The sequence below is a fragment of the Fodinibius sp. SL11 genome (assembly GCF_052060035.1).
GTDB lineage: Bacteria > Bacteroidota > Rhodothermia > Balneolales > Balneolaceae > Fodinibius.
In genome coordinates this window covers 1-111,642 of record NZ_JBPOEA010000009.1, presented here as the reverse complement: position 1 = coordinate 111,642, position 111,642 = coordinate 1, and the positions used below count along the sequence as shown (strand labels likewise).

Here is a 111,642-nt window from a genome sequence, read left to right as displayed (position 1 = left end):
CTTATTGTTTTGTGGGATTGCCAACTTGTTTAGTTCTCTGCCGTCAGGAGGCCGATATTCATCTATTGCAAATTTAGTAGCTCTGGTTTTAATTATCTTATATATACAAAATAGAGAACAGGGGGTGGCTATGGAGCGATTGGTGTGGGTTACGGCTCCAGCGTTAATGTTATTTATCGTTGTGGCATTTCGCATAGGTCTTTATTCAATGAGTGCTACTGCGGTATTGGGAAACCCTATTGTTGCGATGTTTTTTATGGGAGAACACATCTCCCTGAATGATGCAATAAAAATGATTTTATAGAAAACATATGTTCCCAAAAATTAAAAAAATAGCATCCCGTAACTTGGTCAACATCCCTGGCTGGAGAACTGATCGAAAGATTGTGGTTTTTGAGAGTGATGACTGGGGGAGTATTCGGATGCCTTCGAAAAAGGTCTATCAAAAATGTCTAAAATCGGGATATCGAGTTGATCAAATAGTTTATGAGCGGGTTGACAGTTTGGCAAGTGAGGATGATTTAGAATTACTATTTGGAGTTTTGAATTCAATCAAAGATAAGAATGCGAACCCTGCTGTAATTACTGCTAATGCTTTGGTAGCAAATCCTGACTTTGAAAAAATAAAGTCCTCTCAATACCAAGAGTATTTTTTTGAATTGATTACTAAAACTTTTGAACGTTATCCAAGGCATTCAAATTGTTTAAACTTGTGGAAAGAGGGTAAAGAAAGAGGTTTGTTTTATCCTCAGTCACATGGAAGAGAGCATTTAAATGTTTCTCTTTTTATAAATGCACTTCAACAACACAATGAAGATGTTTTATTCGGTTTTGAACATGGGATGCCGGGATGTATTGCTAAAGGCGAAGGACAGGGAGGAAATAAATATGTAGAAGCTTTACGTTTTGTTAATCAACAAGATAAGGAGGATAAGTTGGAAATTATTCTTGAGGGGTTAGATCTATTTGAAAATATGATGGGCTATCGATCGGAATCATTTATTCCTCCAAATTACCTATGGAGTCCTGACTTTGATGAAAAAATGTCAAAAAATGGGGTACGATATTATCAGGGGCGCAGAAAAATGAAAGAGCCAAAGTTTGATGGTTCTATCCATTTAAGCAGCTATAAATTAGGGGAGCAGAATGAATTTGGGCAACGATATTTGGTTCGGAATGGCATTTTTGAGCCTTCTTTAAATAGAGGTAATATAGATTCAGTAGTTCAATGCTTGAAGGATATCACTGTTGCTTTTAGAATGAAAAAACCAGCAGTTATTTGTTCGCATCGCTTAAATTATGTTGGTTTTATAGATGAAAAAAATCGGGATAACAATTTGAAATTATTAAAAGAATTATTGTCAGAGATTGTGAAAAAATGGCCCGATGTCGAGTTCATGAATTCTGTACAACTTGGTAAAATGATTGGTGTATAAAATGAATGAAATAGCCAGAAATATTCTAATAAGCAAAGACCTAAGTAATAAAAAAAAGCTTAAAAATTTACTCTATTACTATGCAAGGATAAGAGGAGCAAAAAAATCATGGAATAGACGCCATGATAGTGTAATAACGGGAAATGATCATTATAAAAAACCTTGTGATCCTGTAATTGAAAACAAACATAAGCAACTTTGGTCTCTTTTTAGGAATAAACCTGATTTAACAACTTTGAGAATTTCTAATAATATCTCAGGTGGTACCAATCCAAAAATAATTCCAGAAGATATCTATGTTGCAGATGTTGAGCCTAGTTTGATCACTGATAAATCAGTTGATTACATTGGGATAAAGAGCTTTTATAACAGATGGTTTCCGACCGGTATCTTTCCTAAAGATCTGTTACACCGAATCGATGGGCAATATATGAATAAAGATTTGGAGAAGATCAACATAGCTGAACTGGAAAAGAAAGCGAAGCTTATCGATTATCCTGTTATACTAAAACCGAATAAAGATTCATACGGTGGAATGGATATTAATATTATTAACAGCGCGGAAGAATTACTAACACTAGCAACAGAAAGAGAAAATTTTGTTATTCAGGAAAAAATTGAACAGCACGATTTTTTTAACAGATTATATCCTAATAGCCTGAATACCATAAAGGTTTTCCTATACAGATCTGTAAAAGATGATGAGCTTCATATTTTATCGATGGCTCTAAGGATGGGTAAGGATGGATCATTGGATAATGAAGCAGCAGGAGGAATCAATACTCTTATTAGAGATGACGGTTTTCTTAATGGTTATGCTGTTGATAAGCATGGTACAAGGTATAGGGAACATCCAAACACAAAAATAAAGTTTGATTGTGAAATACCAGAAATTGAAGAATTGAAAAAATTATCTATAAAAATTGGAAGTAAGGTTTTTTATAGCAGAATATTTGCTCTTGATGCCTGCTTAGATAAAATAGGTAATTGGAGAATTATCGAATTAAACACATATGGTCAGTCTATAAGATTTTTGCAGTACGGAGGGAAACCATTTTTTGGAAAATTTACTGAAGAAGTTATTGATTACTGCAAATCCAATCATTGGGCTTTAAAATAAAACCGATTATGAAGATTGCTATTCATCATAAAGAGAATGATTTTAGTTCAAAATGGATCGAATATTGTCAGAAAAATAGTATTCCATATGGCATTGTAGATTGTTACAATTCTGATATTATAGATCAAATGAAGGGTTTTGATGCTTTAATGTGGCATTTCAACCAATCAAACCCGAAAGAGGTATTGTTTGCCAAGCAGCTTTTGTATTCGCTGCAAATAGCAGGGAAATTAGTATTTCCTGATTTCCATACAGCCTGGCATTTTGACGATAAAGTAGGACAAAAATATCTTTTGGAGTCAATAAAAGCTCCATTGGTTCCTTCCTATGTTTTTTATGATAAAGAAGTAGCTTTGAAATGGGTAGGGGAAACAGATTTCCCAAAGGTTTTTAAACTACGTCGTGGGGCAGGTTCTGCTCATGTAAAACTCGTAAGAAATAAATCAGAGGCAAAAAAATTAATATATAAAGCATTTGGCCGCGGATTTAGCCAGTACAATAAAATTACAAACTTAAAAGAGCGATGGTATAAATACCGAAAAGGGCATTCTGGTTTTTGGAATGTTATAAAAGGGATAATCCGATTAGGGTATAGTACTGAGTTTGCAAAAATTGTAGGCAATGAAAGGGGATATAGTTATTTTCAGGATTTTATCGAAAATAATGATCATGACATCCGTGTAATTGTTATCAATGAAAAGGCATTTGGAATAAAGCGTTTAGTGAGAGAAGGTGATTTTAGAGCATCAGGCAGTGGAGACATTCTTTATGAAAAAAAATATTTTGATGAGGAGGTTATTCAATTGTCTTTTGAAGTAGCTGAAAGAATCAATAGTCAATGTTTAGCGATTGATTATGTATTTAAAAACGGTGAACCACTGATTGTTGAGATTAGCTATGGTTTTGTCAAAGAAGGGTATTATCCATGTAAAGGATACTGGGATAAAGAATTAACTTGGCATGAAGGGGCTTTCAATGCTCAGGGTTGGATGGTTGAAGCTTTATTAGCTGAACTTGAACTAAAATTGATGTCGGAATAATTGCTAATTGGAACCCTTATTGAAATTTAAAAAATCGTTTAGTTTTGACTCTAGTAGCCAGGTAACAATTTTTAATTATTTGACAGGATTGATCTAGGAAAAGATTAGCGATATAGAGAAATTGCGGACTCTTTACCCAAATAGGTATTTAATTTTGGGCAAATTGATATCCTATCTTTGTACGCAAAAGAGGGGGATGAATTTGAGATTGGGATAATGTAACAAACTTTGATAAACATTTCGCGCCCTTGTAGGGCGTGAGTCAGTTATACCACTGGCGTTCCAACGACACCGATTTTGCCGGAACGGTGTCAATGATTGATACCTCTAACGACGGCCAACAATTTCTTTGTTATTCAGAATAACAATATGTCCAATGAAGTACCAATGAGTTGGCTGACATAGCTGCCCTTTCACGTATAGAAAAAAAAGATTTTATTATTAGCAATAATAACTTTTCTAAAACTGATTTAGAACTGCTGTAGGCTTCCCTAAAAGTTGATAAAATTGAAATATTACAGGAATAGTCTAATAATCCCGACTGGAAAGAGTTCTACACCTGAACTATCTTAGACTTCTATTATTCCATCTTAAAATCTGCCATTTTTGTTGTAGTAATGTATCAATATCCGAACAATATTATTTCAATAGAAGAATATTATTTTCTCTTCATTGGTTTCTTTTTTTGATAGCGATCATTTAATTGATTGCGAGCCATTCTTTTATAAATCCATCTTTTTTATTAAAAAAAAATAATAAAGCTGGAACAAAGGTTGTAGGTTTGGGTATGAACTTGATGTAGTGGTTACCCCTAAAGTATTGTAATCATTACGTTTAAAATATCATAAACGGAACGTCTATTACCAGAAAAGAACCCCACTTTTCTGGGAGTTTAAACCCCAAACCACTCATAGTATAATGAGATCGAAAATTCTATACCTCATAACAGGCATATTCTTGCTTGTAATTTTCACCCAATGTCAAGATTCATTAACGAGTACGAATGATCCCTCAGACAATGAAGAGGAATTGCCAGTACCACAGTTAATTTCTCCCACAAATAATTCAACCAATCAGTCTTTACAAGTAGATCTGAATTGGAAACGGATAAAAGGAGCAAAAGATTATAAGATTCAATTATCCAAATCTGATGATTTTGAATCCACATTATTAGACAGCATGATTGAGGGCAGCTCTTTTACTAAGCCACCCTTAGATGCAGAAACCACTTATTTTTGGCGTGTAAAACCTTTTAAGAAAAACCATGAAGGCCCTTGGTCAGAAACCTGGCAATTTTCAACTTCGTCAAGTGATATAGAACCCGTCACTGTCGAATTGCAATCACCTGATGATGACACAGTCTTAAATACAGAAATTCCTAAATTTGAATGGAGTGCAGTATCTGAATCTGCAGACTATCACTTCCAATTGGCTCAAGATGAAAATTTTAATGATTTGGTAAAGGATTCTGTAGTAGCAGCCTCTGATGTGGCAGTTGTATTATCAGGTGCTGATGGTATTTATCATTGGCGTGTTGCTCCAATTGTAGATTCTGCACCCACTGAATGGTCTGAAGTATTTGATTTTACCAAGGAAGTACCATCAAGTGATTCTACTGATTTAACAGCACCCGTCCAGACTTCCCCTAATGATGGAGCAACCGAGGTTGCATTGCAACCTACTTTTGAATGGGAAAAGGTTGATGGAGCAGAATATTATATTTTACATGCTAACAGTATTGATCCTTCTGAAATGGTCATAGAGACAGAAGTTGAAGGAACTACATTTTCTCCTGAAGCTGATTTAGCTACACAAACAAGCCATGACTGGAGAGTACGAGCAGTTGCTGGTGATACACAGGGAGATTGGTCAGAAATCCACCGATTTACTACTGGATCAGGTGGAAGCGATGGTTCCGGAAGTTCATCGGTTTCTTTGAATTCTCCATCAGATGGTTCCAGCTATCAACCTGTTAACCTAACATTAGATTGGGAAACGGTATCCGGTGCCAGTGATTACCAAATACAACTTGCAGCAAACAGTTCATTCTCTTCTCCAGTAATTGATGAAACTGTTACCGAGTCAACATATGACGCTTCGGGTCTTGATTACAGCCAGACCTATTACTGGAGAGTTCAGGTAAATGGAGATGGCGATTCTGGTAACTGGTCTACTGTATATAGTTTTACTACAGAGTCAGAATCTACTGCACCTGTAGAAGGCAGTCAATCAGGAGATGAAGCGGCCCTAGAAGCATTGTATCAATCGGCAGGGGGCAGTGGTTGGTCAAACCGAGCAGGGTGGTCGTCCTCCGGGATGTCGCTGGGCGATAATATTTATGGAGTTACCGTTGAAAGTATAGACGGGGAACTTCGAGTAACGCAGCTTGACCTGCATAACAATGGGTTATCCGGCAGTATTGACGTACCTGAACTGGGCAATCTCACACAGATGCGATTGTTTTCGGTTGCCTTTAACAGTTTAAATAGCCAATTACCGGCTGAGTTGGGCAACGCTACCAACTTGAAGTATTTATATTTGTCGTATTCTGACGATGTGGTTCCTAAAAATGAACATCCTCATGAATATGTCCAAGCCCCAGGCGGTTATACCTATGATTTTCATCCAGGTAAAGACAAAGGAAGCGAACGAAACATATTTACTGGCGCAGTACCATCCAATTGGGGGAATCTTAGCAATCTCAAATGGTTGGTGCTCAATTGGACCGACTCGGCTAAGGGAGCCTTTGATGGGATAAGCTCTGTACCCGTAGAACTTTTTGACATACAAAGCTTTGAAGGGCTTAACATTCATAATAATAACAATGTGGCCGATTTACCGTTTCCCAAAGGAATTACAGATATGAATAACCTGAAGCATCTTGCTTTGGGAGTAGGAAAGTCAAGTCATAATAATCACGGATGGGTAACCGGATCGCTGCCAGCAGGATTTGGGAATTTATCAAATCTTAAAATGGTACGGTTAAATGAGAATGGGAACCTTACGATTGACTTTGACCAAGTCGATTTTTCGGGGATGACCAGTTTGGTAAAATTCACGGCTCCATTCACGAATACGCGCGGGTCGTTCCCCCAAGAGTTTATGGATGGCACCTTACCTGATTTTAAAACATTTAATATTGGGTTTTCCTTAGATAATACCGGAGTGACCGGATCCTTCCCCACGCAGGTAAAAAGCGGGATGCAGGTCGTCAACGTAAGTTACTGGAACAGTATGGAGGGGGCTATTCCGGCCCAGCTATGGCAAAATAGCACCGGTATTATTCAGGCTGAATTTGGAGGTAATAACTTTACCAGCATGGGTACCACGGACTTGACCGGCCAGAGAAAGCTACGAAACCTTTTGGTCCAAGATAATAATATCGGCCCGGAAAACTGGCCGAACCTAGCATGGGGCACGGATCGGGTAAAAGATTTGAGCCGGGTAAACTTCTCGGGCAATCGGTATGTATTCAAGAACATGCTGTGGAAGCCATCCAATGGCGGAGGCAAGACCATCTTCCAGCTGTATCAAGGTCTGGGATTAACAATATTTAAATATGGATCCCAGCAACCCTTCGGACAGTCACGGACGATCAATTTGTCGACAGGATCCACAATTACTATCGATGATTTTGCGGACGTGGTCGGTCATTCCGACAACCGTTACCAGTGGCAGAAGGATGGGGTTGATATTTCGGGAGCGACCAGCCGAAGCCTGACAATTACGGATGCCCAGAGCTCTGATGCGGGTACGTACCGGTTGGTGGTGACTAATCCAGGAGTATCCGGACTAACTCTTAAAAGTCAACCAATTGAATTAAAATAATATTTAATTAAAACTATTAGGCCGATTATGGGCATCTCCATAATCGGCCTTTTTTATTAGAGTGTAGCTACACTGCTTATTTTAAACTTTTCTATACCTACTATTTATTACAATAAATTTTGATAATGATTACTAATTTTTTTCGCATATTTAGTTGAAACATCATTATTGAGGATAGCGGTATGAAATTGAAAGTTTTCGGATTTTTTTTTCTGCTTTTTTGGGGGGGTAATACTGATTTTAACAATAACAAACTTTTCAATTTACACAATAGTCAATCAGGAGATGAAGCGGCCCTAGAAGCATTGTATCAATCGGCAGGGGGCAGTGGTTGGTCAAACCGAGCAGGGTGGTCGTCCTCCGGGATGTCGCTGGGCGATAATATTTATGGAGTTACCGTTGAAAGTATAGACGGGGAACTTCGAGTAACGCAGCTTGACCTGCATAACAATGGGTTATCCGGCAGTATTGACGTACCTGAACTGGGCAATCTCACACAGATGCGATTGTTTTCGGTTGCCTTTAACAGTTTAAATAGCCAATTACCGGCTGAGTTGGGCAACGCTACCAACTTGAAGTATTTATATTTGTCGTATTCTGACGATGTGGTTCCTAAAAATGAACATCCTCATGAATATGTCCAAGCCCCAGGCGGTTATACCTATGATTTTCATCCAGGTAAAGACAAAGGAAGCGAACGAAACATATTTACTGGCGCAGTACCATCCAATTGGGGGAATCTTAGCAATCTCAAATGGTTGGTGCTCAATTGGACCGACTCGGCTAAGGGAGCCTTTGATGGGATAAGCTCTGTACCCGTAGAACTTTTTGACATACAAAGCTTTGAAGGGCTTAACATTCATAATAATAACAATGTGGCCGATTTACCGTTTCCCAAAGGAATTACAGATATGAATAACCTGAAGCATCTTGCTTTGGGAGTAGGAAAGTCAAGTCATAATAATCACGGATGGGTAACCGGATCGCTGCCAGCAGGATTTGGGAATTTATCAAATCTTAAAATGGTACGGTTAAATGAGAATGGGAACCTTACGATTGACTTTGACCAAGTCGATTTTTCGGGGATGACCAGTTTGGTAAAATTCACGGCTCCATTCACGAATACGCGCGGGTCGTTCCCCCAAGAGTTTATGGATGGCACCTTACCTGATTTTAAAACATTTAATATTGGGTTTTCCTTAGATAATACCGGAGTGACCGGATCCTTCCCCACGCAGGTAAAAAGCGGGATGCAGGTCGTCAACGTAAGTTACTGGAACAGTATGGAGGGGGCTATTCCGGCCCAGCTATGGCAAAATAGCACCGGTATTATTCAGGCTGAATTTGGAGGTAATAACTTTACCAGCATGGGTACCACGGACTTGACCGGCCAGAGAAAGCTACGAAACCTTTTGGTCCAAGATAATAATATCGGCCCGGAAAACTGGCCGAACCTAGCATGGGGCACGGATCGGGTAAAAGATTTGAGCCGGGTAAACTTCTCGGGCAATCGGTATGTATTCAAGAACATGCTGTGGAAGCCATCCAATGGCGGAGGCAAGACCATCTTCCAGCTGTATCAAGGTCTGGGATTAACAATATTTAAATATGGATCCCAGCAACCCTTCGGACAGTCACGGACGATCAATTTGTCGACAGGATCCACAATTACTATCGATGATTTTGCGGACGTGGTCGGTCATTCCGACAACCGTTACCAGTGGCAGAAGGATGGGGTTGATATTTCGGGAGCGACCAGCCGAAGCCTGACAATTACGGATGCCCAGAGCTCTGATGCGGGTACGTACCGGTTGGTGGTGACTAATCCGGAAGTTCCTGACACTATATTACAAAGTATGGAGATTAGGTTGCACAATTCATAACAATTTGGAGGAATCTATCTTGATAAAATTATATTAAAATGGCGGGTATATTTTACTCGAAGTCATTGGTAAATACTATTCATTGGAAGTTGCGTTTACATAACTTTACTAAAGCATATCCCCGACTTAAATAGAGAAAACAAGGTTAAATAGTTTGTCGAATCCTCTCTCTTAGACAATTCAATAACATTTTATTGTTTTGGTATAATTATTGTAGTGATATAGACTGCATTTATAATAGATGGATAAATTTAGGGGCAAGTCAAAAATGGCATATAAAAAACATGTATAAGACGGAAATTCAAGAGAGTACTAAGGTTGAAAGGCAAGCAATATTAAGTAATGAAGATGCTAAATTAAAGGTCATTTATATAGCAGGCAATGGCCATTCTGGTTCTACGTTGTGATATGATCCTTGGTTCGAATGAAGGGTGTTTTAGTGCTGGTGAGCTGACCTTTATCACACGAGACTCCATTCTGGAAGAATATTGTTCTTGCAAAAAATTAATAGCCGAGTGTGAACTTTGGTCTGAGGTGATTAGCATCTGGAAAGCAAACATGAATGTGAGTTATGAGCAATATAAACAACTTCGTTTGCGATTTGAGAGAAATAAAACAACATTACGAACTTTGATTAATCATGTTTGGCCAACTACTGCTTTTAAGCAGTATTGCCAAGCAACTTTAGCACTCTTTGAAGCAATTCAAAAAGTTACGGGGTGTTCTGTAATTATAGATTCCTCAAAGTCTCCTCAGCGTATAGCTGTATTAGCAAAAATTGTTGATTTAGAGGTTGTTCATCTATGTCGTGATTTTACGGGAGTGTTAAATTCATCATCAAGGTCAATTTCAAAAGATATAGAAGCGGGAATAGAAACAGATCTTCCAGCAGGTAGGGTATGGAAAGTAACCTTAAATTGGCTTGTTACTAACATTGCTGCAGAAATTTTCTGTTTAGGGCAAAAATCAATAAAGATCTTTTATGAAAAGTATGTGAATAAACCAGAATCATTAAAAGAAATACATCCATCTTTTAGAAAAATTACTGGAGAGCAGTCTTTTTCTGCCTCCCATATGTTAGCTGGTAATGTTATTAGACTCAAGAAAAATTTAAAAATAAATCCTTCAATAGGCTTCCAATATAAAAGATTAAATGTTGGAAGATTCCGCTTTGGGAGAATGGTTGATAATTTATTTAGATTTTGGAGTTAAAAAAATAGATTTAAAGAGTTTCTTACATATCTTGACAATAAATCGGTCATAATTTATTATGATAGCCATTTTTTAAATAGATCCTCTGAAATTCTAATAGCTGATATTAGAATTTTTTATTTAAAAGATTACCAATGAAAGTGATTTTTTCTTTTGTATGTATTTCGTACATGCTGAGATTTTCTGAGTAACTTTTACTCAGCTCTCCGATGAATATCTTGGCTTATTCGATAAACTTTTTTCGAGATATTTTAATTGCTTACCTATTGCATGAAATAAATCAGTACGGGCCTGTTTTAGCTCATCTGTAAACTTATGAGGGATAGAATCATAAAGTTGGCACAACTATTGTAACGATATATTATAACTAGTGATGTAAACCTTGTATAAGCCATTAATTAGGACTTTTACATCATGTAAACAAAAGAGGGACATAAAAATGAATGAGACGACCAAGTTATTTACGACTTGCTTTTTGGCAATATCATTAATGTTTGTTGCTTGTGATAACCGTTTGACGAGTAGCAATGATGATGAAAAACCTGATCTGGGTGAATCTCTTACTCCTATTGAAGAGATGAGTTTAATCGAGGGGGCCAATAGTGCTACGCTAATAATTAATATTGATAGAGATGAAGATGCCTATTTTGATATTGATTTCTCTGAGATTGAATCAAATAACATCATTGGCAATGGAGCTCGAGATGGTTGGTGTATTGACGTGTGGAAGTCAATTAATAGTAACAGCGGCGTCTATGAAAATATTAAACTGTATTCAACCCATTTGGTAGAGCAGTGGAAACCAGTAAACTATTTGTTAAATATTCAAGGAGAGTTGCGTCGCATTGATGCAGAGATATCCTGGCTGGAAATACAGCTGGCAATATGGTCATTACGCGCTTATCCCAAGTTTGATTTGGAATCAGTAACTCTTGAAGAACTACCCGGTCAATTTAGAAAAGATGGTGAGGCATTATTCAGTTATGACAAGGTTTATGAAATATTAGATTTTGTGAATGCCAATTTTCAAAGTTTTGATTTCGAACAAGCCGGGGTAAAGTTTGCAGTAGTAGCTGAGATGCCAGTCGATGTGCAAACTATTATTACTGTAGTAGAAAACAAATAGGATGAAAAAACTATGTCTCATAATTCCATCCTTACAAGCGGGGGGGATGGAAAGGGTTATGTCGGAATTGATCCAATATTTTGACACTGAGAAAGATGTAAAAATTGATTTGGTTTTATACGGCAAGAATCGCGAAATATTTTTCTCAGTACCTTCAAATATTACTATTCATAAACCTTCCTTTGATTTTGTTGACTTTTCCAGGTTTTACAGTGCTCTAAAGACAATGCTTTTTTTAAGGAGAACGGTAAAGAAAATTAATCCTGATGTAATACTTAGTTTTGGGGAATATTGGAATAACTTGGTTCTTCTTTCATTATGGGGGTTAAACTTTCCGGTATTTATCTCTGATCGATGCCAACCCAATAAACATCTTGGGAGTTTCCATGAATTTTTAAGAAGGCGCTTATATCCCGAGGCTGCTGGAATTATTGCACAAACTACAAAGGCAAAAGATGTTTATGTCAAACAAGAGCTCAACGATAATATAAAGGTCATAGGAAATCCTATCTATGAGATTTCTACCAATGGAGAACTAAAAAAAGAAAATATCATTCTGACGGTAGGTAGACTTATAACGACCAAACATCATGACCGGTTGATAAAGATATTTAAGAAGTTATCACCAAACGGATGGAAGCTAGTGATAGTAGGGGGGGATGCGTTAAAGCAAAGTGGTATGGAACGGCTAAAGAAGATGGTCAGAGAGTTACAAATGGTAGATTCAATAGAACTTACAGGGACGGTATCAGACATTGAATCTTATTATAAGAAGAGCAAGATTTTTGCATTTACGTCGAGCTCTGAAGGATTTCCCAATGTGATTGGTGAAGCAATGTCAGCGGGCTTACCAATTATTTCTTACGATTGTGTTGCAGGACCATCTGATCTTATTGAAGAAGGGAGTAATGGATTTCTTGTTCCAACTTTTAATGACAATGAGTTTTTAGAAAAATTGAAATTTTTGATTGTAAACCAAGAAGAGAGGGAAAGGATGGGACAGAATTCAAAAAGACTAGTACAGCGGTTTTCGAAAAATAATATTGGGGAGCAGTATTTTAACTTTTTGCAGAGTGGGTTATGAAAGTTCTTCAATTAAATACCACCGTTAATACCGGGAGCACAGGAAGAATAGCCGAGGGCATTGGTCAGGTACTTCAGCGTTTTGGGCACGATAGTTATATAGCATATAGTAGGTTAGGGACGGTGGAAAGTGAGTCTAATTTGTTAAAGATTGGAAATAAGTTAGATGTCTACCTACATGGATTAAAATCAAGAGTGTTAGACCGACATGGGTTTGGTTCCAAGAATCCAACCAAAGCGTTAGTCAATCAAATAGAAAAGATCAATCCCGATGTGATTGCCTTGCATAATCTCCACGGATATTACCTCAATATAGAGGTCCTTTTTAATTATTTGAAGCATGTTCAAAAGCCTGTTATTTGGACATTCCATGATTGTTGGCCTTTTACAGGGCACTGTAGCTTTTTTGATTATGTCTCTTGTGATAGGTGGAAAACTGAATGTTATGATTGTCCGTTGTCTGATAAATATCCAACAAGTTGGTTTATGGACAATTCAACAAAAAATTTTCATGACAAACGAGAACTATTCAGTGGTTTGCAAAACCTGACCATTGTTACCCCCAGTCAGTGGCTGAAAAATCTGATTGGGCACTCTTTCTTGTCAGATTATCCTGTAGAGGTTATTCATAATGGAATTGATACGAAACAGTTTGAACCCACTGATAATAATGAGATTGAATTACAATATGGTTTAAAGGGTAAAAAAATAATTTTAGGTATTGCTAGTATTTGGGATAGAAGGAAGGGGATAAATTTCTTTTTTGAGTTAGCAAATAGATTGGATAAAACTTATAGAATCATATTAATTGGATTGTCTGATAAGAAGATTAAGGAGTTGCCTGATAATATTATTGGCATTAACCGTACTGAAAATATTAAAGAGCTGGTGTCTTTTTATACCCGCGCCGATGTGTTTGTGAACCCCACTTTGGTAGACAATTTTCCAACCACAAATCTTGAAGCTCTTGCTTGTGGTACTCCTGTAGTAACTTTTAATACAGGCGGAAGTCCAGAGGCTATTGATGATGAAACGGGTATCGTCGTTCCTAAAGGTGATATTGATGCATTATATCAAGCCGTTTTAAATATTACGAGGAATCAGAAACGTTGGTATACTGAAAAGTGTAGAAAGCGAGCCCTACGGTATTATGATAAAGAAGAACGGTTTAAAGATTACCTAAATCTTTATGAAAGTGCCTTGCAAACTCCATGCTTAGAGAATAATGATTAAAGAGATAGAATCTCAAAAAATTGTAGTTGTAAATCAGGCCGTAAATTATTTGACAATAGGGCTTTGTAATTCCTTTGCTAATAAATTTAGTCAGGTTGATCTTATTACTGGTAGCATACACGAACAGGGCGAATCCCTTGACCAATCTGTAGGTGTGAGCTCCATCAACCATTGGGTGGAACGGCCAGCCTGGAAAAAATTGGTCTCCTACCTATGGGCTTGTGTACAAATTTATGGATTATTGTTGACCCGGTATCGCAGGCATGATGTTTTTTTTGTGTCATTGCCTCCAATGGCTTACCTGCTGTCAATTTTTTTACCTAATCGGTGCAGTATGCTCATTTGGGATGTTTATCCGGATGTGTTTAAGATTACGGGAATGAAAGAATCACAGCCAATCTATAGAGTATGGGCTAAATTAAATCAAATCGCTTTTAAAAATGCGTATCGACTCTATACTATTGGAGAGAAAATGGCTGAATCACTTTCAAAATATGTCGATCGTGATAAAATATATATCGTTCCGATATGGTCTATCTTTCAATCGAACGAAAAGGTGGCAAAGATTGAGAATCCCTTCATAATTGAGCACCAGCTACAAGGGAAGTTTATTGTTCAGTATTCTGGAAATATTGGACTTACGCATAATGTAGAGGTTATGGTCGAATTGGCAGAAATGATGATAGAATATAAGGATATCCTGTTTCAAATAATTGGACGTGGCCCGCGTATGCCATATTTGAAATCGCTCGTAGAAAAGAAAGGGTTATCAAACTGTCAGTTTTTGCCTTTTCAATCTGATGAAATGTTTCCTTATTCGCTTTCAGCAGCAGATATCGGAGTGGTAATATTGGATGAGGTTATATCGAAAGGCAGTGTTCCAAGCAAGTCCTATAATTTGATGAGCTTCGGAATCCCATCCCTTTATATAGCTTCTGATGATTCTGAGCTCCATAATTATGCCCAGAAATATGGACATGCTAGATGTTTGAGTCATATTAACCTAGATGAAGCTGTAGAATTTATTCTGGTAGTAAAGAATGACAAGAAATTAAAGGAGCAATATATACTAAATGCAGTAAAAGCATCAAAAAATTACCGCCGATCTAATGCAGATAAATTAGTAGAACTGTATACAAATGGAGATAATAAAGATGTTTCAAGCTATAAATCAATGGTAGTAAAGGATGTTTCTGAAAGAACTTAAAAACTCAGCTATACTTAACGCCAAAAACCTAATTGGTTGGCGGACCAACAGGAAAATAATAGTTTTCTCGGTGGATGATTATGGCAATGTGCGTATTCATTCGAAACATGCCAGAGAAAAGTTAAATCGGGCAGGACTGCTGGCACACAATCGATTTGACCAATTCGATACGTTGGAAACAAGGCAGGATCTTGAGACTCTTTTTGAGGTATTGACTTCGATCAGAGATAAGCATGGCCGTCATGCCGTTTTTACTCCTTACGCTGTGCCGTGCAATATCAATTTTGAGAATCTTGCAGAGACAGGCTATCAAGAATACCGGTATGAAACGCTTCCAGAAACATACGAAAAACTATCAGTGTTAGCCCCTTCTGCCTATAATGGAACGTGGAAATTATGGAAAGAAGGCATTGGAAAGGGGATAATGTTGCCTCAGTTTCATGGCAGAGAGCATCTGAATTTGAAAGTATTTAATGAAAAGCTTCGTTCTAGAGATCAGGATATCATGACCTGCCTGCAAAACAGATCGTTTGCTAGTATAGGGAGCAATGTTTATGAGACTATTTCGCCCATGGCAGCTTTTGATTTTTGGTCATTTAAAGAGAATGAAAAATTTCATCAAATTATTGAAGATGGTCTTGACAATTTTGAGAATACCTTTGGTTATCGTGCAAAAAATTTCACACCCCCTGTATATAATGCACATCCAATTTTATATGAAACTTTAAGTAAGGGTGGTATAGATTTTGTTGACGTAGCACTTATATCCAATGAACACCAAGGAAGGGGTAAATATAAAAGAAGATTTAACTACACTGGAAAGAAAAATAAGCTGGGACTAACCTATTTGGTTCGGAATGTGGTTTTTGAGCCAACCGAAGATCGAGGGGTAGATTGGGTAAATTATACGATGAAACAAATTGAAGCCGCCTTTCGATGGAATCGTCCGGCCATTATTAGCTCACACAGAGTAAATTTTTGTGGTCATATCGATGAAAAAAACAGACAAAAGGGAATTACTGCTTTAACGTTGCTACTAAAGAATATTGTGGACCGTTGGCCCGATGTTGAATTTATGGCGGCTAGTGAACTGGGGAATCTTATATCGGGTCGTAAAAATAGGAATAGTTAGGCTTTAACATTGAGTATTTTTTACGTGATGGGTGAACAAAGTTAACGCATCACAAAAAAATCATCCAATCTGCTAAGATTATTTTGTTCAAAGTAGCCTATTTGGGCTTAAAATGAATCTACCGATCAAAAGTATTAAAAGTGGCATAACAGTTGTACATATAAATGTGGGGGACCATAAGAAAAAAATTGACCTACATAAAATGAAGGCAAAACGAAGTGTGTATCTGGGTTACTATCTAAAACAGCTAGACCGAAAAAAGTTTAACTTATTTCTCGATCATATTTCACAAAAAAAGGGTAAGACGAAGAGATCGATTATCAGAGATATTATTTTTTCTGTCTTTAAGTATAACATCTCTATTCTGGAATATTTCCAATTTCGTTTTTATGAGCTTTCCAATGAAGAGCGATTGTCATGGGCCGGGACGGGCTTTATGTATGAGTATCAGCTTGTTATGAATCCTCCCCAAAAGCGGAATATCCTTGATGATAAGACCCTTTTCTACAAGTATTATGGCGACTTTTTTGTTCATACAGTAGCAGATTTGGCCGACCTCAAAGAGGATCCCAAAAAAACAGAAAGATTACTAAATAATATATCCGGCAAACTGGTATTTAAGCAGTCGGATGGAAAATGTGGTGCCCAGGTTGTAATCAAAAATAGTACTTATTTTGACCGCTCAGCGATGATTACTTATATGGAGAAGGGAAATTACGGACTGGTTGAGGAGTTCATTATTCAGCATCCGGATATAAATCGTCTTTCGCCATCGGCAGTAAATACTGTGCGTATTATAACGCAAATTAATGATGACGAAGAGGTGGATATATTAGGCTGCCGATTGCGAATCTCAGTAAATTCATCTGTTGATAATATGGCGGCCGGTAATATGGCAGCGGCTATTGATGAAGACACCGGTTTGGTAACAGGGCCGGGTGTGTACAGTGATATTACCAAGGAAGACCAGCACTTTCACCCGGTTACGAATGTAGAAATACCCGGTTTCCAAATTCCATACTGGGATGAAGCGCTTGCAATGGTAAAACAGGCAGCCACTTTGCATCCACAGAATAGGTCAATTGGCTGGGATGTAGTAATTACCGAAAAGGGACCGGGATTGATTGAAGGGAATCATGATTGGTGTAAGTTGCTTTGGCAGCTTCCGGTTAAAAGGGGGTTAAAATCGATGTTAACCGATTATGCCCATACTTATGGTTTATAAAAGCTATATAAAACGGATTATGGACATCGTTGGCACAATAGTGGTATTTGTGCTGATATCACCTATTTTTTTGATGATCTCACTGGTGTTGTTTATTCAGAATAAGGGCAAGGTATTTTATTATCAGCATCGTATCGGATACAAGGAAAGGGATTTTGAGGTAGTTAAGTTTAAGACGATGACTGATGAAAAAGATCAGGAGGGAAATCTATTGCCTGATGTGGAACGTATCACTCGTTTTGGAGAGTGGATAAGAAACTTGTCGCTGGATGAACTTCCCCAGCTTATCAATGTATTAAAAGGAGAAATGAGTTTAGTGGGTCCCCGACCATTGCTGCCCAAATATTTGCCACTTTATTCTGATCGTCAACATCGCCGCCACGATGTTAAGCCGGGAATTACCGGTTGGGCCCAGGTCAATGGACGAAATTCGATAAGCTGGACGCAAAAATTTGAGCACGATCTATATTACGTTGAACACCAATCATTGTCATTGGATCTAAAAATATTGTGGATGACGTTTATAAAAGTATTGCAACGTGAAGGAGTCAATCAATCGGATATTCGCCCAATGCAACCATTTGATGGGACAAACTAACTATTATGATCACTATTAATAAACAAGATGATGAAAAATATTCTAATTACTGGGGTAGGCGGACCAACACCGCGATCGTTTGTACGTGCGGTGAAACTGAAAGGACAAGCGGTAAATAATCAGTATCGATTTATCGGGGTTGATTGTAATCCTTTAGCATACGGACTTTATGATAAATCACTTTTTGATCAAAGTTATGTGGTTCCCCGTGCTGATGATGAAGATTATTGGCCCGCTATCAATGATATTATTTCGAAAGAACATATCGATGCTTCGATTATTTTGCCGGAAGAAGAAGTGCTGGAATGGGCCTTAAACTATCAATCAAAATTGGATCGCCAGATTACTACTCATCTTCCGGATTATCAGCTTGCAAAATCATTGGTAAATAAACATCAAATGCATGAACAACTTGCAGGCTCATCGTTGATCCCAAAATTTATTAAGATAAATCCTGCCTCATATAATTATCAGTCAATCATAGATAAAATAGGAAGCACCTTCTGGATTCGAAGTACGAAGGGTTCCAGCGGGTTGGGATCGTTAAAAATAGATTCAGAAGAGGCCTTAACACAATGGATTTCAATAAATCCCAAAGTGGAGGAATTCATTGCCACAGAGTATTTGCCCGGACGAAATATGGCATGCAAAATGCTCTATTTTGATGATACACTAAAGCGAACAGCCTGTGCTGAACGGGTCAATTATATTATGGCAAAAGTAGCGCCGTCTGGGATTACGGGTAATACATCATTTGGTAGATTAATCAATGAACCTGAACTAATAGAACTTTCCCAAAAAGCATTGGAATTAATCGCTCGTCAGCTGGAATGCGAGTTGAATGGCATTTTTACAGTTGATTATAAAGAAGACCAGAGTGGAATTCCTAAAATTACGGAAATTAACGTGCGACATGTTGCCTTTACCTCAAGCATGGCTGCGGGCGGCGCCAATATTCCAGCTGATACGATTGAGGCAATGATTTCTTCTGGAAAAGCAGGAGCAGATATGAAGAGAATAGATTATACCTACAGCGAACCGCTGATCTTTCTTCGTGATGTGGATGTTGAGCCTATTATTATGCGAGAATCTGATCTGTTAAAAGAAGGGATAATAGAGCAAAAATCATCAGTCATTTCTTAAATTATCAAGCATATTCTAATAGTCTATTTTGCCTGCCAGTTGAATGGCGTGCAATAAAATGTTGTATATTTTCCAATTCGGAATTCGTTGTATGTTCCGTCAGATCAACCTCAAAAATGGGAATACCGATCATTTTAATAAACCTGTAGTTGATATTAGCGATATCATGGGTATAGCTGACTAACTCCTCTAAATGACTTTCATTTAAACTGTTATGTATAGTACTAACTCTGCCCGTTAACGCTATCCTGTTTTTAATACGTTTGACATTCTCTTTAACGCTAACGGTGCAGTAAATGACAGCATTGGGCAACGTATCCCGTGTTATATTACTGGGTTCAATTTGGTTAAGTCCGTGATGATTTTTTAAAGGTCCTTCTGCAAAAAGAACGGGTTTCGTATAACCGAAGGTTTCTAACAAAAATAATTTTCGGAGAGATTGGATGTTCCAATTAATAAAGCTGCATTTATTTATTGGTGAAATTTGCATACTTAATGTTTGTATAGCTCGTAATTGAGCCTCAGCCAAGTATTCATATCTCTTTTGTATTGCATCTGCAATTTGAGGAGTTAGTTCTTTGATAATGGTATGAGCGATGCCGAGCTTTTTATAGTTGGTTATGTTTGTTTTATATAATAAATACAGAAATTTGCTTTTTCTATTTCCAAGTTGATTCCAGGCCAATGAGTTAACAATGTCGCAGATTGTTTCTTGATAGGTTTTCCAGGTCTTTTCTTTTTTTCTTGAATGTACAAGGGCATTTAATAGAGTTGTTTTACCAACACCCGGTGGACCGATTAGTTCAATATAGTTCATCTTATTCCATTTGAAGCGTTCAATACTTTTCAACCGTGAGTATGAGTAGTATTATATACTCTCGTTTAGAAGAAAAGTTCTTCAAATAAATATGATAAACTGAATGGAGGGCAGGATTGAATAATTAACTAACAATAATTCTAATTTTTTGACCAATAGGCCACCACAGATTTTCTACAGTAAAACATAAATTGAAAATGTGATAGCCATATTGCGGTGTTTAAAAGCGGGTTGTTGTGGATTGTCACCGGAATCGATTGCAGATAATTGAGCGCGCGTTTCAAATCCCAACTTACGGTAGTAGCCGTACTCAAAACCCAGTCCGAAAACAGCTCCGGCATCGTATTCAGAATATTGAGATATCACATCATTAGAGAACTCCCCTTCGAAAGCAATTCCGATTGGAGCCCCGGTATTTGTTCCTTGGAAACGGGCATCTAATAAGTATGCCCCATACAGTCCCCCGCTAAGATGAAAGGTGGTTCTCGACCTTTTTCGACCGTAGGTGGTTTGTTCCTCAGGTGCTGTGGTTAGTTGTAGCAACAACGGGAGCTGAACATAGGTGAGCTCTGTACGGCTATCTGTTTGGAATTCCGTACCTCGAAGCCTAAATGTATCGTCATACTTGGCGCCAAGTAAAATAAGCGACGGTTCGGCTTGCAGCCGTAGTATTCGGGTGAGTTTGGTTCGAGCGATGAAACCAACATTATAACCTACGGCAATATCGGGACGAAGTCGTAATTCGATATCGTCTTCGATATACCAGAATTTGTTAACGTGTGAACTAATATTCATCCCACCGGTAATGCCCCAATCTATAGATTGAGCTTTAGTTGAATTGGTAATACCCAATGTGGTAAAAAGTGAGAAAATTATAAGAATTGGTAACGTTCGAATGATCTGCATTTTATTAAAAACAAATTGAAATGTCTGTTGATACAGTTTTGATTACAATAAACCTTTTTCCGTGGCTGTGATTTATTACAGATATTAGATTATGCAATAATAGGTCCAAAAGTATGGTGGTTGCAGAAATTTCTTGTTCTTAGCGTATAGGTTTTGATTGGAGAATTGATAGGGCTTCGGTAATGTCCAACAGAGGTGATGATTATCATCATATGATATGAATCAATAGCTACTGCTCTTTTGTAAAAGGAGGGGAGTAGAAGTATAAACTGAGAGAAATGTGTAAGTAAAAATTACTCACACATCTGCATAAATGTAACAATAAAAGCCGATTATGGGATTTTTGAGTACTTAATAAACAATCCCCATATAAGTAGCTATTGGCATCTTAGGGATCGTATTGATAGTAAATGATCTATTAATTCGAGTTGGCATAACTATTGTAATACTGTAATTCACAAACAAGCTTTTGTGATAACCGGTCAATAGTTTTAGCCATTGAATTATGAAAAGTGCCAATTCACGTATTTATCTATCCTCGCCACATATGGGAGGCGAAGAGTTGGATTATGTCCATGATGCATTTACAAACAACTGGATTGCACCGCTGGGTGCTAATGTAGATGGATTCGAAAATGATTTGCAGGATTACACGGGAAGAAAATACGCTGGCGTTGTCACATCAGGTACGGCCGCTCTTCATCTCGCTCTAATCTTATGTGGCGTAAAATCCGGTGACGAGGTTATTTGTCAGTCGATGACATTTGCAGCTTCGGCGAATCCGATTTTATACCAGGGGGCGGTGCCGGTATTTGTAGATTCGGAGCCTGAAACCTGGAATATGGATCCTGAATTACTTGAAAGAGCAATATGGGATCGTATCCAAAAGAAAGAAAAACCCAAGGCCATTATCGTTGTCCACCTTTATGGAATGCCTGCCCAAATGGATGCGATTTTAAGGATCGCGAAAAAATACAATATCCCTGTAATTGAAGATGCCGCTGAGGCTTTAGGCTCATCAATTAATGACCAAAAATGCGGCACCTTTGGGTTATTGTCGGTGCTATCATTTAATGGTAATAAAATTATTACGACTTCGGGCGGCGGGGCTTTGTTGAGTGATCAGCAAGATCTTATTGATAAGGCTCGTTTTTTAGCTACTCAGGCTCGAGACGAAGCTCCACATTATCAACATTCTGAGCTGGGATTTAATTACCGGATGAGTAACATTGTAGCAGGTATTGGACGCGGACAGATGAAGGTGCTGGATCAACGAGTTAGTGCCAGGCGAAAGAATCATGATTTTTATTTTGAAGCGTTAGAGGGTTCTTGGTTGGATGGAGTGAATATGGATTTAGAATCTGGTATTCAGAATTCTGATTCATCGGGAATCTATTTTCTTGAAGAACCCGAGGGATATTTCAGTAATCGATGGTTGACGACTATAGTCATCAATCCAGTTGAAACGGGGGGCATAACGAATAATGATATTCGTCTGGCAATGGAAGAGGAGAATATTGAAACACGTCCTCTTTGGAAGCCTATGCATCAACAACCTCTCTACAAAAATTTCCCCTATTATGGGCGGGGGGTTTCGGATATCCTATTCGACCATGGTCTTTGTCTTCCTTCGGGCAGTAACTTATCCAACGATGACAAAGAAAAAATAGCTGATACTATAAAAAAGGTTTTAAGGGTAAAGCGAGTACCGACGTAGGTTTTTTATCTACTCATATTCTTGGTAACCAGTAAAACGGGTCGCGTAAGAATTACCCGATTCCAGATAAAAATAACACGTTCTGCTTGGGCTGTTACTCCTGTCAATAAATTATCTGTAAATATATAATCTCGTTATGTGCTCAATAAGTAATTAGGAGGTTAGTTGCTCTACCTTAAGAAAATTCTTGTAAATAGATTCAGCTGTTAGTAACGAATTGGCATAACTATTGTAACAGCTATTACCTAAAGATACATCATAGAGTTAAAAGAGGGGAATGTATGCATATTGAATTATATAAAAACAAGCCAAAGTATATGAACAAGTATACAAGAGGGATATTTCTTTTTATGGGAGATGCTTTTTCACTGTTGCTTTCAGCAGTATTGGTTTATGGGCTACTTATGTCCTTTACTACGATAGAAAAACCATTTCCGGTTGTACCTACTTTAATTACTGTGGGATCGGTGCTGGCAGGATTAATGATTTTTAGGATGTATATGGTCAACTGGCGATATACAAGCTTAAACGATTTAGGGCGAATCATTTTAGGGATTACAGTGGGCGGGGGGCTTTCATTTGGAATGGCTCAACTTTTAGTCGGGGTAGAAAGTTATGACGCCATATTTATGACCTTGCTATTAAGTAACAGTATACTGCTGATAAGTGGTTTTCGTATTAGCAAGCGGATGTATTTAGGATTGATTAAATCTCAAAATAAGAAAAACAAACATGCTATTATTTTCGGGGGTGAAAGTGAGGGAGAACAGATACTCCGTGATATTCTTACTAATGACAACTGGAATTTAACGGTCTATGGTATTTTTGATGATCGCGTTATGCCAGGCCTTTTATTACACGGGGTACGTATAATGGGTGGAAAAAATGAGATGATTGAATACATAAAAAATCATCCCGTTGATCAACTAATTATCGCCTTTCCACAGTATCCCAAAAAAGATCTTAAGGAAGTTATTGATGAAGTTAAGACGATCCGATCAGATATTGATATCAAGGTACTGCCTTCATTCCACTCACTTACTGATAACCCGGTAGGGTTTGAGCATGTTCGAGAAATTAGCATTGAAGATATTTTAGGCCGTGAACCGGTAAGCATCGATTTACAATCTATCAAGTCCAGCATAACGGATAAAACCGTGCTGGTAACAGGGGGTGGAGGTTCTATCGGGAGCGAATTAGTGCGGCAGTGTGCAAACTTAAAACCAGAGAAATTGATAGCGCTGGATATTGACGAAACCGAGCTTTTTCATATCGAAAATGAATTCAAAAACAGAGATATCAACGTTACTCCCTGTGTAGCCAGTATCACAGATAGTAAAAAAATGGATAAGGTTCTTGGTTTTTATCGACCCGATGTGATTTTCCATGCGGCTGCTTATAAGCATGTGCCTATGATGGAAAGTTTCCCCGGTGAGGCCATAAAAGTCAATGTTGGAGGTACTCGGCTGATGGCATCACTGGCTTGCAAGCACGAAGTTGATAAATTTATTATGGTATCTACGGATAAAGCGGTAAACCCAGCTAATGTAATGGGGACAACCAAACGCATTGCAGAAGAAATATGCATGGCCTATAACGGTACTTGCATTACAAAATTTATTTCGGTTCGGTTTGGTAATGTACTGGGATCAAGAGGATCGGTAGTTCCGCTTTTTATTAGCCAAATAAAAAATGGAGGGCCGGTTACTATTACTGATCCGGAGATGATGCGATATTTTATGACTATTCCGGAAGCGGTGCTGCTGGTCATGCAGGCTGGTTCAATGGGAAAGGGAGGAGAAGTTTTTGTACTCGATATGGGCGAACCGGTTAAAATACTGGATATGGCTGAGGAGCTCATTCGGCTGCATGGGCTTGAGCCTTATCGCGATATTACCATAAAAATTACAGGCTTACGCCCGGGAGAAAAGCTTTTCGAGGAGTTACTAAATGCAGAAGAAGGTGTCATTGAAACAGAGCACGAAGAGATTTTTAAGGCGATATGCAGTAGAAAGCTTTCATCCTCGGTGCTTGAAAAGCGGATAAATCAATTATTTAGTCTGCTCGAGACGGATAATAAAGATTCTATACGTACGCAATTAAAATCGATCGTGCCAACTTATTCATTTGTCGTTCCGGAAAAGTTGAAAACTAATGGAGTTGCAAAAGTAAAAGATACTGATGGACCTTTGATCGTAGGCGAACGCAGTTAACATGAACAATAATGTGGTACACAACATAGCAAAAGAAGGTCATAACCATGTCCGATTCATTACAAAAGTTTAATGGTGATACTCATAACGAGTTATCCCGGTTCGAATATATACCTCATTATATTCCATCAAATGAGCAGGAAAGCAATAGTCTTGATCCTAAAAAAATAATTAGCCTGCTCTTACGATATAAATGGCTGGTATTCTTTTTTCTAATTGCCGGCGGTACGGGTGCCTGGTTTTATGCTGATACTATAGATCCAGTGTACGAAAGTCGGGGGTTATTAATGATTAGCTCTAACGGAGCAACGCAGAATGATGAACTTTCTCAAATCATTTCGCAAGCCACAGGATATGGGACCAGTTCAACGCTGGAAAATGAGCTTCAGGTATTGCAGTCACGCACTTTTGCCGAGCAGGTAGCTCAAAAACTTCTTGAAGATACCCCGGAGAAAATATATGAACTGCCAATTTTTTGGGGACATCAAGAGAATGGTGAAAGTTATAGGGTTGGTGAAGCAACAGTAGCCTATAGAATAAAAAAGAATCTTAACTTTTTCTTACCCGAAAAAAAATCAGATGTGATTGCCGTAAGTTTTACGAGTACGTCGCCTCGAGAGGCAGCAATAATCACAAACCTTGCTATGCAGAACTATGTCGAGAATTCGACCCGACAAAACCGTCAGGCGGCAACATCGACGGCAGAATTTCTCGAAAAAGAGAAAGCTGAGGTCAAGAAAAAGCTTGATGAATCGGAAAAAAAGTTGCGTGAATTTATGGACAGAACCGGTATTGTTCGGGTTAATGAACAAACTTCCGGTATGGTCCAGCAGCAATCTGATGTTGAGCTTGAGTTGCAGCGTTCCAGGCTGGATCTTCAAACCATAGAACAAACCATTGCAAATCATGAAAAACAGCTTGAACGTATTAAACCGGGCCTAACAAAACAATTTACGGATGCAATAGGTCCTAAAATTCGTAATTCTCAAGAAGATCTTGCTCGCTATGAAAGAGAGCGAACGTTGATTATTACCAAAAATCCCGGCGTACTTGACCGAAATCCGCCCCCCCAAAGACTTCAGTATCTTGATAATCAGATTGCACGATTGAGAAATGAAATTCAGGATCTGTCGGACCAGCTTTTTACCGAAGATGATGAATATGTTGGAATGGACAGTGAAGATCGCGCTCAGATTATTTCGGATCTGCAAACCCGGTTAGTCGAATTACGCATTGAACAGAATCAACTTTCCTCAAAAATTGATGCCCTTGCCCAATTTAAAGAAGAAATGAATTCGGATATCAATTCACTGCCCGAAGGTATTGTTGAGCTGGCTAAACTACAGCGGGATGTAAGAATAAATGAGGAGCTCTATATTAATATTTCTCGGCAATACGCTGATATGTCGGTATGGAAGCAATCACAGTTTGGTTTTGGTCGGGTAGTTGATCCTGGTATCGTACCAAATGTACCTGTAAGTCCGAATAAAAAAATATTACTGTTATTGGGAATAATGTTAGGTGGGCTTGCTTCAGCAGGATTCATATTTATAAATGAGTTCCGTGACAATACGGTAAATAATGTTGGAGAACTTAAAAAAATGTATTTACCCTCGGTTACCGTTGTACCCAGCTTTGAAAAAATATCACGAAAAAAACGAAAATATTTTAAGGTGGGTGAAGGTAAGATCCCTACTGAATTAGTGCTGCTCCAAGATCGAGGAAGTATTTCAGCGGAAGCCATCAGACGCTTAAAAAATAATATTATCTATCAATATGGTGAGGAACCTCCGAAAACCATTGCGATAACGAGTGCAGAAAAAGGGGATGGGAAGTCAACAATTGTTGCTAATTTGGGCATTGCTTTTGCAGAAGAGGGATATAAAACATTAATCATCGGTACAGATTTTCGACGACCGAAGCTCGGTAAATATCTTGGGCTTTCTACCAAAAAGGGGTTGTCGGATTATTTGGAAGGACAGCTTTCGTTTGATGACTTGATCCGAAATTCAGATCAGGAGAATTTAAAAGTTATTGTCGCAGGTGAAAATACAGAGACTCCCGAAATTTTAGGAAGTAGTATGTTATTCAAACAGCTTTTGAATAAGATGGAAGAGGCTTTTGATGTGATCATTTTAGATACACCGCCTTTTGGAATAATTAGTGATTCCACTGCTATACTTAAAAGGGCAGAGGCAACAGTAGTGGTAGCCAAGTACCGGAAAACCAATCAAGGGTTGCTCTATCGTACCTTAGAAGAGTTGGCAGGTGTACGGGCTAAAGTGGTGGGAGTAGTACTAAACGACTTTGATTACCGAAAAGAAACCGGCACCTATTATGGGGCAGGTTATTATGAATCCTTATATACAAATTACGAAACGTATGTTAAATAATAGGTCAAGTAATTACCTAAAGTTTATTTCAGACGCTAACATTTGTCAAAATTTAACTAATTGCATCAAGAAAAAATCATGAGAATAAAAATCATTTATATTGCTGTCCTTTTGTTATTGGTGTCATTACATCCCATGGTAGCTTATGCGCAATTGCCGGAAGGTACCGGTGATCGGTATATTCGGGTTGCGGAAATTGGAGAATTGGCTGATTCGGTAAACGTTTGGGGGGATGTAGGGAGTTCCGGCCGCTATATTGTGCCCGAGCGGACGACCTTACCCGAACTTATATCATTTAGTTTCGGATATACCCAATTGCGGGGTAACGATGCAAATATTAATTGGGCAAAAACCCAAATTGAGGTAAAAGTATCGCGGTACAATGAGAATAGGAAAAGGGTAGATGTGGCGCTTTTTCGCTACCGATATCATGACCCGGAACCGGTAGAAATGTTTGAGTTTGACTTACAGAATAATGACGTAGTGAGTGTGCAGGTTAGACGACGGCCGGCTTTTACTGATTATGTGGGAGTGGTAGCACCGGTGATAGGCGTGGTTGCTACTTCATTTCTATTGATTGAAAATCTTAGGGGAAATTAATGATGATTATAATTAAAAAGTTAAAATGTGGTGAACCAAGGTGTTAACAACGTTTAGAAAACTATTATACGTTTTACCCAAGGGCGATGTTATAAAGGTCTCTGTATTATTTTTGTTGATGTTAGTGGCAGCTGTACTTGAAGTAGCGGGCATTGGGATGATCCCTGCTTTTGTAGCGATAGTAGCTGATCCTGAACGTGTTTTATCAGCAGAATGGTTACAGCCGCTTATTAACATGCTAAATATCACTAATGCTCAAGATCTGCTGATATGGGGCTCGGTTGCCTTGGTGGGTATTTTTATTATAAAGAGTCTCTATATTATAACATTTAATTATTTTGAAGCACGGTTTATCTTTAATCGACGCTACACCATTAGTTTTCGATTGATGCGCTCATACATGCAGGCCCCATATACCTTTCATCTGCAAAGAAATACCGCCGAGCTACTTCGAAATATTAGCCAGGAAATAAATGTGCTGATTAATAATGTGCTTACAAACATATTGATGATGGGGCGTGAGGGCGTAATGACAGTAGCTATTTTGACATTTCTATTTACCGTTGAACCGCTTATCACCTTGCTGGTTATTTCGCTTTCGGGCTTTGGAGCAGGTACTTTTATCTTATTAAATAAGAAAAAGATGAAGGAGTACGGAGAAGAAGAACAGGAGCGCCGTGCGGAGATGATTAAAGCCGTAAATCAAGGGTTGGGGGGAATTAAAGAGGCTCGTGTTTTAAACCGAGAGGATGAATTTATTGATAAGTTTCGTATTGAGGCATTAAAGAGTACGCGTTTGATGGCCTATCTGCGGTTCATTCAGCAAATTCCTCGGCCGGTAGTAGAGACTACAGCCGTGCTTGGGATGTTGCTCATTGCTGTTCTTCTGGTATGGCAAGATCGTCCGATGGGGGCCATTATTCCGATACTAACGCTATTTGCCATGGCTACAGTGCGGTTGATGCCTTCGGTTCAGCAGTTGGTAACCATGTATACCCGGTTGCGATATAATATTGTTTCCCTCGATCCTGTATATGATGATCTAAAAGAATTGGCTGAATACAACGCAATATTTTTAGAGGATCGGAAAAAAGAAAAGCAGCTAAAACTGATGAATGGTATTGAAATCAAAAAAGTGGGCTATCGCTATCCGAATAGTGATGAACAAGCGCTTAAAAATATATCACTGGTTATACCTAAGGGTAAGGCCGTAGGTTTTGTGGGGGCCTCCGGTGCGGGAAAAACGACGATTGTAGATCTCATTCTTGGATTACTTGAACCGGAGGAGGGAAAAATTTTGGTAGACGGCCAAAATATACAGCACAACCTTTCGGCTTGGCAAAAGAATCTGGGATATATCCCGCAATCTATTTATCTGGCTGATGAAACGTTGCGTTCCAATATCGCTTTTGGGATTCCCAAAGATGAAATTGATGAACAAAAAGTGTTGAATGCCATAAAACTGGCTCAGCTTGAGACATTGATCAAACGTCTGCCGGATGGGTTGGATACCATTATTGGGGAAAATGGCACGCGGCTGTCGGGCGGACAGCGTCAACGCGTGGGAATAGCCCGGGCATTATATCATGATCCTGAAGTGTTGGTGATGGATGAAGCGACTTCGGCCCTGGATAATATCACTGAAAAACAGATTACTGATGCCATCGAGTCTCTAAAGGGAGAACGTACGTTAATTATGATCGCTCATCGGCTAACCACGGTTAAAAATTGTGATATGCTATATTTTATGGAAGATGGCAAGATTGTTGAACAGGGCAATTATGATGATTTGGTTCACTCGAATGTACGGTTTAGAGAGATGGCCCTTGAGGTATAAAACGAAGTAAGTAAATTTTTTGGTTAAGCTTTTTAAGTTAATGGAGTAATATTTACTCGTTCGGGTTTGCAGAAAAGATAACAGTGGGTACTCAAGGTGGGTTTATCAGAGCATAAGCATAGATAAAATGTAGCATTAGTTATCTGGCATATTATTTGAGTAAATAAAAATACCGATCATCAGTTGAGTGAGATGGGTTAAAAAATAGTTGGATAGCAATAAGATCAACAAAAAAAGGGAGTACAATATGAAAGCAGTGCTATTAGCAGGTGGGTTTGGAACAAGGTTAAGCGAAGAGACAAGCGTTCGCCCAAAACCCATGGTTGAGATCGGGGGGAAGCCTATTTTATGGCATATTTTAAAAATCTATTCCCACTATGGGATAAATGATTTTATCATTTGTTGTGGGTATAAGGGATATGTTATTAAAGAATATTTTTCGAATTATTTTCTACATCGGTCAGATGTCTCATTTGATCTTAGAAATAACGAGATGAAAGTGCTGCAAAATGATGTGGAACCGTGGACCATAACCCTGGTTGATACAGGAAATGGTACCATGACGGGGGGGCGACTAAAACGAGTTAAAGAACTAATAGGAAATGAAACGTTTTGCCTTACCTATGGCGATGGTGTAAGTGATGTAAATATCACCAACTTGATAGACTTTCATAAAAGTCATAAACATATAGCAACCGTTACCGCCGTACAGCCTACCGGACGTTTTGGGGCATTCCGCTTGGAATCAGAGGAATACAAAATTACATCATTTAGAGAGAAGCCTAAGCGGGATGACACTTGGATTAATGGGGGCTTTTTTGTGTTGGAACCATCGGTCTTTGAGTTTATTGACGGAGACGAAACTGTTTTTGAGCGTGAACCAATGGAGCAGCTTGCCCAAAGTGGAGAATTGTATGCTTTTCGCCACGACTCGTTTTGGGAGTGCATGGATACGCTGAGAGATAAAAATTATCTCGAGGATTTGTGGAATTCTGATGATTGCCCGTGGAATATTTGGGAACGTTTACCGGAGAAGATGTATGTATAATTATATTATTGTAGGAAGTGGTATTATTGGGCTTACAACCGCATATTCATTAAAAAAATCCGATCCACAGGCCTCTGTTCTTATCCTTGAAAAAGAAAGCCAACCGGCCATCCATCAAACTGGGAGAAACAGTGGGGTAATTCATTCCGGAGTATATTATAAACCCGGGAGTAAAAAAGCCGAGCTCTGTAGGCGTGGTAGTAAGCGAATGATGGATTTCTGTCAAATTAATGACATTCCGTTTGAACAGTGTGGAAAAGTTATTGTTGCCACGGACGAGGATGAGTTAGCCTACCTTGATATTTTAGCAGTCCGGGGAAAAGCTAATGGATTAAATGTGCAAAAGATAACCCGTGAGGAGCTTAAAGAAATTGAGCCGCACGTTGATGGTATCGCAGCTTTGCATGTGCCGGAGGCGGGGATTGTTAGCTATAAAAAGGTGGCGGAAAAACTGGTTGATCTGCTCAAAAACGAAAGGGTGGAAATGGTATTCAATCAGCAGGTTTGCGCTATAAAGTCCGAAGCGTCAGCATGTAAAGTTGAAACAGAAGACCAATCGTTTATCGGTGAGTACGTGATTAACTGCGCTGGTTTATACAGTGATACTTTGGCAAAAAGTGCGGGAGTTGAATTAGGACACCGTATTATACCGTTTCGCGGAGAGTATTATGAGTTAGTCCGGGAGAAACGTTACCTGGTAAAAAACCTGATTTATCCAGTACCCAACCCTGATTTTCCATTTTTAGGCGTACACTTTACGCGAATGATCGATGGAAGTATCCATGCTGGCCCGAATGCAGTTTTGAGTCTTAAAAAAGAGGGATATTCAAAGTTTGCATTTGACGCTGCAGAAGCTTGGCAGTCATTAAGCTATAAAGGTTTTTGGAGACTTGTAGGACAACATTGGCAAGAGGGGTTCCGAGAATTTCACCGTTCGGTTTCAAAATCTGAGTTTGTGAAAAGTTTGCAAAAGCTTATTCCTGAAGTTCGAGACGAGGATTTAATTCCATCCGACCCGGGGGTGAGGGCCCAGGCCTTGAATCCCGATGGAAGCTTAGTTGATGATTTCCTGATAAAATATAGCGGAAGAACGATTCACGTTTGTAATGCCCCATCACCGGCAGCGACGTCCTCTTTTGAGATAGGAGATCAGATAACGGATTATGTTATTAATCGGAAATCGAGAAAGGCTGCAGTTATGCAACAAAACTGAGCATGAAATTTTAAATAGATAAAGTATATAAATCGGTTGAGGAACTTCGTAATTATGATAATTATCGATAAAAAACTGGATGAAATTGAACGCGAAGGCAAACAAATTAGGGTTGCCATGGTTGGGGCCGGTTTTTTTGCTCAGGGCGTGGCGTTACAGTTTCAAACCGTTGCCAAAGGAATGCGATTGGTCGCTATTGCAAACAGAACTCTTTCAAATGCAGATAAAATTTGTAGAGAGGCAGGAATTGAAGATGTAGTAGAGGTCGCATCGCAGAAAGAACTGGACACCGCTATTAGTCAAGACAAAACATGTGTAACCGAAAATCCTTTTTTGTTGTGCAACTCGAATGAAATTGATGTGATTATTGAGGCGACCGGCAATATTCTGTTTGGCGCAGAGATAGTGCTTAAGGCTATTCAAAGTAAGAAGCACGTTGTTGTTAATGCTGAATTGGACGGTACCGTAGGCCCAATTTTGAAGGTGTATGCGGATCGGCATGAGGTTATATATACAGGTATTGATGGAGATCAACCGGGCGTGACCATGAATTTATATCGATTCCTGAAAGGAGTGGGTATAAAACCGGTGCTGTGTGGGAATATCAAAGGATTGCATGATCCCTATCGAAATCCGAAAACACAGCAAGCGTTTGCTCAAAAATGGGGACAAAATCCACCAATGGTTACTTCCTTTGCTGATGGAAGTAAAATTTCATTTGAGCAGACTGTTATTGCTAATGCAACTGGTATGCAAGTAGGCAAACGGGGAATGTACGGACCGACGGTTGAAGCCGGAACTCCTATAGATGCAGCGATTGAGGCTTATCCTGATGAGGCATTAACCTCAGAGAAAGGAATTGTGGATTATATTGTTGGAGCTTCGCCAGGGCCGGGAATATTTATTATCGGTAAATGTGATCATCCGTTGCAACAGCACTATTTAAAACTGTATAAGATGGGAGAAGGGCCTTATTACAGTTTCCATACTCCTTTTCATTTATGTCATTTTGAAGTGCCCAGTACAATTGCGCGAGCGGTTTTATTCAATGATGCGGTAATTGCTCCTAAGGGGCCGCCCGAAGTAGAAGTTTTAGCTGTTGCCAAAATGAATTTAAAATCCGGTGATCAGCTCGATGGCATTGGCTATTATATGACGTATGGTATTTGTGAAAATACTGAAGTTGTTGAAGCGGAACAATTGCTGCCATTGGGTATTGCTGAGGGATGTATGCTTAAAAGGGATGTGAAAAAGGATGAAGTATTAACGTATAAAGATGTAGTAATTCCTGAGGGGAGAAAGATAGATGAGCTTATAAGAGAACAGAGAGCATATTTTGAGGTGGCTCAAAAGGCATAAATAAAGACGGATTAAATTTTTTAATACAATGGGAAAGATTGATGGAAACAGATGCCTTTGAACAAAAGAAACATCAGAGAGATGAACTATTTTTCGAGACTGTAACAGCGTGGTTAAATCATGGTTTTGAGCATCACCCAAATAGCGTCGCTGTTACCTTTGGTCAGCAGATTATTACTTATGGGGAGCTTAATTCGTTGTCTAATAAAATTGCAAGTTATCTGATAACAGAAGGAATAAAACATGGTGATCGTGTTGGGATCTGCCTTGAGAGATCACCCGAGATGATTGCATGTATAGTTGGAATATTAAAATCTGGTGCGGCTTATGTCCCGTTAGATGCCAATTATCCTGTTGAACGGTTGAGTATTATGAGTGAAGATGCTCGGCTGAGTCTTCTTATTATGCACCAGAAATTTGGGGATCGATTTAAGAAGAAGGTAAGACCGACGGTTCAGTGGGAAAATATTCAGCAGAAAATTGAAAACCAACCAACGTTTGTTGAGACTCCGGAAATAAAAGGTGAAGATGTAGCTTATGTTATCTTTACGTCTGGCTCCACCGGTCGACCTAAGGGAATTGAGATGCCCCATCGAGCGCTGGCTAATCTTATTACCTGGCAACTTGAGCGGTCGTATTTTAAACCTGCGGCCAAGGTTTTGCAGTACTCAAGTATTAGTTTTGATGTATCATTCCAAGAGATTGCCACGACCCTTGCCTCTGGTGGCATGTTGGTATTGTTAAAAGATAGTGACAGACGAGATCCAAGGATATTGTTAGATGTTTTAAATAACTATGGGATTGACCGTCTTTTTATTCCTTTTGTGGCTTTACGAAGTCTGATAGAAGTTGCCAATACATCAAACAAATACCCTGCATCTCTTATAGAAGTAATTACAGCAGGAGAACAACTACGAGTAGATAGCGGAGTCAGATCTTTTTTTCAAAAAATACCAAGGGCTATACTCGAAAATCAGTATGGTCCTTCTGAGACCCATGTGATATCTGCATATTTGTTGGATAAAGATCCTCTAAGTTGGCCAGATTTGCCTCCCATTGGTAAACCGGTAAAAAATAATAGCATCTATGTGCTTGATGAAAATATGGAGCCGGTACCTCAAGGCCAGCAGGGAGAACTTTATCTTGCAGGCAAAAACTTGGCCCATGGATATATTGGCAGAGATGATTTGACTGCAAAAGCTTTTATTGAAATGCCCCTTGATAGAAAGGACGCTCCCGTGCTGTACAAAACGGGTGACTTGGGATTTTACAATGCTGAGGGCAATATTGAGTTTCTGGGAAGGGCAGATCATCAGATAAAAATACGAGGATATCGGGTAGAACCGGGAGAAATCGATACCATTGGGGCAAGCTATCCGGGAGTTTCTCAATGTATTACACACGCATTTCAGAACAAGAAGAACCATTCCCAACTGGTTACATATTACCTTCCTCAAAATGGAAATCAAATAAATGGAAAGGATTTTAAAGGTCATTTGGCTCATCAATTGCCGGAATATATGATTCCCTCCTTCGTTGTTGAGCTTAGTGAAATACCTTATACGCCCAGCGGAAAAATTGATTTAAAATCCTTGCCAGACCCCGGTTTTCTTGATGAGAAAGAATTAGTAGAAGTGGTTTATGAAACCGAAACTGAAGCAAGGCTTGCCCAAATATGGAAACAGTTGCTCGGGGTGGAAAATATCCCTCGTCAGGCTGATTTTTTTGAGTTAGGAGGTGATTCGCTCAATGCAGTAACTCTTTTCCTAAAAATTGATGAACAATTTGGAAAAGATTTACCACTTTCAACCCTTGCCCAGGCATCCACATTAGCAGGACTTGCAAAGATAATAACCGATACCGAAGTAAAGGACTATAATCGAAAATTCAGATCGCTTCAAACCATACAGAAGGGAAGTAATGAAAAGGTCCCACTATTTATGGTTCACGGAGGAGCAGGGAATGTGCTCATGTTTTTTGAGTTAGCTCAATCATTTCCCTCCGATCAGCCAGTTTATGGATTTCAATGGCCTGGATGGGATGGTTTTAAAGGCATTGATGATATTGTGGAAATGGCCAAATTTTATAAAGACGAGCTCAAGCAAGTTCAACCGATTGGTCCATATCGTCTGGGAGGATACTGTATAGGTGGTATTATTGCAATAGAAATAGCAGAACTTCTTAAAAATGAAGGGGAAGAAGTGATAGATCCCATCCTGGTGGTAGACGCCCCAAATATTTATTCTAAACATTTTCACTCAGGGTATCCGGAATTTTCTCAAGAGAATCAGGAAGCTTTTGAACGGCTACGATTAAAGATGGCTGACCAGCTTCCTGTAAAATCAACCGTGGAGCAATCCAAGAGTAAAAATAGGGATAAAAAAACAAAGGATCCGTCGAAGAGAAGATATCCTTTGTTGGCAAAATATCTGCCTTTTTATCTTAAGTTGGGTAGATGGTATTTGATTGTTGAAAAGTTTGTAAAAGACAAAATGCAACTATTAAGAATCTGGAGCCGGACTAAATTGTCGTTGAAAATATCGGTAAATGACCGGAGAAGATACTGCCAGCTTACTCAAATTGCAGCTGTTAAAAGGCATAAAAAAAGAATTTATAAAGGAGACATTCTGTATTTGAAATCAAAAGCTCTCCATGGACAAAATCTTTCCATAGAAGGTTGGTGGAGTGATCTGTTTTTTGGTTTCGAAGAGTTATGTTCCGGGCGATTTGAAGCTCATGTTGTTGATAAGGGTCACAATGATGTACTCAAAAGCCCGATTGCACATCAAATTATAAAGGATAAAATGCTGAAGATTAATGAATAGTCGAAAAGAAATAGTTGGCTTGATACCTGCTGCCGGATTTGCAAGTCGAATTGCTTCGCATTTATCCTGTAGTAAAGAAATGCATCCCATTCCATTGGGCAATGGCAAAACGTGCATTGCCTCTTCATTTCTAATTGAAAGTTTTAGAGAAGCAAAAGTCCAAAAATCCTACATCATCTTACGAAATGGCAAGTGGGACATCCCGGAATACCTTTTAGATGGTCGGGAGGCTGGAATCCCACTGGCGTATATTGTGAGTGAATCAACGCAGGGAGTCCCATACACTTTGGATAAAGCATATCCCTTTATTACAGACAATATTATTTTGTTAGGATTCCCAGATATTATTTTTGAACCATTAGATGCTTTCAATCAACTATTAGTTCAACAGCAAGTTACACGAGCAGATCTTGTTTTGGGATTGTTTAAAACAGACAAACCGGAAAAAGCTGATATGGTTGTTTTTGATGAAGATAGAGGGTTAAAAGATATCATCATTAAACCTGAAAAATCTGCCCAAATATATACATGGATTATTGCGGTATGGACACCGGTTTTTACGCAATTTATGCACGAATATATTAATAATGTAAGGCCGCCGCTGGATAATGCTCCCCGTGAACTTCATATTGGGGATGTAGTTCGGGCGGCTATTAAGGCTGAAATAAAAACCTCATACCTACAATTTGATTCAGGTTCATTTTTGGATATTGGAACACCGGCAGAACTGGAAAAAATAAAAACACAAGACTGGATTACGGCTTTCAATAAAAATTGATAAGAATTTGTTTGGAAGCTAATATTCATCTCTTTTAAGGAGACCTATCTAACATCTTGTTTCGCTTATACTTGCAAAGTAAATGCGGGTAATTATTACTCGTAAGGCACAGAAAATATTAACAGTATTTCTCATATCTATTTTCCCATTAGATGATTGGAATTCCTGGGTTGAGTGATAATTTTCGCAAATCCCTGTTTGGCTCCTCGAATCTCTGTTTTTCATTTTGAATCTTTCCAAGATTTTACTGCAGCAATAGGGTTGGCACAACTATTGTATATGTAACAGTGGTAGTATGTTACTTATATGAATATCGGTTTGGGATGATTACCACCCCTGCTTTATCAGTGATGAAAAGTTCAAGGAGTTGGAAAAAGGTAGGCTAAAATCTGATTTATATATATAAAAGTTAGTATTTGCTTAGCTAAATAGAACAGTGGCTTTTTAAAAAAATATAAAGAGTGTCGCCATGAAAAAATTACTGATTTATGGATGTGGGTATCCCTCCATGCCAAGTTTGATAAAATATTGGAATTCTATAAAGGATCAGCAGTGGGATGTAGCTGGGTATATCGATGATATAAAATTTGAAAAAGTTGATGATTTTTTTGGCTATCCCGTAGTAGGTAATGAGCAATCGATACCAAAATTCGTTAAAGAAGGATATTATTTTTTTAATAATGTAGCATCTTCGACAGACAATATGGAAGTCGTATCTCAAAAACTATTAAAGTACAAAGCAAAAATTTGTACGCTTGTATTTACTGAACCCCCGAATATTGATTATGAAATGGTTTTTGTGGGAGAAGGATCTTGTGTATTTCCGGGAGTATTTGTGGGTACGGATGTACATATTGGCAAGAATGTGATCATAAGGCAACAGTCTAATATCAGTCATGATACTAAAATAGGAGATTTATGTTTTATCGGCCCAGGAGTGGGGATTATGGGTAATGTCAAGGTAGGAAATAATACTTTTATTGGAGCTAAGGCATTGATACGAAATGGTATTTCAATTGGAAGTAACTGTGTCATAGGGATGGGAGCGGTGGTGACTAAAGATGTGCCTGATAACACTACGGTAGTAGGTATTCCTGCTAAACCTATTCGTACTAATAGAGAGGATAATATAACTCTAAAGAATTCGTCTAAAGAATTATCTCTAACCAACAATAGGAAAGGATGCCTAAAAGAATAGCCATATTGCAATCAAATTATATTCCATGGAAGGGATATTTTGATATCATAGCCGGAGTAGACGAGTTTGTCATTTATGATGAGGTACAGTATACCAAAAGGGATTGGCGTAATAGAAATCGCATTAAAACGCCGCAAGGACTCAAATGGCTTACCATTCCTGTGTCGGGCAGTCATTCCTACCTTGTTAATGAAGTTGAGATTGCAGATCCTGATTGGAATCAAATACATTGGCGAACAATTCGTCACATCTATGGCAAAGCCCCTCATTTTGAGGTATTTGCTGATACCATTGAAGAACTTTATATGCAGGCAAATTATCGAATGTTAAGTGCTATCAATCATCATTTTTTGACAGGCATAAATCAAATATTGGGTATTACAACTCCTCTTAGTTGGAGTACTGATTATGATCCTGAAGGCAATAAATCTGAACGGTTAATTTCAATATGCAAACAGGCTAACGCTGATGTGTATGTTTCAGGTCCTACAGCCAAGGATTATTTAGACGTTCATCTTTTTAAGGATGAGGGCATCGCGATTCAGTGGATGGATTACAGCGGATACAAAGAGTATCCTCAACTTTGCGGTGATTTTGACCACGCTGTGACTATTTTAGATTTATTATTCAATACCGGGATTAATGCAAGAGCCTATCTTAAATCAACAATAGGTGTTGAGGTATAATGAACGATAAAATCCTACATATCACTCATGACGAAAAATTCATTAATGGAGCATATTATTTGTTTGAACAGGCGTTTCCCGGGAAAAATATATACATGGTTATTAAGCCACCGGCTGATCCCCCAATACGATATTTAAGTAATCAGCTTGTTGCAAATGCTCGTTTTGGAATTAGGTCCCAGAGTTTAGTACAAGAATTAGCAAAAATGAGTAATCATTATGCAGTTATTGTTTTACATGGGATGAATAAGTTTAATTGCTTGGTTTTTTCCGGCTCATCTTGCAAAGATCGTTTTATGGGAATTGTTCATGGAGCTGAAATATATAATAGCGGTTTGTTAGACAACGAGCTGATGGGGGAGAAAACGAATGAACTATATCAGACAACTATACAGCGATATACGATATTTGATTACATAAAAGATGTTTTAAGAAGCTTTAAGTATAGAAATCATGAGTCTTTGCATGAGGTAGATCTGGCCAAAATTCTTTATCAAATGAAGGTATTTGGATCACTGCCCGGAATGAATTATGAAAAACACATCGAGCAAAAGCTTTATAATCCCTTTGTTAAAACCGTGCCCTTTAGTTACTACCCAATTGAGCATATCATAAAACACGAATCCCTAAGAGTTTCTGGTCCCAATATCTTGTTGGGTAACTCAGCTTCGGCTACCAATAATCATCTTGAGGCTTTTGATCTACTTAGGGAAGTTAATATAGCAGATAGAAAAATTGTAGCTCCACTAAGTTACGGATATCCGAGATATGCTGAGGCAATCATTGAAGAAGGAAAAAAGCAATTTGGAGATCAGTTTACGCCATTAACTTCCTTTTTGCCACTTGAAGAGTATAACCAACTGATAAGCAATTGTGGGATTGTGATAATGAATCATTACAGGCCACAGGCCGTCGGTAATATTATTGCAGCCCTGTATATGGGCGCTAAAGTATTTCTGAACGACACGGATATTTACAGATATTTTGATGATCTGGGATGCCATATCTACTTAATTGAAAAAGATTTGACAGATACTTCAGATACTTTTCAGCTACTTAGTGATGCCGAAGTGAACCATAACAGATCGATATTGAGCAGTAGTCTGGGAACAGCTGCTTTAGTGGATGAGATACATTTGGCTTTTAAAGACATATTTGACTACAAAGTCAAAAATAGAAAAAGGGAGGCCATGTTATGAAGCCCAAATCTATAGTAAAGAAGAGCTTAACAAAGGGAATTATTTTAGCGGGTGGATCGGGAACACGATTGTATCCCGTTACAAAGGGGGTGTCAAAACAACTTATGCCCATTTATGACAAGCCGATGATTTATTACCCGTTGTCAGTGTTAATGCTGGCAGGGATCAAGGATATTCTGATAATTACTACACCAGAAGATAAAGCAGGCTTTGAACGTTTATTGGGGGATGGCTATGATTGGGGAATTAATATCAGCTATGAGGTACAGCCGCGACCTGAAGGCTTAGCCCAAGCCTTTATTATTGGTGAAGATTTTATCGGTGACGATAATGTATGTTTAATATTAGGCGACAATATTTTTTATGGCCACGGCTTTCGTCCACTCTTGGAAAATGTAGTCGCAAATTTTAAAGGGGCTTGTATTTTCGGCTATCGCGTTAGCGATCCTCATCGGTTTGGAGTTGTGGAAGTGGATAATTGTGATCGGGTTTTAAGTATTGAGGAAAAGCCTGATTATCCTCAAAGTAATATTGCTGTAACCGGTCTTTATTTTTACGACAACCGGGTGGTGGATTTTGCTAAACAAGTAAAACCTTCATCACGCGGGGAGCTTGAAATTACTTCAATTAATCAAATGTATTTGGAGCGAGGACAATTAAAGGCAGAAATATTAGGGAGAGGATTTGCCTGGTTGGATACCGGGACCCATACTGCTATGCAGGAAGCCTCGCAGTTTGTACAGATTATCGAAAAACGACAAGGGTTAAAAATATCATGTCCCGAAGAGATTGCTTGGCGAAGAAAATGGATTGATGACACGCACCTGTTAGGGTTGGCCAGTGATTTAAGCAAAAATGGCTATGGGGAATATCTGAAATCACTGCTCATTAATGATGATAAAATGAAATGGGAACAGCGTGAAGAGAATACTGAAGATCGTTCCTTAGAGGTTGTACCAGCTTGGGGATAGCTGGAATTTCCGGGAAATTAAAAAAATACGAGAGAACCCATGATTCCATTTAATAAACCATATTTGACCGGTAAAGAGATGCATTACATGTATCAGGCCGTATATTCGGGAAAAATTTCAGGAAATGGAATATATACTCAAAAATGCCAGAAGTTTTTTGAAGACCGCTATGGAATACATAAAGCACTGTTAACTACCTCTTGTACAGATGCATTAGAAATGTGTGCCTTGCTTATTAATATTAAGCCGGGTGATGAGGTAATCGTACCTTCCTATACCTTTGTTTCAACAGCATTAGCATTTGCCCGACAGGGAGCAAAAATCGTTTTTGCAGATAGCAGGGACGATCATCCCGGAATAGCGGAAGATTCCCTTGAGGAACTGATTACGCCCCGTACAAAGGCGATAGTACCTGTACACTATGCCGGTGTTGCCTGTGATATGGATAAGATTATGGCATTGGCGGAGTATTACAATCTTGTTGTAATTGAAGATGCAGCCCAAGCTATTGAGTCAACCTATAAGGGTCGCCCTTTAGGTAGTATTGGACACTTGGCAGCATTTTCATTTCACGAGACTAAAAATATTATAGCAGGAGAGGGTGGATTGCTCGCAATTAATGACGAGCGATTTATTGAACGATCAGAAATAATTTGGGAAAAAGGTACGAACAGAGCTGAGTTTTTCAGGGGAGAAGTAAACAAATATGAATGGATTGATATAGGTTCCTCATTTTTGCCCTCCGAGATGACGGCTGCTTTTTTATGGGCTCAATTGGAAAATATAGAAGATATCCAAGCTAAAAGGAAAGCAATATGGAATACCTATCACAGAAAGCTGCAGCTATGGGCTCATCGGAATAATATCCGACAGCCACAGATACCATCCTATGCTATCAATAATGCACATATGTATTATTTGGGTTTTGAAAATGTATCCCAGCGTGAGAGTGTTATTGAACAGTTAAAAGTACAGGGAATCCACTCTGTATCTCATTACCTAAGCCTTCATAACAGTAGATATTGTAGGAACGAATATTATGAAAGTGATCGGATGTTTCCAATGAGCGATTACTATACGGATTGTCTTTTACGACTACCGTTTTTTTATGAGCTCACAAAGAAAGAACAGAAACGTGTGGTTGATGGTCTTACACAAGCAAATATTGAATCATCAAGTTCGCATACTATTCAGGATAGATATCAACAAATGGCTGTTGAGCCTAATTCTTAAAAGTGTGTAAGATAAAAATAAGCTGGAGTAATATTTACTCAGATCAGATTCTGGTATAGCTCTAATTTTGGTATAACCGGTTTTTTTTTGCTCTAAAGAGAGAATAAAAAGGGTAGAGCATTTAAAAATTGCAGTGGCACGTTTTTTGAACTATCCCCTATGTCGTAATAATTAACTTTAGTTAGAGAGAACAGCATTATGAAAATATTGGTAACTGGTGCAGCGGGGTTCATTGGGTTTAATGTGGCAAAGCGATTAATTAAAGAAGGATTCGATGTTGTTGGGTTAGATAACATCAATGATTATTACTCTACAGATCTTAAGTTCGCTCGGCTTGAACAATTAGGATTAATAAAGGAGTCTATTAAAAACGAAGTAGTAGTGGAAAGTTCAATAAACGCGAACTTCCGCTTTATAAAAATGGATCTTGAAAACAGTGCCCTTATAAACGAATTATTTGCGGAAGAATGTTTTGATGTCGTTATAAATTTAGCAGCTCAGGCGGGTGTTCGTCATAGCCTTAAAAATCCTCATCAATATATTGATAGTAATGTAACTGGATTTTTGAATATCCTTGAAGCAGCACGTCACTCTTCTTTGCGTCATCTTATATATGCGTCATCCAGTTCAGTGTATGGGGCAAATACCCATATGCCTTTTTCAACCAAAGATAATATTGACCATCCCATGAGTTTGTACGCTGCCACTAAAAAGGCGAATGAACTGATGGCTCATACCTATTCTAATCTCTTTAATATTCCAACTACAGGTTTGCGATTTTTTACGGTTTACGGGCCATGGGGGCGTCCGGATATGGCATTATTTTTATTTACAGAGGCAATTATCAACGATGAGCCAATAAATGTTTTTAATTTTGGTAATATGGAGCGTGATTTCACCTATATCGATGATATCGTTGAAAGTATTTACCGGTTAATCCCAAAGCCCCCAACCTCAAACGAGAGCTGGTCCGGTGATAATCCGGATCCGTCAACAAGTTTTGCACCATATCGGGTGTTTAACATTGGGAATAGTCGGCCCGTTCGATTAATGGATTTTATAGAGGAGATTGAACAACAGATCGGCTTTAGAGCGGAGAAGAAATTGCTTCCCATGCAACCGGGAGATGTTCCCAAGACGTGGGCTGATGTTGATGATCTGTTTAACTACATAGACTATCATCCACAAGTGGGCTATAAGAAAGGTATTCGAAAGTTTGTGAACTGGTATAAAGATTATTACTTGATCCCACAAAGTAAGGAGAGAGCGTCCGTAGGTGCTGCAAATGCAGCTCTAACCAACGGCTAACATAAAAGGGGAAGAAATTAATTTTTCTTCCCCTTTTCTATTTAAGTATATAGTGCCGTATTCGTTAAGCTATGTAATGGTGCCAGAAATATATTATTACAGCTAAGCCCAAAAAGTTGAAAATACTTATAGGTAATAAACGCTTCCAGCCTAATTTCATTACTTGGTTGTATTTAAATCGTGGAATAGTCCATCGTACCCAGATAAATAAGAAAACAAAGAAGGAGGTTTTAAGCACAAAGGATGAGACGTCTAATATCGCTTTGGTAGCTACACCCATTTCCGGCAGCCATAGTCCTGCAAAAGGGAGGTGGTAACCACCAAAGAAAAACGTAGTAATTAACATACTTGCAATCGTAACGTGCATATATTCAGCAAGGAAAAACATCCCAAATTTCATACCACTGTATTCAGTATGATATCCACCTACAAGTTCATGCTCAGCTTCAGGTAAATCAAAAGGCGTTCGGTTTGCTTCCGCAAAAGCAGTAACGATAAAAATAATAGCCGCAATTGGATTGCGTATTACATTCCACCAAACTTCTTGGGAATTGACAACGTCAATGAAGCTCAGTGATCCTGCAAATAAAATACAAGAAGCAACAGCTAACCCCATGGGCAATTCATAGCTTATCATTTGTGCTGCTGCTCGCAAACCCCCGAGAAGCGAATATTTACTGTTTGAAGCCCATCCACCTAAGGTAACACCGTATACTGCAAGCGAATTAACGGCAAGAATATAGAGCACTCCGGAATTAATGTCAGTTGCGTAGAGTCCATCCCCAAAGGGTATTACCGCAACCGTCATAAGGGCAGTTGCAACGGGAATCATGGGAGCAATCGCATGGATAGTCTTAAACCCACGAGCCGGAGTTACATCCTCCTTAAGGAGAAGTTTAACTACATCAGCAATGGGCTGAAAGAGTCCAAATGGTCCAACACGGTTAGGCCCCAGTCGATTTTGGATGAATGCTGCAACACGTCTTTCGGCATAAACAGCAATGGCTGCTGAGTTTAGCAGCATAAATAGGGCAACACCTAATACGATATATGAAGTTGTGGTTACTGGTTCCATTAAAAATAAATATTATGCTTTAACTTCTTCTTGTTTGATCGGAAGCTGAACGCCTTGTTCTTCATCCATTCGCTCGTAGGATACATCCTTGAGAATATCCAAGGAATCACTCAGTTCAGCAAAGATTTCACGAGAGTGATTATATTGAAAATCAAGTCCTAAGCGGTCGCCAAGTTTATTCAAGAAATCCCAAACCGGCAGACAGTCAACTTTATTTTCTTCACTTACCCAGTTGTCAAAGTTTGTTCCAAATTTGTCGAGACGTCCTTCTGACATTTCAAGATCGAGCCGACGATTGGTATACTTTGTTTCTTTAGCAGGATAAGAACGTTGAATACGTCCATCCACGTTTACATAGCTGGCGGCATGTTCAGCAACACAGGTGATGGGTATTACAAGATCGGATGCCTTTGTAGTGTCGGTGTGGTTTGTAGCAAATGAAATAGTATATGGATTATTTAGGTCTGAGGAAGATAAGACTTCACGTCCAATTAAATCATCAGATAAAATAATTACAACTTTTGCTCCTGAAACAGTCTTTTTAATGGCTTCGTCATCACCTTCATCAAGGTTAATAACGCGACAGCCATTGGTGTTCGGCGCCTGATCATCTGTGATTAAAAAGCCGTCACCTGACCCCGGGATAACATGAGGAGTAAACGTGGCATTGGATACGCCTAATAGGTTAAAGAATTTATTGAAGGCAAAATTTTCTTCAACAGAAGCATGGGGGCTGCCAATAATTGTAATATCACTGGGATCATTAGCTTCTAATACTTCAGCAAACGTTTCAATTGCGTTATTCCAGGATGTATTGGATTGATTATCTCCGTCAAGGGTGATGGCGGGGCGATCGGCGCGATTTTCATTGAAAAGCTTGTAAGCATCACGCCCGGCATCAGGCATCCAATAATCATTGACCTCCTTATTTTGTCGTGGAGTGATTCGCAACACCTCGTTATCACGAGTCCATAGATCAACATTACATCCCTTCCCATTGGTGATATCGATGCTTGGCGTCTGATTCATCTCCCATACACGAGCTTTAAATCGAAAATCGGTAGAGGTAAGTGCGCCAACTGGACAGATATCAACGGTATTTAATGAATATGGGTCATCAAATGTTTCACCAGGTCCGGTAGTAGGGTAGTTGCTATCCCCACGATCTACAATTGTAAGTTGATGGGTTTCGCTAATTTCTTCGGTAAAGCGTACACAACGCGTACAATTAATGCAGCGCTCAGCATCTAAGGTAACACGAGGACCTAAGTCCACATGTTTAGGTTTATGAACCTTTTTAACTTCAAATCGACTTCCTTCAGGTCCGTATTTATATGTTTGAATTTGTAGTGGGCATTCACCGGCCTGATCACAAATAGGGCAATCCAGTGGGTGATTGATAAGGATGAATTCAAGATTATCCTTCTGCGCGCGCGCAATTTCTTCAGAGGTCTCCTGCGTGTGAACTACCATCCCATCTTGCAGGGGAGTAGAACAGGAAGTTTGTGGTTTGGGAAACCATCGAATTTTACGCTCACCATCTTCATCAAGCTCAAACTCACCTGTTTCGCGATCTTTGACAGGTGTTCCGACCTTAACCATGCACTGCCGACAATTGGCTGGGATAGACATGGAGGGGTGGTAGCAGAAGAAAGGAACTTCAAGACCTTGATCCAGAATAAACTGGAGCAACATCTCGTCCTGTTCTTCATCATATTCGTAACGTTTACCGTCTATAAATACTTCTGGCATAATGTTGAATCAATTTCAATTCACAAAATGATTGTGACAGCCAAATAATTGCTTGCCACAAGTGATATTTGTGATTTGTTATTTAGATCACGCTACAGCGTGAACAGATTTCTTACAACGTGCTTCAAATTCGTCTCTAAAACGGTTAATGGTATGCCGTACCGGCCATACTGCAGCATCAGCAAGAGCACAAATCGTTCGGCCCTCCATCTGATTGCCCACATCGAGCAGGAGATCAAGATCCTTCATTTCTCCTTCACCGTCTTTAATTTTCTTCAATACTTTTTCCAACCAACCGGTACCTTCACGACAGGGCGTACACTGGCCGCATGATTCGTGATGATAGAAATGAGCAATACGCCAAAGGACTTCAACCATGTCGGTATCTTCATCCATAACTACCATACCGGCCGTACCCATCATTGATCCGGCATCTTTGAGGGAATCAGAATTCATGGAAACCCCTTCAAGCTGATCGGCTCGCAGTACCGGAGTAGAAGAGCCACCTGGAATCAGGGCTTTCAAATCTTTACCTCCTCGGATACCACCGGCTACTTCATTAATTAAATCCATTACTGGCACACCGGTTGGATATTCATATACACCCGGTCGATTGACATGACCGGATATTCCATAAAGTACTGGTCCGGGATGTTCTTCGGCACCAATATCTCCATACCAATCGGCCCCGTTATTTATCACTAACGGAACATTAGCTAAGGTCTCAATATTGTTAATAGTAGTTGGACGGCCCCATAACCCATTTTGAGCGGGGAAGGGGGGTTTAGTTCGTGGATATCCACGTTTTCCTTCAAGGGATTCAAGCATTGCGGTTTCTTCACCACAAATATAGGCACCGGCACCGTATGTTACTTCCAAATCAATAGAAATGTCAGTGCCTAAAATATTTTCACCTAAATATCCTTTTTCATAGGCGTCGTTCACAGCTTCCTGGAACATTTCAACCCAAGAAATATACTCTCCGCGAATATATACATAGATAGTATCAATAGTCATCGCATAAGAAGCAATTAGAGCTCCTTCAATAAACAGGTGCGGATTGTATTCAAAAATCTTGCGATCCTTAAAAGTGCCTGGCTCTGATTCATCACCATTGCATGCAAGATAACGAGGCCCGCCATCGGGGTCTGGCATAAAGCTCCATTTTAGTCCGGCATTAAAACCGGCACCACCACGACCACGAATATTTGCTTGTTTTACTTCTTCAATTACACTTTTTCGCGACCACGTTTCTTGGTCTTTTACGATTTTTTTGAGTGCTTCATAGCCACCGTTTTCTTCATAAACCTCAATCTCTTGTAGATTGGGAATATCAGGTATAAGCAGTGGTTCAAATGATTTCCAGTTTTGAGCCATTATTCTGAGGCAGCTTGATTTCGTTTTTCCAATTCGGGCATTGCCATGGATTCAAACTCTGGCATATTACCGGTTTTAAGATTCTCTATAAGTTTATCAACCTTTTCTTTAGTGAGGTTGTTAACGTACACGCCATTTGTAACTTGAAGCATGGGAGCGTATCCACAAGCACCGAGGCATTCTACTTCATTAATGGTGAACATACCATCATCTGTTGTTTCACCAGCTTCTATACCCAGTTCATCTTCTAAGTGGTGCAAAATATCGTATCCACCACAAAGTTGACAACTGAGACAGGTGCAGACATCAAGAACAAATTTCCCCTTTTCCTCTTTGTAGTACTGTGTGTAAAAGCGTGCAACACCATGCACATGAGCCTTGGGTAGATCAAGAGCTTCGGCTACTAAGTTCTGTACTTCATCTTTAACATGGCCATACTTGTTTTGGGCCAACCACAAAACACGTAACGTAGCCGCCTTTGCAGTTGGAAATTTAGCCTTTAGGCGTTCTATTTCATTAAGTTCTTCTTGTGTAAATGACAAATCAGCCATCAATAACTATTGCTTAGTAATGAGTAAAAAAGTAGCACACTGCTACTCGGTAACTCGTTTTGTTAATTTTTTTATTTGTCAGAATCTCCCATCACTGGGTCTACGCCACCTATCATAACTACTGTATCTGCTACCATTTCACCATCAAGCATGTCTTCAAGTGCTTGGAGATTAGCATAAGAAGGTGACTTTATTCCAAGTCGCCAGGGGTGGCCGGTACCATCGCTTTGAATGAAATATCCGAGTTCACCTTTAGGGGCTTCAATGGAATGAAAAGATTCACTTCCTTCGGGGGGACAAATTCCAGTATCAGTCATCATAAAGTCATGAATCATACCCTCCATCGAATAATAAACCTCATCTTTGGATGGGTAGGCCTGCTTAGCGTTATCTGTACGTACAGGTCCTTTTGGAAGCTTATCAAGGCATTGGCGGATGATGCGAATACTTTCATGCATTTCTTCCATCCGAACATAGTAACGTGCCAGGTTATCCCCCTCGAGCCGGGTAGGTATTTCAAATTCGACTTCGTCGTAACGAGCATACGGCTCAAAATCACGAATATCATATGCATATCCAGATCCACGAAGGGTAGGGCCTGTGGCCCCAATTTCGAGAGCCCGTTCGGTAGGCAGTACCCCAACTTCCCGATTACGGTTAAAGAAAATGCGATTACGGTCTAAGAGACCGTGAAAATCTTTAAGCTCCTGCGGAAACTCATTAACAAAATCCTTGATCATTGCCAAGGCATCATCAGTAAGATCATTAGCCACTCCGCCAATACGAGCGTGGGAAATAGTAAAACGATGCCCACCAATGTGATCAAAAATATCATAAATCTTTTCTCGTTCACGGAACGTCCAAAGGAAAAACGAAACAGCGCCCGCATCTTGGACCATAGTTCCCAACCATAACAGGTGCGAAGAAATTCGTGCCAGCTCACATCCAATCATCCGGATATAATGAGCACGTTCGGGAACCTCAACATTTGCAATTTTTTCAACAGCAGTACAAAACGCAACGTTGTTACTATAAGGGGATAGGTAATCTGTGCGATCGGTATAGGGCATAAATTCCTGATACGTTTTATTCTCAGCAATTTTTTCAATGCCCCGATGCAGATAACCAATGTCTAACTTGGCTTTTTCAATAAGTTCACCGTTAAGCTGTAGAATAAGCCGCAATACCCCATGTGTGGCGGGATGCTGAGGACCCATGTTCAATACCATCTTGGTATTGAGGGGGTCATCATCGTCCAATATTTCCACGGTAGTATGTTTGTCTTCCAAAGCATCATAGAGTGATTCCTGATGCTTTTTGAAGAACTTTGGATCTACATCGTTTTTTATATGCTTAGTGTCCATAAAAATATTATTCAGTGTCGGGAGTTGAACTCGGTAATTCGATAGAGCCCGGAATACCCAACAATGGAAATTCCTTACGCAACGGATAATAATTGAAATCCTCGGGCATGTAAATACGCCGCATATCGGGATGGTTGTTAAAATGAACCCCGAACATATCGTACACTTGACGTTCGTGCCAGCTGGCAGATTTCCATACATCAGTAATGGAATCTACCGTAGGATTTTCTTCCTCAAGCCAAACTTTAAGGAAAACCCGCTCTCGGTTGCGAAGCGAAACAATGTTGTAAATAATTTCGAAACGTTCCTCTGAAGTAAAACGATCAGCACCTAAAATATCGGCCAAGTAGATAAAATGGTGCTTATTCTTTAAAACCTTACAAATTTCAACAATGGCATCCGGTACAACGCGGATAAAAGTATCACCGGTCGATTGGTATACATCAAGCAATTGATCCGAATGATTTTCGGAGAGGCCATCAACGACCGATTTAAGCGTGTCTGACAATTCCATATTTATTAATTAAGTATCGAGCTTAGTAGAATGTTCTGTTCGAACTTTGTCTTGAATTTTCATTAGGGCATGAAGCAGGGCATCGGGGCGCGGGGGGCAACCAGAAACGTATGCATCGACAGGGAGAAAGTTATCACAACCTTGCACAACACCATAGCAGCGGTGCATTCCCCCGGTAGAAGCACAAGCTCCCATAGCAATACACCATTTAGGATCTGGCATTTGATCCCAGATTCTGCGGACAGCATGGGCCATTTTGTAATTGACCCAACCAGCAACAATCATCAGATCACTTTGCCGTGGAGAGAAACGCATTACCTCAGATCCAAAACGTGCAGCATCATATTTAGGGGCTGCAAAGGCCATCATTTCAATAGCACAGCAGGCCAGTCCCATAGGCATAGGCCAAGCGGCATTAGATCGAGCCCAATTTGTCAATGAATCAACTTTAGTGGTTAAAAAACCGTCACCAAGTGAATTTTCAATACCCATATAAGTATAGGCTTCAATTATTTAATTAAACATTCCTTTTTTTAAATCCCAGTCGAGGGCCCCTTTTTTAATCAGATAGATCAATCCAACATAAAGCTCTAAAATAAAGATGATCATCGATACAAGTGTGCCAGGGCCAAAGTCAAGATAACTGACCGCCCATGGATAAACAAAGACGACCTCAACATCAAAAACGATAAAAGCAATTGCTACAAGGTAAAAACTTATAGAATAACGATTGGATGCATCACCAACAGGATCCATACCGCTTTCATAAGGTTCGAGCTTGGTTTTGTTTGGACGATACGGACCAAGCACACGGGATAACGTCATTAAAAGAATCGCCACAATAATAGCAACGCCGGCCAAAATTGCAATTGGTAAATAGTTCTCAAACATCGCGTTATAATATTGATTTAAGTCAGTCGGAAATTAGTAGCAATGGCTCGTAATGTCAATGAAATTAAGGCAAAGAATATAGGACATCTGAGTTTGAAAAGATATAAATTTTCAGAGCCATTCTTATTTAAAATGAGTATATATAGTTTTTGAGTATTTCTTCATTAAGGTTCTTTTTAGCACGTTGAATGAATCAGCGCACCAATAGGATATTTTTCACGTAGTTCATTGTACTTTTTAACGGCTTTACCAGTTTCTAATATATGAAATGTCTTCTCATTTTCTTTAAGAAAATCAATAGTTTTATCGCAAACTTGCAGCCGCTCGTGAAATCCCTTTGAAAGGATAATTACTTGTGCGTTATTGTTAAGCAGTTCTTCAACATCAGCAGGCTGAATGCCGGGGTCATGGCACGTTCCGGTTTCGTTCCAGTCCCATTTGCGAGATCCGCCGGGATAAAGTTTGGCATCTTTATAGGTATTGCCATCGCTTGTTTTGATCTTTCCCCATTTGATGGAATTAATTTTCGGAGATTCTTTTTTATTGCCCATAAGAATGCAATATCGATTGGTCTTCATTTAATCAAACATTTAGATCTCAAAATACGTTTATTTAACTTGGTTCTAAAGTTTACGGGTACCTTAAAAATCAGTAAATTTACTTGCAATAATTGCACTATTAATTAAAAGAAAAACGATTTACCATTGGATAAAATCAAGATGGACATATTAGGGCTGTCAACCAGTCCCAGCAGCGGTGGAGCTTATGCATTAATATTAAATGAAATTGACGGTAACCGTCGTTTGCCAATTATCATTGGTACGTTTGAGGCACAGGCAATAGCTCTGGAGTTAGAACATATAAAACCACCGCGGCCTATGACTCATGATTTATTAAAAAATATGATCCAAAATTTTGGATCGAATGTGCAGCAGGTTTTTATAAATGATTTGAGTGAAGGGACGTTCTTTGCAAAAATTATCTATGAAGATAACGGTCAGGAGATGGAACAGGATGCTCGTCCCAGCGATGCAATTGCCTTGGCTGTTCGTTTTGATGCCTCAATATATGTAGCAAGTGAAATATTAGAAGAGGCTGGCATTGTTTCAGAGGGGGAGTCAAGCGGGGATTTGGCTACCACTGCTCAATCTCAGGATCAACCGAAAGAAATGAGCAAGTTAGAACGCCTTGAGGATGAGCTCCAAACCGCTATTGATACCGAAAATTATGAAAAAGCTGCCCGGCTGCGGGATGAAATTCAAAAACTTAAAGGATAGGGGCATTGCAGGTTTCCAATTACTCTTTTAAACATCTTCCATTTTCAAAGCTTTTTAAAACGTATGTTCACAATTTTGATGAGGTAAGTAAATTTTTTGAGCACAATCCTTTTGACTCCACTGCTATTTCGAAAAAAATGGATGGGTTTACGTTTCAAGGCGATCGGGAAAATACCGCATCCATTTTATCTTCCTTAAATAAGCAATTTGACGCTGATGAGGAAGCTATCCACAATATTGAACGCCTCAAAAATAAGAATGCACTGGTTGTTGTTACCGGTCAACAGTTGGGAGTGTATGGCGGACCATTATATACGGTGCTCAAAACCCTGAGTACCATCCATATTGCCCAACAACTCGAAGAGGAGTTTAATCGGCCGGTAATCCCTGTGTTTTGGCTGGCGGATGAGGATCACGATTATGATGAGGTGCGTAAGATCACCATTATTGATGAGGATAGTCCCAAAACTTTTTCTCTTCCTCCCAAAAATAACGATCTGCCTACGGTCGCTGAATTGTCACTGCCCGATGAAATATCGGAAATGCGAGATCAGTTAAAAGAAGTACTTTATGATACCGATTTCTCAGGTGATCTTTGGGAACTGCTTGACGAGTCTTTTAACAAAGATAATTCATTTTTTGAGGCGTTTGGTCTTTTTATCAGCCGTCTATTTTCAAAACATGGGTTAGTGCTGGCAGGTAGTAATCATCCCGACGTGAAACAAGCTACCGGGGAATATCTCAAAACATCTATACAGCAAGCCGATAAGATTCGAGATAGGCTTGAAAAACAAACGGCAAGCCTGGCCGAAGGGTATCATCAACAAGTAACGCTGTACGACTCCAACCTTTTCTATCTTGATGATGAAACTGGTCGCACCAAAATAAATCGTAATGGTAATGGCTGGGAAACTGATGGCAATGTTAAATGGAATAACGCTCAGCTTGTGGATGAAATTGAGGCTCATCCCGATCGTTTTTCTCCCAATGTATTTCTAAGACCTATTGTGCAGGATGCGTTGTTGCCAACAGCTGGATATGTGGCCGGACCCGGAGAAATAGCTTATTACGGGCAAATGAAAAGCATGTACCAATGTTTTGATATGGATATGCCGATCATTTTTCCACGGTTGAGTGCGACCCTCATTGAACCGGCTATTGACCGGATCTTTAATGAGCTGCCCTTTGAGTTTCATGAATATGGTAATCGTATTGAGGATTTGGAATCCGATTATGTAGACAGAACTGATCAGCATGATATTGAAGCTATATTTGAAGACTGGCAGACAAAAGTGGAGGAAATATCAGATACCAAAAAGAAGGATATTGCAGATATTGACCCCACATTGGAAGCTGCAGCCGAAAAGGCAACTTCTATTTATATAAATGAGCTTAATAAGCTAAAAGGAAAAGTATATCGCTCTGTTAAAAAGAAAGACCAAACACAGTTAGATCGAATAAAAAGAATTAAAGCGAATCTTTTTCCCGAAGAAGGACTGCAAGAGCGAACGATTGCACCCATATTTTTCATGAATAAATATGGCGTTGATATTTGGGATAAACTATTGAATGCTCTTGATGCTGATGAGGATTTTGATCACCATAAATTAGTGTATTTGTAGTTTTGGATAAGCATCAAAAAAAAGAGGAGTTACGACAACATTTATTAGAGCAACGAGAGGCCATTCCCGAACCTGAATTTTATGGAGCTTCGGCCGACATCATTGAGGAATTGAAGGAGCAGAGAGAGTATCAGAATGCAAAAACGGTTCATTGCTACGTTTCGATGAATATACGTCGTGAAGTTGCCACTCACGAACTTATACAAGAAATGATTGCAAGAGGCAGGGAGGTTGTCGTTCCGGTAACAAATTTTGAAAATGGAACGCTAACCCATATTCGATTGACATCATTTTCAGATCTTGAAAAAAATAAATGGGACGTGATGGAACCCACCACAAGAACAGAAGTTTCGCCGTCAACTTTTGACCTGGTGATTGTGCCCATGGTAGGAGGGGACCAGCATTGCAATCGTATTGGTTACGGAAAAGGGTTTTATGATCGCTTTTTGCAAAATGTTGAGTGTCCTACGGTAGGGCTTATATTTGATGTTAATATCATAGAGCAGGTCCCAACCGAAAATTTTGATGTGCCATTGGATAAAATCATTACAGAAAAACGTATATTAAGAAGAAGTTAATTTGTGTATTTACGATGTAACACAAATTCCTTTTATACGTACTGGTGATTGTTAACATTATATAAATAGGGGCATTTAACTTATGGCAGATCAAATAAATCATCGGACTCAGCAACAACATTCTGAATCCTTACTTGATTTCGAAGCTCACGAACTACAGGCAACAATGCATGAGTTTCTCGAAGAAGAGAAAAAGTCGAATACAAATATCTGGAATTTTTCTACTATTGCTGGTATTGCCATGTTTTTTGTGGGGATGATATTTATCATTCAAACCATTGGCTTATCCATAGGTCCTGATGTTTCCGGTCTTATTGAGATTTTACCGCTTATTGGCGGAATTTTCGTTACGATGGTGGGATTCGGCTATTTTGTTGGAGAGAAAAAGAAGTCTAAAAATAAACAGAAATCTTCTCGGAGTTTTGATTTTGATTATGACTTTGAAAAGTCTCAGGATAAGGAAGAGGAAGACTATACCTTAAATAACGATTTGGGCACAAAAAGTAGGGGTAGGGGAAATAAGGAAAGTTCATCTTCAGGCCGAAAATCACAATTTGACAGCTATGCTTTTAAACAGAGCAAGAAGTTATACAAATCTCGTACGGACAAAAAGATAGCGGGTGTTTGTGGCGGATTAGGTAAATATTTTGGAATTAGTGCCGGTGTTATTCGAGCTTTATTTATCATTACTTTGTTTGCAGGTGGGGGGACATCGCTTCTGATTTATTTAGCGCTTGCTATTGTCTTGGATAAAGAGCCGCCCGAAATGATGGATGATTTTGAGTTTTAATTTGTATACAAGTTCGGTGAGACAGAGATGATTCTTATATTCAGAAAACAAATTTTTGAATATAAAATGTAAAAAACGTGTTTATAACCTTTGAAGGGATTGACGGAAGCGGCAAATCTACTCAGATAGAAAAATTAAAGGAGACGCTCGAAAAAAATGGTGCGGTCGTGGATGTTTACAGAGACCCCGGCGGACCGGTCGTTTCAGAGCAGATCAGAGAAATATTACTCAATGCTGATTTCGAAATTAATCCTGTAACAGAGTTGCTGTTATTTTCTGCGTCTCGTTCTCAATTGATGGCAGAAAAGGTAATACCGGCCCTCAAAAAGGGGGAGGTGGTAATCTTAGATCGTTTTTTTGATTCAACAACGGCCTATCAAGGATATGGGAGAGCGTCAATCTCACTTCAGGAGATTCAAAAACTTAACGACATTGCCAGTCACAAGCGAAAGCCCGATATTACTATTTATATGAAACTGTCATTGGCTGATGCCAAGAAAAGAATGGCTAAGACAAAAGATAGAATGGAATTGGCCGGTGATGACTTTTTTGAAAAAGTCATCAAGGGATATAATAAACTCGCTGAACAGGAAGATAGGTTTTTTACCATTGATGCTACCCAACCTGTTTCTGTGGTACAAGATCAAATTTGGCAACACGTTGATAGTATTTATACATCTTAAGGAACAACAATTTTTAAAGATCTATATTAAAAGATCAGGGCATATTATTTTCTCTAAAGCCTATAATGAGAAAATATGCAATTGTTGAGCAATTTTTTTGGGGATACAGAGACTCTCAAAGCAGAAAATGGGATTTAAGTTTAAAATTCCGGTTAAAACCTAACTGTGAAAATTATTGCTGAAAACAGTTAAAATGCTTATCTTTGTTGCATTGTGGATAAACCTTACTGCAAAATTGAAAATCTCCTTAGAAATCTTTCAATTTATAATTTTTAACCAACCCTGAAGTATAAATTATGGCGCACGAAAGAATTGAAGTTGACCTGCCTCTAGCCAAAGTCTATGAATACTTAAGTGACCCAACTTACTTTCCTCACTTCTTCGAACGAATTGAAAAAGTCAACAAAATAAATTCTCAGACATTCGAATTTTCTACAACACTTGGGGGTGAAAATTTTGAATGGACTACCAATATCATTGATGATTTGCGAAATACTCGTTTTGCCTGGATTACGATCAATGGTAATTTGAATCAAACCGGAACAATTCGTTTTACGCCACTCGATAACGGAGAACGTACACGTGTTGATTTTAGCCTTGATTACCGAACGTTTTATGGCGAACCGGATGAGGAGTTAGCTAAATTTATTAAGGGGCTTCCTGCTCAGATGAAAAAAGATCTCCAGCGATTTAAGGAAGAGGCTGAAGATGGAACTTTTAAGCAAAAAGCTGATGATACTCTGGCACAAATTGAAAAAGAGGAAGCTGAGGCTGAAGAAGAAGCGGCAGCATAACAAAGTTCATATTTAATAACTTTTTAAATGCGCACTAAACAGTGCGCATTTTTTTTGTATATGAAAATTTATGACCCTTTCCCAATTTATACAGAGTTCCAAAAGCGATCGACCCCATTACTTACTCTTTGGTCATCCTGTTGATCATAGCTGGTCACCATTGATGCATAAAATTGCTTTAAAGCACTACGACATTAATGCAACTTATCACGCCATAAATTTGCAAGGTAACGAACTTACTGATTTAGCTTCGTTTTTAAATAAGGAACTCTTTTTAGGAGCTAATGTTACCATTCCCTATAAACAGCAAATCGCAGATTATGTGGATGTTATTGATGCATCAGCACAAGAAATTGGTGCGATTAACACCATTGTTAAAAATGCATATAAGCTTGAGGGTTACAACACTGATTATGCGGGATTTATAGATCCTTTGCAGTCTTATGCGTTTGAGCTGGAGGGCGCTTCGGCTGTAGTTTTTGGAACTGGAGGAGCCGCCCGGGCTATTGTCTACGGATTATCAGAAATGGGGGTGGAGGAATTGTTTTTGGTATCGCGATCACCTAATCGTATTACTTCATATCGTGATAATCAACGCGTGCAAATTGTGTCGTATCAAAACTGGACATCATTTGCCGAGGAGGCCGTGTTAATTGTAAATGCCACGCCCTTGGGTATGCATCCCAACGTTGATTCATCTCCGGTACGTGACCAGGAGAAACAATTTCTTGAATCAAAAATATGTTACGATATTGTTTATAATCCTGTTAAAACAAAATTCTTAACTCAGGCTTCCGAAATCGGGGCCCAAACGATTGACGGATTGGAGATGTTAATTCAGCAGGGTAGCAAATCCTTTAAACGATGGACAGGCTATCCATTTCCGGTTAAAATTGTGCGAGAAAAACTCTATGGAAAAATTACAAAATGACTTTTCTGTTATTACCCCTCATCTACTGAAAGGAGACAAGGGGATTCGTGCTTGGTTTACGCTTAAAAACCAAGAATATCAGCGACCGGGGCAATCTATTGCAGGATTAAATCTGGGATTCAATACCTCAGAAAAAAAAGAGCAGGTTGCCCAAAACAGATTGGCTCTGCTCAATAGTTTGAATGTTAATGTGGATTGGACTGCCTATGCTGATCAGGTGCATAGTAATCGAATACAATTCGTTACTGAAGGGGGAACCTATCCTTCAACGGATGGATTGGTTACAAGGGTGCCGGGCTTGACCCTTGCTATACAAGTAGCAGATTGTGCCGCGGTATTGCTCTGGGATTCTGAAAATATCGTAATTGCAGCGCTCCATGCCGGTTGGCGGGGTGCTGTTGGAAATATTGTTCCCGGTGGAATTAACAAAATGAAAGAATATGGTGCAGATCCATCAAAAATAAAAGCATTTGTCAGCCCATGTATTTCGATAAAGAACTTTGAGGTTGGGAGGGAAGTGGCCGAACAGTTTCCTGAGCATTTTGTAAATTATACCGATTTTGAAAAACCGCACGTCAATTTAAAAAACTTCATTAGTCATCAGCTTTTAAAAGAAGGTATTCCCGATAATCAGATAGAAATACGGGAAGAATGTACGATTGAGGAAAGCGAGAATTTCTATTCTTTCCGAAGAGAAGGTACAAGGAGTGGACGGATGTTAGCATTAATTCAAATTGCAGAGTAAGCAGCAGAATATTTTGAGGGTTTCTTACGCACCTGCATACTATGCACCTATTCCTGATGAGCATATATTCCCTATGAAAAAATTCAAGGGTTTGCATCGCTATCTGCTGGAAGAAAATATTATTGCTTCCTCCGATGTTGTTGCCCCGTCGATGGTGGATATGGCTAATTTACAGATGGTGCACACCCGGGATTATGCGAATGGAATTATGAATGGGGACCTCGGTAAAAAGAAATTGCGCCGATTGGGATTACCATGGTCAAAACGGTTAGCAATTCGATCACGATTAGCTGTACAGGGGACAATAAATACAGCAATTATGGCCTTACAGGATGGAATTGCCGGAAATCTGGCAGGAGGTACACACCATGCTATGCGGGGCTATGGAGAAGGTTTTTGTGTGTTTAATGACGTGGCTGTTGCCATCAAAGTGTTGCAACAGTCAATGTGGGCGAACAAGATTTTGGTTATTGATTGCGATGTGCATCAGGGCAACGGCACTGCAGAAATTTTTAAAGATAACGAACGAGTATATACTTTTTCTTTGCACGGAGAAAAGAACTACCCGTTCAAGAAGCCTCCCTCAACGCTTGATATTGGGTTACCCGATAACACCAAAGACGACCAATACCTAAAAACGTTGGGGGATGCTTTAGATACCATTTTTGACGATTTTAATCCCGATTTGGTATTTTATTTAGGTGGTATTGATCCGTTGGAAACCGATCACTTTGGGCGATTGTCGTTAACGAAGAAAGGACTTGAAGAACGTGACCAAATAGTGATTCAAAAAGTAGTGAATCACAATCTGCCACTTGTATTACTACTTTCGGGAGGATATGCACCTACCCTAAAGGAAACTGTTTTGGCTCATGCTTTGATGTATAAAACAGCAAAGAAAATAGCGTATTGAATGAATTGTTTTGCCGGATAAATCATTCTGAGTTGTATCGCATTTTATCTATCTTCAGAGCTATTTTTAACTTGAATTACTGCTTTTGAAACAGAAGAATATTGTCATATTGGGTTCCACCGGTTCCATCGGTGAACAGGCATTAGAAATTGTTCGGGAGCATCCCGATCGTTTTAACGTACTCGGAATTAGCTGTAATAACAGCTGGCAAAAGCTATTAGAGCAGATTCAAGAATTTTCTCCCCCTTATGCACTTATTGCCAATGAACAGTATGCCCAGAATCTTGACGGACAAGTACCAGAAGGGACTGAATTATTGGTGGGAGCCGACTATATGCCTAAACTTGCAGTGCTTGATGAAGCTGATGTGATTCTGAATAGCTTGGTGGGATATTCAGGTTTTGAGCCTACAATTGAAGCTTTAAAGGCAGGTAAAAAACTGGCGCTTGCTAATAAAGAGTCGCTTGTGGTCGGCGGTGAAATCATCAACGAGATTATAAAAGATGACAGGAGTCAGCTCATCCCGGTAGATTCAGAACACAGTGCGATGCTGCAATGCTTGGTGGGAGAACCCATTGATAAAATTGAAAAGCTGATTATTACGGCCAGTGGGGGACCCTTTCGAACGTGGTCAAAAAAACAGATGCAGGAGATTACGGTAGATGATGCGCTTGATCATCCTAACTGGTCGATGGGAGCTAAAATAACGATCGATTCAGCTACGATGATGAATAAAGGGCTCGAGATTATTGAGGCGCATTGGATGTTTGATATGCCGTTGGAAAAAATTGAAGCTGTTGTTCATCCACAAAGTGTAATTCACTCCGTAGTAACATTTACGGATGGATCAAGCAAGGCACAGCTTGGACCGCCTACTATGCAGGTTCCCATTTTGTATGCGCTTACCTATCCGGAGCGGATAACTCTTGATGCTCCTCGATTGGATTGGCAATCGGCTTTTGATTTAACATTTGAGCCGGTTGATTATGATCGGTTTCCTTGCTTACGTTTAGCCAATGAAGCTATTCAAGAGGGCGGATTGGCTCCGGCAATTTTGAATGCTGCCAATGAGGTCGCGGTAGAGCGCTTTCTAAACAAAGAAATTACGTATATTGATATTCCAAAGGTTATTGAATCGTGTTTAAATCAATTAAATAATTCGGGTTCTGTTACGTTAGACTCACTGAAAAATATAGATAAACAAGCCAGAAAACTGGCATTAACTATTTAAGTATTATTTTGTTTCATGGAATGGATTGTAAGTTTATTGTCAACGCTGGGAATTTTTGCCGCCGCTCTTTTGATTTTGGTGTTTTTTCATGAGTTGGGGCACTTTTTAGCGGCCAAATTATTTGGCATGAGAGTGGAGCGCTTTTCACTTGGGTTTCCACCTCGTATTTGGGGCTTCCAAAAAGGAGAAACCGATTATTGTATTGGGGCTACTCCGTTGGGAGGCTATGTGAAAATTTCGGGCATGATCGATGAAAGTATGGATGATGATTATCTTGATGAAGACCCCAAGCCTTGGGAGTACCGAAGTAAACCGGTATGGCAACGGATAATTGTGATTACGGCAGGAGTTATTTTCAATATGATTCTGGCCGTTGCTATTTATGCAGGATTAGCGTTTTCGAATGGAGAAACAAAGGTTAAGCTCGATAGCGTTGACAGTATTTACGTAGCGGAAAATTCCCTTGCGGAACAGGTTGGCTTTCAATCGGGTGATAAGTTGATAGGAGTGAATGGGGAGGAGGTTTTTTATTTTCAGGAGCTTTTTTCACCAAATAAAATGATGTCATCTTCTTTGAGTTATACCGTGATGAGAAATGGGCAACAAGTTACCATTCCTGTAGCAGATAGTCTGCTTGATGAGATTGGGCAACAGGGATTAGTTACCCTTAATAATGCAATGCCCAGCGTTCCGATATCTCAAGTGCAACCGGGGGAACCCGCAGATCGTGCTGGTATTCAACAGGGAGATATTATTACGGCAATCAATGGCGAGCAAGTAGCATATTTGCAGGAAGCCATCTCAAAAATAACCAATTCCACGGATAGTATAACAGTAGCTGTAAACCGTGATGGATCTGTGTTGCAATTTCATTTGATGCCAAATGAAAACAATAAGTTGGGGATTGGATTTACTCCCAATCCGGAGAATTACTTTGCCGTAGAGCGCTTTCAATACGGATTTTTTGAATCGATGGATTTTGGTCTACGTAGAACTGAAGAAACATTCACAGGTATTATTGGTGGTTTCTCGAAAATGTTTTCCGGAGATATTTCGGTACGGGATAATTTAGGCGGCCCGGTTGCCATTGCGAATGTAACAAAGCAGGCGACGGATGCCGGCGGATTTATCGGCTTTTGGAATATTACTGCATTTTTAAGCATAACACTGGCTATTATGAATATTTTGCCCATCCCTGTACTGGATGGCGGGCATTTAATGTTTTTAATCTATGAGGGAATTACCCGCCGAGAGCCATCACCCAAAGTACGAATGGCCCTTCAGCAGATTGGGTTTTTGTTGATCATAGCGCTCTTTATTTTTGTTACTTTCAACGATATTCTACGACAGTTCGGCTAACTTAATTATCTACATATGTTTGCACGCGACGGGTATACAACGATATTCGTAACTATTATTTTTGCACTTATTGTAAGCGGTATTGCTCGGTATATAGAACCGCATTGGACGGCTTACCTTCTGTACACGGCAATGGCTTTGTTAGTAGCTTTTATCCTGTATTTTTTCCGTGATCCTGATCGTGAGATCACCCAAGGAGAAAATATTGTGCTTTCGCCGGCTGATGGAAAAGTTGTGCAAATTAAGGAGGTTGATGAGGATCGATATATCCAAGGCCCGTCAACGCAGATAAGCATCTTTCTGTCTCCCCTGAATGTTCATGTTAACCGGATACCGGTAACCGGAACGCTTGAATATCTTGAATATGAACCGGGAATATTTCTTGCTGCGTATGATCATCGTGCATCGGAAATGAATGAACGAGCTGATTTTGGTGTAAAGCACCCTTCAGGCACAAAAATATTTTTTAGGCAAATAACCGGACTTCTTGCACGCAGGATTGTTTATCATATCGAAAAAGGGGATAAACTCGAGCTTGGAAAGCGATTTGGGATGATGAAGTTTGGCTCCAGAATGGATATACTTGTTCCGCCTTCGGTTGAGGTGAATGTATCAGAAGGAGAAAAGGCCGTCGCCGGAAAAACAATTTTAGCTACTATTAATACCTGAAATGAAATACCCCATCCAAAAGTGGAAGCGATTTCGTCGTCGCCGAAAGCGTAAGAAGAAAAAAAGTGGGCGTTCGAAGAAGCAGATTCCACGTACTGTTATCCCCAGTTTTTTTACGTTGATGAATCTCTTTTGTGGCTTTCTGGCTATTATCAGCATTGCGGAGGGTCGCCTTTTTTTTGGGGCATGGCTTATTGTTTTTGCGGGACTCTTTGATGCGCTTGACGGATTTATGGCACGTCTCTCCAATGCTACGAGTCAATTTGGTATCGAACTGGATTCTATTAGTGATGTAGTGTCCTTCGGAGTAGCACCGGGCTTTTTACTGTACTCTTTTGGATTGGCCAACCTTCCATTTGTGGGAATTATCCTTAGTGCCTTGCCTCCTCTTTGCGGGGCAGTACGTTTGGCCCGTTATAATGTGGATGTTCAGGAAAGTAGAGAAGACTTTTTTAAGGGACTGCCCATTCCGGGACAGGCCATCATGATTTCTGCTTTTTATCTTACCTTTTATAATCAGCTCGAACTTTTTGAAGGTTTTGAATACGGAATTAACGCCGTTTTAATTCCCCTGATTGTACTGCTTTCCTTTTTGATGGTTAGTACTATTCCTTTTGATAAAATGCCCAGCTTCGATAAAAAGTCAGTTAAAAAACACAAGGTTAAGCTCTCTCTATTTATTGTCTATGGCATTCTTATTTTATTCTTTCAAGAAGTGGGATTAATGATTGTTTTTTCAGTGTTCATTATAAAGGGGATTTTAGTAGGTGCCTACCTGTTTTGGAAGGAAGCTTTTGGCGATGACGAGTTTTTAGAGGAGGGAATTAATTAGATGTTGTTATTTCTGCTAAAACCGATAGCTAACTCCCAGCGAATGAACGGTTCCAAACCCTGTTTCGAAAGGAATAATTGCATAATTAGCTGAAATCGATTCCATATCCAATCCCAGTCCTGCACTCCATGGACGGACGGTATCTCCAGTCTTGTAGCCGGTGCGTAATCCTATAATTTCGGCTACCGATATCTCCACTGCTACGTTCGTATAGATTTCCCGAGCGTTGCTTTCCTGTGTGGTGCGGCGCGATTTCTTCAATGGAATTACTATATCATTTTTTATAGCTACTGAGATCGGTAAACTGTTATTTTGAGGAGGGGTAAAAGTAAATAGATTGGCGCTAAAACCAGCTTTAACGGTAGTAGGGAGTTCGGTTGCTTGGTTTCTGAGCTCATTCATTTTTCCAAAATTCAGTAAACTGGTACCAAACCGAATCCTATTTTTCCAGAATTGGGCGGCTGCTCCCAGATTAGCGGAATATCCTGAAGCATTATAGATGTAATATTCTTCTCGTAAATATTGTAATGTAGCTCCCAAGGCCACCCGGCCGATTTTATATGCATACGCCCCGCTCAATGCAATGGAGCTGATATTAAATGATCCATCAGGTGGTCCCGGCTGATTACCTCGCAATGGAATATTATCTGCTTGCGAGCTTAGAAATCCGAAGGCAAGTGCTCGATTTTCGTTTTGGAGATTAACACCCGCATGCGTAAGGGTGAGGTCGCCTATCCACAGGGTATAGTCGGCATTAAGGCTGGAACTATTCTCCAGTGCTAAATTTGCAGGGTTGGAATATAAGTTGGAAGCCCCAAGCAGTTCGGCGGTAACGGCCTCATTTAATCCCAATGCATGTGTTCCGGGCCCAATGGTTAAAATATCCAGACCAGAATCTTGTGCAGAGACTGACATCCCGCCCAAAAAGAGGGCAAAAAAACTTAAAATAACGGTACAATTTCGAATCATAGCTTTAACTGGATTCCAAAGGTGTGCATGTAGGAAATATTACTGGGTTCTTGCACAAAGGCATAATCGATAGAAGGGGAGAATAAATCAAAGGGGAGATGGACCGAAAATCCTGTACTAAAATGATCAGTTTGCTTTAGGGATGAAAGATCATCGATCTGCCAGCCCCCTCGCAGGGTAATGCGTTCGTGAAGCTGGTAAGTACTGCCGATTTTAAAATTAGTTTTAGATTGATGTTGATGTACTATTTTTCCGCCCTCAATGTTAATGGACAGAGTAGGAGTAAGTATATAAGATACTCCAAGCTGTATTTGAGTGGGAAAGTCATCGGCCCGAGATGAAGAATTATCTCCATATAGTGTGCCGGAACTCCAACGGTAGGATGCCAGTAAATCGCGGACAACAGCTCCGGCCTTAAATCGATCCGAAAACAGATACAGTATGCCAATATCTATACCGAGCGTTTTGGCATTAGATAGATCATTATGCAGGTCTGAAATATAATATTTTAGCCCAACACCAATGGAAAATCGATCTCCAATTTCCTGTCCCAACGCTGCCGCTATTTGATACTCTTGCGTAGAGAGCATCTCTGTATGGTATCCGCTGGATGACCGCCCGTCTATATCAGAGACATTGGCATTAATAATCGAGAGCGACACACCTGCGGTTGGAGGCAGTTGAAACGTGCCGCTTGCGGTATTGAGGCTTCGATCAAAACTCATGGCGGCTGTGCTTAAATCAATCTGCGTAAAAGAGCTTTGAGCGGCGAGAGCAGGATTATAATAACTGTATATTCCGTTCTCTGCATTCGCAACTAACGCATTGCCCATGGCCATGCCGCGCGGACCAAATCCCAACCGGCTGAATGACCCGGCTGATCCCCCGTTTTGTGCAAAAGCCGTCATCGATAATCCTGTCAGTAAAACAACGGATAATCCCAACTTGATATATGAATTTATCTTTGTCATATCGTTAATCAACGACTAATATTTTACCACGGATAGTGTTACCGGGCGTATCAATCTGATAGAATACAGCTCCGTTGGCTACCTGGTTCCCTTGCTGGTCACTGCCATCCCAAACAGCTTCGTAGGTCCCATCAGAAAAGTACCCAGAGTCGAGCTCCCGAATTAGGTTCATCCCAAAATCAAATAAACGAATTTGCACGTTTCCAGCTTTTGATACATTATATTTTATTCTAACAATATCATGCCGTCGGGGGGAAAAGGGGTTGGGATAAGCATAAGTATCCACTGACGGAGCTTTCTGCTGGTAGCGGTTTTGCCCGTCCAGTGGGAAATCTACACGTGTAATTTGCCAACTTTGTCCGCCATCAGTGGTTGAAGCCAATCCATCACTTGTACCAATCCACAACCGATTCTTAGTCGAAGCCAAACTATAATACTGTGCAGATTCTTTGATAAACGTATTGGTACTTTTTATTTGTGGAATTCGAGTCCAGCTGACTCCGTTGTCGATACTTTTAAAAAGCCCATCATCGCCGGCAGCATAAATATTTCCGTTCCTAAACCCAATATCATTGATACGTTCACCGGATAAATAGTGGTTAAAGCTCTGGCCACTGTTATTTGTCCGTGAAATACCGTATTGCTCGTTATCACTGAGGCCGCTTGTCCAGTTAGTCAACCAGATATCACCGGTTGAGGGCTGTTGTTTTATGGTGATAATCCAATTGCCGGGCAATCCATTTTCTGAATTATCAAATTGTATGTGCTTCCACTTGATGCTATCCGTGGGCGCGGTTAACGCATTATCAGAGATATTAAGTCCGCCTGCTGTACCTCCCCAAACACGGTCCTGATTATCGATAAAAACTGAAAACCCAAGCAGGTTTTGATCGTAGCGTGGATCGTAACGATTGCCTTCTTGACTGTTGAAATGATATTCTTGGTCGGGAGTTAAACTATCGGCTTGTTGTGGTGGAAGAATAATACGCTGCCAATTGCTGCCGAAATTTTTGCTGCGGGTTATACCCAGTGCCCAGTTGGCTGAGAAAACAGTGTTGCCTTGCTGTGTTATTTCAAAAGGAGGCGATTGTTCCCGGGCTGTTACCGGCAGCTTTTGATAAGTAGTTCCTCCATAGACAAAAGCGGTATCCTCTTCGCTTTCATTAGGATTATCAATAAAACTCCAGTTATCTCCGCCATCGGTACTGATATGATATCCCAATCCTGCTTGCACGCTGCCGTCGGGGCTATTAGCATTAAAACCTAATCCAGCAATGACGGTATCAGGTGCTAAAGCCAATGAAAAAACACGTCCATTCTCATTGATAATTTCAGATGCCCCTTCGGGATAAAACCAGTTGGGATTATTATCAATAGTTCTATTGAGGGCGGGACCAATCCACAGCGTATCACCCAGAGCAGCTATATTTGAAACCGAATTTTGAGCTATTGATTCAGTAGGAGATGGGACAGGACCGATTATTTGGCCATTACTATGAAAAGTCCATCCCCATAGCAAAAAAGATAAAATTGAAAAAAATTTGAGTGCCACTCTCATAAAATTGCATTTATTCAGAGTTCAAATATAGGTTTTATTATTCCCAAATAAACTTGTTGATTTTCGGTTTGCCGGATACTATCTTCAGGTCGTTATGAAAAAATATGCTCATAAAAATATCAGTTGGTGGTGGCCTGTGAAGAAACATATACAGGCAGTGGCATTTTTATGAGTTAGGTTGATGAAAAGAATTTTATAGAGCCCACTGCAGGAAACTGGAGTGGGCTTTTTTATTTATACAAATTAAAATCGTGTTACCCTGATCTGATTTCAGGATCTCTTTAGAAAAGAATTACATGCAATTACAAGAATTCAAGAAGTTAGCACAGAATTATACAGCGGTCCCGGTATATCGCCGACTAATGGCCGATGTTTTAACACCCGTTTCGTTGTTTTTATCTCTTCGAAAAGATGCCCGTTACCCTTTTTTGTTAGAATCAGTAGAGGGCGGCGAACAACTGGCCCGGTATTCCTTTTTGGGGTGCAATCCCTATCAAGTGCTGCAATACGACGGAGAGCAGGTAACCTTGCAACGCGATAGCAATACGAAAACGCTTGATCAATCGTATTTTGAAGCACTCAAAGATCTGACGACACAGCACAGCGAGCCCAAACTACCTGATCTCCCGCGCTTAACTGGTGGGGCCGTTGGATTTTCCTCTTATGATACAGTTCGAGAAGTAGAGCAATTGGGAAAAACCCCACCTGATGATCTTAATATCCCAGAGGCGCTTTGGGTTTTTTATGATGAAGTATACGCTTTTGATCACGTAAAGCAGCAGGTGATTATTATAAAAACAGTTTTTGTGGATGATGACATCGAAAAATCTGCGGAGACATTATTTGAGGAAGCGCAACAATCGCTCGAAAAGATGGAGGAGCTGGTTTACCAGCCCGAGCGTTCAACGGATTCGTTTACCATCAATCCGGATAACCTGTCCAGCAATATTGAAAAGCCTGACTTTAAGCGCATGGTCGAAAAGGCCAAGGAATATATTTACGAGGGGGATATTTTCCAGGTCGTACTTTCGCAACGATTTGAAACGGATTTCGGAGGAGATCGCTTTATGTTGTATCGTGCGCTGCGAATGGTTAATCCGTCGCCGTATTTGTTCTTTTTAGATTTTGATGATTTTGGATTGGTCGGTTCGTCGCCGGAGGTATTGGTTCGCGTACAAGATGATACCGCCCAGTTACTCCCCATTGCGGGGACCCGTCCTCGTGGCGAAACACCGGAAGAGGATCTGCAGCTCGAAGATGATCTAAAGAACGACCCTAAGGAAATCGCCGAACATGTGATGTTGGTGGATTTAGGACGCAATGATTTATCGCGCGTCTGTAAACCGGCTACGGTAAAGCCGGTACGAGAGCAGGTGATCGAGCGTTACTCACATGTGATGCATATTGTCTCGGATGTGAAAGGGGAATTAGATAAAGGTAAAACTGCAGTTGATGCTCTTAAGCATTGTTTCCCGGCGGGGACAGTCAGCGGAGCACCGAAAATTCGGGCAATGGAAATTATTGATGAACTGGAACCCACCAAGCGTGGTCCATATGCAGGGGCCGTTGGCTATTTCGATTTCTCCGGCAACATGGACACCTGTATCGTGATTCGCACGATGCTTGTTACTGCTTCAAAAGTGTATATTCAAGCCGGTGCCGGTATTGTAGCAGACAGCGACCCCGAAAAAGAATATGTGGAAACAAAAAATAAGGCCGGAGCGTTGGTAGAAGCTCTTAGTGTGGCCTTGTCGATAACAGATTAACTTTAATTTAACAACTACAGAGTATACCGAGGTCATTACAGGATAAATTGAAATCCTCAACGTAACTCTGCTGTTGAACAAAATATGATTTAAGGAACAATGAAAACCATTTTATCAGGCATACAGTCATCAGGAAAACTACATCTGGGCAACTATTTTGGAGCCTTGCGCCAGCATATTCAGATGCAGGAGGAGGGCGATGCTTTTTATTTTATCGCTAATTATCACTCCTTAACCTCTATTAATGACGGCGAAGAAATTTATCAGAATACTATAGACGTTGCGCTCGATTACCTGGCACTGGGATTAGATCCCAATAAAGCCACCTTTTTTGCCCAGAGTGATGTGCCCCAGCACGCCGAACTGGCTTGGATTTTGGGAACGTTTTGTCCCGTTAGCCTGATGGAGAAGGGCGTTGCATATAAAGATAAGGTGGCACAGGGACTGAAACCGAACATTGGTTTGTTTACCTATCCAATCCTGCAGGCGGCTGATATTTTGATGTATAATGCAGATTTGGTGCCCGTTGGACAGGATCAAAAACAGAATATTGAAATTTGTCGTGATTTGGCCGGAAAGTTTAATCACAATTATGGGGATGAATACCTGAAGCTTCCCGAGCCGCATATTTTGGAATCAGTGGCTGTTGTTCCCGGCATCGATGGACAAAAAATGAGTAAGTCCTACGGCAATACCATTGGCATTTTTGACGAAGGGAAGGAGCTTAAGAAAAAAGTGATGTCAATACAGACAGATTCTACTCCTCTGGATGAGCCGAAAGATCCTGATAGTTGTAATGTGTTTGCATTGATTAAGCTGTTTGCCGATGAAGAGAAACAGAATGAGATTGCTGAAAAGTATCGGGCCGGAGGATATGGTTACGGTCACGCTAAGAAAGAGCTGCTGGGTATGATTAAGGACTATTTTGCTGAAGCACGGGCACGTCGAAAAGAATTGTCTCAGGACTTGGATACCGTTCGTGATATCCTCAAAGAAGGTGGTAAGAAAGCCCGAGAACGCGCGGAAGAGGTTATGGGGCCTGTGCGTGAGGTAACGGGATTGTTTAAGACGTATGACTTTAAAACGTAAAGATATTTCTTAGAGAACGGATTAAAGGTATGATCCGTAATAAGTTTAGAATGACATGGAGTATTTAAAAACCACATTATGATTTTAATCATCGACAATTACGATTCCTTTACCTATAACCTTGTGCACATTGTTGCAGAGTACACGGATGACTACAAGGTGATCCGCAATGATGAACTTACCGTGGAGGAAGTAAAGGCGTTAGATCCTGACAGGATCCTCATTTCGCCCGGTCCCGGGCGTCCTGCAGATGCAGGCATTACCGAGCCGTTGATCGAAGCGTTAGGCCTGCAGACACCCATTTTAGGCGTGTGTCTGGGTCACCAAGCCATAGGAGAGGTCTTCGGTGGAAAGATAGTCCATGCTCCAAAATTGATGCATGGAAAGACGTCTACTATAAGCCATGATGGGAAATCGGTATTTCAGAATATTCCAGATGATTTTACTGCTACCCGTTACCACTCGCTGGTATTAGATCCTGATAGTATTCCGGATGTGCTGGAAGTATCAGCGTACAGCGATGATGATGTTGTCATGGGGTTGCGACATCGTGAATATCCTCTTGAAGGTATACAGTTTCATCCGGAAAGCATCCTTACGAAGGAAGGACCAAGTATCGTGAGAAACTGGTTGGATCTTGAATATGAGAAGGTAAAAAAGTAATAAGCAATCTATTAGGAAAAAGTATTAATTAACTGCAATGCATAAAGTTATAGATTTTAGTTCAATTTTAGAAAAGCTTGTTCGGTGTGAGGATCTCAATGGAAAGGAGGCGGAAAGTGCGCTCCATAGAATCATTAGTGGAGAAATTCCCGATGAACAGGTGGCTGCTTTTTTAACTGCTATGCGAACCAAAGGAGAAACAACGCAAGAACTTACAGCTTTTGTCCGTGTAATGCGGGAAGCCGCAGTAAAGCCAGAGGTGAATGTTGACGGAGCTGTTGATCTTTGTGGAACGGGAGGGGATAGTTCGGGGACGTTCAATATTTCAACGGCCTCCATGTTTGTTGTAGCAGGTGCGGGGGTACCTGTACTCAAACACGGTAATCGTAGTGTTTCCAGCAAGAGCGGAAGTGCCGATGTTCTTGAGGAACTGGGTGCTGTAATAGATTTAAAGAAGGCACAAATTGAACAAGTGTTTGAAGAAGCGGGTCTCGTGTTTATGTTTGCCCCTAATTTTCACCCGGCGATGAAGCACGTAATGTCGGCCCGAAGCACGATGGGGATTCGAACTTTTTTCAACATCTTGGGACCGCTTTTAAACCCTGCTGGAGTTAAGCGTCAGATGATTGGAGCGTACAGCAGGGAGGTAGCCCGTGAGATTGCCCATATTCTTGCTAATCTGGATACGGAGTTTGCTTATACGGTGAATGCCCATGATGGATTGGATGAAGTGAGTCTGTCTGCGCAGTCAGAAATTTACGAGCTCAATCATAATATGGTAAAGGAATCGACGACCTTTGATCCGCGTTCGCTGGATTTCGAATGGTCCGATCTGGGTGCACTGCAGGGGGGAGATGCTGAGTATAATGCGAATATCATACGTTCGATATTGGATAATAAAGCTACCGAGGCCCAACGTGATGTAATTCTGCTGAACGCAACCTTTGGAATTCACGCATCGGGTAAAGTTGATCATTTAACTGAAGCACGAACGCTGGCGCAGGAAAGTTTACAATCTGGCAAAGCAAAAAAAGCATTGGACAGCTATGTTGAAGCTTCGAACGATGTTGCTAATAAATAAATACCATGCCGAATATTTTAGAAGAAATTGTTGAACAAACGAAGACTGATCTAAAAAAGCGAAAGCGTAAAATTAGCTTTCGTGATTTGGGAGAATTGGAACTTTTTGAACAAGCACCGCGAAACTTCGGTGAAACATTAAGGGCTGATGAGGATGTGGCTATTATTGCTGAAATCAAAAAAGCTTCTCCCTCGAAAGGCCTTATTCGTCCTGACTTTGATCCTCAAAAAATAGCCGGGCAATACCAAAAAGGTGGCGCTTCTGCCATTTCTGTGTTGACGGATGAACCGGCATTTAAAGGAAGCCTTGATTATTTAGAAATAGCTTCGAGAGAAGTCTCTATTCCACTGCTGCGCAAAGATTTTATTGTTGACCCCTATCAGGTTAAGGAGGCTAAGGCGTATGGGGCAGATGCCGTTTTATTGATTGCTACAATTACTGAGGGCAATCAATTGAATGAGCTTTTGCATGCTACTGAAGAGTTTGGGTTGCAGGCGCTGGTGGAATGTTATTCCGAGGAGGATATCAAATATGTTACCTTTGACCACGTTGATATTTTAGGCGTGAATAATCGGGATTTGCGGTCCTTCGAAGTTGACCTGCATCACGGTATTGAGCTGCTGCATAAAGCACCGGACGATACGGTGTTGGTATCTGAAAGCGGGCTCGGAAAGCCGGAAGATTTGAAGCTCCTTTTCGATGAAGGAATCCATGCGGCACTAATTGGAGAGCATTTTATGCGTCAGCCTAATCCTGGCGAAGCGGTCAAGGGAATGAAATCAGAATTACAGAATTTAATTAATAAAGAAAAAGTCGATTAAATGTTTGCAGATCCGGAAGAACGAACCAAGGTTAAAATTTGTGGTATCACATCGCTGGAAGATGCTCGATTTGTATCCGGTGCATTGGCCCACTATATGGGTTTTGTGTTTTATGAGGATAGTCCCCGTCATGTTACACCGGCCAAAGCGGGTGCGATGATTAACTGGCTGCATGGACTTGATTGCGTGGGCGTTTTTGTGAATCAACCTTTGGATGATGTCAATATGATTGCACGTCAGACAGGTATTGATTTAGTGCAGTTGCACGGTAACGAAAATCCTAACTATTGTTCGCTGGTCGATAAGCCGATAATTAAAGCTATCCACGTTAAGGACGATGATACGACCTCAGATTTGAATGAGCGTATTAAACCTTTTTTGGATCATGTTGAATATCTGCTTTTTGATACGAAAGTAGATGATAAATGGGGTGGTACCGGGCAGGCTTTTGACTGGTCTATTTTGGACGAGGTTTCACAGGGCATGCCATACTTTCTGGCAGGTGGGTTAACCCCCCAAAATGTTCGAAAAGCTTGTAAACAAGTAAATCCCTTTGCAGTGGATGTGTCAAGTGGTTTGGAATCAAAGCCCGGCGCAAAGGACTTTGACAAGGTAGATATCTTTATGGAAGAGATGCGCGATATTTGGGAGAAACAGGAGGTTGGAGAACTATAGTATTTTGTAATAAGTATTGAATAAGAAATTCCACTTTTAACTGGCGTATGTGATCCTGAACTTTTTTCAGGATCCATAAAATAGAAGAAAACAATGAAATACGATTTACCGACGAAGGAAGGATATTACGGCGATTTTGGCGGCAAGTTTGTCCCGGAGATTCTTATTCCGGTTTTAGAGGAATTGGAAGCGGCTTATGATGAAGCATGGGCTGATGACAGTTTTCAGGAAGAGTATCGTCAATTATTGAATGAATATGTAGGTCGCCCTACTAAATTAACTTATGCCAATCGGCTAACTGATCATTATGGAAAGGCCAAAATTTACCTGAAGCGAGAGGATTTGTGTCACACGGGAGCGCATAAGATCAATAACGCGATCGGACAGATTTTACTGGCACAGCGCATGGGTAAAGATCGAATTATTGCAGAAACAGGTGCAGGTCAACATGGCGTGGCCACGGCAACAGCTTGTGCTAAATTCGGCATGGACTGCATCGTGTATATGGGGGCAGAAGATATGGAGCGCCAAAAGTTGAATGTGGAGCGGATGCGATTGCTGGGAACCGAAGTACGTCCCGTCACCAGCGGCTCTCAGACGCTAAAGGATGCCACCAATGAAGCTATTCGCGATTGGGTGACTAATGTTGAGGATACGTTTTATATTATCGGTTCGGTCGTAGGTCCGCATCCGTATCCCAAAATGGTACGTAATTTTCACCGTGTGATTGGGGATGAAACCCGAAGTCAGTTGGCAGAAGCCGAGGGACGAGAAGCACCCGATTATCTACTTGCTTGTGTGGGCGGCGGATCAAATGCAATTGGAATTTTCTATCCATTTATTGAAGATGAATCGGTGCAAATGTATGGTTTGGAAGCTGCCGGATTAGGTGCTAATACCGACCAAACTGCTGCAACACTTACGATAGGGCAACCCGGTGTATTACATGGGTCTATGAGCTATTTGCTACATAGCTCTGAGGGACAAATTCAATTAGCCCATTCCATTTCGGCCGGACTTGATTACCCGGGCATTGGCCCCGAACATTCGTATCTACATAAAACCAGGCGTGTAAAATATAAAGCGATTACCGACGATCAGGCGATGGAAGGGGTTAAACTTCTTTCCGAAACCGAAGGTATTATTCCTGCGTTGGAAACGGCACACGCAGTCGCGTATTTAGATGAGTTGATGCCTAAGACATCTAAAGATGAAATTGTGGTGCTGAATTGTTCCGGACGTGGGGACAAAGATATGACTACTATTTCTAATAATCTGTAGAACACCGACAATGCGGATACTACTATTTTTATACTGATGTAAATTTAAATCTTTATAAATTAGTCGAATTCGTGCAATTTGGATTTTTTTAAAATGAATATGCAATGATTCAAACTGAAAACAGAGTATCGCAACTTTTTGAACGTCACGATGGCTCAGAAAAGATTATGAGCCTATTTTTAACAGCCGGTTATCCTAATCCTAAAGCCACCGTAGAACTAATTTTGGGATTTGAGGATAATGGCGTGGATATGATTGAGTTGGGGATGCCGTTCAGCGATCCGCTGGCCGATGGTCCGACTATTCAATATTCAAGTAACGTTGCCATCCAGCAGGGGATCACGATGAAGAAAATTCTGCAAATGGTTGAGCAAGTCCGGGAGAAGTCTGACATCCCAATTATTTTGATGGGCTATATCAATCCGGTATTACGATATGGGGTAGAAGCATTTTGTGAAGATGCCGCCAAAGCCGGTGTAGATGGACTGATTATCCCTGATATACCCATTGAAGAGTCTGGAATTTTAAAAGATGAAGCAGAAAAGAATGGGTTGCCGATTATTTATTTGGTGGCTCCCAATACATCCAATGAACGCATGCGGAAGATTGATCAGCAGTCGCAAGGTTTTGTATACTGTGTGTCGGTTACTGGTGTTACAGGAGCCCGGGAGGGTGATGAAGTAGCTAACTCTGTTCAGCGTTTTATTGACCGAGTAAAACAGAATGTGACTCGAAATCCGAAAATGGTCGGTTTTGGTATAAAATCTCATGAAGACGCTCAGCGAATTGCGGCTGAAATGGATGGCTTTATTGTGGGTAGCGCACTGATTGATACCATCCGAGAGCATTATCCTGAAGAAGGATGGAAAGATGAGGTTTTTGCATTTGTTAGAAGGTTGAAGTATGGTAAGGAATAATATTATTAAATAAGCATTTAGGCTATGAAATCAGTATTAAAGATATCGGTATTTCTTCTGTTAATAGGCGTTTGGGTTGGCTGTGAGGGCGATTATCGTCAGAAAGCTCGTGGTAGCTTTGGAGAGGTTGTAGTCATTATGGATTCCACCCAGTTCGAAAGCGAGACGGCTGATGCTTTGCGAGAAACATTCGGAGGGTGGATTCAAACCATTCCGGGAAAACCGCCGCTTTTTGATCTCCGATTTCAGGATTTTAAGACCAATCAACAATTAGATCAGCTCAAGCGGTATCGAAATTTAATTGTTGCGGCTCCCATCACTGACAGCACTAATACCGCGGATTTGATCCGGGCGTTGTTAAGTGATGAAATTGAGCGTCAAGTTCGAGAAGGGGAATCATTTGCTTTTCCATTGAAAGATCACTGGTATCGCGACCAATGGCTTATGCTTTTATCGGGAGAATCTGATTCGGCCTTGGCCCGGCAAATTCGTAATTCAAAGAAAACGTTAACGGATAATTTGGTTGATAAGGAAATACAGCGCTACACTCAGGAAATTTATAATCGCGGAGAGCAGGTGGCTTTGGCTGATAGTATTTGGCAAACCGAAGGCTGGCGAATGCGTATTCAGCATGACTGGATTAAGAATATCGATACGACTTATTCGGCAAATGGACAGGAGCAACATTTTATGACAATGCGACGTCCACTCCCCGAAAATGACCGATGGTTTTGGTTGTGGTGGAAAGAGGTTGATAATGCCAATGATATCGATGAGGATTGGATCAATACCCAAAGAGATTCTCTCAATGAACAATGGATTCGGGGATCGCGCGAAGATTCTTATGTAACAACTGCCTATAAACGCCCTCATGAAACTGAGCAGTTTTCGTATAACGGTGATTTAGCGTTTGAAACGTTGGGAGTATGGACGATGACCAATGATGCCATGGCCGGCCCGTTTGTTAATTTAACAGTGTTTGATGAAGAGTCTCAGCGTCTGTTTATGTTGGAATTTGCTCAGTTTGCTCCTAAATACTCTAAACGCCGCTTTGTACGGCAGTTCCGAGCTATGATTCGCACTTTTAAAAGCGATTCCACGTGGCAGAAAGAGCAAGGAAATATGGCATCGCAGGAATAGAAGTTTGTAGGTTATATATCGGATATGGATGAACAATCAGTGATCATTGACAATGAGATCAAACAACAGATAGCCGATTCTTTTGGCGGTGTCGCATCATTTTATGATGAACATGCTGATTTGCAGAAAGAGGTAGCTCATCGTTTAATTGCTTCACTTCAGCCCTGGAGGGATATTCTTCCTTCGGGTCCAATTATTGAATTGGGTGCGGGAACAGGATTTGTCACAAAAGGACTGGCAGATTTATATCCGGGCAGAGAAATTGAGGTTACGGATCTGTCGAAAGATATGATCGCTTTCTGTGGCAATAAGTTAGTGGATCATGACAACCTGAATTTTAAAGTTCGGGATGCAGAACAAGTGCCCGATTATGAGGATCCGTATTATGCAATGACAGTAAGTGGATTTGCAGCCCATTGGTTTGATCACCCTGCTCAAACAATGGCAAAATGGTTAGAAATCACAAAACCGGGAGGATTATTATTGGCCTCTTTTCCCGGAAATGAAAGTTTCCCTACGTGGAGAAAATATTGCCGGGAGCTGGGTATACCTTTTACAGCCAACGAATTACCTGATGTGGAAGAAATGGTTATCAAGATGTCTGTTGGCCCGGCTCAGGTGGATTATTATGAGGATACTATCACCCGCGAATATGAAAGTGCTAAGCACTTTTTTGATGAACTTAAAAGCTTGGGTATGGACACGTTGAAAAAGGGTCGACAGCTGACATCAAAAGAAATGTCGATGCTTGTTGATCATTGGGATACCCAAGAGGACGGTTTGGTATCTGTGAATTACCACGTCGTTTTTCTGGCCGTAAAAAGGGATTTTGATTCGTAATCGCTTAATATCCATCGGGATTTTGTGATTGCCATCGCCATGAATCACGGCACATATCTACGAGATCGTATTCAGCTTTCCAGCCCAATTCTTCTTCCGCTTTAGATGGATCTGCAAAGTTGATGGCAATGTCTCCTGCCCGACGATCAGTAATTTTGTAGGGAATCTCTTTGCCGGAGGCTTTTTCAAACGCTTTTACTACATCTAAAACGCTGTAACCGGTTCCGGTGCCCAGATTATAAGTAACTACACCCGGATTTTCCTTTAGTTTTTCAAGTGCGCTCAAGTGACCTTTTGCTAAGTCTACAACGTGGATGTAATCACGAACGCCGGTTCCGTCGGGTGTGGGATAATCATCTCCAAACACAGAAAGTTTTTCAAGCTTACCAACGGCTACTTGAGTAATGTAGGGCATTAAGTTATTGGGAATATCATTAGGATCTTCACCGATTCTTCCGCTTGGATGTGCTCCCACGGGATTAAAGTATCGCAAGAGTGCTACATTCCAGCTTTCATTGGCCGTATATAAATCTCGCAGAATTTCTTCGATAAAAAGCTTCGTACGTCCGTATGGATTCGTTGCCGAAACGGGGAAATGCTCTTGAACAGGCACTTCTTCGGGATCACCGTAGACGGTAGAAGAGGAGCTAAAAACAATATTGTTGACGCCGTGTTCCTTCATTACCTCACATAAATATATCGTGCCGGTAATATTGTTGTGATAATACATTAACGGCTTTTCTACTGATTCGCCTACGGCTTTATATCCGGCGAAGTGAATTACCGAATCAATCTTATGATTGCTGAATATCTTATCCAGACCCTTTTTGTTGAGAAGATCCGTTTTATAAAAAGTGAGTGATTTTCCTGTGATTTCCTCAACGCGATTAAGGGCTTCTTTTTTACTGTTGCTTAGATTATCAACAACGATGACGTCTTCGTTATTTTCCAACAATTCAACAACGGTATGACTACCAATAAATCCGGCACCGCCGGTAACTAAAATACTCACTATAATGTATGATTGAGTGTAAAATTTCTAATGCTCTTGCTTGAAATAAGGATATGAAGATAAGAATATTAAACCTGTGTATCAGCAAGGTGGTTTAGTTCCTTTTGTATAGTAGTGCAGATATTGCTCATTTTATCAACCGATTTTTCCAATTCATCCTCTTCGGCATTATCGTTGAGCAGACTTTTGGCATATTCATATTCATCAACAACCTCATCAGCCCCCATCATTTGGGCCCCGGGTTTAATCTTATGACCAGCTTTACGGAGATCGGTCATATTTCTATCTAATAGATGATTGCGATAGTTCTCAATAAATTCATCAAATGATGTGACTCCAGCTTCACAAAATTCGATTACGTATTCCGGGTCTTTAAAAAGCATATCGATGATTTTATCGGGATCGATAAACTGATAATCCATGAACAATCTCCGTACTTAGATGATATAATATTTTTTGGGTAACGTGTTTATCACTGTTTTTGTGATAAGATTCCTCAAAATTAATAAAATGAAATGAATAAACTGAAATATTATTACATTCTCATGTTAGAGTATTTGAGCAAGCTATTCGTTTTGAGCTTCATTGATACCATGGGGGGCCGGTTTCCCATCAACCATGTGAACAAAAACAATTTTATCAATCTTAATAATCGTCTCTTTTGTAAATTTTTGGCGTACTTCGCAACGTACTGTTATCGAGGTAGTACCAAACTTAACTGTTTCCATCCCGATTTCGATGATATCACCAAGCCCTGCCGAGCTAACGAAGTCGATTTCTGACATGTATTTAGTCACAATATTGCCCTTATCGAGCTGACAAGTAACAAATATTGCAGATTCCTCATCAACCCAACTCAATACTGACCCGCCGAATAGCGTTCCATGCGCATTTAAATCCTGGGGCTTTATAAGTTTTCGACTAAAAAATTGCATAGTTAAATAATTGACTTCAAAATAATGAAGGGTAAAGGTAGAAAATTATATGTGCTAATGCTTATTAAGTTTGCCGATTTATTGAATAATAGATCTCAATAAGAAAACCCGGAAATAAGCCGGGCCTTAAAAATATTTGATGGTATCAATTCCATCCTTCGGTTTTTTCAGCACGTTTCCAAAGTGAGGGTGGCGGAGGTTCTTTTTTTAAGGTAACATCATTTTCGTCAAGCAATTCCAACGCTTTTTCAACGGAGCGTTGCAACTGGGGATCATTCCCATTGATGACTGCTTTAGGCTTTTGAAACACTTCGATATCCGGACTCACGCCTTTGCCTTCAACATCCCATTTGCCTTCTGTGTTAAAGAATCCGCCGCGTGGCGCCGTCATCATACCGCCGTCAATAAACGGAGGCACATCCCAAATGCCCACCAGTCCACCCCAGGTTCGGGTACCAACAAGAGGGCCAATATTCTTCTTTCGGAACATGAAAGGTAAAAGATCGCCGCCTGAACCTGCACTCTCATTAATTATCATTACTTTTGGCCCCCAAAGACCAGCCATCGGGGTTGTAAAGGGCGGAAAGTTATCGCCGGTCTTGTTATTGAAATAACCCAGCAGTTCACGGTTCATAACGTCAATCATGTAGTCTGCAGCAGACCCGCCACCGTTATTACGTTCATCAACCACAACACCATCTTTATGTTGTTGGGCAAAGTAGTAGCGGTTAAAGGCTTCATATCCGGCCTGAGAGGTGTTGGGCAACCAAACATAGGCCAGTTTTCCGTTGGACATTTCTTCTACCTTTTGCCGATTTCGTTCTAACCAAGCCCGGGTCCTGAGCTCAGATTCATTTGGCACTGGTGTAACTGTAACGGTATGAGCGCCTTCAATTGTAGGCTCATCATTTATCGTCAAGATTGTGTTGCGATCAGCCGTGCCTTCCAGCAGGCTAAAAGGATTGGCAGGCGGTTGTAACTCTTTACCATTTACGGCCAGCAGATAATTGCCTTCCTGCACATCAATGCCAGGTTGTGCTAATGGGGCATGTAGATCTGGGTTCCAGTTTTCATCCGTATATATTTTTTTGATGCGATATCGTCCATTTGCCTCTTCAAGGTCAGCTCCCAGCAGGCCGATAGAAACTTCATCAACTTCGGGATAATCACCACCAAAATTGAAGGAGTGTCCTACTGATACTTCACCGCCAAGAATATCAATCAAATAACTTAAGTCTGAACGGTGACGGATATGATCGACCCACGGGCGGTACCAGTCATAGATTGTTTGCCAAGGGGCACCGTGCACATTATCGACATACAAAAAATCACGCTGATAACGCCATCCCTCCCGGAAAATTTGGTGCCATTCTTTTTCAGGTTCAACACGAATGCGGATTCCGTTGACATCAATTTCACCATCACCGGGCTTTTGCTGACCACCTATTGTTGATACTATGCCCCAGGTTTCGCCGCTGCGATACAGAAGGTTCTGGCGATCTTGTGAAACCGTAGCTCCCTGAATAGGAGAGAGAAATTCCTCAGATTTTCGGTCCTTAACATTGTATCGATGCAACGTAATTCCGGGTTGATCGGGAACATTCTCTTCATAAAAGACATGGTCTTTGGGTCCTTTGATTAAGTCAGTATAATTTTTTCGGGGAATATTAGCGGATACGATTCTATCTTTTATTCCTTCCGGATCAATTGTTACAGCGGATTCCTCGTCTTCTGTATTGGGATCTCCATTTTTCTTTTTGTCTTTTTCCTGGATCGGTTCCTCATTACTTTCAGGCAGGAATGGAGATGGCGTTTCCTTGTCCAGAATAGCTACATAAAGTCCTCTTGTGGTCGACATATCATACGAACTCATATCCAGCCAGCCGGTATTGAGTCCAAAGTCGGTACTGGATAAAAAGTAGATATATTTTCCACTTTTATCCCAAACGGGGTCAATAGAATCAGCCATGCCGTCTGTAATTTGATACCTTTCTCCGGTTTCTACATTATAGACTTTAATGACATGGTACTGGCTTGGCAAACGTTTGGAATAGGTTATCCATTGGCTGTCGGGTGACCAGTTGGGATGCATTGTTCGGTTCGGATGAGCGTATCCATCAGTATCAATATGCGTGGCGTTGCCCGTGTTGGTATTGACATACCACAGCCGGAAGTGTGTATCAGTGTAGGCGATATAATTTCCATTTGGCGACCACTTGGGTTCAAAGAAAAAAGTTGGCTCAGGAAGATCAATTTTACGGGGTTCTTCAAGTCCTTTTTGATCAGAAATGTAGAGCTGATATTCACCGCTTTGATCCGAAAACCAGGCCACTTTCTGTCCATCGGGAGACCAAATAGGGTATCGATTAGCTGCACCTGAACTTTGGGTAAGATTACGCCAGCTTCCTTTCTCTTTAGGGACGGAAATAACTTCTCCTCGATACTGGAACAGTGCTCGCTCACCGGTAGGCGAAAGTGACGCATTGTCAAGTTCTGCAGGCCGGGCATCTGTCCAACGAGGCCGGGCTTGAGTCATGTCACCCTTAACGTGGATCTCAATTTGTTTGTGATTACCAGTGGATGGATCCAGCTGATAAATATAGCCCCCTTGTTCGTACACAATAACTCCGCCGCCGGAATCAAGATTTTTTACATCAAACTGAGAGTGGAACGTCTGCTGTTCACTTTGGCCGGTTGCCGGATTGTATGACCAGATGTTCATCGTATAATCTCGTTCCGAAAGGAAATAGACCTTATTATCCAGCCAAATGGGATTTATATGCCGTTCTTTATTCGCACGCGGTGTTTGTTGTAGTTCATCTGTGTTGAGGTTGACAACCCAGATAGGTTTGGCTTGTCCACCGCGATAGTTTCGCCACTCAGCATCCGAAAGGCTAACAGGCTGGTACGCAATGTAGGAACCATCATCTGAAATTTCACCGGCCGCAGCTCGGGGAATTTTGTGTTTTTCCGGCAGTTCGCCCTCGAGGCTGACGGTGTAAAATGTAGATAACTGTGTTGGATGTCCTTTTCGTCCGGAAATAAAAAGCACTTGTTCACTATCAGGGGTCCATCCGGTCACCCTGTCCTCGTTGGGATGCCAGGTTAACCGTTTGGCTTGTCCACCTTCTGCTGATATTACATATACATCGGTGTTGCCATCGTATTGGGCCGTAAAGGCAATTTTAGAACCATCCGGTGAAAAGTGGGGATGCGTTTCGCTACCTGCGCCACTGGTAAGCCTACGCGCTTCGCCGCCATTTCGACTGGTAATCCACAGGTCATTGGCATAGACAAACACAATATGATTCTCACTCACTGTTGGCTCGCGTAACAGACGAGTGTTTTGGGCAAAAAGATCCGAAAAGGGGAGCCCTAAAATGAGAATTATAGTGACCCCAAAAAGAGTTCGCATTGTTGATTTCATAACAGAACATATTTTATTATCAGAAAAACGGTAACTGGAGATAAATTTTAGATGCAAATGATTACTGCAAGTTAAATGACTAAGTAAGAATTTCAAGTGGGGCCAACTTGGATCAAATAAATTTTCATTTGCTCTGGCTGTATATTTAACCAGATTAATATTTCTTCCCATAGTGAATCCTCAAAAGCTTCTTTTTAAAATCCAAAGTAGCCAATCAATTTTTCATTGAAGTCAGAGGGGATAGAATTTTGAAATTAGTTTTGGCTGAGTATAGTAAAAAGCAGTTTTTCTACTGATTTGGGTAATCGGAGCATAGTAAACATCTGAAATCCTGTCAAAAACAGGGGGAAGGAAAGGTTTTGATACCGATGGTTCTTCTTTTCTTTTTATTAATTTAGGAGTTTCTCAGGGCCTCTTTGCAAGTTGATAAATCCTTTTTTGCCGGTTCGTAGTCGGGTTCAATTTCAAGGCATTGTTCAAAATAAGAGATGGCCTCTTCATATTGTCCCAGATGTTTTAACAGAAAGCCGATATTATTGTAGGCTTCGTGGAATTCGGGATCCAGTTCTATGGCTTTTTTGTAGCAGCGTCCTGCTTCAATACTGTTATCGTTTCTAAGATGGTGATTCCCTAAGTTGAAATAGCCCAAGGGATCTTCGGGGTTTATATTGGTAATATGTTCAAACAGCTCCCGGGCTTTTTCGACATCATCAGCTAATTCATAGATATCAGCGAGATTATTTAGCGCCGGCACATAATCGGGTTTAATATCGAGTGCATTCATATAATGATTAATTGCCTTCTCAATATCCTGCATTTCGTAAAACGTATTGGCAAGATTATAATGGATCTTAACGTCTTTGGGTTTTTGATCAAGCGCTCGGTGATAATATTCGATGGCTTGCTCGTAATCCCCAAGCATGTGATAGCCAATTCCCAATTCGTTTAGCAGGTCTCCGTCATTGGGCGATTCTTGTAGTTCTTCTTCTATTTGTACGATCTGTTGTTTAATTTTTTTCATAATTGGAAAAGATAAGAAAAGGTATAAATGAACTCATTTTTTATAGGCCTCAATTTTAGTTCCAATAAATAGGAAATAGTTCCAAAGCCCAAAGTACGCATTGTGAAAACTTGTTTCTATGGGTTGAAAGTGTTCTTTTAAAAGAGGATGTAACTCACCGGAAAAATCGGCGTGATTCAATTCCATCCAATGCTTGAACCAAGAAAAGGGGGATGTATGGAAATCAACTACGGCAAGATATCCTCTTGGATTTAAATCATTTTTAAGCGCATCGATAACTTTCAGGTATTTATCCCCCATCATCGTTAACGAATAGGAGAGCAAAATGAGATTGTACTGTTTGTTCCTTAGATCATCTGATTGATAATGCATGTTCTTTAGGATTATAGAAGAATCTGAAATGTTTTCCCGGGCTTTTTTTAGCATATCTGGAGAAAGATCAATACCTGTAATTTCTGCAGTGGGAAACTTATTGCTAAGCCGGACCAGGTTTTTACCAGTACCGCAACCTACTTCCAATATTTGTGAATTGGAGGGCAGGGAAGGAATATGTTCTATCAGCGCATCCCGCCCAAACAAGAAACTCCATCGCGTTGCATCATAAATATGAGAATGGTACCGATAATATTGAATAATATTATTTTCATGGTTTTCATCAACGAATATCTCGGAGGCATTACTCATAAAACGGTGGCGAGATGTGTTGATTCATAAGTTCCCACGCGATCTTTTTGATGTATGGGGATGGTTAGATCAGGGTGGAATTGCACTTTGTCAAAAACAAAATCTGGAAGAAATTCAGGGTTGGGCATGACCGAACGAAATAAAATTCGGGCTCCACTTTTGGCATGGAAAAGGATTTGTCTCCATTCCCTGGCAAGTTTATCAGGTTGCGTAAAGGCCATCCAGTCTTGGTGATCTAATAGTACAAAATGAGAATAGGTTTCTTTACTGTTCTGCAGGGCATGAAAAAGCGATGAGGTATGCGTTTCGATGCGTTGGATGCGGTGCCGTAATACTTGGAAGTGGTCCTCAAGTAGGTAGTTGGGGCAACATTCCTTAGAATAACTTCCCGTTAAATAAACACGCCAGAAGTAGTTGTCTTCAATAGGCAACTCCGTAAATACATGTTGTAATGATTGCCGGATAAATTCCAGTAATCCATCTTCATATTGCTCCTCAATCATTTTCTGTTGGGTTTTAGGGACCCCGAGCATTGCCATTGTTGCGTGACGACGTATTATCCATTCTGAAAACGGATTCCAAAGCTGGGGCTCAATTTCGCGAAAGTAATAAGCTTGTTCTTCTAAGTTATTGGCAGCTAATAAGTGGTTAACAGCCGGTCTTAATCCTTTGCGGTGAATCCTATTATAAATAGTTTGAGCTACTTTTCCTGAAGTGCCACAAAAGTAGAAGCTGCCATGTTGAGATTCTGGGTCAAAATTATGGATGTTTTTATCCCAGAATTGCTGTGATTGTTTAGGTAGGTAATTTCTCAATGTTTGATGATAGATAAGCTGGGCTCCAGATTTCCGACCTTCTCCGAAAAAATCCCACAACAAGGCGTAGTTACCATTTTTAAATAGAGCTTTTTTAAGCTCTAACAATGCATTTTGAGTAGGATTAATATCTACGCACTGTATGTGTTTAATATCATCAAGCAGATAATCCAGGGCATTATCGCCGGCACTGGTAAGCATAAGCATATTACTGTTGGAGTCCAGACCTAACAGCTTTCGATCAATCCGAGGGTCCTCCCAACAGGTATTATACACGAGGTTACGGGAGGTTACGGTTTCAAAAAAGTGCCGTTGTAACTGTTGAACAATGTCTGATATTGATTTCATACAAACTTATAAATACAGCTTTTATATGTAAGGGATATGAATTGGAGTAGCTTCTTTTAATCGCGCAAAAAATATAATTTAAAAATGTGATTCGATTTAGAATTTGTATCTTTGAGTAAACCTTAAATAATACATTACAATTATGGCTGACAAGAAAGAACATTCAGAAGAAAAGAGTGAACCAACCACCGAAAAGAAAAAGCGCGAAAAGATTAAGGGCTATGAAAAATTGATAGATCGCTTGAAGGAAGAGCAGGCCGAATTACAAAATGAGTTAAATAGAGATTACCGGGAAGCTCGGCGTTACGTGCGCACCCATCCCGAAGAAGGTGTGCTTATTGGTTTTATGGGTGGTATTGCTTTGGGATTTATCTTGGGTAAGCTGGGGCGTAAATGAAATCCGTTAATTGAAATTTGAATGTTGAAAAAAGAGTGAGCAGTGAATACAACAACAATAAATTCAGATCATATTAATGAATTATTTGAGCGTGTGGATGCGCTCAGGGGGTATCTTTGACTACGATCAGCGAAAAGTAAATATCATAGAGCTACAAGAGCAGACGCAGGATCCTGATTTTTGGAATGATCCCGACGAAGCCCGTCGAATTATGAAAAAGTTGGATCATGAAAAGAGTATGGTCAAAAGTTGGGATCGGCTGGATGATCTGCGTGAAAGTATTAAGGTCTATCAGGAATTTCTGGATGAAGGAGAAGAGGTAGGCAATGAGTTGGAGCAGGAGATTAAAAAGCTGGAGAAGGGGGTAGAAGACCTTGAATTGCGAAATATGCTGCGCGGTGAAGACGATCATCGCGACGCTATCCTGACTTTTAATCCGGGCGCCGGTGGAACGGAGAGCCAGGATTGGGCAGAAATGCTATATCGCATGTACACGCGGTGGGCAAAAAATCATGATTATGATATTTCCGTGATGGAATATCAGCAGGGGGATGTAGCCGGACTTAAAAGTGCTACGGTGCAGGTTAAAGGGGAGTTTGCCTATGGTTTTTTAAAGGCTGAAAGTGGTGTGCATCGGCTGGTCCGTATTTCTCCCTTTGATAGCAACTCACGCAGACATACCTCATTTTGCTCAGTTTTTGTTTCTCCCGTAGTGGATGATACCATTGAGGTAGATATCGATGAGAGTAAGGTAGAATTACAGCGTTTTCGTGCCAGCGGAGCGGGCGGTCAGCATGTTAATAAAACTGAAACGGCTGTTCGCCTGATTTGGGAGGGCGAACTCTCGGATGGAACAGAGCAGCGCGTAGTTGCCGAGTGTCAACAGGAGCGATCTCAGAAACAAAACCGTGAACAGGCCATGACGTTGCTTAAATCTAAGATTTATGAGTTGGAGAAGCAGATCAAAGAGCGGAATAAACAAAAGCTCGAAGATTCGAAAAAAGATATCGAATGGGGATCACAAATACGTTCGTATGTATTCCATCCCTATAATATGGTGAAAGATCATCGTACTGATTACGAAACTTCTAATACCGATGCGGTTATGGATGGTGAGCTCGATGAGTTTATTAACGAGTACCTGCTTTCCATTTCTGCATCAGATAAAACAGAATAATGGTTACCGTTGGAGTCACCGGAGGGATTGGGAGCGGCAAGTCCACAGTCTGTGATATATGGGCACAGTTGGGTGCTTATGTATTAAATGCTGATGATCTTGCCAAGAAGGTGATGGTGACCAATGCCGAGGTTAAACAGCAATTAATTGATGTGTTTGGTGTTGAATCCTTTTCGGATGATGGAAAACTAAATACAAACCATTTAGCCTCCGAGGCCTTTGAAAAAGGCAGGGTAAAAGAGTTGAATGCTATTGTACATCCCAAAATGCCCGAGGCGGCATCCCAAATAATTAAAGAAGCCGAGGCACAGGGATATGAAGTTTTTGTCTATGAAGCGGCTTTGTTGTTGGAAAATTTAGAGCCCGGATTTCTTGACTATATCGTGTTGGTACTGGCTGATGAAAAACATCGTATCAAGCGCGTAAAAGAGCGGGATAGAAGTTCTGAGGCCCATATACAACAACGCATAGACAAACAGCGGGATTTAAAAAAAGCTACCGATCAAGTGGATTATGTTATCCGTAACAATGGATCACTTGAGGAACTCGAAAAGAAAGCCGAAATTATATATCAGAATTTTATATGAACATCATTCATAACAATCACAAAAAAATGATCAGCAAAAGAGGGAAGGTATGGTAGACCGAAAAACAAATCGCGTGATTACCCTGGAAGAATATATTATTCAGGCTCAGAATAAATTTCCGGGGGCTACGGGGGAGTTGTCACAACTGCTTCGTGATATCGGCTTAGCAGCAAAAATTATATCAAGGGAGGTAAACAAGGCCGGAATTACAAATATTTTAGGAGAAGACGGTACGACAAATGTGCATGGAGAATCTGTTAAGAAATTGGATTTATTTGCTGATAAGCAGCTTATTTCGGCTTTGAATCGTTCAGAAATTACGTGCATGGTGATTTCTGAAGAAAATGATGGCATTGTAGAGCTGGACAATGATGGAGGTAAATATATTGTATATCTGGACCCATTAGATGGTTCTTCCAACATTGATGTCAATGTTTCCATCGGGAGTATTTTTTCTATTTACATGCGTAAAAACTCCGAAACCGAACAACTGAGTGAGGATGATGCCCTGCAATCAGGATTAAAGCAGGTAGCAGCCGGCTATGTCTTATATGGCTCAAGTACGTTAATGGCCTATACAACAGGTTTAGGAGTATCTGTATTTACGCTTGATCCCAGTATTGGAGAATTTATTTTATCGGATGATGATGTGAAAATTCCAGATCATGGAACAATCTACAGTGTAAATGAGGGTAGTTACCATTCCTGGGATGAAGGGCTTAAAAAGTATGTCAAATATTGTCAGGTGGAAGATCCTGAAAGCAGTCGTCCATATAAGGCACGTTATATTGGCTCGATGGTGGCGGATGTGCATCGGACCCTCATTACGGGTGGTATTTTCATTTATCCCAACAGTAGTCAATATCCGAACGGAAAATTGCGGCTGATGTATGAATGCAATCCATTAAGTTTTTTAATTGAACAGGCTGGGGGAATGGCTATCGATGGAGAAGGTCGTATTTTAGAAATTGAACCCGATAGCATTCATCAGCGAACTCCAATTTTTATCGGATCAAAACAGAACGTTTTGAAAGTGAAAGAGTTTCTTGAAGAGTACAATCATCAGGCAATTAATGCGTAGAAGTTGTTCTTTTTATCATCAAGTAGATAATTCGGGCAATTGTGTGCAGTGTAAAAAGTAAAGACGTTAAGCTGAAAAGTTATTTCTTTGTTTTACTTGCTGTACTTCCATTTTTCTTTTTGTTCGGATGCCAAGATATAACAGATCCAAACATTCAAGAAGAAATAAAGTATCTCTCCATAACTAATTCTGAGGTTCTTAAATACCAGACCGGAATATCTGGTGATGAAGAGACCGTTGTAATTACGAAGCAGCCCCAAAATTTTGTGATAAGTACTATCGTTCGTGACTCGACGACCAATTGGGAGGCTGTCTATCAATATAAACCAGAAGGTACCTTCCAAGGAACAGACTATGTTGAGCTCAAGCTTGGTACAGGATTAGGTAGAACAAATGCGGCCCAAAATATAACGTTGATTAAACTGAATATTACCGTCAATTAAAGAGTTGTTTTGCTTCCCTGCTCTATGTTGATTCGTGATTCTGTCTCGTTTTTTAGAAGCTGACTTTTGTCCCCTCCTGAATGTCATGAGCAATACAGAACCCGCCATTGGTTTCTATCACATATTTTGCGGGTTTTTCTGAGCTGAAGCTTTTTTCGGAATAGGGTTGAGCGCTATGATGGATTCGTACAATTTTATAGTCCGCATTGACAAAAATGATATCCAGGGACAGCGGCGTATTAGCCATCCAGAAACTGCGGGGTTGGTTTTCATCAAAAATAAATAACATACCTTTGTCGGAGGGCAAATCTCGCACATCCATTAATCCCTGATTACGTTCTTTATCACTGTCAGCAATGGCGACATTAATTGTTGTTAATGTATCTCCACCGGTAGCTAAGAACGAAACAGACTGTTCATAGCTCAGGGTTCTTCCTTCACTCTTATTGTTTTCCTTTGTTTCTTCTTGTGTGCAGCCCAAAAAACTAAAAGTAAGTATTATAGCAGTTATCAGGGCGAATTCGATTCTCATTTATAGTTGTGATATAAAGTTTGCTGTAATTGTTTTTGTCGGTGTTAGTATACAGAAGTTTAATTAATGCATTCAAGAAAAGTTAACCATTGCTTTCCGGTAGATAAAACATTGGGAAAAGAGTTGCGGGTTCAGTTGTTTTTTAGACGTAATAACGATATCTTCAATTGCTTAAAAGTGAGCGCCGAAAGGTCCTCACTTTTTTTTGTACCTAAAATTAGGAAAACCGTGCCAAACAAAGTCATAAATACTATTTCAGAACTTGCAGAATCAGTATTGTCAACGACTGATTTTTTTCTTGTTGATGTTGAGATTAAAGGTGGAGATACCCCGGAAATATGGGTGTCGATAGATGCCGAAGATCGCGGTGTTAATATGGATGAATGCGCTGAGGTAAGTAATGAACTCGGTTTTTTGATGGACGCGCACGATGTGTTTTCCGGAAGGTATCGGATCAATGTTTCATCGCCGGGATTAAGTCGCCCTCTGATAGATCGTCGTCAATATCCTAAAAATGTAGGACGCGAAGCAAAATTTAAGTTCAAAAAAGACGGTGAGTACACCAAAATTGAGGGTACACTAAAAGAAGTGGATGATGACCATATTGTTGTTGGTTTAGATGACGAGTCAATCAAGAAAATTGCATTTGACGACCTGGTTGAAACTAAAATAATTCCTTCATTTAAATAATTTTAAGCAGACAGGAGCTAACTGATGTCAAACGATATTTCAAAACAGATTATTCAATCTTTCGCCGAGATTGCCAAAGACAAAGATATCAACAAGGATCTTCTTCTTTCAATCCTTGAAGATGTCTTTAGAACCATGATTCGTAAGAAATATGGTTCCGATGAAGCTTTTGAAGTTATTTTAAATGCTGATCGCGGGGAAGTGCAGATTCTCCATATTCGTGAAGTTGTACCTGAAGAAGAACTTACTGATGAGGTACAGGAGATTACGCTTGAAGAAGCCCAGAAGCAGGATCCCGATCTTGAGTTGTATGATGAATATGCACAGGAACTTGATATTCGTGATTTTGGACGGCGCGCTGTAATGATGGCGCGGCAACAGTTGGCTCAGCGTATCCGTGAAATTGAGAAGGATAATGTATTTGAAGAGTATTCTGATCGCGTTGGGGAAATTGTTCTGGGTGATGTCTATCAGATTCGTAATCACGAAATGTTAGTGAACCACAATGGCGTAGAACTTACGCTTCCCAAAGATGAACAGATATACAAAGATCGGTATCACAAAGGAGATACCATACGTGCTGTGGTAAAAGAGGTGAAGCGTTATCACGGGAACCCATCAGTTATTATTTCGCGAACTTCTCCGCTATTTTTAGAGCGGTTGTTTGAGAACGAAATTCCAGAGGTTTTTGATGGAATTATTGATCTTGTTCGCATTGCCCGTGAGCCTGGTGATCGATCAAAAGTAGCCGTAATTTCACACGATGAGCGTGTAGATCCCGTTGGCGCATGTGTGGGGATGAAAGGGGTCCGTATCCATGCTATTGTGCGGGAGCTTCAAAACGAAAATATTGATGTCATCAATTACACTGATGACAAACACGAATTTATTAAGCGTGCATTACAGCCGGCAAAGGTCTTGAGTGTAGAACTTAGCGACGATGGCGAACATGCAAAGGTGTTGGTTCCCGCTGATGAAGTTTCAAAAGCTATTGGAAAGGGCGGGGTAAATATTCGACTGGCTTCAAAACTTGCCAACTGTGAAATTGACGTTTATCGCGAAGTGGAAGAAGAGGACGATATTGATCTCGGCGAATTTGAAATCGATTTTGGCCCTGAAGTTATTGAAACGCTTCACGAAATTGGTTGCGATACCGCTCGACAGGTATTAGAACTGGATGAGGAGGAAATTGTTCGGCGGACAGAAGGTAAGATTACCGAAGATGAAGCCGAGCGCATCATCGATATTATTGCGTATGAATTTGAAGACGAAGAATAATAGAACTTACATTTCCAAGAATCCTGTTTTACCTTATACTAAGGTACTCGATTAGTGTAACAGATAATAACGAACGTACTTTTTCAGAAACAAATATATATGTCCAAGAAGACAAGACGATTATTCAAAGTAGCATCCGAATTTAATGTTTCTACCTCCTCTATCGTAGATTCGTTATCGGATGAGGGCTTTGAAATTGACAATAAACCAAATTCCAAAATTACGCCCGAAATGTACGAGGCGCTGGAAGAGGTTTATGGTGTTGATAAAGAAAAAAGCAAGCAGCACGCAAAGGCGAAAGAAGAGTATGAGAATCGCCGTAATCAAATTCGTGCCAGCCGAAATGAAAGTGTATCTGTCGAAGATTATCTGGAACCTCTTGAAGATGAAGATCTTCCGATTGAGCCTCAGGAAGAGGAAGAAATAGAAGGACTCAAGCCTAAAGAGGAGGAAGAGCCTGAAGCGGAAGTTGAGGAGGAACAACCTGCCAAAGTTGAAACTTCAGAAAAAGAGGAGCCTGAAGTAGAGCAACAAGCTGATGAACCAGAGGTTGCTGATAAAGAAGAGGAAAATGTTGAAGCTGAAGGGGATTCAGAGGACAAAGATGAAGCTGCTGATGAAGATGTTGAAGATGCTCAAGAGGAAGAGGTAGAGACAGAAACAAAAGAAGTTATAGAAGAACCTGGTGACGAAGAGGATACTTCCGAGGAGACCGAAGATGAAGATCTTGAAGCCGATGAAGAAGAGGATACGTCCGAAGAAATCGAGGATGATGAAGATGATGAGGAAGCAGAAGTACAGGATGAGGGGAAAGAGTCTGATGAAGAAGACGAGGATGATGAAGAGTATGAAGATGAGCCGGATGAAGATGAGGAGCAAGGAGTAATCCGAGGCCATGCCGGCAGACTGAAGGGAACCAAAGTTGTGGGCAAGGTTAAAATTGATGAAAGTAAGCCCAAGCGACGAAAAAAACGTAAGCGTAAAAAAGACCGTCGTGAAGAAGATGAGGACGGGTCTAATACTAAATCCTCGAAGCGTGAAAACAAGAAAAGCAAGAAGAAAGATAAGGGTAAGAAGAAGCGTCGCAAACGGCGTGGAAGTCGTGTTGATGAGGAAGATGTAGAACAAAAAATGAAAGAGACGCTGCAAAAAATGCAGTCGTCCGAAACTGTTGGTAGTAAACGTCAGAAGCGTCGCCGACAACGAAAAGAGGAACGCGAGGAAGAAGAACAGTTGCAACAAGAGCTTGAGGAACTTGAAGATCAAGTTATCGAGGCAACTGAATTTATTACGGTCAGTGATCTTGCCGAGTTGATGGATGTGCAAGCCAATGATGTGATTACGACTTGTATGGATCTCGGTATGATGGTTTCCATCAACCAGCGATTAGATGCCAGTACCATTGAGCTTGTTGCCGAGGAATATGGTTATGAGGTTGAATTTATTGATGCCGATGAGGCCATTGAAGAAATTGAATTAGAAGAGGACGATCCGGAAGATCTGCAACCGCGTGCACCTATTATTACGGTTATGGGTCACGTTGATCACGGTAAAACTTCATTACTTGATTATATACGAAAATCTCAGGTCGCTGAAGGAGAGGCCGGCGGTATTACACAGCACGTAGGTGCTTATGAAGTTACTACTGATGATGGACGCCCCATTACCTTTCTTGATACTCCCGGTCACGAGGCCTTCACGGCAATGCGTTCTCGTGGTGCTCAGGCTACCGATATTGTTATTCTTGTAGTTGCAGCTGATGATGCTGTGATGCCGCAAACCATTGAGGCGATCAATCACGCTAAAGCAGCCGGCGTATCCATTATTGTTGCCATTAATAAGATGGACAAGCCTGGTGCTAATCCGGATAAAATTAAGCAGCAACTGGCTGAGCATGATGTAATTGTTGAAGAGTATGGCGGTACAAACCAGGTTGCAGAAGTTTCTGCCAAAACCGGTGAAGGAATTCCTGATCTGCTCGAAAAAGTTCTTATTGAATCTGAATTGATGGAGTTGAAAGCGAATCCCGACCGAAATGCTGATGGGGTTGTTCTTGAAGCTCGCGTTGATAAAGGAAAAGGTATTGTCTCAAATATCTTGGTACAGAATGGTACGCTCGAAGTTGGTGATCCGTTTGTTGCCGGACCATGCTTTGGTCGGGTTCGAGCCATGGAAAATGAGCATGGCGAACGAATCGAATCAGCAGGACCTTCAACACCATTGCAGCTGACTGGCTTTGATGATATTCCGCAAGCAGGGGATAAACTGGTCGTACTCGATGATGAGAAGAAAGCTAAAGAAATTGCAAATCAGCGTCAGCAGATTAAACGTGAGCAAGAGCTTCGTCAATCTAAGCATATGAGTCTTGATGACCTTTCACGTCGTCTTGCACTCGGTGAGATTGAAGACTTGAATATTATTATTAAGGCTGATGTGGATGGTTCTATTGAGGCACTTTCCGGAGCGTTGCAAAAGTTAAGCAACGAGGAGGTTTCCGTTAATATCATCCATACAGGAGCCGGTGCTATTACCGAATCTGATGTGCTTCTCGCTTCTGCTTCCGAAGCAATTATTATCGGCTTTCAGGTACGACCGACATCCAACGCACGAAAAGTTGCCGAGGAAGAAGAAATTGATATTCGTCTCTTTAGCGTTATTTATGACGCTGTTGATGAAGTCAAGGATGCCATGGAAGGTATGCTTTCGCCTGAAATTAGTGAGCGTCTCTATGGTAATGCTGAAGTACGGGAAATCTTTAAGGTATCCAGCGTAGGAACCATTGCTGGATGTTATGTGACGGATGGTAAAATAAATCGCAATAATCCGGTTCGGGTTGTACGCGATGGAGTCGTAATCTATGATGGAGAAATTGATGCTCTCAAACGCTTTAAAGATGATGTCAAAGAAGTGAAAAGCGGGTACGAATGCGGTATCAGTATTGTAAACTACAATGATATTAAAGTTGGCGACGTGATCGAGAACTACGAAGTTGTTGAGGAACGACGAAGTCTCGAAGATGTACAAAGCGACGAAGACTAACGTATTAACCGTTAACTTTTAGATTATGAGTATTCGTACGGAACGACTTGGAGCGGTTATAAAGCGTGATCTTGGCAAGATCATTCAAAAGAGCTATCAACAATCCGGATCATTTATTACGGTAACAAAAGTTGATGTTACACCAGATCTTCTTATTGCCAAGGTATTACTGAGCGTGTATGCCCCCGGTAAGGATGAGGATGCCATCTTTGCTTATTTGGAGGAACAGAATGCAGCTATTCGCAAAGAATTGGCTCAGAAAATTCGTCATCAGGTACGACGTATTCCCGAGCTGCATTTCATCAATGATAAAACAGCCGAACACGTCGAAAAGATGGAAAAGCTGTTTCAAAAAATCCGCAAAGAACGGAAGCAGCGCGACAATAACGCAGATGACGAGTAGAGAACACTGATGGCAAAAGCTATACCGCTTGATGAGCTGCCAATATTTTCCAATCGCAATTTGCCTGACCCTGACTTTGATTACAATGAAGGCGCGGCATTTCTTATCAACAAACCCAAGGGATGGAGTAGTTTTCAGGTTGTTAAATTTTTACGAAAGTGTACCAATATTCGTAAAATAGGTCATGCCGGAACCCTTGACCCGATGGCAACAGGTCTGCTGATCTTGTGTTGCGGAAAAGGAACACGAACCGTGTCAGCATTTCAGGAAGCCGATAAAGAATACGTTGCTGAAATAATTTTCGGGTCTTCAACTCCAAGTCTCGATGCCGAAACCTTCCCTGAAAAACGGGCGTCATTCCAACATCTTACTGCGAAAAAAATTCAGGATGCATTAAAAGATAAGCTTTCGGGATTAATTGTGCAGATACCGCCTATGTATTCTGCTCTTAAGCATAATGGAGATCCGCTATATAAATTAGCTCGAAAGGGAAAAGAAGTGAAGCGAAAGCCGCGCCAGGTCATTATCCATGAAACAAAAGTATTGGAATGTAATTTCCCACGATTAGAATTATACATAAAGTGCAGCAAGGGAACGTATATTCGCACACTGGCTGATGATTTAGCAACCTCTTTGGATACTGCTGGTCATCTTATTGGACTTCAGCGGACCTCCATCGGAAAGTTCAAAAATAGTGAAGCATTAACGGTAGGAGAGATGGAAGATATTTTTTCAATCCATAATTATGCTTCAAATATTGAAACGCACTAATAGAAAGGTTTTAAACCTATAAAGCCATGTCTGAACTTGTTTTTTTAGATGATGTTAAACGTGAAAGCAACACTGTTTTAACGGTGGGCACATTTGACGGCGTACATGCTGGCCACCGAGCTATTATTGACGCGGTGGTTGCAAAAGCAAAAGACCGAGGAGCACGAAGTGTGTTAGTTACCTTTGACCCACACCCCAGAGATATTATCAATCCTGGGGATGGCGGTATCAAGCTGTTAACTACCTTGCAGGAGCGATGCGAAATTTTGGAGGAGTTGGGTATGGATCGCATGATTGTCATTCCTTTTGATCGTGATTTTTCTTTGCTGAGCTCTGAGGAATTTATTCGGGATATCATTCATAAAAGAATTGGAGTAAGTGAATTTGTAATCGGCTATGATCATCACTTTGGCCGGAACAGGGAAGGAACGATAGAAACGATCGAAAGGCTTGGGACCGAACTCAATTTTGATTCCTATGTTGTCTCTGAACACGAGATAGGGGAGAAAACCGTAAGCAGTACTGCGATCCGTAATGCAATAAGTGAGGATGGAAATGTAGAACAGGCTGCAGATTTTTTGCAGCGTCCTTATCGTCTAAACGGGACGGTGGTTCATGGCGATAAGAGGGGTAAAGAAATTGGTTTTCCCACAGCGAACATCAAGCCGGAACATGACCATAAAATTATCCCCAAAGATGGCGTGTATGCCGTAAAGGTTCGTATTAATGGAAGCTGGTTCGACGGAATGATGAATATAGGAACCCGCCCAACCTTTGATGGAAAACAGCGTACGCTGGAGGTGCACATGTTTGAATTCGATGAAGATATCTATGGTAAGGAAGTACAGGTACGATTTTTTAATCGTATTCGGGAAGAAAAAAGGTTTAGCGGGAAAGAAGAATTGATTAAGCAGCTCAACGCTGATAAAGAACAGGCACAGGAACTGCTTAGCAAGCATTAAAATATTGCAAAAAACGGTTTGATCGCTTATCTTTGCTTGCTAATATAAGAACGTTATATATAGTTGTAGAAAAGATAAAAAGAATTTAATTAACACATGGCGATAACAAAAGAGCGAAAGGAAGAACTTGTCAAAAAATATGGTGGGTCAAAGGACAATACCGGGTCCACTGAAGCTCAGATTGCAATATTGACTGAGCGAATAAATGATCTTACAGATCATATTCAGGAAAATACACAAGATCATCACTCTCGAAGAGGATTGTTAAAACTGGTAGGGAAACGAAGAAAACTGCTCGACTACCTCAAGGACAACGATATTGAAACATATCGAGAGCTCATTAGTGATTTAGGAATTCGCAAGTAATTCTTTGAAAGGCACGTTATTGATGACGTGCCTTTTTTATGCTGCTCTTTTTAGCAGTATTTCCCTCCCTAATAGCATCAAGTACAAAGTTTTGAAATCATTACGTAAAGCTTTGTTTATATATTTTAAATTTGAATAGAATACAGTATTACGATGAAAGAAGATTTTAAAAGTGTAGAATTTGCACCAGGCAAAACATTATCGATAGAAACCGGTCGTATTGCAAAGCAGGCCGATGGTGCAGTTGTCGTACGCATGGGTGATACTATGGTATTATGTACAGCAGTGAGCTCCAAAGAACCTACGGATAAACCATTTTTCCCTTTAACCGTTGATCTGCGAGAAAGTTTTTCTGCCGGAGGCAAATTTCCCGGTGGCTTTATCAAGCGCGAAGGCCGCCCGAATGATAAGGAAGTCCTATCCAGTAGATTGATTGATCGAAGTCTACGTCCTCTTTTTCCGGATGGATATCGATTTGATACGCAAATAATCTGTTCTGTTCTTTCTTCTGACGGTGAACATGACGGCGACGTTCTTGGTGGTGTAGGAGCATCGGCGGCGTTGCATATTTCAGATGTTCCTTTCGCTGGTCCGATTGCTGAAGTTCGTGTCGGACGTGTCGATGGGGAGTATATAATCAATCCAACCATCAGCGAGATGAAACAGAGCGACATCGATATGATTATCGGTGGTACTGCTGAGAGTGTTATTATGATGGAAGGTGAGATGGAAGAGATTTCTGAAAAAGAAATGCTCGAGGCTATTAAAGTAGCCCATGAATCTATCCAAAAGCTGTGTGCATTCCAGGAAGAACTTCGGGATGAGTTCGGCAAAGAAAAACGTGATTTTGAGCCGGAACCTGTTGATGAAGATCTAAAAGCGAAGGTTCACGAACTTGCCGAAGAACGTATCCGAGAGCATGTAAATATCGGTCTTGGAAAAGAAAAGTACAGCGAAGGACTTCAAGAAATTAAAGACAGCGTCGTTGAAGAGCTGACCGAAACGGATGAATATGCTGAAGAAGGCGGTACAATCAAGGATATTCTGAGCAAGATTGAGAAAGAGGAACTACGCAATATGATTCTTGAGAAAAAGAAACGTATTGATGGACGTTCTCCTGAAGATGTTCGCGATATATGGACGCAAGTTGGATATCTTGCTCGCACTCATGGCTCGGCCATTTTTACACGTGGCGAAACCCAGGCACTTGTATCGGTAACCTTGGGAACCCAAAAAGATGCCCAGGCGATTGATACGCTGTTGACAGAAGAAGACAAAAAATTCTTCCTCCACTATAATTTTCCCAACTATAGTGTAGGCGAAGCCGGGTACATGCGCGGACCCGGTCGACGTGAAATTGGGCATGGACACTTGGCTGAGCGCTCAATAAGCAAGTTAATGCCTTCATTTGATGAGTTTGGGTATGTGATTCGTGTTATTTCTGATATTACAGAATCTAACGGATCATCTTCCATGGCATCTGTATGCGGTGGATCAATGGCTCTTATGGATGCCGGTGTGCCCCTCAAAAAACCTGTTGCGGGAATAGCAATGGGAATGATTGTTGGTGATGACAATGAGGTTGTACTATCTGATATCCGTGGCGAAGAAGATTTCATGGGTGATATGGACTTCAAAACAGCGGGTAGCCGAGACGGAATTACTGCTTGCCAGATGGATATGAAAGTAAGTGGGATCTCTTTTGAGAAGCTTGAAGAAGCTCTTGAGCAAGCCCGAAAAGGACGCTTGCACATTCTTGATAAAATGGCTGAAACCATTGATGAGCCAAGAGATCAGATTTCAGAGTTTGCACCACAGTTTGTTAATATGGAGATTGAAGCAGATGATATTGGTTCGGTAATTGGACCGGGCGGTAAAGTTATTCAGACGCTTCAGAAAGAAACAAACACTGAAATTTGGGTTGAAGAGGATGAAGAGCGCGGTAAAGGTAAAATTACAATAAGCGCTGATAAGCTTTCTAATGCTGAAGAAGCTAAAAAACGTATCCAGGGAATTGTTGGTCATCTCGAAGAAGGGGCCACATACCAAGGTACGGTGAAAGCGATCAAAGATTATGGCGCTTTTGTTGAAATTGTACCGGGTAAGGATGGGTTACTTCACGTCTCAGAAATTAATCACTCACATGTTGATAATGTGAGTGATGTACTTTCTGTAGGGGATGAGCTGGAGGTGAAACTCCTCAAGGTTGAGCATGGCGGTAAACTCCGTCTCTCACGAAAGGCCCTTATTCCTAAGGATGGAGACGATAACTAAGCTTATCAGAACTTCATAATTACGTCTTAGATTGCGCCATCTCGATTTTCGGGATGGCGTTTTGTTTTAGGGCAATAGGTTTCATCTGGATTTTGGTTTTAATTTTGATGAGTTAACATGATATAAACCGCAGTAGAGGTACGAATTTAAAAAATAAAATGAGAATTATATTCTCAATTAAATTGCATATTTCATGAGCACCACAAAGAATATGAAAGAAATCGATTTTGTAAATAAGACGATCTTAAATAACGGATTAAAGATTGTCACCGAAGATGTTGACAGCGTTAAAAGTGTGGCTGTGGGCATTTGGGCAAAAACCGGCAGTAGAAATGAAACGCACAAAATGGCGGGGGTTACCCATTTTTTGGAGCACATGTTGTTTAAGGGAACCGAAAATCGTTCTTCACTGGATATCGCTATGAGTATGGAATCAGTCGGAGGATATCTAAATGCCTTTACGTCCTCCGAGTATACCTGTTATTATTCTCGGTGTCTTAATACGCAGCTCGAACGCGCACTGGACGTACTTTCAGATATGGTTCTGCATCCATCATTTCCAGAAGATGAAATAGAGAAGGAGAAAAAGGTTGTTATCGAAGAGATGAAGATGTACCGTGACAGCCCCAATGACTATCTTTTTGAGCAGTTCAGCGGACATATATTCAAAGGTCATCCGTTGGGAAATTCAACGTTGGGATTTGAAGATACAGTTTCGGCTTTTGAACGGCAGGATTTGTACGATTATATGGATGAGCGCTATCAGCCCTCAAATCTACTGGTAGCTGTAGCGGGAAATGTAGATCATGAGAGGGTAGTAGAACTTGTGAATGATTATTTTAGTGCAGTGGAACCGGAGGATACTGTTGATAAGAATCCTCCACTGCCGGATTATGAAGTAGATAATTTAAAACTTACCAAGCCCATTGAGCAGACCCATCTAATTGCCGGTCGAAGGGGTCTTCATTATAATCACGAAGATAAATATCGACTGCTGCTTGCCAACACGGTATTGGGCGGAGGAATGAGTTCTCGGTTGCATCAGAATGTCCGGGAAAAGTATGGCTATTGTTATTCGATCACTTCCTTTAATCAGTCATACAGTGATACCGGATTGTATGGGATCTATGTAGGTACCGATAAGGATTATGTTGAACATGTACGTGAGCTAATTAAAGCCGAACTCGATAAGCTGAAGCAAAATCCCATCCCGGAACAAGAACTGGCGGAGGCCAAAGCTCAACTCAAAGGGAAGTTGATGCTCTCGGTTGAAAGTATGAATAATCGAATGTCACGGTTAGCGAAAAGTGAAATCTATTTTGACCGTTTTGTTACGCTTGATGAACTCCAAGAAAAAATTGATGAGGTTGATGCTGATCAGGTTCAGGATTTCGCTCAGGAATTTTTTGATAACAATCAATTTTCTGAGGCTTTGCTTTTGCCTGAAACGTAAGAATTTTCGTTTCGAGTCTGATTAGAAATGATTAGTTTCGAGCTCCATATTTTACCAAAAGTATTAACAAAATTATTCATTGAAGCATGGTTTATATCAGTAATTTGTCCGATCACGTTGATGAAGAAGTAACACTCAAAGGGTGGGTTTATAACTACCGAAGTAGCGGAAGTCTCTATTTTGTTGAAATGCGTGATGGTTCAGGAATCTGTCAATGCGTGGTAGCACAAGATGCCGTGAGTGAGGAAGCCTGGGAGCAGACAGAAGCACTTCGCCAAGAGACCTCGCTTCAAATTACGGGTAAAGTTGTTGAAGATGAGCGGAGTGTTGGTGGACATGAACTACAAGTCACTGATCTGAAAATTTACCAAGTTGCGGAAGACTATCCCATTACCCCCAAAGAACATGGTGTTGAGTTCTTGATGGAAAATCGTCACCTGTGGCTGAGAAGTCAAAAACAGTGGGCAGCTATGCGGGTGCGAAACGAGATTATTTATGCCATCCATACTTTTTTCCAGGAACGCGGTTTTGTTCAGATGGATGCCCCAATTTTTACCGGCAATGCCGCTGAGGGCACAACGAATCTTTTTGAAACGGAATACTTTGAAGACCAGGCTTACTTAACGCAATCCGGACAGCTATATGGCGAAGCCATGGCCATGGCGCATGGATTGATTTACACTTTTGGTCCGACGTTTAGAGCCGAAAAAAGTAAAACGCGTCGTCATTTGACCGAATTCTGGATGATAGAACCCGAGATGGCGTTTTATGATCTGGATATGAATATGGATCTGGCTGAGGACTTCATCAAGTTCATTGTAAAACGCGTGATTGACCGGCGTCCTAAAGAGCTTGAAATCTTAGAGCGAGATACTTCAAAACTGCGTAAAGCCGTGGATGAGGGCTTTCCTCGTATATCCTATACCGAAGCTGTTGAACAGCTTAAGAGCGACGATATGGCCGCTATGCTTGATCAAATGGTCGAAGATCGTAAGAAGGAAGCAGCAGAGCTTAAAGAAGAACGCGAAGAGATTGAGAAAGAACGCGGACAAGCCAAAAAGTGGCGAAAGGCACAGATTGATGAGCGTGTCATAGAGATTGGCAAGCGACTGGATGAAATTGAAGAAGATTTACGAAATATACCTGATTGGAGGGAATCTGCTCTCAATTTTGAATGGGGTGAAGACTTTGGCGGCAGCGATGAAACCTTGCTGACGATGAAATACGATACGCCTATTTTGGTGCATCGTTTTCCCGCAGCAATTAAAGCTTTTTATATGAAGCGTGATCCCCAAGACGAAAAACTGGCGTTGGCTTGCGATATGCTGGCTCCAGAAGGCTACGGTGAAATTATTGGTGGAAGTGAACGCGAAGATGATTTGGAAACACTCCGCAAGCGTATAAATGAACACGGGCTGTCAGAAGATACCTTCCAATGGTATCTTGATCTACGTCAATACGGTTCGGTACCACACTCCGGATTTGGCTTAGGACTGGAGCGAACGGTAGCTTGGCTTTGCGGTTTGGATCATGTCCGTGAGACTATTCCATTTCCACGTATGATGGGAAGACTAACACCTTAGTTACTGGGTAATGGTTATTAGTTTTATTTGGAGTTTTCTTTTTAACTGATAACCAATCATTAATAACAAACGATGGCTAAAAAAACCAGTATAGAACTCTATTCGGAAATCCTTCAGGAGTTAAAATCCGAGGACCGGAAGCCCGTATATTTTTTCTATGGAGAAGAAGAGTTCTTTCTGGATAAGCTCCAAGAAGTGGTCGAGGGGTTAATTCCAGAAGATCAAAAGGATTTTAATTTTGATCTTCTTTATGGTCGTGACGTTACCCCCGAAAAGGTCTTATCAATCATTCGAAGTTATCCGATGATGGCTGAACAGCGTGTAGTTATCTTGCGGGATTTTAAAGAGTTATCCGGTTACGGAGCACAAGCCGAAGGATACCAGGGAGAAATAAACGATTTGATTCCTTATTTGGAGCAGCCCAATCCAACCACACTGTTTGTTTGTATAGATACCAAAAAGCCGTCGGGTCATTCTAAAATTGGAAAAGCATTTAAGAAGCATGCAGGATTTTACGAATTTGAAGAAGTGCCCGACTACCGTCTACCTGACTGGATTATTAGTTGGGCTAAAAAGCATCATAATAAAAGAATTGAACCGCCAGCGGCCCAAATGCTGGCGCAATATGTGGGCAACAGCTTGCAGTTACTGTCCACAGAAATAGATAAAGTGTGTACTTTTGTAGACACTTCTGATACCATTGCAGAGAGCCAAATAAAAGAAATAATCGGCCTTTACCGCGAATATTCGGTGTTTGAACTTAAAGACGCCATCTTTTCGCGCAATTTGGATGAGGCCCTGTTTATAGCGGAACAGATGTTGCAACACTCTAAAGCGAACACGGGAGAAATTATTCGTTCCGTGGGGTTCTTTTACAATGTGTTTTCAAACATCTGGCAAATTCGCCGGTTAGCTGGACAGGGTAATTCCAAAAAACAAGTTCAAAATACCTTAGGTATCAACAACAGTTGGTATTTCAATAAGCTTTGGAAAGACGCTTCAGTTTTTCAACTGGCCGAGATGCCCAGAATATTTGAAGCACTCTTGGATGCCGATCGAGCATCGAAAGGTTTTACCAAGATGGACCCTTCGACGATACTTCTCCTGATGATCAAACGGATCATCGGTTAGCAAAAATTTATTTTACCCATAACGGAAAGCTGATGATCCTCGCAATTATTAACTGCAATCAAAGAAGGGGTCATTATGCAAGCTATTTCCAAGGCGAAGTTACATAAAATGTCTGATGAAGATCTGATGGAAAAATTCCAGTCAGGATATGAACAAGCTTTTAATATTTTGGTCAATCGGTATCAGGATCGGTTGCATAACTTTTTGTATCGCTATACCCATGATCACCAGGACTGTGAGGATTTAGTACAAGAGACGTTCTTTCGTGTTTTCCGTAGCCGTCATTCATACGAACGTATTGCGAAATTCTCCACTTGGATGTACACCATCGCCATAAATCTGGCCAAAAGCTTGTATAAAAAGAAAAAACGAATGACCAAGGTTACTATTCATAAAGATCCGGATGACTCAGAAGATCGTCCCATGAAGTTGGAGGATTCAGGTATTTTGCCAGACGACTTGCTGCACGAAAAAATGTGCATGGATCAACTTGAAAAAGCATTAAAAGAACTTAGTGATGATTTTCGTGAAGTGGTTGTATTGCGTGATATCCAACAACTATCATACGAAGAGATCTCTGAAATAGCAGACCTACCAATGGGTACGGTTAAGTCGCGTATTAACCGTGGACGGGCTCAATTACAGGAATTATTAGAAAATTACGTCTACCCCGAAACAATTTCTGCATAATTCAGTTAGAGGGTAATAGATAAGGTACTTGAACTTGTATATAATCTATTACCCTCTTTACTATGAAACCTACAGCATTTGACAGTGACGGTATACTCACTGATTTTTTAACTGATTACTTGGATGATAACCTTGAAAGGGGAGAGCGAGAATCTTTTGAAGAGTATTTATCCCAAAATGGCGATGAAAGAGTCTTTGCTCGTAAAGCGATGAAAGGGAAAAAAGCCTTAGCACGTTTTGCAGATAAACTTAACGTGCCCTCAGTAACAGCGTAGCCTCGGAAAAATATTTCAACGGTTTATTATTGTTTAGATATAACTCTGAAATCACTATTCATTTCGGAATTGAGTTTAAATAATACTCCTACTTTTCTACATACAAACAAAGGTTCTGGCTTTAGCAAAAGGAGCTGCATTGTTTTGAGGGACTAAGATTAATCAATACTGATTAAAGATATCCCTTAACTCATTATTGAATGAATTCATATCAATAGGAGTAGGTTCAAATGTTTTTCCGGTAAGTTTTTCGAAAAGCTCGGTATAGCGGTTATATACCTTGATGCGAAATTCATCAGGAAGATCCGGCAATTTTTGTCCTTCCTTGCCTTGGAAATCGTGATCCATCAGCCATTCTCTAAGAAACTCCTTAGAAAGTTGTTTTTGTGGCTCACCTTTTTCGAGTCGCTCCTTATATCCATCCATATAGAAGTATCGCGAAGAATCGGCCGTATGTACTTCATCAATAAGGGTGACTTCACCGTTGTGTAATCCAAATTCATACTTGGTATCCACAAGGATAAGTCCTTGCTTATTGGCTATTTGTTGTCCGCGCTTGAAAACTTGAAAAGCCTTCTTACGAACTTCCTTCCAGATATCTTCTTGTACAATTCCTTGATCTAATATTTCCTTTTCTGATATATCCTCATCATGTCCTTCTTCAGCTTTGGTTGCAGGCGTTAGAATCGGTTCTTTAAACCTTTGGTTTTCAACCATTCCGTCGGGAAGCACTACTCCACAAAGCGTACGTTTGCCTGAATTGTAAACGCGTGCGGCATGTCCTGTTAGGCAAGCTCGAATAACTACTTCGATGGGAATGGGCTCACATTTTTTAGCAATCGTTACATTGGGATGGGGGACATCAACAACATGGGTAGCAACAAGATCATCCACCTTTTCAAAGGCAAAAGCGGCCAGTGAATTAAGAATCTGTCCCTTGTAGGGGATGGCTTTTTTCATGATATGGTCGAAAGCAGAGATGCGATCACTGGCGACAATAGCTAATTTATCATCATCCAAAGGGTAAACGTCACGCACTTTTCCTCGGTAAGGTTCGGGGTAGCCGGGTACATCGGTTTGGGTTATGCAATTATTTAACGCTTTGGTATTGATTTGAGAAGAATTATCCACAAGAGTAATAATTTTTAATAAAAGAGATCAGTAGAAAATCATAAAAACTTACCAAGAATAGAAATGTAATTATTAGATCATTTTAATTACCAGGCGTTATAAAAATTTATAGGAACTTTTTTACAGGGATATTGCATTGGGTATAGTACAAGTAGAAAATATATTGTATTAATGACAGACCTTTTTCAAATACCATACGCGTTGCTCAAGCCTATTTATCAGCGCACTTCTTTTCATCGTTCGGTTATAGAAGAGCTGAATGATGAGCGTCTTAAAGAGGCTTATGCTGAATGCAGGTCTATCACCCGGCACCATGCTAAAACGTTTTACATGGCGACCCGTTTTTTACCGAACCATAAGCAGCGTGGCATTTTTGCAATATATAGCCTGTGCCGGTATATCGACGACTTGGTAGATGAGGCAGAAGATCTGTTAGAGAAACGTGAACTCACCGAAGATGATATTCGTATAAAATTGGAATCTTGGAAACAGAAACTGCGGGATACCTATAATGGTCAATCCCATGATAATGATATTCTTATAGCATTTTCCGATGTTCTGCGACGATATCATATCCCCATAGAAATGCCATTTGAGCTTATGGAAGGGGTTTGTATGGACTTATTCAAAAATAGATACCAGACCTTTGATGAGTTGTATGATTATTCTTTCAAGGTGGCTTCAATTGTGGGTTTGATGACCAGCCAGGTTTTTGGATATGAATCAAAAGAGGCCTTGGGCTATGCTGTTGATTTGGGTATTGCAATGCAGTTGACTAATATTTTGCGGGATGTTGGGGAAGATCTGCGTCGAAATAGAATCTATTTGCCGCAAGAGGATATGGTTCGTTTCAACGTTACGGAAGAAGAGTTATTTAATTACAAGCAGACCGGAAATGTTATTGATTTGTTGGATTTCCAGATTCAACGGACTCGCAGGTATTATCAGCGATCGGAACAAGGGATTAGTCTACTGAGTAGCGACAGCCGTTTGCCTGTATATTTAGCTCGGCAAAATTATGGTCGTATTCTGAATAAAATTGAGGAAAATAATTATAACGTATTTAGCAAAAGAGCCTATTTAAACGCTACAGAAAAGTTTTCCATTCTTCCCCGGGCTTATTATCAGATGAAAGTAGCGCATTCCTGATTTTGTTTTAAGATTAGGTGAGATCTTCGTTTACACAAATCAATAGGAACTGTTATATTCCATTCAAATTTTATTGCCGATCTAATCAAAACAGAGGCGAATGGAAGCAAAAATAAAGAAATGGCGGAGTCCCAGTCTGGGTAAGGACATGGAGATGGCTGTTTATGGAGAGACAGGCACACCGGTAATAGGGATTCCCACAAGAGGAGCTACTTGTAAGCAATGGGAAAAGTTTGGGATGACTGATTCCATTTCTTATCAGTTGGACAACGGATTTAATCAACTTTTTGCATTACCGTCTATTGATAATGAAGCGCTGCTCAATAAAAATGCCTCCCCTGAACAACGTTTGATTCGCCAGCAACAATACGAATCATATATTGTTGAAGAAGTTGTGCCTTTCATTAAAGACCAAAATAGTATCGAATTTATTATAATCGCCGGTGTTGACTTTGGGGGATATCATGCGATTACATCTGCCCTCAAGTATCCTGAAGTATTTGGGAAAGCAATTGGGATAAGCGGAATTTATGATATCAGGCCGTATATAGACGATTATTACGACGATGATGTTTACTACAGTAATCCCATGGATTTTGTGCCAAACCTAAATAAAAAGTCTTTACTTGATAAGGTTCAGGATATTGATTTTCGGCTGGTAAGTTATGAAGAAGATAAGCGAATTAACGATGCTGTACGCATGGATAACGTAATGCGGATGAAATTTTTAGATCATCACCTTGATATTTGGTCTGATGGTGCTGACGAATGGGATTTATGGCCACAAATGTTAAAAACGCACATCATTTAAAAAATAGTTATGCCAGAGATTAACAAGATTTTGGTAGCAAACCGCGGCGAAATTGCTTTACGTGTAATTCGAACCTGTAAAGAGCTGGGTAAAAAGACGGTAGCTGTATACTCTACACCTGATGCCGATGCTCCGCACGTATTACAGGCCGATGAATCCGTTCATATCGGTCCGGCTGCATCTTCAGAAAGTTACTTGGTGATCGATAAAATAATTCAGGCTGCAAAAGATACCGGAGCTGATGCCATCCACCCGGGCTATGGATTTTTGAGCGAAAATGGGGATTTCTCAGAGCGGTGCCGCGAAGAAGATATTATCTTTATTGGTCCAAAGGCAAAGTCTATCAGATTGATGGGAGATAAGACGGCGGCCCGTGAAATCATGGGCAAAGCTGATGTTCCATTTCCACCTGGTACAAAAAAAGAGCTCGAAGATGTTGAGGAGGCTGAAAAAATAGCCGATGAAATTGGCTACCCGGTGTTGGTAAAAGCGGCTGCCGGGGGCGGCGGTAAAGGTATGCGCATCGTCAATAATAAAGATGAGTTTCGTTCTGGCATAAAAGCTGCTAAGTCAGAAGCAAGGAATGCCTTTGGGGATGACCGGGTGTATATCGAAAAATATTTGGTAGAGCCGCGGCATGTTGAATTTCAGATAATTGCTGACGAGCATGGTAATACCCTTCATGTATTCGATCGGGAATGCTCAATTCAGCGCCGACACCAAAAAGTAATCGAAGAAGCACCGTGCTCAATTTTGACGCCTGATCTGCGTTCAGAAATGGCCGAAGCTGCTATTGCTGCAGCAGAGGCGGTAGATTATGTGGGAGCAGGCACCATTGAATTTTTAGTGGATGCAGAACGGAATTTCTATTTCCTTGAGATGAATACTCGTCTACAGGTTGAACATCCGGTAACAGAATTAATTACCGGTTTGGATTTGGTTGAATTACAGATTTTGGTAGCCGAAGGGAAAGTGCTGCCTGTTTCGCAGAATGATATCCAAATGAACGGACATGCTGTGGAATGCCGTATTTATGCCGAGGATCCACGGGACAACTTCTTGCCGAGTACCGGTACATTGAGTAAACATCGAATTCCATCGGGCAACGGTGTGCGTGTGGATTCAGGAGTAGAAGAAGGACAGAAGGTAACCATTAATTATGATCCTATGATTTCGAAGCTTTGTACCTTTGGAATGGATCGAGATCATGCTATTAAGCGTATGCTTCGTGCACTTGATGAATATGAAATTGCGGGATGTCGAACCACCATTCCATTTTGCAAGTATGTATTAGAGCATGTATCATTTACGTCAGGTAACTACGATACGCATTTTGTACCAGATCATTTTAGCAGGGAAAAACTTGACGCAGAAATTACAGATGACGACAAAGTAAAAGCTCTGGCTGCATCTCTGCTTAAAATGGAGGATAGTGGACAGGAAGAAAAGCAGAAGCTAAAAAATAATTCTTCCAATGGGACATATTCTGACTGGTGGAAACACCGCAGCAAGAAAAAATAATGAAATCACTCATTAAGCTTGAGGAGCTGGCGATGTTTCTTTTCGCCGGCTTATTATTTTGGTACACTGATTTTGTTTGGTGGTTGTTTCCGGCATTGTTATTGGTACCCGATGTGAGCATGGTCGGATATGCAATGAATAATAAAATGGGGGCTTATCTCTACAATATTGTTCATCATAAAGGATTGGCTTTGTTAATCTACAGTATGGGCATTTTTATGAAATCCCCAACTATAGAATTGGTGGGTATCATTTTGTTTGCACACTCTTCGATGGATCGGCTTTTTGGTTTTGGATTAAAGCATATTAATTCTTTTCGACACACTCATCTTGGAAAAATTGGCGGCTCATAACGCCTAATTTTTGATAACGTCTTATTTCATTATTGACTTTTCTGTTATCCCCAAATCCGTTTAACTTAAGTGAGTTAATGCAATCATATAACTAATACTCTATCAGCGTGAAAAAAGAAGACCAGGAGCTTTTTGACCAATTAAAGAAACTTGATACAGAGCAACGAAATCCGAATACAAAAAAAATTGATGTTGCGGATTCACTACAAATTGCACGGCTGATTAATGCCGAAGACAAGAAGGTTGCAGATGAGGTTGAAAAGAAACTTCCGCAAATTGCACAAGCAATTGATATGGTAAAGCAAGCCTTTGATAAGGGGGGAAGGTTGATTTATGCGGGAGCTGGAACAAGCGGGCGATTGGGAATACTGGATGCCGCCGAATGTCCGCCTACGTTTGGATCAGATCCTAAACAAGTAGTTGGGTTAATTGCCGGGGGCAAGGATGCTGTTTTTGAGGCCCAGGAGGGGGCCGAAGATTATGAGATAAATGGGCGGAAAGCTTTGCAGGAGATCGACCTTGAGTCGGATGACATTATTTGTGGATTGGCCGCCAGCGGGCGAACGCCGTATGTGCATGGTGCCTTAAAAGCGGCTCAAGAAAAGGGATGCAACACAATTTTTGTGACAACGGTACCCGGTAATCAAATTGATATCGATATTGATGTTTTGATTGATGTTTCTGTAGGACCTGAAGTAATTATGGGAAGTACCCGCATGAAAAGTGCTACGGCTCAAAAAATGGTGTTGAATATGATTACTACGGGAGCCAATATCCGTCGAGGAAAAGTTTATGAGAATGTGATGGTTGATTTACAGCTTTCTAATCAGAAATTACACGAACGTTCAAAACGAATTGTCATGATGTTTACAGATCTTGATTATGAGGAGACGGATAAATTGCTCCAAGCTGCAGACGGCCATGTAAAAACAGCATTAGTCATGGCATTAGGGAAACTGAATAAAGATGAGGCGCAGAATAAATTAAATACCCATAATGGATTTATCAGAAAAGTGTTAGAAGAGGTGAGACTGTAATTAATAGATGTATTATTAGGCATGTTTTTTTGCCAGCTTCCCCTTGCAAAACTCATTTCAGGATTTACTAATATCACAATGGCAATGAATGATAAGCCGATGTTTATTCGTTGATAGTAAATGAATCTTCATACTTGCTTAGATATCCGTACATATTTTGTCTGATCTTAAAAAATATATAGTAGACAGTGAGCGTGGATATCACATTCGTATTATGGCGGCATTAATAGTCGTTGAAGTAATTGCCATTTTGTTTTTTAGTTTTTGGCCGGTTAATGAATCTACTTCTATAAATCAGAAAATTGATTTTTCAGATGACACTATTGCCATTGAAGATGTAGTGCGCACAAAGCAACAAAACAGCCCACCGCCTCCACCAAAACCGCAGACTCCCATACCCGAACCTACTGATGAGATAATTGAAGAAGAACCCATTGAGTTGGATGATTTAAACGTCAGTAAGTATTCTGACTCGCTATCTGTTGAAATGATCGGTAGTGATGGCGATGCTGATCAACCTGTGTCAAGTCCACAAGTTGCCCCACAAGTTATTCATATTGTCGAACCAACTGTTCCTGAAGCTGCAAAGAAAGTAAATATCAAAGCCGAAGTTTGGGTGAATTTTTTGGTTGATACAGATGGGAAAGTTGAAGAAGCCAGTATTGCCGAAGTTGTATTGTATGATCAAGAATCGGGAGAGAAAAGAACGGTAGATCGGATTAACTATGGACTTACCGAGGCAACGCTAACAGCTGCTTTGCAGTGGAAATTTCGACCGGCACGGAATAACGGTCAGCCTGTAAAGGCATACAGCAGACAAATTTTTACGTATGGATTTTAACATTGATATCAGATAGAAAATAACCTATATTTGCGACTCTTTATTGGAGAGGTGGCCGAGCGGTCGAAGGCGCACGCTTGGAAAGCGTGTGTGCGTCTAGCGCGTACCGAGGGTTCGAATCCCTCCCTCTCCGCATAAT

General features: G+C 40.4%; 100 protein-coding genes, 1 tRNA gene and 1 pseudogene. 79 read left to right on the top strand and 23 right to left on the bottom strand.

Features of this window, described 5'->3' with window-relative positions:
* The 15 genes from ACQ76V_RS11285 to ACQ76V_RS11215 all read left to right on the top strand — a co-directional run.
* The coding region (locus ACQ76V_RS11285; RefSeq protein ID WP_441000606.1) for a hypothetical protein at positions 1 to 304 on the top strand (304 nt) is incomplete at its 5' end.
* Between the two features lie 7 nt (positions 305 to 311).
* Positions 312 to 1,436, top strand: coding sequence for a hypothetical protein (locus ACQ76V_RS11280; RefSeq protein WP_441000605.1), 1,125 nt, complete (start codon positions 312 to 314; stop codon positions 1,434 to 1,436).
* A gap of 1 nt (position 1,437) precedes the next feature.
* On the top strand, positions 1,438 to 2,556 hold the full coding sequence (locus tag ACQ76V_RS11275; RefSeq protein WP_441000604.1) for a sugar-transfer associated ATP-grasp domain-containing protein: 1,119 nt from the start codon (positions 1,438 to 1,440) through the stop codon (positions 2,554 to 2,556).
* 8 nt (positions 2,557 to 2,564) lie between these two features.
* A complete protein-coding gene (locus tag ACQ76V_RS11270) occupies positions 2,565 to 3,596 on the top strand; it encodes an ATP-grasp domain-containing protein (RefSeq protein ID WP_441000603.1) in 1,032 nt (343 codons plus the stop codon).
* Positions 3,597 to 4,514: 918 nt separating this feature from the next.
* Entirely contained in the window at positions 4,515 to 7,424 is a 2,910-nt protein-coding gene (locus ACQ76V_RS11265) for a hypothetical protein (RefSeq protein ID WP_441000602.1), read from the top strand.
* Positions 7,425 to 7,606: 182 nt separating this feature from the next.
* Entirely contained in the window at positions 7,607 to 9,307 is a 1,701-nt protein-coding gene (locus ACQ76V_RS11260) for a hypothetical protein (protein ID WP_441000601.1), read from the top strand.
* 381 nt (positions 9,308 to 9,688) lie between these two features.
* Positions 9,689 to 10,519 carry a hypothetical protein gene (locus tag ACQ76V_RS11255; protein ID WP_441000600.1) on the top strand — a complete coding sequence of 277 codons (831 nt, stop codon included), beginning with the start codon at positions 9,689 to 9,691 and terminating at the stop codon, positions 10,517 to 10,519.
* Positions 10,520 to 10,958: 439 nt separating this feature from the next.
* A complete protein-coding gene (locus ACQ76V_RS11250) occupies positions 10,959 to 11,645 on the top strand; it encodes a hypothetical protein (RefSeq protein ID WP_441000599.1) in 687 nt (228 codons plus the stop codon).
* 1 nt (position 11,646) lies between these two features.
* Positions 11,647 to 12,729 carry a glycosyltransferase gene (locus tag ACQ76V_RS11245; RefSeq protein ID WP_441000598.1) on the top strand — a complete coding sequence of 361 codons (1,083 nt, stop codon included), beginning with the start codon at positions 11,647 to 11,649 and terminating at the stop codon, positions 12,727 to 12,729.
* Positions 12,726 to 13,961: a glycosyltransferase gene (locus ACQ76V_RS11240; protein WP_441000597.1), complete on the top strand. Its 1,236-nt coding sequence runs from the start codon at positions 12,726 to 12,728 to the stop codon at positions 13,959 to 13,961. Before ACQ76V_RS11245 ends, ACQ76V_RS11240 begins: the two co-directional genes overlap by 4 nt.
* Before the next feature lie 334 nt (positions 13,962 to 14,295).
* Positions 14,296 to 15,168 (top strand): glycosyltransferase family 4 protein, encoded by an 873-nt coding sequence (locus tag ACQ76V_RS11235; RefSeq protein WP_441000596.1) that lies wholly within the window; start codon positions 14,296 to 14,298, stop codon positions 15,166 to 15,168.
* The gene (locus tag ACQ76V_RS11230; protein ID WP_441000595.1) at positions 15,149 to 16,300 is read left to right on the top strand and encodes a hypothetical protein; all 1,152 of its coding nucleotides are present in this window, start codon (positions 15,149 to 15,151) and stop codon (positions 16,298 to 16,300) included. The genes ACQ76V_RS11235 and ACQ76V_RS11230 overlap by 20 nt, the downstream gene beginning before the upstream one ends.
* A 202-nt stretch (positions 16,301 to 16,502) precedes the next feature.
* Entirely contained in the window at positions 16,503 to 17,525 is a 1,023-nt protein-coding gene (locus ACQ76V_RS11225) for a sugar-transfer associated ATP-grasp domain-containing protein (protein WP_441000594.1), read from the top strand.
* A complete protein-coding gene (locus ACQ76V_RS11220; protein ID WP_441000593.1) occupies positions 17,503 to 18,123 on the top strand; it encodes a sugar transferase in 621 nt (206 codons plus the stop codon). The genes ACQ76V_RS11225 and ACQ76V_RS11220 overlap by 23 nt, the downstream gene beginning before the upstream one ends.
* A gap of 27 nt (positions 18,124 to 18,150) precedes the next feature.
* Entirely contained in the window at positions 18,151 to 19,266 is a 1,116-nt protein-coding gene (locus ACQ76V_RS11215) for a hypothetical protein (protein WP_441000592.1), read from the top strand.
* A 4-nt stretch (positions 19,267 to 19,270) separates the two neighbouring features.
* On the opposite strand, the gene ACQ76V_RS11210 is transcribed toward ACQ76V_RS11215, so the two are convergent.
* Both ACQ76V_RS11210 and ACQ76V_RS11205 read right to left on the bottom strand, forming a co-directional pair.
* Complete coding sequence (locus tag ACQ76V_RS11210; protein ID WP_441000591.1) at positions 19,271 to 20,083, bottom strand: hypothetical protein; 813 nt, start codon at positions 20,081 to 20,083, stop codon at positions 19,271 to 19,273.
* Between the two features lie 174 nt (positions 20,084 to 20,257).
* On the bottom strand, positions 20,258 to 20,989 hold the full coding sequence (locus ACQ76V_RS11205; RefSeq protein WP_441000590.1) for a porin family protein: 732 nt from the start codon (positions 20,987 to 20,989) through the stop codon (positions 20,258 to 20,260).
* A gap of 505 nt (positions 20,990 to 21,494) precedes the next feature.
* Here ACQ76V_RS11205 and ACQ76V_RS11200 point away from each other — a divergent pair.
* From ACQ76V_RS11200 to ACQ76V_RS11125, 16 genes and pseudogenes are all read left to right on the top strand, one after another.
* Positions 21,495 to 22,706 (top strand): DegT/DnrJ/EryC1/StrS family aminotransferase, encoded by a 1,212-nt coding sequence (locus tag ACQ76V_RS11200; protein ID WP_441000589.1) that lies wholly within the window; start codon positions 21,495 to 21,497, stop codon positions 22,704 to 22,706.
* A gap of 317 nt (positions 22,707 to 23,023) precedes the next feature.
* Positions 23,024 to 24,919 (top strand): polysaccharide biosynthesis protein, encoded by a 1,896-nt coding sequence (locus ACQ76V_RS11195; protein ID WP_441000588.1) that lies wholly within the window; start codon positions 23,024 to 23,026, stop codon positions 24,917 to 24,919.
* Positions 24,920 to 24,966: 47 nt separating this feature from the next.
* Positions 24,967 to 27,312 carry a GumC family protein gene (locus ACQ76V_RS11190; protein ID WP_441000587.1) on the top strand — a complete coding sequence of 782 codons (2,346 nt, stop codon included), beginning with the start codon at positions 24,967 to 24,969 and terminating at the stop codon, positions 27,310 to 27,312.
* A gap of 78 nt (positions 27,313 to 27,390) precedes the next feature.
* A complete protein-coding gene (locus ACQ76V_RS11185; protein ID WP_441000586.1) occupies positions 27,391 to 27,912 on the top strand; it encodes a hypothetical protein in 522 nt (173 codons plus the stop codon).
* Positions 27,913 to 28,030: 118 nt separating this feature from the next.
* Positions 28,031 to 29,749: an ABC transporter ATP-binding protein gene (locus tag ACQ76V_RS11180; protein WP_441000585.1), complete on the top strand. Its 1,719-nt coding sequence runs from the start codon at positions 28,031 to 28,033 to the stop codon at positions 29,747 to 29,749.
* A gap of 247 nt (positions 29,750 to 29,996) precedes the next feature.
* A complete protein-coding gene (gene rfbF, locus ACQ76V_RS11175; RefSeq protein ID WP_441000584.1) occupies positions 29,997 to 30,797 on the top strand; it encodes a glucose-1-phosphate cytidylyltransferase in 801 nt (266 codons plus the stop codon).
* The gene (lhgO, locus tag ACQ76V_RS11170; protein WP_441000583.1) at positions 30,790 to 32,010 is read left to right on the top strand and encodes an L-2-hydroxyglutarate oxidase; all 1,221 of its coding nucleotides are present in this window, start codon (positions 30,790 to 30,792) and stop codon (positions 32,008 to 32,010) included. Before rfbF ends, lhgO begins: the two co-directional genes overlap by 8 nt.
* A gap of 54 nt (positions 32,011 to 32,064) precedes the next feature.
* Positions 32,065 to 33,369, top strand: a complete 1,305-nt coding sequence (locus tag ACQ76V_RS11165; RefSeq protein WP_441000582.1) for an NAD(P)H-dependent oxidoreductase — start codon at positions 32,065 to 32,067, stop codon at positions 33,367 to 33,369.
* Positions 33,370 to 33,410: 41 nt separating this feature from the next.
* Positions 33,411 to 36,194 (top strand): amino acid adenylation domain-containing protein, encoded by a 2,784-nt coding sequence (locus tag ACQ76V_RS11160; RefSeq protein WP_441000581.1) that lies wholly within the window; start codon positions 33,411 to 33,413, stop codon positions 36,192 to 36,194.
* Positions 36,187 to 36,972 carry a sugar phosphate nucleotidyltransferase gene (locus tag ACQ76V_RS11155; protein ID WP_441000580.1) on the top strand — a complete coding sequence of 262 codons (786 nt, stop codon included), beginning with the start codon at positions 36,187 to 36,189 and terminating at the stop codon, positions 36,970 to 36,972. The genes ACQ76V_RS11160 and ACQ76V_RS11155 overlap by 8 nt, the downstream gene beginning before the upstream one ends.
* A gap of 469 nt (positions 36,973 to 37,441) precedes the next feature.
* Positions 37,442 to 38,170, top strand: coding sequence for a NeuD/PglB/VioB family sugar acetyltransferase (locus tag ACQ76V_RS11150; protein WP_441000579.1), 729 nt, complete (start codon positions 37,442 to 37,444; stop codon positions 38,168 to 38,170).
* The gene (locus ACQ76V_RS11145; protein WP_441000578.1) at positions 38,155 to 38,856 is read left to right on the top strand and encodes a WbqC family protein; all 702 of its coding nucleotides are present in this window, start codon (positions 38,155 to 38,157) and stop codon (positions 38,854 to 38,856) included. The genes ACQ76V_RS11150 and ACQ76V_RS11145 overlap by 16 nt, the downstream gene beginning before the upstream one ends.
* On the top strand, positions 38,856 to 40,055 hold the full coding sequence (locus tag ACQ76V_RS11140) for a TDP-N-acetylfucosamine:lipid II N-acetylfucosaminyltransferase (RefSeq protein WP_441000577.1): 1,200 nt from the start codon (positions 38,856 to 38,858) through the stop codon (positions 40,053 to 40,055). The genes ACQ76V_RS11145 and ACQ76V_RS11140 overlap by 1 nt, the downstream gene beginning before the upstream one ends.
* Positions 40,052 to 40,942: pseudogene (gene rfbA / locus ACQ76V_RS11135) on the top strand (glucose-1-phosphate thymidylyltransferase RfbA); the annotation flags it as partial. The gene ACQ76V_RS11140 and the pseudogene rfbA, both read left to right, overlap by 4 nt.
* A 123-nt stretch (positions 40,943 to 41,065) precedes the next feature.
* Entirely contained in the window at positions 41,066 to 42,259 is a 1,194-nt protein-coding gene (gene rffA / locus ACQ76V_RS11130) for a dTDP-4-amino-4,6-dideoxygalactose transaminase (protein WP_441000576.1), read from the top strand.
* A gap of 198 nt (positions 42,260 to 42,457) precedes the next feature.
* On the top strand, positions 42,458 to 43,567 hold the full coding sequence (locus ACQ76V_RS11125; RefSeq protein ID WP_441000575.1) for an NAD-dependent epimerase: 1,110 nt from the start codon (positions 42,458 to 42,460) through the stop codon (positions 43,565 to 43,567).
* Between the two features lie 64 nt (positions 43,568 to 43,631).
* On the opposite strand, the gene nuoH is transcribed toward ACQ76V_RS11125, so the two are convergent.
* The 9 genes from nuoH to ACQ76V_RS11080 form a co-directional block, all read right to left on the bottom strand.
* Complete coding sequence (gene nuoH / locus ACQ76V_RS11120; protein ID WP_441000574.1) at positions 43,632 to 44,642, bottom strand: NADH-quinone oxidoreductase subunit NuoH; 1,011 nt, start codon at positions 44,640 to 44,642, stop codon at positions 43,632 to 43,634.
* Between the two features lie 12 nt (positions 44,643 to 44,654).
* Positions 44,655 to 46,394, bottom strand: coding sequence for a 2Fe-2S iron-sulfur cluster-binding protein (locus tag ACQ76V_RS11115; RefSeq protein ID WP_441000573.1), 1,740 nt, complete (start codon positions 46,392 to 46,394; stop codon positions 44,655 to 44,657).
* Between the two features lie 87 nt (positions 46,395 to 46,481).
* Positions 46,482 to 47,771: an NADH-quinone oxidoreductase subunit NuoF gene (gene nuoF, locus ACQ76V_RS11110; protein ID WP_441000572.1), complete on the bottom strand. Its 1,290-nt coding sequence runs from the start codon at positions 47,769 to 47,771 to the stop codon at positions 46,482 to 46,484.
* Positions 47,771 to 48,322: an NADH-quinone oxidoreductase subunit NuoE family protein gene (locus ACQ76V_RS11105; RefSeq protein WP_441000571.1), complete on the bottom strand. Its 552-nt coding sequence runs from the start codon at positions 48,320 to 48,322 to the stop codon at positions 47,771 to 47,773. The genes nuoF and ACQ76V_RS11105 overlap by 1 nt, the downstream gene beginning before the upstream one ends.
* A 71-nt stretch (positions 48,323 to 48,393) precedes the next feature.
* A complete protein-coding gene (gene nuoD / locus ACQ76V_RS11100) occupies positions 48,394 to 49,686 on the bottom strand; it encodes an NADH dehydrogenase (quinone) subunit D (protein WP_441000570.1) in 1,293 nt (430 codons plus the stop codon).
* 7 nt (positions 49,687 to 49,693) lie between these two features.
* The gene (locus ACQ76V_RS11095) at positions 49,694 to 50,200 is read right to left on the bottom strand and encodes an NADH-quinone oxidoreductase subunit C (RefSeq protein WP_441000569.1); all 507 of its coding nucleotides are present in this window, start codon (positions 50,198 to 50,200) and stop codon (positions 49,694 to 49,696) included.
* Positions 50,201 to 50,209: 9 nt separating this feature from the next.
* Positions 50,210 to 50,692, bottom strand: coding sequence for an NADH-quinone oxidoreductase subunit B (locus tag ACQ76V_RS11090; RefSeq protein WP_441000568.1), 483 nt, complete (start codon positions 50,690 to 50,692; stop codon positions 50,210 to 50,212).
* A gap of 21 nt (positions 50,693 to 50,713) precedes the next feature.
* The gene (locus ACQ76V_RS11085) at positions 50,714 to 51,091 is read right to left on the bottom strand and encodes an NADH-quinone oxidoreductase subunit A (RefSeq protein WP_441000567.1); all 378 of its coding nucleotides are present in this window, start codon (positions 51,089 to 51,091) and stop codon (positions 50,714 to 50,716) included.
* A gap of 176 nt (positions 51,092 to 51,267) precedes the next feature.
* The gene (locus ACQ76V_RS11080) at positions 51,268 to 51,669 is read right to left on the bottom strand and encodes an Mth938-like domain-containing protein (protein ID WP_441000566.1); all 402 of its coding nucleotides are present in this window, start codon (positions 51,667 to 51,669) and stop codon (positions 51,268 to 51,270) included.
* Positions 51,670 to 51,795: 126 nt separating this feature from the next.
* On the opposite strand from ACQ76V_RS11080, the gene ACQ76V_RS11075 reads away from it, so the two are divergent.
* The 13 genes from ACQ76V_RS11075 (at position 51,796) to pssA (ending at position 63,515) form a co-directional block, all read left to right on the top strand.
* A complete protein-coding gene (locus ACQ76V_RS11075; RefSeq protein WP_441000565.1) occupies positions 51,796 to 52,368 on the top strand; it encodes a bifunctional nuclease domain-containing protein in 573 nt (190 codons plus the stop codon).
* A gap of 5 nt (positions 52,369 to 52,373) precedes the next feature.
* Positions 52,374 to 53,990 (top strand): bacillithiol biosynthesis cysteine-adding enzyme BshC, encoded by a 1,617-nt coding sequence (gene bshC / locus ACQ76V_RS11070; protein WP_441000564.1) that lies wholly within the window; start codon positions 52,374 to 52,376, stop codon positions 53,988 to 53,990.
* 2 nt (positions 53,991 to 53,992) lie between these two features.
* Positions 53,993 to 54,568 (top strand): 5-formyltetrahydrofolate cyclo-ligase, encoded by a 576-nt coding sequence (locus ACQ76V_RS11065; protein WP_441000563.1) that lies wholly within the window; start codon positions 53,993 to 53,995, stop codon positions 54,566 to 54,568.
* 82 nt (positions 54,569 to 54,650) lie between these two features.
* On the top strand, positions 54,651 to 55,358 hold the full coding sequence (locus ACQ76V_RS11060) for a PspC domain-containing protein (protein WP_441000562.1): 708 nt from the start codon (positions 54,651 to 54,653) through the stop codon (positions 55,356 to 55,358).
* Positions 55,359 to 55,435: 77 nt separating this feature from the next.
* Positions 55,436 to 56,041 carry a dTMP kinase gene (tmk, locus tag ACQ76V_RS11055; protein ID WP_441000561.1) on the top strand — a complete coding sequence of 202 codons (606 nt, stop codon included), beginning with the start codon at positions 55,436 to 55,438 and terminating at the stop codon, positions 56,039 to 56,041.
* A gap of 296 nt (positions 56,042 to 56,337) precedes the next feature.
* A complete protein-coding gene (locus tag ACQ76V_RS11050) occupies positions 56,338 to 56,835 on the top strand; it encodes an SRPBCC family protein (protein ID WP_441000560.1) in 498 nt (165 codons plus the stop codon).
* 70 nt (positions 56,836 to 56,905) lie between these two features.
* Positions 56,906 to 57,766, top strand: a complete 861-nt coding sequence (gene aroE, locus ACQ76V_RS11045; protein ID WP_441000559.1) for a shikimate dehydrogenase — start codon at positions 56,906 to 56,908, stop codon at positions 57,764 to 57,766.
* A complete protein-coding gene (pgeF, locus tag ACQ76V_RS11040) occupies positions 57,747 to 58,511 on the top strand; it encodes a peptidoglycan editing factor PgeF (protein ID WP_441000558.1) in 765 nt (254 codons plus the stop codon). The genes aroE and pgeF overlap by 20 nt, the downstream gene beginning before the upstream one ends.
* Before the next feature lie 73 nt (positions 58,512 to 58,584).
* The gene (locus ACQ76V_RS11035) at positions 58,585 to 59,424 is read left to right on the top strand and encodes a histone deacetylase family protein (RefSeq protein ID WP_441000557.1); all 840 of its coding nucleotides are present in this window, start codon (positions 58,585 to 58,587) and stop codon (positions 59,422 to 59,424) included.
* A gap of 85 nt (positions 59,425 to 59,509) precedes the next feature.
* Complete coding sequence (locus ACQ76V_RS11030; RefSeq protein WP_441000556.1) at positions 59,510 to 60,655, top strand: 1-deoxy-D-xylulose-5-phosphate reductoisomerase; 1,146 nt, start codon at positions 59,510 to 59,512, stop codon at positions 60,653 to 60,655.
* 15 nt (positions 60,656 to 60,670) lie between these two features.
* Complete coding sequence (gene rseP, locus ACQ76V_RS11025) at positions 60,671 to 62,014, top strand: RIP metalloprotease RseP (protein ID WP_441000555.1); 1,344 nt, start codon at positions 60,671 to 60,673, stop codon at positions 62,012 to 62,014.
* Positions 62,015 to 62,029: 15 nt separating this feature from the next.
* Positions 62,030 to 62,683 carry a phosphatidylserine decarboxylase family protein gene (locus ACQ76V_RS11020; RefSeq protein WP_441000554.1) on the top strand — a complete coding sequence of 218 codons (654 nt, stop codon included), beginning with the start codon at positions 62,030 to 62,032 and terminating at the stop codon, positions 62,681 to 62,683.
* Position 62,684: 1 nt separating this feature from the next.
* Complete coding sequence (pssA, locus tag ACQ76V_RS11015; protein WP_441000553.1) at positions 62,685 to 63,515, top strand: CDP-diacylglycerol--serine O-phosphatidyltransferase; 831 nt, start codon at positions 62,685 to 62,687, stop codon at positions 63,513 to 63,515.
* Between the two features lie 15 nt (positions 63,516 to 63,530).
* Here pssA and ACQ76V_RS11010 read toward each other — a convergent pair whose 3' ends face one another.
* Genes ACQ76V_RS11010 through ACQ76V_RS11000 form a run of 3 tightly spaced genes read right to left on the bottom strand, consistent with a single transcriptional unit; the run spans position 63,531 to position 67,013 of the window.
* Positions 63,531 to 64,484, bottom strand: coding sequence for a PorV/PorQ family protein (locus tag ACQ76V_RS11010; protein WP_441000552.1), 954 nt, complete (start codon positions 64,482 to 64,484; stop codon positions 63,531 to 63,533).
* Entirely contained in the window at positions 64,481 to 65,455 is a 975-nt protein-coding gene (locus tag ACQ76V_RS11005) for an OmpP1/FadL family transporter (protein WP_441000551.1), read from the bottom strand. The genes ACQ76V_RS11010 and ACQ76V_RS11005 overlap by 4 nt, the downstream gene beginning before the upstream one ends.
* A 4-nt stretch (positions 65,456 to 65,459) precedes the next feature.
* A complete protein-coding gene (locus ACQ76V_RS11000; protein ID WP_441000550.1) occupies positions 65,460 to 67,013 on the bottom strand; it encodes a FlgD immunoglobulin-like domain containing protein in 1,554 nt (517 codons plus the stop codon).
* Between the two features lie 296 nt (positions 67,014 to 67,309).
* On the opposite strand from ACQ76V_RS11000, the gene trpE reads away from it, so the two are divergent.
* From trpE to ACQ76V_RS10950, 10 genes are all read left to right on the top strand, one after another.
* Positions 67,310 to 68,779 carry an anthranilate synthase component I gene (gene trpE / locus ACQ76V_RS10995; protein ID WP_441000549.1) on the top strand — a complete coding sequence of 490 codons (1,470 nt, stop codon included), beginning with the start codon at positions 67,310 to 67,312 and terminating at the stop codon, positions 68,777 to 68,779.
* Between the two features lie 99 nt (positions 68,780 to 68,878).
* The gene (gene trpS, locus ACQ76V_RS10990) at positions 68,879 to 69,868 is read left to right on the top strand and encodes a tryptophan--tRNA ligase (RefSeq protein ID WP_441000548.1); all 990 of its coding nucleotides are present in this window, start codon (positions 68,879 to 68,881) and stop codon (positions 69,866 to 69,868) included.
* 78 nt (positions 69,869 to 69,946) lie between these two features.
* Positions 69,947 to 70,531, top strand: coding sequence for an anthranilate synthase component II (locus ACQ76V_RS10985; RefSeq protein ID WP_441000547.1), 585 nt, complete (start codon positions 69,947 to 69,949; stop codon positions 70,529 to 70,531).
* Positions 70,532 to 70,568: 37 nt separating this feature from the next.
* Entirely contained in the window at positions 70,569 to 71,612 is a 1,044-nt protein-coding gene (gene trpD, locus ACQ76V_RS10980) for an anthranilate phosphoribosyltransferase (protein ID WP_441000546.1), read from the top strand.
* Between the two features lie 5 nt (positions 71,613 to 71,617).
* On the top strand, positions 71,618 to 72,433 hold the full coding sequence (trpC, locus tag ACQ76V_RS10975) for an indole-3-glycerol phosphate synthase TrpC (protein ID WP_441000545.1): 816 nt from the start codon (positions 71,618 to 71,620) through the stop codon (positions 72,431 to 72,433).
* Positions 72,434 to 73,108 (top strand): phosphoribosylanthranilate isomerase, encoded by a 675-nt coding sequence (locus ACQ76V_RS10970; protein WP_441000544.1) that lies wholly within the window; start codon positions 72,434 to 72,436, stop codon positions 73,106 to 73,108.
* A gap of 93 nt (positions 73,109 to 73,201) precedes the next feature.
* On the top strand, positions 73,202 to 74,389 hold the full coding sequence (gene trpB / locus ACQ76V_RS10965; RefSeq protein ID WP_441000543.1) for a tryptophan synthase subunit beta: 1,188 nt from the start codon (positions 73,202 to 73,204) through the stop codon (positions 74,387 to 74,389).
* A gap of 104 nt (positions 74,390 to 74,493) precedes the next feature.
* Positions 74,494 to 75,306 carry a tryptophan synthase subunit alpha gene (gene trpA, locus ACQ76V_RS10960; protein ID WP_441000542.1) on the top strand — a complete coding sequence of 271 codons (813 nt, stop codon included), beginning with the start codon at positions 74,494 to 74,496 and terminating at the stop codon, positions 75,304 to 75,306.
* A gap of 24 nt (positions 75,307 to 75,330) precedes the next feature.
* Positions 75,331 to 76,446, top strand: a complete 1,116-nt coding sequence (locus ACQ76V_RS10955; protein WP_441000541.1) for a DUF4837 family protein — start codon at positions 75,331 to 75,333, stop codon at positions 76,444 to 76,446.
* Positions 76,447 to 76,470: 24 nt separating this feature from the next.
* Entirely contained in the window at positions 76,471 to 77,286 is an 816-nt protein-coding gene (locus ACQ76V_RS10950) for a methyltransferase domain-containing protein (protein WP_441000540.1), read from the top strand.
* A 4-nt stretch (positions 77,287 to 77,290) separates the two neighbouring features.
* Here the strand turns inward: ACQ76V_RS10950 and galE are convergent, their stop codons facing one another.
* The 7 genes from galE to ACQ76V_RS10915 form a co-directional block, all read right to left on the bottom strand.
* Positions 77,291 to 78,298, bottom strand: a complete 1,008-nt coding sequence (gene galE / locus ACQ76V_RS10945) for a UDP-glucose 4-epimerase GalE (protein ID WP_441000539.1) — start codon at positions 78,296 to 78,298, stop codon at positions 77,291 to 77,293.
* A gap of 68 nt (positions 78,299 to 78,366) precedes the next feature.
* A complete protein-coding gene (locus ACQ76V_RS10940; protein WP_441000538.1) occupies positions 78,367 to 78,720 on the bottom strand; it encodes a taurine dioxygenase in 354 nt (117 codons plus the stop codon).
* Positions 78,721 to 78,864: 144 nt separating this feature from the next.
* Positions 78,865 to 79,233: an acyl-CoA thioesterase gene (locus tag ACQ76V_RS10935; RefSeq protein WP_441000537.1), complete on the bottom strand. Its 369-nt coding sequence runs from the start codon at positions 79,231 to 79,233 to the stop codon at positions 78,865 to 78,867.
* 145 nt (positions 79,234 to 79,378) lie between these two features.
* Complete coding sequence (locus ACQ76V_RS10930) at positions 79,379 to 82,660, bottom strand: S41 family peptidase (RefSeq protein WP_441000536.1); 3,282 nt, start codon at positions 82,658 to 82,660, stop codon at positions 79,379 to 79,381.
* Between the two features lie 394 nt (positions 82,661 to 83,054).
* Positions 83,055 to 83,681: a tetratricopeptide repeat protein gene (locus tag ACQ76V_RS10925; RefSeq protein ID WP_441000535.1), complete on the bottom strand. Its 627-nt coding sequence runs from the start codon at positions 83,679 to 83,681 to the stop codon at positions 83,055 to 83,057.
* 33 nt (positions 83,682 to 83,714) lie between these two features.
* Positions 83,715 to 84,365 carry a class I SAM-dependent methyltransferase gene (locus ACQ76V_RS10920; RefSeq protein WP_441000534.1) on the bottom strand — a complete coding sequence of 217 codons (651 nt, stop codon included), beginning with the start codon at positions 84,363 to 84,365 and terminating at the stop codon, positions 83,715 to 83,717.
* The gene (locus ACQ76V_RS10915) at positions 84,362 to 85,528 is read right to left on the bottom strand and encodes a DUF3419 family protein (protein ID WP_441000533.1); all 1,167 of its coding nucleotides are present in this window, start codon (positions 85,526 to 85,528) and stop codon (positions 84,362 to 84,364) included. The genes ACQ76V_RS10920 and ACQ76V_RS10915 overlap by 4 nt, the downstream gene beginning before the upstream one ends.
* A 142-nt stretch (positions 85,529 to 85,670) precedes the next feature.
* Here ACQ76V_RS10915 and ACQ76V_RS10910 point away from each other — a divergent pair, with 142 nt between their 5' ends.
* The 5 genes from ACQ76V_RS10910 to ACQ76V_RS10890 all read left to right on the top strand — a co-directional run bounded on the left by ACQ76V_RS10910 (position 85,671) and on the right by ACQ76V_RS10890 (position 89,213).
* Positions 85,671 to 85,925, top strand: a complete 255-nt coding sequence (locus ACQ76V_RS10910; protein WP_441000532.1) for a DUF883 family protein — start codon at positions 85,671 to 85,673, stop codon at positions 85,923 to 85,925.
* A gap of 57 nt (positions 85,926 to 85,982) precedes the next feature.
* Positions 85,983 to 87,102, top strand: a protein-coding gene (prfB, locus tag ACQ76V_RS10905; protein ID WP_441000608.1) for a peptide chain release factor 2 whose coding sequence is annotated in 2 segments (ribosomal slippage) — positions 85,983 to 86,042 and positions 86,044 to 87,102 — 1,119 coding nt in all. Because the reading frame shifts where the segments join, the coding sequence is not laid out codon by codon here.
* Positions 87,102 to 87,689, top strand: coding sequence for a dephospho-CoA kinase (coaE, locus tag ACQ76V_RS10900; protein WP_441000531.1), 588 nt, complete (start codon positions 87,102 to 87,104; stop codon positions 87,687 to 87,689). The genes prfB and coaE overlap by 1 nt, the downstream gene beginning before the upstream one ends.
* Before the next feature lie 49 nt (positions 87,690 to 87,738).
* Positions 87,739 to 88,770, top strand: a complete 1,032-nt coding sequence (fbp, locus tag ACQ76V_RS10895) for a class 1 fructose-bisphosphatase (RefSeq protein WP_441000530.1) — start codon at positions 87,739 to 87,741, stop codon at positions 88,768 to 88,770.
* A 41-nt stretch (positions 88,771 to 88,811) separates the two neighbouring features.
* Positions 88,812 to 89,213 (top strand): hypothetical protein, encoded by a 402-nt coding sequence (locus tag ACQ76V_RS10890; protein ID WP_441000529.1) that lies wholly within the window; start codon positions 88,812 to 88,814, stop codon positions 89,211 to 89,213.
* Positions 89,214 to 89,265: 52 nt separating this feature from the next.
* Here ACQ76V_RS10890 and ACQ76V_RS10885 read toward each other — a convergent pair whose 3' ends face one another.
* Entirely contained in the window at positions 89,266 to 89,745 is a 480-nt protein-coding gene (locus ACQ76V_RS10885; RefSeq protein WP_441000528.1) for a DUF192 domain-containing protein, read from the bottom strand.
* A gap of 228 nt (positions 89,746 to 89,973) precedes the next feature.
* Here ACQ76V_RS10885 and rimP point away from each other — a divergent pair, with 228 nt between their 5' ends.
* The 13 genes from rimP to ACQ76V_RS10820 all read left to right on the top strand — a co-directional run bounded on the left by rimP (position 89,974) and on the right by ACQ76V_RS10820 (position 104,660).
* Positions 89,974 to 90,435, top strand: a complete 462-nt coding sequence (rimP, locus tag ACQ76V_RS10880) for a ribosome maturation factor RimP (RefSeq protein ID WP_441000527.1) — start codon at positions 89,974 to 89,976, stop codon at positions 90,433 to 90,435.
* Between the two features lie 24 nt (positions 90,436 to 90,459).
* Positions 90,460 to 91,713, top strand: coding sequence for a transcription termination factor NusA (nusA, locus tag ACQ76V_RS10875; RefSeq protein WP_441000526.1), 1,254 nt, complete (start codon positions 90,460 to 90,462; stop codon positions 91,711 to 91,713).
* Positions 91,714 to 92,844: 1,131 nt separating this feature from the next.
* The gene (gene infB / locus ACQ76V_RS10870) at positions 92,845 to 94,752 is read left to right on the top strand and encodes a translation initiation factor IF-2 (protein ID WP_441000607.1); all 1,908 of its coding nucleotides are present in this window, start codon (positions 92,845 to 92,847) and stop codon (positions 94,750 to 94,752) included.
* Between the two features lie 25 nt (positions 94,753 to 94,777).
* Positions 94,778 to 95,155: a 30S ribosome-binding factor RbfA gene (gene rbfA, locus ACQ76V_RS10865; protein WP_441000525.1), complete on the top strand. Its 378-nt coding sequence runs from the start codon at positions 94,778 to 94,780 to the stop codon at positions 95,153 to 95,155.
* Between the two features lie 9 nt (positions 95,156 to 95,164).
* Positions 95,165 to 95,926: a tRNA pseudouridine(55) synthase TruB gene (gene truB, locus ACQ76V_RS10860; protein WP_441000524.1), complete on the top strand. Its 762-nt coding sequence runs from the start codon at positions 95,165 to 95,167 to the stop codon at positions 95,924 to 95,926.
* Positions 95,927 to 95,952: 26 nt separating this feature from the next.
* Positions 95,953 to 96,888, top strand: a complete 936-nt coding sequence (locus ACQ76V_RS10855; protein WP_441000523.1) for a bifunctional riboflavin kinase/FAD synthetase — start codon at positions 95,953 to 95,955, stop codon at positions 96,886 to 96,888.
* Between the two features lie 96 nt (positions 96,889 to 96,984).
* Complete coding sequence (gene rpsO, locus ACQ76V_RS10850; protein ID WP_441000522.1) at positions 96,985 to 97,254, top strand: 30S ribosomal protein S15; 270 nt, start codon at positions 96,985 to 96,987, stop codon at positions 97,252 to 97,254.
* 153 nt (positions 97,255 to 97,407) lie between these two features.
* Positions 97,408 to 99,528: a polyribonucleotide nucleotidyltransferase gene (gene pnp, locus ACQ76V_RS10845; protein WP_441000521.1), complete on the top strand. Its 2,121-nt coding sequence runs from the start codon at positions 97,408 to 97,410 to the stop codon at positions 99,526 to 99,528.
* Between the two features lie 193 nt (positions 99,529 to 99,721).
* Complete coding sequence (locus ACQ76V_RS10840; RefSeq protein WP_441000520.1) at positions 99,722 to 100,981, top strand: M16 family metallopeptidase; 1,260 nt, start codon at positions 99,722 to 99,724, stop codon at positions 100,979 to 100,981.
* Positions 100,982 to 101,067: 86 nt separating this feature from the next.
* Complete coding sequence (locus tag ACQ76V_RS10835; RefSeq protein ID WP_441000519.1) at positions 101,068 to 102,564, top strand: asparagine--tRNA ligase; 1,497 nt, start codon at positions 101,068 to 101,070, stop codon at positions 102,562 to 102,564.
* A 72-nt stretch (positions 102,565 to 102,636) separates the two neighbouring features.
* On the top strand, positions 102,637 to 103,695 hold the full coding sequence (holA, locus tag ACQ76V_RS10830) for a DNA polymerase III subunit delta (RefSeq protein ID WP_441000518.1): 1,059 nt from the start codon (positions 102,637 to 102,639) through the stop codon (positions 103,693 to 103,695).
* A 75-nt stretch (positions 103,696 to 103,770) separates the two neighbouring features.
* Positions 103,771 to 104,385, top strand: a complete 615-nt coding sequence (locus tag ACQ76V_RS10825) for a sigma-70 family RNA polymerase sigma factor (RefSeq protein ID WP_441000517.1) — start codon at positions 103,771 to 103,773, stop codon at positions 104,383 to 104,385.
* Between the two features lie 62 nt (positions 104,386 to 104,447).
* On the top strand, positions 104,448 to 104,660 hold the full coding sequence (locus ACQ76V_RS10820; RefSeq protein ID WP_441000516.1) for a hypothetical protein: 213 nt from the start codon (positions 104,448 to 104,450) through the stop codon (positions 104,658 to 104,660).
* A 162-nt stretch (positions 104,661 to 104,822) separates the two neighbouring features.
* Here ACQ76V_RS10820 and ACQ76V_RS10815 read toward each other — a convergent pair whose 3' ends face one another.
* Positions 104,823 to 105,791 carry a phosphoribosylaminoimidazolesuccinocarboxamide synthase gene (locus ACQ76V_RS10815; protein WP_441000515.1) on the bottom strand — a complete coding sequence of 323 codons (969 nt, stop codon included), beginning with the start codon at positions 105,789 to 105,791 and terminating at the stop codon, positions 104,823 to 104,825.
* 171 nt (positions 105,792 to 105,962) lie between these two features.
* Between ACQ76V_RS10815 and ACQ76V_RS10810 the strand changes: the two genes are divergently transcribed.
* From ACQ76V_RS10810 to ACQ76V_RS10780, 7 genes are all read left to right on the top strand, one after another.
* On the top strand, positions 105,963 to 106,940 hold the full coding sequence (locus ACQ76V_RS10810) for a phytoene/squalene synthase family protein (protein WP_441000514.1): 978 nt from the start codon (positions 105,963 to 105,965) through the stop codon (positions 106,938 to 106,940).
* Between the two features lie 100 nt (positions 106,941 to 107,040).
* Entirely contained in the window at positions 107,041 to 107,751 is a 711-nt protein-coding gene (locus tag ACQ76V_RS10805) for an alpha/beta hydrolase-fold protein (RefSeq protein WP_441000513.1), read from the top strand.
* 9 nt (positions 107,752 to 107,760) lie between these two features.
* Positions 107,761 to 109,272: an acetyl-CoA carboxylase biotin carboxylase subunit gene (gene accC, locus ACQ76V_RS10800; RefSeq protein WP_441000512.1), complete on the top strand. Its 1,512-nt coding sequence runs from the start codon at positions 107,761 to 107,763 to the stop codon at positions 109,270 to 109,272.
* On the top strand, positions 109,272 to 109,625 hold the full coding sequence (locus ACQ76V_RS10795; RefSeq protein ID WP_441000511.1) for a DUF4260 domain-containing protein: 354 nt from the start codon (positions 109,272 to 109,274) through the stop codon (positions 109,623 to 109,625). Before accC ends, ACQ76V_RS10795 begins: the two co-directional genes overlap by 1 nt.
* A gap of 107 nt (positions 109,626 to 109,732) precedes the next feature.
* A complete protein-coding gene (gene murQ, locus ACQ76V_RS10790; protein ID WP_441000510.1) occupies positions 109,733 to 110,662 on the top strand; it encodes an N-acetylmuramic acid 6-phosphate etherase in 930 nt (309 codons plus the stop codon).
* A gap of 157 nt (positions 110,663 to 110,819) precedes the next feature.
* Positions 110,820 to 111,503, top strand: coding sequence for an energy transducer TonB (locus ACQ76V_RS10785; protein WP_441000509.1), 684 nt, complete (start codon positions 110,820 to 110,822; stop codon positions 111,501 to 111,503).
* A gap of 45 nt (positions 111,504 to 111,548) precedes the next feature.
* Positions 111,549 to 111,636 (top strand) — tRNA-Ser (locus ACQ76V_RS10780).
* Positions 111,637 to 111,642: the final 6 nt, after the last annotated feature.

Excerpts from the sequence above, each read along its gene's own strand:
- ACQ76V_RS11280 (WP_441000605.1), top strand. The coding sequence starts at position 312 with ATGTTCCCAAAAATTAAAAAAATAGCATCCCGTAACTTGGTCAACATC.
- ACQ76V_RS11275 (WP_441000604.1), top strand. The coding sequence starts at position 1,438 with ATGAATGAAATAGCCAGAAATATTCTAATAAGCAAAGACCTAAGTAAT.
- ACQ76V_RS11270 (WP_441000603.1), top strand. The coding sequence starts at position 2,565 with ATGAAGATTGCTATTCATCATAAAGAGAATGATTTTAGTTCAAAATGG.
- ACQ76V_RS11265 (WP_441000602.1), top strand. The coding sequence starts at position 4,515 with ATGAGATCGAAAATTCTATACCTCATAACAGGCATATTCTTGCTTGTA.
- ACQ76V_RS11260 (WP_441000601.1), top strand. The coding sequence starts at position 7,607 with ATGAAATTGAAAGTTTTCGGATTTTTTTTTCTGCTTTTTTGGGGGGGT.
- ACQ76V_RS11255 (WP_441000600.1), top strand. The coding sequence starts at position 9,689 with ATGGCCATTCTGGTTCTACGTTGTGATATGATCCTTGGTTCGAATGAA.
- ACQ76V_RS11250 (WP_441000599.1), top strand. The coding sequence starts at position 10,959 with ATGAATGAGACGACCAAGTTATTTACGACTTGCTTTTTGGCAATATCA.
- ACQ76V_RS11245 (WP_441000598.1), top strand. The coding sequence starts at position 11,647 with ATGAAAAAACTATGTCTCATAATTCCATCCTTACAAGCGGGGGGGATG.
- ACQ76V_RS11240 (WP_441000597.1), top strand. The coding sequence starts at position 12,726 with ATGAAAGTTCTTCAATTAAATACCACCGTTAATACCGGGAGCACAGGA.
- ACQ76V_RS11235 (WP_441000596.1), top strand. The coding sequence starts at position 14,296 with ATGCTCATTTGGGATGTTTATCCGGATGTGTTTAAGATTACGGGAATG.
- ACQ76V_RS11230 (WP_441000595.1), top strand. The coding sequence starts at position 15,149 with ATGTTTCTGAAAGAACTTAAAAACTCAGCTATACTTAACGCCAAAAAC.
- ACQ76V_RS11225 (WP_441000594.1), top strand. The coding sequence starts at position 16,503 with ATGAAGGCAAAACGAAGTGTGTATCTGGGTTACTATCTAAAACAGCTA.
- ACQ76V_RS11220 (WP_441000593.1), top strand. The coding sequence starts at position 17,503 with ATGCCCATACTTATGGTTTATAAAAGCTATATAAAACGGATTATGGAC.
- ACQ76V_RS11215 (WP_441000592.1), top strand. The coding sequence starts at position 18,151 with ATGATGAAAAATATTCTAATTACTGGGGTAGGCGGACCAACACCGCGA.
- ACQ76V_RS11210 (WP_441000591.1), bottom strand. The coding sequence starts at position 20,083 with ATGAACTATATTGAACTAATCGGTCCACCGGGTGTTGGTAAAACAACT.
- ACQ76V_RS11205 (WP_441000590.1), bottom strand. The coding sequence starts at position 20,989 with ATGCAGATCATTCGAACGTTACCAATTCTTATAATTTTCTCACTTTTT.
- ACQ76V_RS11200 (WP_441000589.1), top strand. The coding sequence starts at position 21,495 with ATGAAAAGTGCCAATTCACGTATTTATCTATCCTCGCCACATATGGGA.
- ACQ76V_RS11195 (WP_441000588.1), top strand. The coding sequence starts at position 23,024 with ATGAACAAGTATACAAGAGGGATATTTCTTTTTATGGGAGATGCTTTT.
- ACQ76V_RS11190 (WP_441000587.1), top strand. The coding sequence starts at position 24,967 with ATGTCCGATTCATTACAAAAGTTTAATGGTGATACTCATAACGAGTTA.
- ACQ76V_RS11185 (WP_441000586.1), top strand. The coding sequence starts at position 27,391 with ATGAGAATAAAAATCATTTATATTGCTGTCCTTTTGTTATTGGTGTCA.
- ACQ76V_RS11180 (WP_441000585.1), top strand. The coding sequence starts at position 28,031 with ATGTTAGTGGCAGCTGTACTTGAAGTAGCGGGCATTGGGATGATCCCT.
- rfbF (WP_441000584.1), top strand. The coding sequence starts at position 29,997 with ATGAAAGCAGTGCTATTAGCAGGTGGGTTTGGAACAAGGTTAAGCGAA.
- lhgO (WP_441000583.1), top strand. The coding sequence starts at position 30,790 with ATGTATAATTATATTATTGTAGGAAGTGGTATTATTGGGCTTACAACC.
- ACQ76V_RS11165 (WP_441000582.1), top strand. The coding sequence starts at position 32,065 with ATGATAATTATCGATAAAAAACTGGATGAAATTGAACGCGAAGGCAAA.
- ACQ76V_RS11160 (WP_441000581.1), top strand. The coding sequence starts at position 33,411 with ATGGAAACAGATGCCTTTGAACAAAAGAAACATCAGAGAGATGAACTA.
- ACQ76V_RS11155 (WP_441000580.1), top strand. The coding sequence starts at position 36,187 with ATGAATAGTCGAAAAGAAATAGTTGGCTTGATACCTGCTGCCGGATTT.
- ACQ76V_RS11150 (WP_441000579.1), top strand. The coding sequence starts at position 37,442 with ATGAAAAAATTACTGATTTATGGATGTGGGTATCCCTCCATGCCAAGT.
- ACQ76V_RS11145 (WP_441000578.1), top strand. The coding sequence starts at position 38,155 with ATGCCTAAAAGAATAGCCATATTGCAATCAAATTATATTCCATGGAAG.
- ACQ76V_RS11140 (WP_441000577.1), top strand. The coding sequence starts at position 38,856 with ATGAACGATAAAATCCTACATATCACTCATGACGAAAAATTCATTAAT.
- rffA (WP_441000576.1), top strand. The coding sequence starts at position 41,066 with ATGATTCCATTTAATAAACCATATTTGACCGGTAAAGAGATGCATTAC.
- ACQ76V_RS11125 (WP_441000575.1), top strand. The coding sequence starts at position 42,458 with ATGAAAATATTGGTAACTGGTGCAGCGGGGTTCATTGGGTTTAATGTG.
- nuoH (WP_441000574.1), bottom strand. The coding sequence starts at position 44,642 with ATGGAACCAGTAACCACAACTTCATATATCGTATTAGGTGTTGCCCTA.
- ACQ76V_RS11115 (WP_441000573.1), bottom strand. The coding sequence starts at position 46,394 with ATGCCAGAAGTATTTATAGACGGTAAACGTTACGAATATGATGAAGAA.
- nuoF (WP_441000572.1), bottom strand. The coding sequence starts at position 47,771 with ATGGCTCAAAACTGGAAATCATTTGAACCACTGCTTATACCTGATATT.
- ACQ76V_RS11105 (WP_441000571.1), bottom strand. The coding sequence starts at position 48,322 with ATGGCTGATTTGTCATTTACACAAGAAGAACTTAATGAAATAGAACGC.
- nuoD (WP_441000570.1), bottom strand. The coding sequence starts at position 49,686 with ATGGACACTAAGCATATAAAAAACGATGTAGATCCAAAGTTCTTCAAA.
- ACQ76V_RS11095 (WP_441000569.1), bottom strand. The coding sequence starts at position 50,200 with ATGGAATTGTCAGACACGCTTAAATCGGTCGTTGATGGCCTCTCCGAA.
- ACQ76V_RS11090 (WP_441000568.1), bottom strand. The coding sequence starts at position 50,692 with ATGGGTATTGAAAATTCACTTGGTGACGGTTTTTTAACCACTAAAGTT.
- ACQ76V_RS11085 (WP_441000567.1), bottom strand. The coding sequence starts at position 51,091 with ATGTTTGAGAACTATTTACCAATTGCAATTTTGGCCGGCGTTGCTATT.
- ACQ76V_RS11080 (WP_441000566.1), bottom strand. The coding sequence starts at position 51,669 with ATGAAGACCAATCGATATTGCATTCTTATGGGCAATAAAAAAGAATCT.
- ACQ76V_RS11060 (WP_441000562.1), top strand. The coding sequence starts at position 54,651 with ATGGCAGATCAAATAAATCATCGGACTCAGCAACAACATTCTGAATCC.
- ACQ76V_RS11050 (WP_441000560.1), top strand. The coding sequence starts at position 56,338 with ATGGCGCACGAAAGAATTGAAGTTGACCTGCCTCTAGCCAAAGTCTAT.
- aroE (WP_441000559.1), top strand. The coding sequence starts at position 56,906 with ATGACCCTTTCCCAATTTATACAGAGTTCCAAAAGCGATCGACCCCAT.
- pgeF (WP_441000558.1), top strand. The coding sequence starts at position 57,747 with ATGGAAAAATTACAAAATGACTTTTCTGTTATTACCCCTCATCTACTG.
- ACQ76V_RS11035 (WP_441000557.1), top strand. The coding sequence starts at position 58,585 with ATGAAAAAATTCAAGGGTTTGCATCGCTATCTGCTGGAAGAAAATATT.
- rseP (WP_441000555.1), top strand. The coding sequence starts at position 60,671 with ATGGAATGGATTGTAAGTTTATTGTCAACGCTGGGAATTTTTGCCGCC.
- ACQ76V_RS11020 (WP_441000554.1), top strand. The coding sequence starts at position 62,030 with ATGTTTGCACGCGACGGGTATACAACGATATTCGTAACTATTATTTTT.
- pssA (WP_441000553.1), top strand. The coding sequence starts at position 62,685 with ATGAAATACCCCATCCAAAAGTGGAAGCGATTTCGTCGTCGCCGAAAG.
- ACQ76V_RS11010 (WP_441000552.1), bottom strand. The coding sequence starts at position 64,484 with ATGATTCGAAATTGTACCGTTATTTTAAGTTTTTTTGCCCTCTTTTTG.
- ACQ76V_RS11005 (WP_441000551.1), bottom strand. The coding sequence starts at position 65,455 with ATGACAAAGATAAATTCATATATCAAGTTGGGATTATCCGTTGTTTTA.
- ACQ76V_RS11000 (WP_441000550.1), bottom strand. The coding sequence starts at position 67,013 with ATGAGAGTGGCACTCAAATTTTTTTCAATTTTATCTTTTTTGCTATGG.
- trpE (WP_441000549.1), top strand. The coding sequence starts at position 67,310 with ATGCAATTACAAGAATTCAAGAAGTTAGCACAGAATTATACAGCGGTC.
- trpS (WP_441000548.1), top strand. The coding sequence starts at position 68,879 with ATGAAAACCATTTTATCAGGCATACAGTCATCAGGAAAACTACATCTG.
- ACQ76V_RS10985 (WP_441000547.1), top strand. The coding sequence starts at position 69,947 with ATGATTTTAATCATCGACAATTACGATTCCTTTACCTATAACCTTGTG.
- trpD (WP_441000546.1), top strand. The coding sequence starts at position 70,569 with ATGCATAAAGTTATAGATTTTAGTTCAATTTTAGAAAAGCTTGTTCGG.
- trpC (WP_441000545.1), top strand. The coding sequence starts at position 71,618 with ATGCCGAATATTTTAGAAGAAATTGTTGAACAAACGAAGACTGATCTA.
- ACQ76V_RS10970 (WP_441000544.1), top strand. The coding sequence starts at position 72,434 with ATGTTTGCAGATCCGGAAGAACGAACCAAGGTTAAAATTTGTGGTATC.
- trpB (WP_441000543.1), top strand. The coding sequence starts at position 73,202 with ATGAAATACGATTTACCGACGAAGGAAGGATATTACGGCGATTTTGGC.
- trpA (WP_441000542.1), top strand. The coding sequence starts at position 74,494 with ATGATTCAAACTGAAAACAGAGTATCGCAACTTTTTGAACGTCACGAT.
- ACQ76V_RS10955 (WP_441000541.1), top strand. The coding sequence starts at position 75,331 with ATGAAATCAGTATTAAAGATATCGGTATTTCTTCTGTTAATAGGCGTT.
- ACQ76V_RS10950 (WP_441000540.1), top strand. The coding sequence starts at position 76,471 with ATGGATGAACAATCAGTGATCATTGACAATGAGATCAAACAACAGATA.
- ACQ76V_RS10940 (WP_441000538.1), bottom strand. The coding sequence starts at position 78,720 with ATGGATTATCAGTTTATCGATCCCGATAAAATCATCGATATGCTTTTT.
- ACQ76V_RS10935 (WP_441000537.1), bottom strand. The coding sequence starts at position 79,233 with ATGCAATTTTTTAGTCGAAAACTTATAAAGCCCCAGGATTTAAATGCG.
- ACQ76V_RS10930 (WP_441000536.1), bottom strand. The coding sequence starts at position 82,660 with ATGAAATCAACAATGCGAACTCTTTTTGGGGTCACTATAATTCTCATT.
- ACQ76V_RS10925 (WP_441000535.1), bottom strand. The coding sequence starts at position 83,681 with ATGAAAAAAATTAAACAACAGATCGTACAAATAGAAGAAGAACTACAA.
- ACQ76V_RS10920 (WP_441000534.1), bottom strand. The coding sequence starts at position 84,365 with ATGAGTAATGCCTCCGAGATATTCGTTGATGAAAACCATGAAAATAAT.
- ACQ76V_RS10915 (WP_441000533.1), bottom strand. The coding sequence starts at position 85,528 with ATGAAATCAATATCAGACATTGTTCAACAGTTACAACGGCACTTTTTT.
- ACQ76V_RS10910 (WP_441000532.1), top strand. The coding sequence starts at position 85,671 with ATGGCTGACAAGAAAGAACATTCAGAAGAAAAGAGTGAACCAACCACC.
- coaE (WP_441000531.1), top strand. The coding sequence starts at position 87,102 with ATGGTTACCGTTGGAGTCACCGGAGGGATTGGGAGCGGCAAGTCCACA.
- fbp (WP_441000530.1), top strand. The coding sequence starts at position 87,739 with ATGGTAGACCGAAAAACAAATCGCGTGATTACCCTGGAAGAATATATT.
- ACQ76V_RS10885 (WP_441000528.1), bottom strand. The coding sequence starts at position 89,745 with ATGAGAATCGAATTCGCCCTGATAACTGCTATAATACTTACTTTTAGT.
- nusA (WP_441000526.1), top strand. The coding sequence starts at position 90,460 with ATGTCAAACGATATTTCAAAACAGATTATTCAATCTTTCGCCGAGATT.
- infB (WP_441000607.1), top strand. The coding sequence starts at position 92,845 with ATGAAAGAGACGCTGCAAAAAATGCAGTCGTCCGAAACTGTTGGTAGT.
- rbfA (WP_441000525.1), top strand. The coding sequence starts at position 94,778 with ATGAGTATTCGTACGGAACGACTTGGAGCGGTTATAAAGCGTGATCTT.
- truB (WP_441000524.1), top strand. The coding sequence starts at position 95,165 with ATGGCAAAAGCTATACCGCTTGATGAGCTGCCAATATTTTCCAATCGC.
- ACQ76V_RS10855 (WP_441000523.1), top strand. The coding sequence starts at position 95,953 with ATGTCTGAACTTGTTTTTTTAGATGATGTTAAACGTGAAAGCAACACT.
- rpsO (WP_441000522.1), top strand. The coding sequence starts at position 96,985 with ATGGCGATAACAAAAGAGCGAAAGGAAGAACTTGTCAAAAAATATGGT.
- pnp (WP_441000521.1), top strand. The coding sequence starts at position 97,408 with ATGAAAGAAGATTTTAAAAGTGTAGAATTTGCACCAGGCAAAACATTA.
- ACQ76V_RS10840 (WP_441000520.1), top strand. The coding sequence starts at position 99,722 with ATGAGCACCACAAAGAATATGAAAGAAATCGATTTTGTAAATAAGACG.
- ACQ76V_RS10835 (WP_441000519.1), top strand. The coding sequence starts at position 101,068 with ATGGTTTATATCAGTAATTTGTCCGATCACGTTGATGAAGAAGTAACA.
- holA (WP_441000518.1), top strand. The coding sequence starts at position 102,637 with ATGGCTAAAAAAACCAGTATAGAACTCTATTCGGAAATCCTTCAGGAG.
- ACQ76V_RS10825 (WP_441000517.1), top strand. The coding sequence starts at position 103,771 with ATGCAAGCTATTTCCAAGGCGAAGTTACATAAAATGTCTGATGAAGAT.
- ACQ76V_RS10820 (WP_441000516.1), top strand. The coding sequence starts at position 104,448 with ATGAAACCTACAGCATTTGACAGTGACGGTATACTCACTGATTTTTTA.
- ACQ76V_RS10810 (WP_441000514.1), top strand. The coding sequence starts at position 105,963 with ATGACAGACCTTTTTCAAATACCATACGCGTTGCTCAAGCCTATTTAT.
- ACQ76V_RS10805 (WP_441000513.1), top strand. The coding sequence starts at position 107,041 with ATGGAAGCAAAAATAAAGAAATGGCGGAGTCCCAGTCTGGGTAAGGAC.
- accC (WP_441000512.1), top strand. The coding sequence starts at position 107,761 with ATGCCAGAGATTAACAAGATTTTGGTAGCAAACCGCGGCGAAATTGCT.
- ACQ76V_RS10795 (WP_441000511.1), top strand. The coding sequence starts at position 109,272 with ATGAAATCACTCATTAAGCTTGAGGAGCTGGCGATGTTTCTTTTCGCC.